This window comes from Pandoraea sp. PE-S2R-1, assembly GCF_002179865.1.
Taxonomy (GTDB): domain Bacteria; phylum Pseudomonadota; class Gammaproteobacteria; order Burkholderiales; family Burkholderiaceae; genus Pandoraea.
In genome coordinates, this window is the sequence record NZ_NGUR01000013.1 from 115,344 (window position 1) to 230,686 (window position 115,343).

Here is a 115,343-nt window from a genome sequence, read left to right on the forward strand (position 1 = left end):
CCGGCCACATCCATCAGTCGAATCTGCAAGGCCGGCCCGATGATGATGATGGTGCCGATGGCGAGCACATTGATACCGGCAAGCCACGGACTGGCGGCGGTAAACGTGAACGCGCCAAGCAGCAGCGCCGACCAGATCAACGTGCCGCCGATGGCACGCATCAGCGAGGTGGCACCGACGAGCCGCGGCCCGATGATGGTGCCGCCAACCATGCCGACACCGAACAGCGCCAGATAGAACGGCACCCACGCTTCGGGCACACCGGCCACTTGCATGAGTGTCGGCTTGATGTAGCTGAACACGGCAAACATGCCACCGAAGCCGATCGCCCCGATACCCAGCGTGAGCCAGACCTGCGAGCTTCGCAGCGCCGCCAGTTCACGCAACGGGCTCGCACCGTGCGGAGCCGGCACATTCGGCACCCAGCGCCAGACCAGCACGGCCGTGAGCGTACCAATCGCACCCACGAGGACGAAGGCCGCGCGCCAGCCCAGCCATTGGCCGAGCCCGGCGGCGAGTGGCACGCCGAAGAGTGTCGCCAGCGTCAGGCCGAGCATGACCTGACCGACGGCATGCACCCGCCGGTGCGGCGGCACGAGCGATGCACCGACCAGCGCCGCCACACCGAAATAGGTGCCGTGCGGCAAACCGCTCAGAAAGCGCAGACCGATGAGCGAGAGATAGCCCGGGGCGAGCGCACTGGCAAAATTGCCGATCGCAAACATCGCCATCAGTGCAATCAGGAAGAGGCGCCGGGGCAAACGCACGCCGAGCACGGCAAGCAACGGCGCGCCGATGACCACGCCCAGCGCATAGGTGCTGATGGCATGACCGGCTTGCGGAATCGTGATGTTCAGACCACGGGCGACATCGGGCAGCAGGCCCATGATGACAAACTCGCCCGTCCCGATCGCGAACCCGCCCATCGCGAGTGCGACAAACGAGAGCCAGACGGGAATGGACGACGGGGGCAGCGCTTCGGCTGCATCGACGGGAAGGACTTGGGGGGAACTCATAGGGTGCGATTTTACGGCAATCCGCATCATCTTGCCGGACGTGCGCTGCAATGCAGCAACCCCGAAACTTCATGAATCCGGGCAACCACTGACATATCACCCCGATTCGCCTTGCAACGCAAAAATGACGCCATGGCATCGTTCGCGCCCCAAAAAAAGACCGGCCTCCAGGGCCGGAAAGGTGCGATTGCTCATCGGCTGCGGGGGCCGGAGCAATCGCATTGGGGGACGGCATTCGATCAGTGGTGCGACTTTTTCGCGTGCCACTGACCGGACGATTCATCCTTTTCGTAGGTCTTCTTCACCGCCGACCAGGCCACCTTGTGCGCGGTTTCTTCGCGCGACTCGTGGCCTCGGCGCTCGGCGGGTTCACGGTATTCGTCCCAAGCGGAATTAAACGCCTTGAGGTAAATCTCCTGCGCATGTGCCGGCAGATGGTCCTTGACGCTGGCCGGCAGCTCGTGGGTCTGGCGATACGGCATGACAAGCGCTCCTTGTTCACAATCTCCACGCGATCATCAACGCGATCAGTACTCGCCCCATCACGCGAGCCCATGCATTGGCAGGCTTACGCGACAGGGTTCGTACGATCCATCAGACGGAGTGACCGTCAGATGTGTCCCATCAGGACGAGTATCAGCACGATGAGAACGATGAGACCGATACCGCCGGACGGGTAGTACCCCCATCCACGGCTATGCGGCCAGGCCGGCACCGCACCGATCAACATCAGAATCAAGACAATCAACAAGATAGTGCCAAGCATGACTTTTCTCCCTTGCCGGTCTGGCTTTGGTCGACGAAGCCCCCTTCACTGATGCTGGCGACGTATTTGCCGGGCGGCCGCAACGGCGGCTCTTCCACAGGCGGATCAAGCGGTCGGTCAGGCGGGGGCATCGGCGTCGGCTCGTCCTCGTTCGGAGGCGATCGCGGCGGCGGTGTCCCGGGCGGTTTGCCCGGATCAAAAGGCTCGGGCAAATGCGCATACAGACGGGGGGCCTGCGTCAGCCGGCGTGTTGTGGATGTGCGCGGCATGAGCAAGTGACCTCCGGGCTCAATGCCAGTAAGGGTCGACGGTGTAATACGTGTGGACCTGTTCGGCCCAGTGCAGATCGCCCATGGTCGGCCAGTGGTCCTTGTCGAACCCGGGGGCCTTCTTGAGCACTTCCTTATCGACGTTGAGGATGAAACGCTTGTTTTCCACGTCGAGTTGCAGGGCATGCCACGGAATGGCGAACAGCTTGTCGCCCATGCCGAGGAACCCGCCGAACGACAACACGGCGTAAGCCACGGTGCCGCGCTGCACGTCGAGCATGATGTGCTTGACCTTGCCGAGGCTATCGCCTGCGGGGTTCACGACGTCTTCCGCGTCGAGCGTGTCGGCGGCCATCACCGACGGGCCCGGACCATCGGGCAGTTGGGTCGTCGAGCCTACGATGCGTGCGCCTGATTGGGGCGCAGGGCCCCGGCCGGTTTGCATAGTCATGATGTATCTCCTTGTCTTCCTGTGGGTTCGCAACGGGCCCTCGGGCCGCGTTGCGAAACTTCTGTCACGGATGTCACGGATTTACTGCGGAGCGATTGGCGGGTTACTGCGCCATCACCTTGATGTCGTCCTTCACGTCCACCACGCCATCGACACCCTTGACGGTATCCACGACGAGCGTCTTCTGGGCCGATTGCGGCACCGACCCCGTGAGGTGAACCACACCGTGACGGGTGGTCACATGCACCTTCGTCGAAGGCACGTCCTTCTTGGCGAGCAACTCTGCCTTGACCTTGGCGGTCAGTGCCGAGTCATCGATCTTGCGGCCCGTGTCGCTCATGGCACCGCTGGCGCCGGCATTGTCGGCAATCTTGATGATCCCGCCTTGATCCAGCGCGTGTGCTGCGATACCGGTGGTGGCAAGTGCGCCCGCAATGATGAGCTTGAGCAGATTGGCTTGTTTCATTTGTTGACCTCCCAAAAGAGTCTCTTGTGATTCCCCTCGCCCGGGGGACATGCCTGAGTGTTGCTTCATTACTGCTTAAGTACGGCTAAAGTGCTGCTTCAGACCTGACGCACCGCCGCGTGCATTGAGCGCGGCGCTACGTCTGGAATTCGTTGATCTATCGATCTCAAATCTTGTGGCCTTCCTGACTTTCGCCCGGACGGCTCATCGTCTTGCCGCGCCGCTCGTGCAGCCGGTTGTCGACACCGGTCACGCCCGCCACCTTCGCGACGACGGTCTGCGCGACGTGCTGCATCCAGCGCTCGGGCACATAGCCCGTGAGGATCACCAGCCCCGAGGTCACGGTCACATCGGCGTTCGTCACGTCGAGATCGCTCGCTTCGGTCAGCGCCCGGCGAACGGCATCACGCAACGCCGTGTCGTCTGCCGACGGGCCCCGCGAGCGGGCATGGACCGTGCGACCAGCCGTCTCTTGCGGCTCGCCCGGCACGCTGTGCACACCCGCTCGCGGTTGGGTGTCCGCGTCTTTGCGCGGATCGCTACCGCCCCGGCTGCCCCGGCTCCCTGATGCCTGATCGGCGTCGCCTGCTGTCTTTTCCGTCGCCACGATGAATGACTCCTTGAACTGCTGCCCGGCGACGGCTTTGGACTTGGCTTTCACCGCTGTCTGCTGTTGCGTCTGTCACCGGACTTGTTGAAACCGATTGTAGATAGCCGGTTTCGCCGGGCGAATCGGCGGAGTCTGAAAGACGTGTAGGCGAATGCTGGCAAGGATGGCTGCGGCGCGCGCAGGCAGTGAAAACAAATAAAAAAAATGTGCAAAATCAGTTAGTTAAAAAACCAACTGAAAGTGACATGAGATGAAGAAAATTCTGAAGAAAATCGAGAGATCGCTGCCCGGCATCGGAGAATTCCTACGAAACCGGGCAAAACACGGGGCGGCGCGAGACCTATTCGTGAGGCCTTATTCGTTGGCCGGTGCGACGGTAACGCGATTGCGGCCGGTAGATTTGGCCCGATAGAGGGCGTCGTCGGCGGCCTTCACCAACCCGTCGACCATCTCGCGTCCGCGCGGGCGGCGCGAGGCCACACCGACGCTGACACTCACACGGCCAAGATCACTGGCGGCATGTTCGAGATTGAGTTGCTCCACCCGCAGACGAATCGACTCCGCCACCCGCTGCGCACCGGCTTCGTCCGTATCGGGCATGACGGCAATGAACTCCTCGCCGCCATATCGCCCCGCGCTGTCCGACGGCCGTTGCAGCGCCGCCCCGATGGCCCCCGCCACCGCTGCCAGTGCCGCGTCGCCAGCCTGGTGCCCGTGCGTATCGTTGTAGCGCTTGAACCAGTCGATATCGACAAACGCCACAGACATTGGCCGCCCGATGCGCCGCATACGCCGCCACTCGTTGGCGAGTGTCTTGTCCAGCGACCGGCGGTTCGAAAGCCCGGTCAGCCCGTCGGTACGGGCCAGCAACCGCAGCTCGCGCTCGGCCCGCAAGCGGCGCCGCAACTGGGCGGCCAACAGAAATGACGTGCCGACGAACCCCGTAATCAGCACGGCGAACAGGCCCCCGAACGCGTAGACACGCTTGCGCCACGGCGCCAGTGCATCGTCGCTCGACGTCACCACGATCAAGGTGATCGGGGCGTTGTCCAGAAACTGCTGCGTCATCAGACTCGGCCGCCCTTCGAAGCGGATCGGATAGATCTTTCGCTCGTCATGCTCCGGCGGCGGCATCGCTTCATAGCGCCCGGTCTGCGCCATGGTCTTGCCGATGACCGACGGGTCGTAAGGCTTGCGCATCAAGATCGCACCGTCCTTGCCCAGCAACAGAATCACGCCCTGCCGCCCCACTTCGATGTGCTCGAACAACTGGCGGAAATACTCGGTGTCGACCGAGAGCGACACAATGCCGCCAAACGAACCATCCGGCCGGGAGATGCGGCGGCTCAGCACCATCGTCGGTACGTTGTTGCGCAAGCGCGAGTGAATGAAGCCGCTGACATAGAGACCGGCATTGGGATAATCGCGATGCACGGTGAAGTAATCGCGATCGCCGAGATTGGTCGCGCGCGGCACCTCACTGGCGGCATCGATCACCACGTCCCCGTGGGTGTCGAGTACTACCAGCGAACCGATATGCTGTGAGGCGCCCGCCCGCTCGAAGATCAGCTCCCGGCGCAACGCAGGCGACAGCGCGTCGATATCGGGGCGTGCCAACACCTGCACGACGGCGTCGAGCGAGGCTTCATAAAGCTGGAAGTTGAGTTCAAGGTCACGCTCGAGCACCAGCGCGATGTTGCGCTGGTTGTCGGCCGCACGGGCGAGCACCAGCAGGCGCCCCTCGTAAAGCAAGGCGGCCGCCACCACGGTGAGCAGCACCGAGATGGCGACCCCGCTCCAGACAATCAACGTCGGCGTTCGCGACACCCATCGCGCCAACTTGCGAACCGCGAGCACGGTGCGTGCCCATAAACGTTGCATCGGCATTCTCAAACAGCATCCTCAAGCGGCAAAATCGGCAGCCATATCGGCGTCGGTTCGTGCTTCGAGCCGCCCGTCGCGGCAAGCCTTGCGGAACACTTCGTAGTCGCGCTCGACCTGATCGGCATAGTCGGTGGCGTAATGGATCAGCGCCTCGCCAAGGCGAATGCCCTTGCCCACGTAACCCAGTTGCTCTGCCGCACAACCGCCAGCCTTCGCATGCGCACGGGCGAGCACCCAGCCGCACAGGCCCGCGTATTCACGGAAACCTTCGGCACGGAATAGTTCGAACTGCGCGGAAATCTTCATATCGCGCAACTGCCGCCCGTAGATGCACCGCCCGAACGGCCCGCTGCCCCAGCCGAGAAACGCGTCCGAGGCCGCCTGCATCAGGCGTTGTCCCTCGACCACACGGCGGCCGTCGTGCTTGGGCGTCACGTTCTTGAAGAACCGTGACACCACCGACTTCGACGCTTCCTTGAACTGGAGGAACAGCGGCTGCTCGTGCGCGTCCATCATCAGCAGCACCAGACAGCGTGTGCCGACACTGCCCACGCCCACCACCTTGAACGCCAGATCCTGCTGCGTGTAGTTGGCGAGCATGCGCGCGCGATCGGGCGGCAGCGAACTCACGTAACTCTTATAAACAGGGTCGAACAGGGTACGCCAGTCGCCCGTGCCGAGCCAGTCGTCTTCCGGACCGAACAACGTGGTCGCGCCATGCACGTGGAAGACCGTCGGCGGTGTGTCGCGAATCTGCCAGTGGTCGCCGACCTGCTGGGCGAACTTGGGCAGTACATTTTCGTGGGTACGTCCGGTCGCACGGGCGATGCCCCGTTTGACGCCCTCCCTCACCCGGTCGGTCTCGGCCAGATTCAACATGCGCTCGAACGTGATCTGCTCGTGCCAGAGCGCAATGGTCGACATCCGCGCATATTCGTCCAGACGACGGGCATAGCTATCGACGGCGGTGCGCACCATCTCGACACCCAGCGTGTCCCCAAACCCGAATTGCCGGGCGGCCAGCACCAGACTGACCACGAGTCGCTTGATATCCCACTCCCACGGGCCCGGCGCCGTTTCGTCGAAATCGTTCAGGTCGAAGATCAACGCGCGCTCCGGTGTGGCAAACCCGCCGAAGTTGGCCAGATGGCAGTCGCCGCAGATCTGCATCGTGAGCCCCGAGTTCGGGGTGCCAGCGAGATCGTGCGCCTGCACGATGGCGCTGCCACGGTAGAACGCAAACGGCGACGCGAGCATGCGGCCATAGCGCAACGGCACCAGCGAGGCCACGCGCCCTTCACTGCTGATGCGAAGCAACTCGACGACATCGCGGTCGGTATTGCCGAGATGCGACTGGCTGCTGCGCGGCGTCTTGTCGCGCAGCTTGCGGCCAGCGGCAACCCGGGTCTCGAACGGAATCACCGGTGCCGCAGGTGCCACGGGCGCGGTCGATGCCGTCTCGGCCGCCGAGGCCGCAGGGGCGCTAGTGCTGGCAGAAGGCGCCCGGCGGGCTGCCGACGACGATGAGGCAGACGAGGGTCTGGATTTAGCGGCCATGAGCTTCTCCTTGTTCTTGTGGTGCCGGCGGTGCCGCGCGCGCCGATGCGGCGCTAGGGGCTGGCGCGGGGGCGGGATGCCAATGTTCCGGACGAATGACGAGCGGCGACTCGGGCTGCTCTTCGAAGTGCGGCGACATGATTTGCACGCCGTAGCGGTTGAATACGTCCTGAATGTTCTCGTGCAACGCAGAAACGGCCGCGAAACGTGTCGACGGGTCACGCAGCGTCGCAAAGACCTCGTACTCGGCGTAGAAGTCGGAGAGCGCGCGCTGCAACACGTACGGCTCGGGATGCGCGGCCACTTGCGGCGTCTCGCGGGCGGCCTCAAGCAACATCGCGTGAACTTGCCGCCACGGCGCGTCATAGCCGATGGTGAGCGTGGTGCTGATGGCCACGCCCTGCTGGGGCCCTTGTGCGGAATAGTTGCGCACGGTGGACGCGACCACCACCGCGTTGGGAATGGTCAGCTCTTCGCGCGCCTGATTGAGAATCTTCACGGACAGCGCATCCACGCCCAGCACGACACCGGTGGCGTCGCCGATCGACACGAGATCGCCCTTCTTGAGCGCCCGGCTGTAAATCACCACCATCCCGCTCATCAACTGGTTGACGATGCCGCTCGATCCGATCGTGACCATCAGGCCCAGCAACACCGACAGCCCTTTGAACACATCGCTCTGCGCGCCCGGCATGTACGGATAGGCAAACGTGATCGCCAGCACCCACACCCCGACCGAGACCACGCGCCGGGTCGCTCCGGCCGTCTCCGGATGCATGCCGGGAATGGCCAGGCGGCCGGTCTGCACGGCGTCGAAGATATTGTTGATCAGGCTTTGCAGGGCCCGCGTGAGCAGGAAGATCACGATCACGGTCATAACGCCCGGGATCGCGCTGGCCACGCCCAGCCCGAAACGGTCGACGAGCGACCACAGGAAGTCGGACAGCCGGCCGGCCAGCGGCTGACTGGCCGGAAATTGCAGCAGGACGAAGATCAGATAGAGATAGGCAAAGGCGAGCGCCAGACACACGGCGCCGATCTGCACGATCTGATGCACCAGATGCACGGCAGAGCCGGTCCAGTCGAAGGTGCGGGCGGTGCGCTGCAAGACGCGCTTCTCGAGCGTCTCCTGCAACTTCTTCTCAAGCCGGGCACGCATGCGGCCGACGCCCAGCACCAGCAGGGCCAGCACCCCGGTCGCCAGCGCGCTGAGCGCCACGCCGCGCAGAATGGTCGGCCAATGGAGTTGCTCACGGCGCGCCGCAAAGGCCACTTGCAGCCGGGCACGCACGTCGGCGGCGGCCGCATCGAGCGAGCGGGCGTCACCCGGCGCGAGATCGTCAGGCGTGAGGGCAAAGAGAATGCGGTCCTGCAAGCGGAAGGCGATGCCCGACACGCCGCTGAGCGAGCCGCGCAACAGGTCGACCGGGGCATCGAACGCGCCGGGCGGCAGGCTTTCCAGCACGGCTTGTGCGCGGGCAGCCCGCACGGCAGGCGTCGCCCCCGCCACCGTGCCATGGAAGGTCACGATGGGCCGGTCCATGAAGCGCAGCGCCACCCCGTCCGGCGTGGCGACCGCCGACGTGTCCGGACTTGGCGCCACATCGCCTTGCGCATCCGTGGCCCGTGACGCGTCGACCGGCGTCGCGCCCGTCTGGCTGGCCGCACCGTTCGAGGCACCTGCCTCCGGCCCTGCTGCGGCCACCGGCATTGCCGTCGCGACCGCTATTCCACACACCCACAGCACTTGCAACAGCCCCATGCGAATGCGCATATCACGGCTCCGGCGGGCAAGTTGGCCATCAAGATTGAATGCAGTGCGAGGAAATCCCGCGGAAATCAGGCAAAATCGAGGGCTGTCGAATTCTGCCCCCGGTTTTGCAGCCCGGCACATCCAGGACCGCGCATGAATCCGATTGCGGTCACGGCGGCTGTCTCCCCCGAAAACCACGGGCGGGAGCGGGTATGAACGGATTATTCACTATGGCATGGGTACTGTCGAGATCGGCGCAGGTCGCCGCGCTTCGGCCGATCCCTTGGCGCCCGTCGACCTGGCACGGACGGTAGGTGCCGTGTCAGAAAATTTCTGACGCGCGACCCTCAACTATCGGTCAACGTTGCCGATAACCAGATAAGCGGGACTTTTCGGTCGGTTTTCTTATGTCGAGTTCGTACAGTGGTTGGCTCGTTGCGTTATCGCTCGCGGTTGCCGTACTGGCGTCGTTCACAGCGCTCGATCTCTCGGGGCGCATCTATCTCCTGACCCACCGTGGCATGCGCCACGCGTGGCTGGCCGTCGGTGCGACCGCCATGGGCATCGGCATCTGGTCGATGCATTTCATCGGCATGCTGGCGCTCTCGCTGTCGCCCTCGTGGTCGCCGCTGACGTCGCACGCGTCGATCCCGCTGGGGTACGACCCCTTCATCACGGCCGGATCGCTCGGCATCGCCATTCTCATCTCGTGGGCCGCGCTCTGGCTGGTTGCCAGCGAGCGCTTTACTGCGTGGCGGCTGGCCGGCGCGGGCACCACGCTCGGTGTCGGCATCGCCGCGATGCACTACGCCGGCATGGCCGCGATGCGCATGGAGCCGGGCATCGACTACGATCCAGTGCTCTTCTGCGCCTCGATCCTCATCGCCATTGCCGCCGCGACGGCCGCCCTGTGGATCGCTCAGACGCTGCGCGACGGCAGCCTGCGCTACGTGATGGCCAAGCGCGTCGGCGCAGCGGTGGTCATGGGGCTGGCCATCACCGCCATGCATTACACCGGCATGGCCGCGGCCAACTTCGCCCCGGGCGCAGTGTGCGGCGCGGCCTCGTCGGTCAGTTCGCCGTGGCTCGTCACCACCGTGAGCCTGTTCACGTTCCTGATTCTGGCCACCACCCTGCTCGTCTCCCGCCTTGACGCACGCACCAGCTTCCTCGCCAATTCGGTGCTGCAACTGAACACACAGATCGCCCGCATGGCGACATACGACGCGCTGACCGACCTGCCCAACCGCCGCGCGCTGCACGACGCGGCCGCGCGCATGCTGATCAACTCGCGCCGCGACCAACGCCGCTTCGCCGTGTTGTTCATGGATCTGGACGGCTTCAAGACCATCAACGATTCACTCGGCCATAACGTGGGCGACGACGTGCTGCGCGCGTTTGCCAAGCGCCTGCGCAAGAACGTGAACGGCGACGACGTGGTGGCCCGGCTCGGCGGCGACGAATTCGTGGTGCTGTTGGGCTCGCTGTCGTCCTCGGACGTTGCCGGTCGTGTGGCCCAGCGCCTGCTCGACGACATGCGCGACGGACTGCGCGTGGGCAACCAGTCGCTGCACGTCATGCCGAGTATCGGGGTCGCGGTCTATCCCGACGACGGCGAGAGCATCGACGTCCTGCTCAAGCATGCGGATACGGCCATGTATGAAGCCAAGCGCGCCGGGCGCGGCATCTTCCGTTATTTCGAGCCGCGCATGAACGCAGCGGCCCAGCGCACGTGGGAGATCCAGCAGGCGCTGCATGACGCGGAAAGCGAACAGTATTTCTCGCTGCACTTCCAGCCGAAGTATCGCGGCGACACCGAAGCGCTGGCCGGCGCGGAAGCCCTGCTGCGCCTGACACACCCGCAGTTCGGTGAATTGCAGCCGGTGGATTTCATCCCGGTGGCCGAGCGTACCGGGCAGATCGTGCAGATCGGTTACTGGGTGGTGCGCGCGACCTGCGAACACATTCGGGGCTGGGACGCCGCCGGCCTGCCGCGCGTGAAGGTTGCCATCAACCTGTCGCCGCGCCAGTTGGCGCAGTCGCAGCTCGTCGAGAATATTGTGGCGATCGTGGAAGGTGCCGGCATCGAGTGCGACCGGCTGATGTTCGAGATTACCGAAACGGTGGCGATGTTCGATGCGCAGCACACCATCGACGTGATCCGGTCGTTTCAGGATCGCGGCTTCGAAGTCGCCATCGATGACTTCGGCACCGGCTATTCGAGCCTCGCCTATCTGCAACGCTTCCGGGTGAAGCAGTTGAAGATGGATCGCTTCTTCACCAATGGACTGGATACGCACGGGCGCGAAGGCAGCGCCGTCGTGTCGGCCATCATCGCGCTTGCCCACTCGCTGGACATGGATGTGGTGGCCGAAGGCGTGGAGACCGACTCGCAGCGTGCCGCGCTCAAAACCCTGGCTTGCGATGAAATGCAGGGCTTCCTGCTGGGCAAACCGTTGACCAGTGACGCGTTCGCCCGCTTGCTCGCTTCACCGCCCAGCGCCCCGGCAATGGCCTGAACGTCAGGCTGAACGCCGGATCGAGCGGCAGATTACTGCGACGCGGTATCCACCTCGTCGGCCGCTTCACGCGTCGCGACTTCCGGTAACGGCTGGCCTGTGGCGAATGCCGCCGCTCGCGCAAGCCGTGCCCGCATCCCTTCATTCGCCACCGGCCCGGCCGCCGGGATATGGCGCTTCGGATCCAGCCGCACGCCAGTCTTGGCATCGACCACCACGGGCTCAACCACCTCGCCGGTCTCCTGATCGATCAGTTGCGCAGCGATGCCTTCTGGCGCGAAATGCCGATTCCCCCACGCGAGCAACGCCCACAGGACCGGGCGGAAATCACGGCCCGCATCCGTCAGCACGTACTCGAAGCGTGGCGGCCGATCGCAATACTGACGGCGCTCCAGCAGCCCTTCTTCAACCAATGCATTAAGTCGGCGTGTCAGCATATTCGGCGCGATATCGAGCCGGCGCTGGAAGTCGTCGAAGCGCGTCGTCCCGTAACCGGCCTCACGCAGAATCAGAATGCTCCACCATTCGCCGACGCGCTCCAGGCTGCGGGCGATGGGACATTGCATGTCGCGGAAAGTCTTTCGTTGCATAAGGGGGTCCTCGCGAGTTCTTGACATCGGGCGCGCCCGGCCATGACTGACACGGGCCGACGCTGCCTATTACCATGCAAGTGAGCATAAGCGCGTCGACGCCGGCGGGCAAGCCGGCCAGCGTCTCCATATGTCACTGCGACGAGAATCGACGCCAGCCGGATGATTCCCGTCAACGACAAATCAATCACTTATCGAACATTTGCGATGTCAATTGTTTAAAGTGAATTCCAATGCACCGCACTCAATGCGCGTCCGCGCTAGGCGCTTTCGGGGGCGCTACCTTGCGCATCAGCGGCACCATCAACGTCACGGCGAAGAACATCAGACTCATGCCGCCGTAGATATCGCCGAACGTGATCGTTTGTGCTTCTCGTAACGTCAGCAGCCAGAGTTGGCGAAGCGCCGCCGTCTGCGCATCGATCGCGTCGAGCCCGGAGGCACTCATACGCGACCCCACACCTGCCAGCCACGCACCGACCGCCGGACTCCCCTCGCCCAGTTGCTCGGCGAGCCGGAAGAAGTGCAGGTTCGTGCGGTCGTTGAGCACCGTGGTGCACACGGCAATGCCGATGGCGCCGCCGAGATTTCGCATCAGATTGAACAGCCCCGAGGCGAGCCGCAGCCGCGCGGGCGGCAGGCTGCCCAACGTCAACGTGACAATCGGCGCCACGGCGAACTGCTGCCCCGCCCCGCGCAATGCTTGCGGCAACATCAGTTGTGCCGCGCCCCAGTCATGCGTGATCGGCGCGAACTGCCACATCGACAACGCGAACGCCCCAATCCCGCCCATCATCAGAATGCGCAGATCCACCCGGTTGGCGAGCATCGCGTACAGCGGAATCGACAGCAGTTGGAAGACACCGGTGGAGAACACCGCCATGCCGATCTCGAAGGCCGAGAACCCACGCACGCGCCCAAGAAACACCGGCGTCAGATAGATCGTCGCGAAAATGCCGATGCCGGTTGCAAACGAGAAGAAGCAGCCGAGTGCGAAGTTGCGCTCCTTCAGCGCCCGCAAATCCACCAGTGGTTGCGCGTACGTGAGACTTCTCCAGAGGAACGCTACCCCGCACAGCCCTGCCAGCCACGCCGTTGTACGAATGGTCGCGTCGCCAAACCAGTCCCAACGCGGCCCTTCTTCCAGCGTGTACTCAAGACAGCCGAGGAACACCGCCATCAGGACCATGCCGAGATAATCGGCGCCTCGCAGCAGCGACCAGTTAGGACGGTCGATACGCACTAGCAGCGGCACGGTAATCGTCACGAAAATGCCCGGCACCAGATTGACGAAGAACAGCCAGTGCCACGAGTAGTTATCAGTAATCCAGCCGCCGATGGTCGGCCCGAGGGTCGGCGCCAGTGACGACAACCCGCCGACCACGGCCGCCGCCAGCACGCGCTGCGGGCCGCTGAAGAACGCAAACGCCGTGGTGAACACCAGCGGAATCATCGAACCGCCGAGAAACCCTTGCAGCGCACGGAACGCGATCATGCTCTGGATATTCCACGCGGCACCGCAAAGCAGGCTGGCAATGGTAAAACCGGCCGCCGAGGCGGCAAAGATCCACCGCGTCGACATCACGCGCGACAGCCAGCCCGAGAGCGGAATCACGATGATTTCCGCGATCAGGTAGCTGGTTTGCACCCACGCGGTTTCATCGGCCCCTGCCGACAAGCCGCCACCGATGTCCTTGAGCGACGCCGAGACGATCTGGATATCGAGCAGCGCGATGAACATGCCCACGACCATCGTCATGAAGGCGATGACCTTGGCCTGCGTCGACATCGATTCGACGGAAAATCCTCCGCCTGTGCCCGGTGGCGTGCTGCCAGCGACGACAAGCGGCATGGGCCGGGAGTCGTTCGCGGGCTGTCCGGGCCTTGGGGAGTCGCCGGCACTACCATCCCCCGGTGGCGTCGGCTGCGGCAGCCCGGCCGGTAAGGCCGCGCCGGTATGCGCGGCGCTCATCGTGCCGCCACCTTGGCAGCACCCGGCGCGGCGACAGCATCGTCACCCGCACGGGCATCGACTTCCGCCGTCACGGACAGCCCCGGGCGTAACGTGCCCAGACGGCCGTCAGCCTCATCGAGCAGCACGCGAACCGGCACACGCTGCACGATCTTCGTGAAGTTGCCCGTCGCATTTTCGGGTGGCAACACGCTGAACTGCGCCCCCGTCGCGGGTGCCAGACTCGCCACATGACCGTGGAACACTCGCCCCGGCAGCACGTCGGCTTCAATCTTCACGGGCATGCCCGGCCGCAAGCGCGCCAGTTGCCCCTCCTTGAAGTTGGCGTCGACCCAAAGTCCGTGGGCCGGCACGATCGCGAGCAGTTGCGTGCCCGTCGATGCGTAGGCACCCGGCCGTGCCCGCCGATTGCCGACCGTGCCGTCGACCGGCGCCCGCACGACGGTGTCTTCCAGATTGAGTTTCGCAATGTCACGCTCGGCCACGGCCTGCGCCAAAGCCGCTTGCGCCTGTTGCTTCTGGGTCGCGATCACGTCGATCTGGCGCTCTGCGGCGACCGCCCCCGCCTCGGCGCGGTCACGGTTGGCGGCGAGTTGCTTGTAATCGGCGTCCGCCTTCTGTGCGCTTTGCACCGAGACGGCCGCCTTGGCCACGAGGTCCTGATAGCGCACCTGATCGTCATGGGCGCGGCGCGCATCGGCCGCCACCGCGACCACGCTGGCGCGTGCCTGCGCGATCACGGCGGTTTGCAGTCGCGCGGTGGCATCGAGGTTGGCGAGCAACGCCTGCTGGGCCGCCACGGCACCTTCCGCCTTCGCGAGCGCGGCGCGGTAATCGCGGTCATCGAGTCGCACCAGCACATCGCCCGCATGCACGGGCTGGTTGTCCGTCACCAGCACCTGCGCGATGTAACCCGGGACTTTCGGGCCGAGCACGGTGACGTCGCCGCCGACGTAAGCGTCGTCAGTCGACTCGAAGAACCGCGCCGTCGTCCACCAATGCACCCCATAGCCCAGTGCGGCAATGGCCGCCACGGCCACCGCGCCTCGCAGCGCGAAGCGGCGCCGCGCGCCGCTGGACGGAGATACCGAAGGTTGCTGATTGGCCGGTGTGGCTTGCGGGGCGGTTGTGCTCGGGGAAGTCATGGAGGTCAATCCTTCTTCATTCAAGTGGCGTAAGCGGTCTTGGAGGCGTGAGAGATGTCAAAGCGACATCGGCAACGAGGGGTTGCTTTCACAATGAAAGTTAGTATAGAGTTGCAACTATCATCTTGCAAGTAACTCGTAATTCAACGCACCCAATCCCTCGCCGCCATGAACACCTTCTCGCCGACGCTCTCGAAAATGCCCCTCCCGATCCGGCCGCCCCGGCCGACATTGCCGACTTTGTTGAATTTCCGAACGGCATTGCTGGCGATATCCGTGAGCGCGCTGGCAGGCTGCGCCGTCGGTCCCGATTACGTTCGTCCCGCAGCGGATCTGCCCGCGCATTTCGCCAGCAGCGCCCTGCTGACCCAACGCGACGCCGATCGGAAGTCAGCGGACGGCACCGCCGGGGCCACGGTTGCGCCGGCACTCGACGAGTGGTGGGTGGGCTTTCACGACCCGGTGCTGACCGGCATCGTGCAGCAGGCGCTGGCGCAGAATCTCGACTTGCAGGCAGCGATGGCGCGTGTCGAACAGGCCCGCGCCCAAGCACGGCAAGCCGGTGCGCAGCAACTGCCGTCACTCTCGCTAGACGGCAGCGTGACGCGCGAGCATCAGTCGCTCGACGGGCCGCTCGGCACCGTGGCGCGCACGATTCCGGGCTACAACCGGAACATGACGATCTACGACATTGGCGTGGGTGCGAGTTGGGAGGTGGACCTGTTTGGCGGCCTGCAACGCTCGGCGCAAGCGGCGGGGGCGCTGGCGCAGGCGGCAGAAGCCCAGCGTGACGGCGTGCGGGTGAGCATCGTTGCCGAAGCCGCCGACGCCTACTTTCGCGTGCGTGCCGCACAGCGGCGTCTGGCCATCGCACAAGACCAGATCGAGACGGATGCCCGGCTAGTGGAGATCGTGCGCTTGCGCCTGAAAGACGGGTTGGCCACCGCGCGTGAGATGGCGCAGTCGGAGGCCTTGCTGGCGCAGGCACGCACGACGTTGCCGCCGCTGCGCATCGAGCGCGAGACGCAACTCAACCGGCTGGATGTCTTGATGGGGGCCGCGCCCGGTACGTACGCGCGACGGATGAGCGCCGCCACACAGGACGACGATCTGCATGCCCGACCGCTTGCCATTCCGGCGATTGGCGATGCGAGTGCGCCAGCCGACTTGCTGCGCCGCCGCCCCGACGTCATCGCGGCGGAGCGCCAACTGGCCGCGTCGAATGAGCGCATCGGCGCGTCGCTCGCCGAGTACTACCCGAAGCTCTCGCTGTCTGGCGTGCTCGGGTTCGATACGCTCGCTGGGGGACGCGTCCCCAGCGTGGCGACGTTCCAGCCGTTAGCCGCGCTTGGACTGCGCTGGCGATTGTTCGACTTCGGCCGGATCGACGCCGAGGTGGCGCAGGCGCGTGGGGCGAACGCGCAGGCGCTCGCGCAATATCGGTTGTCGATGTTGCACGCCACGGAAGATGTGGAAAACGCCGTGGTCACGCTAGTCGAGCTGGAGCAGCAACGCAGGGATCTGGCGAGTGCCGTCGAGGCACAGACGCGGGCACGCGACAGTGCTCAGGATGCCTATACCGGCGGCACAGTGAGTCTTTATGAGGTGCTGGACGCCGACCGCCAACTGCTGACGGTGCGCGATGCCGACGCCCGCGTGCAAGCGGACAATGCGCGCGCAGCCGTGGCGACCTTCCGGGCGTTAGGCGGCGGATGGGACGCACCGTTGCCGACGGTGGCGCTGGTGAAGTGAGCTCTATGCGGCGCGGCGCGATGGACGTGATGCGCCCGCCGCGCACTTCCCCTTTGCTCTGCAAGACCAATGGCTATGCCGCCCTGCGCCCACGTCGAAGCACTGACGCGGCAGGTGCGGCCGCATGACTCGCACGTCGTTTCCTCGCGACGGACGCCCCCGCAGACGATAGGCCTGTGCTCGTCGCCGGCACAGCGGCCAACGTGGTCTGATACATCGCGACCAGCGATTCTTGCGCACTGACCTGCTCGCGTAACCGGGCAATCAACGAATCCTGCACCGCCTTGGACGAACGCAGCTCGTGTTGCGCTTCGGTGAGCGTCGCAAGTTCGGTCTCGGTGTCCTGCAACTGCCGCTGATGCTGCTTGCGCTCTTGCTGGAGCGCCTTGATCGACTCGCGCGCGGTGTCCAGCTCCAGCAGCAGGCGACGCTCGTTAGCTTCGGCCCGCTCGTTGAGGCGCTGGCGCTCGACATCCCATTCCGCACGTTGTTCGGCGTGAGCATCAAGCGTGGCCTGCGCCGCGACGCGCGCGTCCGCCACCGCCTGACGAGACGTGACGGCGTCAGCCTGCGCATCGATCAACAATGCTTCGGCGCGGCGGGCCTGCGCCTGCGCTTCATCGCGCGCTTGCCGCGCATCCGCCGCTGCCACCTCGGCAGAGGCGACACGTTCATGCAGCACGGCGCGCGCTTGCTCCAACGCTTCCCGGTCGGCGGCAAGCGCCGCCTCGCGAGCATCCAGCACCGCGCGGCGCGATGCCGCCTCTTCCGCTAACGCGTCACGCCCTTCCGTCAGCGCCAACGCCCACAGATCCATGGCCGCGCGCGCCACCGTCTCCGGCATTGCCACACCCTCGGGCAAACCGGCGATACCACCCCCGCCGGATGCCCCCTTCAACCGCGCGCCGAGCCCGGCAAACCACGCGTCGAGATACGGACTGACCGTATTCGGCGAGCCCCGCCCCAGTTGCTGCCGAATGCGCTCGATGGTGGGCCGCTGGCCTGCCATCAGCAACGTGTCGGCGGCAGACCAGACGTCGAGCTCCGAGATGCCTCGCCCGGCCGAGCGCGGCGCGGGAGCCGGTACGGTGGCGTCTTGCGGTCTCGATGCATTCATAAGGAGCTCCTTCATTGGTTTGGGGCGATAAATCAACGCCATTGCCAAATAACCCACGACAAGGGAACATTATCGCTAGTTATTTCTTACATACGTTATATTTACTACATATTACATATGAAATCATATGTCAGGTAGAAAAATTACCTCTCACACCCCATCCGACGGTGCGCCACCCACGAAATCGAGTCGCCGCGACGCATCTGTGACGGCGGCAGCCTCTCGCCTGCCCGCGCCGCTCGATCCGGCCAAACTCGACGCCGATGCCCGCGATGCGGCCCGCGCCCTCGTCCGCGAAGGCGATTCGCCGAATACGCGCCAAAGCTATCAATCGGCCATGCGGTACTGGTTGCGTTGGTATCGGCTGCGCTATGGGGCCGCTGGCAATGCGGAAATGGCCTCGCAATCGCTTGAGATGTCGCTGCCGTTATCACCCGCCGTCATCGTGCAATTCGTCGTCGATCACGCCATGCATCAAGGCAAACACGGGCTGACGACCGAGATGCCCGCCGCGCTGGACGCCGCGCTCGTCGCCGAAGGTGTCAAGGCACGCCCCGGGCCGCCCGCATTGGCGACGCTGCTGCATCGGGTGAGCGTCATCGCCAAGCTCCACACTTCGCGCGAATTGCCCAACCCCTGCGCGGACCCTGCGGTACGTGAGCTGCTCGCCAAAACGCGCCGCGCCTATGCCAAACGTGGTGTACGCACGGCAAAGAAAGACGCCCTGACGCGCGAGCCGCTGCGCGCCCTGCTGGCAACGTGTGACGATTCGCTGCGCGGCAAACGCGATCGCGCATTGCTGCTCTTCGCTTGGGCCAGCGGCGGCCGCCGGCGCTCGGAAGTCGTGCGCGCGAGCTGCGAGAACTTGCGACGCACCGGACCGGAAAGCTACGTGTTCACACTCGCGTGGTCGAAGACCAACCAGCACGGCGCCGATCTCGCGGAGAACGACAAACCCGTGACGGGTGCCGCCGCCGCCGCGATGACGGATTGGCTGGCGGCCAGCGGTATTGCCGAGGGCGCGATATTTCGGCGAGTGCGGCGGGGCGGTCACGTCGGCGAACCGCTTTCGGAAGCCGCCGTGCGTGACATCGTGCGCGAGCGCTGCCAACTGGCAGGGCTTGAAGGGGACTTCTCTGCGCACTCGCTGCGCTCCGGCTTTGTCACCGAAGCGGCACACCAGCAAGTGCCGTTGGCCGAGACCATGGCGATGACCGGACACACCAGCGTGGCGACGGTCGTCGGCTACTTCCGCCGTGCCGACATGGCACGCTCACGGGCTGCCGACTTGATGGGAGCGCCCGACACGGCGGACGATGCAGCAGATAACAACGCCGACGATTCGCACGACGCCTGACGCCAATCGCAGCGGCCCGCCACCCCGTTATTTCAGACGGGTGGCTGACACAAAGATGTATTTCAGTGGTATCTTTTATCGCGATGGACGTATGCCATAGTGGACATACTCCCTGCTTTGTCGGCTCGACCCCGGTGGCCTCATGGCCGCCGCCCCCAACGACCCCACCGACCATTGAAAGGTGCAGATCGCCATGCGTAGCTCCCTCGCTTCTCACCCGCTCACCGAACGTCTCGGCTTGCTCACCCCGATCATTCAGGCACCCATGGCCGGCACCTCCACGCCCGCACTGGCCGCTGCCGTCTCGAACGCTGGCGGACTCGGTTCGCTGGGCGTAGCGTCGGGGAACGCCGATACCGCCCGCAAAGCCATTCACGACACGCGCGCCCTCACGCGCAAGCCGTTCAACGTCAATCTCTTCTGTCACGCTCCCGCCAAGCTCGACACGTCGCGCGACGCAGCGTGGCTGGCCTATCTCGCCCCCGAGTTCGCCCGCTTCGACGCCACACCGCCCGCCACGCTCAGCGAGATCTATATGAGCTTTGTCGCCGACGATGCCATGTTCGAAATGCTGCTCGAAGAGCGACCGGCTGTCGTCAGCTTCCACTTCGGCCTGCCCTCGCAAGCCAAGATCGATGCGCTGCATGCCGCAGGCATCACGTTGTTCGCCACGGCGACGAATCTGGCCGAAGCGCGCGCGGTTGAAGCCGCCGGTATCGACGCGGTCGTCGCGCAAGGTTATGAAGCCGGTGGCCATCGTGGACGCTTCGAGGATCTTGGCGACCGCGTGACAACGGATGACGAACAGCTGGGCACGCTGGCGCTGGTGCGTCTGCTCGTAACGCATACGTCGCTACCGGTGATTGCGGCCGGCGGCATCATGGACGGCGCGGGTATCGCAGCCGTTCTGGCGCTCGGTGCACAGGCGGCGCAACTCGGCACGGCTTTCGTGGGGTGCCCGGAATCAGCCGCCGATGCCGCGTATCGCGAACGATTGACGAGTGGTCATCCGCCGCGCACTGCGATGATTCGCGCAATCTCCGGCCGCCCGGCGCGGGGTTTCGCCAACCGCCTGCATGAACTTGAAGAAGCGGCCGAGCGGCCGCTGCTCCCCGCCTATCCGGTGACGTACGACGCGGGCAAGGCGCTCAATGCCGCCGCGAAAGCCAAGGGCAACAGCGATTACGCCGCCCAGTGGGCCGGTCAGGCCGCCCCGTTGGCCCGGGCGATGCCCGCAGCAGAACTCGTGGGCGTGTTGCGCGCCGAGCTGCATGAGACGTTCGACGCCCTGCGCGAACTTGCCGAATCCCTTTGAGCGCGGAGTCACGCATGACAACAACACTTCGCCTCACTGAGCGCCTTGGCCTGACGACACCGATCATTCAGGCGCCGATGGCCGTCGCTTCCACACCGGCACTGGCTGCTGCCGTCTCCAACGCCGGTGGCCTTGGCTCTCTGGCCGTCGGTAATATTGACGCCACGGCGGCACGCGACGTCATCCGGCAGACACGCGCACTGACCGACCGCCCCTTCAACGTCAATGTCTTCACGCACGTGCCGGCCAAGGCCGACGCCGCGCGCGAAGCCGCATGGCTCGACTATCTGGCGCCGGAGTTCGCACGATTCGACGCGAAGCCGCCCGCGTCGCTGCGCGAAATCTACCTGAGCTTCGTGGAAGACGTGGCGATGTACGAGATGTTTCTCGAAGAACGCCCCGCCGTCATCAGCTTCCACTTCGGCTTGCCCCCGCAAGACTGGATCGATGCACTGCAAGCGGCGGGCATCGTGCTGTTCGCGAGCGCCACGAACGAAGAGGAAGCCGCCGCCATCGAAGCGGCCGGCATCGATGCCATCGTCGCGCAAGGCTGGGAAGCGGGCGGGCATCGCGGACGCTTCAACGACGAAGGCGACCGTCAGCGCACGCAAGACGAACAGCTGGGCACGTTCGCACTGGTGCGGCGGCTCGTCTCGCTGACGTCGCTGCCGGTGATCGCGACGGGCGGCATCATGGACGGCGCAGGCATTGCCGCCGTGCTCGCACTCGGCGCACAGGCCGCGCAATTGGGCACGGCGTTCTTGCTTTGCCCGGAGTCCAGCGCGGATGCCGCCTATCGCGAAGCGCTCACGCGTAGTGAACCGCCCCGCACCGCGCTGATCCGCGCCATCTCGGGCCGCCCGGCACGCGGGTTCGCGAATCGTTTCTGGGAACTCGAACACGTTGCCGGACGCCCGGCGATTCCCGACTATCCGATTACGTACGATGCCGGCAAGTCGCTCAATGCCGCTGCAAAGGCGCATAAGGACAGCGGCTATGCGGCACAATGGGCCGGACAAGCGGCGCCGCTCGCCCGGGTGTTGCCCGCAGCAGAATTGATCGGCGTACTCACGCGAGAAACCCGCGAAGCGATCACGGCCGCTGCCCGCCTGTCATGAAACGTCGAACGCAGTAACCGACACCCGCAAGTCAGGCAAGTCCCCCTTAGCTTCGGAGACGTCACGGCATGTTCAACGCAATTTTGCTGACGCAATCCGACGGTGCCACACAGGCCGCCGTCACCGCACTGGAAGACGATGCACTCCCTGCCGATGGCGACGTGCTCGTCGCCATCGATTACTCCACCATCAATTACAAGGACGGTCTGGCGATCACCGGCCGCGCACCGGTCGTGCGCCACTGGCCGATGGTCGCAGGCATCGATGGCGCCGGTACGGTGCTCGAATCGTCGCACCCGGCATGGCACAAGGGCGATCGGTTCGTGCTCAATGGCTATGGTGTCGGCGAGACGCACTGGGGATGTCTGGCGCAAAAGGCCCGTCTCAAGGGCGACTGGCTGGTACGCCTGCCCGGGCGCCTGACACCCCGCGATGCGATGGCGATCGGCACCGCCGGCTACACGGCGATGTTGTCGGTGATGGCGCTGGAGCGCAGCGGCGTGTCTCCACGCCATGGGGATGTGCTGGTGACGGGAGCCTCCGGCGGGGTGGGCTCGGTGGCCATCGCGCTACTCAGTTCGCTCGGGTATCGCGTGGTCGCCTCGACCGGCAAACTTCACGAGGCCGACTATCTGAAGACGCTCGGCGCCGCGGAAGTCATCGACCGCAATCTGCTTTCAGCCCCCGGCAAACCGCTTCAGAAAGAGCGCTGGGCCGCCGTGGTCGACTCGGTGGGGTCACACACGCTCGTGAACGCCTGCGCCCAGTTGCGCTATGACGGCGTGGCAACGGCGTGCGGTCTCGCACAAGGCATGGACTTCCCGGCCAACATGGCGCCGTTCATCCTGCGCGGCATTACGCTGCACGGGATCGATAGCGTGATGGCACCGCACGCACTGCGCGAACAAGCCTGGCAGCGTCTGGCGCGCGATCTCGAACCGCAAAAACTCGGGGGCATTTCGCACGACGTCAGCCTGCACGACGCCATCGGCATCGGGCAACGTATCGTGAAGGGGGAAATTCACGGCCGGGTGGTGGTGGACGTGAACCGCTGAAGCAGGCCACTGAAAAGCCAACGAAGCAACGCAGAAACCACCGAAACAGCAAACCAAGCGGGCGGCCCTCACAGGCCGCCCGTTTTTCGTTTAGTGGCCGCCGCCGAGGTACGCCGCGCGCACGGCGTCGTCGTTGCGCAGACTTTCTGCCGGGCCGTGCACCGAGATGCGGCCGTTTTCCAGCACGTAGCCGTAGTCGGCGACGGCCAGCGCCGCTGCCGCGAACTGTTCGACGAGCAACATCGTCACGCCCTCGGACTTGAGGTTGCCGATGATGCGGAACACTTCGTCGACCAGAATCGGCGCGAGGCCCATCGACGGCTCATCGAGCAGCACGATGTCCGGGCGCAGCATCACCGCGCGGGCCATGGCGAGCATCTGCTGCTCGCCGCCCGAAAGCGTACCGGCCAACTGGTTGCGGCGTTCTTTCAGGCGTGGGAACAGATCCATCGCGCGGTCGAGGTCGGCCGCCACGTCGCCGCGCGGGCGGCTGCCGGTCAAGCGCGGAAACGCGCCGAGGCGCAGATTATCGGTCACCGACATGGTGGCGAAAACGCGCCGGCCTTCCGGCGAGTGCGCAAGGCCGAGCTTGGCGATGCGATGCGAATCGAGCCCGTCGATACGCTTCTCGCCGAGGGTGATTTCACCGGAGGTCGGCTTGATCATGCCCGACACGGCGCGCATGGTCGTGGTCTTGCCGGCCCCGTTCGAGCCGATCAGCGTGATGACCTGGCCGCCCGGCACATCGATATCGATGCCGTGCAGTACCTGCACTTTGCCGTAGCCGGCTTGCAGATTACGAATGGAAAGCATAGGAGTTCCGTGAGTTCGTGGCTGCCTGATACGTCACGGGCACCGATCCGGCCGGCCCCCGTGACATGGCGCGCGTCAGTGAGTCGTCGTTGCGCCGCCCAGATAGGCTTCGATCACCTTCGGATCGGCCTGAATCTGTGCCGGCAGCCCTTCCGCGATTTTCTGCCCGAAGTCGAGCACGGACACCGTCTGGCACGTGCTCATGACCACGTCCATGTGGTGCTCGATCAGGATGACCGTAATGCCGTGGTCGCGGATCTTGCGAATGATCGTGAGCAACTCGCGAATATCGGGTGCCGTAAGCCCCGCCGCCGGCTCGTCGAGCAACAGCAAGCGCGGATCCAGCGCCAGTGCCCGTGCGATCTCCAGCAGACGCTGCTTGCCGTATGGCAGATTGCGCGCTTCCTCGTCGGCCAGCGGTGCCAGCCCCACGAACTCCAGCAGCCGCATCGCCCGTGCACGTGCCCCGCCTTCTTCGCGCTTGTAACGCGGCAGTCGCAACGACACATCGACCAGTGTCGAGCCGAACGTGTGATGCAACCCCACAAGCACGTTTTCGAGCGCCGTCATTTCGCCGAACAACTGCACGTTCTGGAACGTGCGTGCCACGCCCGAGAGCGCGATGTCTGCCGACGTACGCCCGGCCAGCGACTGCCCGGCGAACTCGATGCTGCCGGCCGTGGGCACGTAAATGCCCGTGAGCACGTTCATCATCGTGCTCTTGCCCGAGCCGTTGGGGCCGATCAAGCCGTGAATCGTGCCACGCTTGACCGTCAGGTCCACCTGATTGAGCGCCTTGAGACCGTCGAACTGCATGAGCAGCTGGCGCACCTTGAGCAACTCTTCCGGGCCGCTCGCGGCGGCCGCCAGTACCGGATCGGTGGTGCTCCCGGCGCCTTCGTCGATCTGCGCCGCCGACACCGTACTTGCCCGGCGGCGATTCATGACCTTGGCACGCAGGAAGCCAACGATGCCATCGGGCAGGTAGTACACGACGAACAGAATCATCAGACCGAAAATCGTCAGACGCCAGTCGGTGATGTTGTCGCGCCACCAGGTCACACTCGCCAGTGCGATCGTGCCGACGATCGGCACGGCGGCTTTGGCGAGGCTCGTGCGTCCGCGTGCGATGGCGGTGACGGCGACACCCGTGGTCACCACGGCGATGGCGGTGGCCACGATACGGAAGGTCGCGATGTCATCGAGCAACTGCGGCAGCAGCACGATGATGGCCGCCCCCAGCAGCGAGCCGCTGCGCGTCTTGCGACCGCCCATGATCACGGCGAGCAGGAACAGAATCGTCAACTCGAAGTTGTACGTGTTCGGCGAAATGTACTGCTCGGAGTAGGCATAGAGGCTGCCTGCGAGCCCGGCGAAACCGGCGCTGATCACGAACGCATACACCTTGTAGCGATACACCGACACACCCATACAGTCCGACGCCACCGGCGAATCGCGCAGTGCCTCGAAGGCACGGCCAAGGTGCGACTTCAGGATGCGATGCGCCACCAGCATGCTCAGCAGCAGCAATACCGCCACCAGCCAGTAGTACTCGACTTCATCCATCGGGTGCCCGCCGATGAGCGGCTTGGTGAGCTTGATGCCGAGCGGCCCCGAGGTGAGGAAGTCCATCTCGTTGATGAGAATCTGGATGATGGTGCCGAACGCCAGCGTCACCATGGCCAGATACGGCCCGATCACCCGCAGTGCAGGCAACGCGAGAATTGCGCCGAACGCGGCCGTGACCAGAATGGCCGCCGGCAGTGCCAGCCAGAGCGAGAGCCCGAGCTTGGCGAAGAACACGCCCGCCACATAGGCGCCGATACCGAACAGGCCGGCGTGGCCCAACGATACCTGCCCCGTGTAGCCCACGACGATATCCAGCCCGAAGAGCAGGATCGCGTAGATCATGATCGTCTCGATCATGTGGATGTAATACGGGTTGCCGACGGCGAGCGGAAAGCCGAACAGCGCGAGAATGCCGACGATGCCCGCGAGCTTCGCGGTCATGCGCAGGCCGCCGAGATCGCCGGCCTCGCGGGAGGTGGTGGTCTGTGCGGTCATGGTTACACCTTCTTGATCGCGGTCTTGCCGAACAGGCCCGCCGGCTTCACGGCCAGAACGAGCAACAGCAGCACGAGGCCCGGCACATCTTTGTAGCCGGTCGACACATAAAACGCCGTGGTCGTCTCGGCAATGCCGAGAATCAGACCACCGACGAGCACGCCCATCCCGCTCGACAACCCGCCGATGATCGCCACCGCGAACGCCTTCAGGCCGAGGACCGCGCCCATCGTGGCACCGGTGAGCGTGAGCGGCGCGACGAGCACGCCCGCAAACGCGGCGGCCATCGACGACAGCGCGTACGAGAACGTAATGACGAGACTCGTGTTGATCCCCATCAGGCCGGCCGCGTCGCGGTCGTTGGCCGTGGCCACCACGGCCTTGCCGTAGATCGAGCGGCGGTTGAACAGCTCGACGGCCGCCATCATCAGCAGTGCGCCGACGACGACCAGCATTTCCATGGGCAACACGTTGGCGCCCAGCACGCTGACGGGGGCTTCGGGCAACGGCGACGGGAATTTCAGATCGTCACGGCCCCAGACGTTTTCCGCCACGTTGCGGAAGATGATGCCCAGCGCAATGGTGGACATGATCCAGCCGAATTCGGATTTGATGCGTAAGGCGGGTTTCACGCCGATGCGCTCGACGAACGCGCCCTGCACGAGGCCGAACAGGCACACGATCGGGATCATCAGCCAGTAATTGAGACCAAGGGTGTCGACCAGGGTAAGGCCGACCAGCGCGCCGAGCATCAGCGCTTCGCCCTGGCCGAAGTTCAGGGTGCCGGACGTCGCAAACGTCAGTTGGTAACCGAAGGCGATCACGGCGTAGATCATCCCCAGCGCGATGCCGCTGAAGATGAGTTGAATCAGGATGGTCATGCGGTCCTCTCTCGCGAGTGCGAGCCTACGAGTGATGCACGGGAGGCATACGGATCACGAGCCTCACGCCGGTCCCGAGTGCCGGCGGCAGGCCGCGGGTGTGGCAACGGCGCGCGCGCCAGACCGTTTGCCCGTGTGTTCCCCGTGGGCTTGGGTCGTGGACGGCGCGCGCCGTGGGTCACCCGTCAGGGCTGCATCTGGGTGCAGCCTGTCGAGCACAGGCAGGCTTACTTGCCAGCCACCTTCTCGCGGACCTTGCTGCCGGCCTTCAGGTCGGTGTCGTAGGCATACACGACGCGGCCGCCCTTCACTTCGCCGAACACCGGAATGTTGGCCGTGATGGCGTCGTGGTCGTCATGCGAGAACGGACGGTCGTAGGTCGTGACCACGCCTTCCACCGGTGCCTTCAGGTCTTCCAGTGCGGCACGCACCTTCGGGCCATCGGTGCCGCCGGCTTGCTTGATGGCAGCGGCCAGCAGGTAGACCGAGTCGTAGCCTTGCGCTGCCGAGACCGCCGAGTCGATGCGGTTGTTCTTCGGCTTGAACATGGCCAGATAGGCGTCGATGAAGGCCTTGCGCTTGGGCGTGTTCGGCTCCTGAATGAACGTCTGCGGCATGCGGGCGCCTTCGCCGTTCGCACCCGAGTTGTCGATGTAGTTCGCCATCGCGAGCGTCCAGCTGCCGATGATCGGCAGCTTCCAGCCGAGCTTGGCCATGCCGTTGGCGATCTGCGCCAGTTCCGGGCCAATGCCGTAGGTCAGGATCACGTCGGCGCCGGCCTGTTTGGCCTTGAGCAACTGCGCCGTCATGTCGACGTCCTTGATGTTGAACTTCTCTTCGGCGACCGGCTTGATGCCCTTCGCGGCGAGTGCCTTTTCCAGATCCTCACGGCCGAGCTGACCGTAGTTGGTCGAGTCCGCCAGAATGGCCGGCTTCTTGAAACCACGGCGCGTGATCGCTTCTTCCACGATCATCGGGGCCTGAATGCTGTCCTTGGCGGCGTTACGGAAGACGTAGTTGTCGGGATACTGCGGGGCCTTGAACTGGTCGGTGATCACCGTGCCCGTGGCCACGTTGTTGAACACCGGAATTTTGGCGTCCTGATAAAAACGCTGCGAGGCGAGTGCAACGCCGGTGTTGATGTAACCGACGGTGGCAACGACCTTTTCCTTGTTGATGAGCTCTTGGGCGATTTGCACGCCGCGCTCGTTCTTGGCTTCGTCGTCGCGCTCGACCAGCACGATCTGGCGGCCCAGCACACCGCCCGACTTGTTGATTTCGGCAGCCGCCAGGCGCACGCCGTCACGCATGGACACGCCCATCGACGACGAACCGCCGGTGAACGGCCCGGACACGCCGAGCTTGATCGGGTCGGCGGCGATGGCCAGCGATGCGGTAGTAGCGGAGATGGCGAACGCGACAGCGCCTGCCATGAGCTTGAATCGGAATTGCATAAGGGTCTCCTTCGGTGCGATGCGTTTCGATATGACGCTTTCTTTCGGCGCTTATCCATGTCGCAGGCCCTGCCGTGGGAGGCGCGATTCACGAGTTCGTTCTGACCCCGCCGCACCGCCCCGGTCTTGTAATTTCGTGTCAGGGCGATACCGTAAAGCACGCTTCGAACGACCAACCTAGCGGGCCGATTATGTGACCCCTGAGTTTTGCCCGCAAAGACGGGAATACCCCTACGGTGATGCGGGTTTGCGCGAAGCAAGCCCCATTTCATGCGGGTTTCGAAGGGGTTTTCTTTTGTACGCCATGTACGGCGCGTGTCCGCAAGTCAGAACGGAGTGCGAAAGAATTCGACTCGGATGACGGGTCGTAAGGGAGTTGTAAGGGACGGCGATTAGCAGCGTGCTTTCACGACGCGCGTGAACGCTTTTTTGCACCGGATACGGGCACGAGGGCGAGGTGAGGAGATGTGCGATGCAACAGATGCGCTCGCGCAGAGCGCATCTGTTGCAAGATCGGGAAGATCAGTCGGTGCCGCCCGGCGCGAGCACTTCGCGTGTGCCGTTGCGGCCCATCGGCGTGACGAGCCCGGCCGCTTCCATCTGCTCGATGAGACGTGCCGCACGGTTGTAGCCGATGCGCAATTGGCGCTGGACTGCGGAGATCGACGCCCGGCGGGTGTTGAGGACGAAGGCCGCGGCTTCGTCGTACAGCGGGTCGGCCTCGGCGTCGGCAGAGGCCTCGCCGAACAGATCGGCCGAGGCGGCATCGGCCGGATCGCCCGCCAGAATCGCTTCGTCGTATTCCGGTTCGCCGTATTGCTGCCAGTGCTGCACGACCCGATGCACTTCGTCGTCGGCCACGAACGCGCCGTGCACCCGTTGCGGGTAGCCGGTGCCCGGCGGCAGGAACAGCATGTCGCCCTGCCCCAGCAGCGATTCGGCACCCATCTGGTCGAGAATGGTGCGCGAATCGATCTTCGACGACACCTGAAACGCGACCCGCGTGGGAATGTTGGCCTTGATCAGACCGGTGATGACATCCACCGACGGACGCTGCGTTGCGAGAATCAAGTGAATGCCGGCCGCGCGCGCCTTCTGCGCCAGACGTGCGATCAGCTCTTCGATCTTCTTGCCTGCGACCATCATCAGGTCGGCCAGCTCGTCGATCACCACGACGATGAACGGCAGGCGATCGAGCGGTTCGGGCGCGTCCGGTGTGAGCGAGAACGGGTTGCTGACCTTTTGGCCTGCGGCGTGCGCGTTGGCGATCTTTTCGTTGTAACCGGCCAGATTGCGCACGCCCAGTGCGGACATCAGGCGGTAGCGTTTTTCCATCTCGCCGACGCACCAGTTCAGCGCGTGGGCGGCCTGCTTCATGTCGGTCACCACCGGCGCGAGCAGGTGCGGAATGCCGCCATAGACCGACAGTTCCAGCATCTTCGGGTCGATCATGATGAGCCGCACGTCGTCCGGTGTCGCCTTGTACAGCAGCGAAAGGATCATGGCGTTGACCGCCACCGACTTGCCCGAACCGGTCGTGCCTGCCACCAGCAAGTGCGGCGCACGTGCCAGATCGGTGACGACGGGCTCACCCGTGATGTCCTTGCCCATCGCCAGCGCGAGGCGCGACGGATGGGCGTCAAATACCGGCGCGGCCAGAATCTCGGACAGGCGGATCATCTGACGCTTGGCGTTGGGCAATTCGAGGCCCATGCACGTCTTGCCCGGAATCGTTTCGACGACACGAATCGACGTCACACCCAATGCGCGCGCCAGATCCTTCATCAACCCGACCACCTGCGCACCGCGCACGCCCACAGCCGGTTCGACTTCGAAGCGCGTAATCACCGGCCCGGCCGATGCACCGACCACCGTCACCGGCACCTTGAATTCGGCCAGCCGTTGTTCGATCAGCTGACTGACGGCCGCGAGCGCTTCTTCGGAGATTTCATGCGCCACATCGGTCACGGCGACCGCGGGCGTCAGTTCGTCAAGCGACGGCAGATCGTAATCGACGGCCACACGCGGCGGGGGTGTTTCGTACGGCGTGTCGTCCGTGAAATTGGCTTGGGGCGGCTCGACGGGCGGCCGCGCCGCGAAGTTCGCAAACGACGGGATGGCGGGTGCCGAAGCAAAGCTCGGCACCACCACCGGAGGAATCGTCGGCGACGCGGCCTGATAAGGGGTATGGGTGACCTGCGGCAACGCTTGCCAGTCGTCGGCGGCGGCATCGTCCACACGATCGACGTCAGGCGGTCCCACGTCAAACGGCGGCTCGCTGTCTGCGTCAGCAGCATCCGTGCGCGCCCAAGTGCCGTCGGCGCGCAAGACGTAATGCGGCTTGTGCTGCGTGTCGCTCAGGTCGTCGTCATCGGGCGGCATGGTGATGTCCGGCGGCGCGACGAGTGCTTCGACGGCACTCCCCTCCCCTTCGAGGGCGGTGTCCGTGTTGATGGTGGTGCTTATGCCGCCAGCGCCGATGTGGTCGTCCCGGTCGTAAGTCGTTTCAACGCTCGCCAATACGTCAGCGAACACGAATGAACGACGCGGCGTGACTGACACCGGCAAGGGCAAAGGCGATACCGCGTCTTGTGCCGTGATCGATGCGTCCATCGCCCGCTCGGGTTCAGGCGCAACCGCCTGCTCCACCGGCATCGCCGGCGCGGCTGCCTCATGCGCTACGTCGGCAGGCGGCTGCGGCACGGCGTCCGGCACGCTCTGGGCAATCGCTTGTGGCGCGTCGCCCGACGACCACGAGCGCAGGTCGCGCAGCAGCGCTTCGGCCTCTTCGCGCAAGTCGGCCAGTGCCTGTTGACGCGCGACCTCGGCGGCGCGGGCGGCGACCTCGCGGGCGATCATTTCCGGCGTAGGACCCGGCGGCACCTCGGGGACATCGGGGAGTTCGCTGGACGTGTCGGCCGACGCGATACCGTCGGTATGTGAAAACGACGGCAGCGGAGAAAATTCGGAGAAGTCGGCAGTGATCGGCGTCGCCGCATGCGAAGCCGACCAGGACGCCGCGCCCTGCATGGTGGGTGCGGCGGCGACCGGGGCAGCGATGATTGCCTTCGGCAGCGACGACACTGGCGTGGGCGCAGGGGCGGCCATGGGAGCCGACACGGGTGTCGCCGTTGACGACACTGGCGCCGATGCATCCACCGCGCGCGATCCCGGCAACGCATTGCCCTGACTCACCACCGGCGCCGGTTGGGCGCCACGCGGTGGCATATCTTCTAGACCGAGTTGCGGCTTGCGGAAGGGACTGCGCACGATCGTGCCGCGCAAGTGCGCCGGCGCCGTGCCGACCGGGCGGCGATACGCGGCCGTGCCGGCAATCGACGTGGAGTGCAATGCCGCCTCGGTGGCAGCAACGGACGACGCCGGTGTAACCGCAGCGGTCGCCGTGGTTGTTTTTGCCGTCGACGCAGGGGAACGTGTCGCGCCGGGCAATGGTGCCGGACGTCCCTGTCCTTGTCCTTGAGCTTGCGCTTGCGCCCCCGGTTCGGTGCGCACGAATTCCGTCATGCGAAGCGTATCGCCCCGGCTGGTCCCGGCGGCATAGGCACCGCGCGGCAATACCGCTCGGGTACCGCCCGCAGCGGTTGGCCGGAACGACGGCTCGGCGCGACCGGCACCGCGCACCGTCGGGGGCGGCGGCTGCATGGCGTCAAGCCGCGCACGCTCTTCGTCGGAAAGTTTCCAGGGCGGTTGCGCCGAGAGTCCACGGCGGCGCGGCACGAGTTCTTCGGTCAGGCTGCCAACGTTGTGATGGCCCTGCCCCACCGTCGGCGTGAAGCGCTCGGCACGCTCGCTGCGATCGACGCGATCACTACGCTCCGGCACGTCGAACGACATTTGCGACAGCCCCCGGGTCGGTTCACTGCGCGTGCCGTAGCCGCTCTCGTGACGTGTGTCCGCACGGGAATCACCGCCAAAACCAAAACGGCTGCCAAAATGGCTTCCCAAACGACTGCCGAAACGCGAACCCTGCGGAACGTCGCTCTCCTCATCGTCTTCTGCGCTGCCCGAACCGGTGCGCGCAAACATGCCCCACCAAGTGGTGCCGAAGACAAGCGGGAGGGAGAACAACAGGACAAAGCCGGCGACGCCCATGGCGAGCGTGCCGCCAAGCGTGACTTGCAAAGCGTGGGAGAACGATTGGCCGATGCTGCCACCGGCACTGGGATTGTCGCCGCCGGTCAGTGCGGCAAGCGTCGCGCTCGACACCATGGCGAGCGGAACGCCGAGGAGCATGCGCAGGGTGCCGGGGCCGAAGAGTCGTATCTCACCGCCAAGCAGACCCCGCACGCCAGGCCAGCACAACGCCAGCAACCAAAACGTCGACAGTCCGAACCAGCCAAACCCCATAATCGCTCGTGCTTCAGGAAAACCCGGAGAGCGATTGTAGCAGGTAGACCGTGATGTGGCGGCCTTCTTGGCCCAATTGCGACACGATTATGTCACTGCGGTGACATGGCGGCGGTGCAGCGCGGGAGCCCCCCGCGCCGAACGCCATTCAGACATTGCGTTATTTGTGACCGTGGGTCCCCGTCGGACGGAACGTCGGCGTTGCCGGCACCCCCGCCACGTCGGTGAGCGACGCCGGCACGACATCCCCCGGCACCACCAGACTGAGGTTGCGACGGCGCAGCGAGCGCCAGTCGACCTTGGCGAAAATCTCGTCACCGAGCGCACTCTCGCGAGACAGATTCTCCACGCGAACGCCACGCGAGCGCAGCACTTGCGACGCCTGCCGGAATGACGGCTCGATCAGATCGGCAAATTCCGCGTCGAGGCGCGTCGGTGCGCGCGACTGCATCGTTTCGTAGAAACGCGGCGTCTGTGCGGCATCGCGCAGGTCGACGCCATGCAGATACAGTTCGGAGAAACCGAGCCACGTCGCCACTTGCAGCGCGAAGTACGCCACCGTGCCACCGTGGAAGAATCCGTTGTCGATGTCGAAGCTGTAGCCCAGATGGCCATCGTCGCCGAAGAACGCGGCACTGGCGGCCACGCGCGGGTCGGCGCGCAAGGCGGCAGGCGTGCGCACCGCTTCCATGCCGCGCTTGAAGATGTCATCGACCAAATAGAAGCGGCAGCCGAATGCCGACATCGGATAGGTTTCGAGCAGACGGGCCAACACCACCGGCGTGACGAACAGCACGAGGTCACGCGCCACGATGCGGCGCGCCAGATCCGGGCGCTGGCGGACAAACCCCGCATCGAGCAGGCAGTAGTAATTGAATTTCACCGGTGCGCGGTCGACCAGCGCAATCGCCCCGTTCACGCCCATGACGTGATGCATCGGCAGCGCGTTGTAGTCAATGTCGGCCACCGACGGGCCGCTCGCGACGATGTGGCAAGGCAGCCGGCGCAGTTGCTGCAACTCGGCGCGGCGCGCCAGCGGCACGTTGCGGCCCCGCCACGTGAAGCGCTCGATAACACCTGTCGCGTCGCGCACGATCTGCGCGTGCGGCCACAGGCGCTCGTTGTGCCGCCACTTCGCAGCATGGCTGTGACGGTACAGAAGTTTGAGCAGTGTCGAAATCATTGTCGTTTTTTTGGTTAGGTCTACTAGTCGCGCCGCGCACATCTCGTGGATGCACATGGTCCTAACCCCGTTGCCTCTCGCGCGTCGATCGTGTCGCCAATCGCCGGTGCCGTCCTACTCCGCGCTCACCCCCGCCCGCAGAAACCGCCACCGATGAACCGGATTTGTCTCCGGTCGCGTCGATGAACAAATTCTGCCACCCGTTCTTTACGCGGGACAAGATTTATCCCAAGTGGAATTCTTACGACGAGTTACGTCCTGATGACGATTTTGTGGAGGTCACTTGACAGCGCAAAGCCCCATTCTGCCGGGCTTGCGCGGGAATCGACACGTTCAGATAGGCGCCGAAATGAAACTTCGCGGAAATAAATCATTGCGCGGAATACGTGCAATCCGGCAGGCAGAAATACTTCATACGACCGTAGGGGGAACAGACCCTAGTGCAGCGCAGTGCTGCCGCGCTCGCTCGGGTAGTAGGCCTGACCCAGCTCGACGAGCAAGGCGGCCAGTTGCGGGTCGCGCACGAAACTCGCGGCCGATTCGGCGGCAAGTATCGCCTCTGGCGTCTGCGGACGTGCAATCAGGAAGCCCTGCACGTAGTCGACGCCCAGCTCGGAGAGTGCTTCGAGCGTGGCGGCATCTTCCACCCATTCGGCCACGCTGCGAATGCCGAGATTCTTGGCCAGCGCCACGATCGCCTCGACGATGGCCAGATTGGCCGGGTGAGCCGCCATGCTCTTGACGAAGGCACCGTCGATTTTGATCGCGTCGACGGCCAGATCCTTGAGATACGAGAAAGAACTGAAGCCCGCGCCAAAGTCATCGAGCGCGATACGCCCGCCCATCTGGTGGATGCGGTCGACAAAGCGGCGCGTATTGTCCAGATCGTGGAGCGCCACGGTCTCGGTAATCTCGATGCACAACAGACCGACTGCTCGCTCGTGGGCCGCCAGCGTCGCAAAAATATCGCGAATGAAATGCTCGTCGTTGAGCGACGCGCCTGACAAGTTCACGCACACGAACTGTGTCTTTGACAGCCGCTCACGGTGCGAGTCGATCCACGTGAGCGTGTTCGTGAGCACCCATTTGTCGATCATGCCGATCGTGCCGTTCTCTTCCGCCGCGCTGATGATGCGTGAGGCCGGCACGATATTGCCCTCGCCGTCGCGCATGCGCAGCAGCACTTCGAAGTTGAGCGAGCCGCTGGGCGCAGCCATCTCCATGATCGGCTGCATTTCCAGAAAGAGCGTGTTGGGCGTCAAGCCCGCATCCAAGGCGTCGATGAGGCGCAATTCGGCCAGCCGTTCGCGAAACGCCGCTGCGCCGCGCTCGTAGACCACCAATTCACGCCGGCTCTTCTTGGCTTCGCGGCAAGCACGGTCTGCCGACGAAATCGCGTCGGGCACACGCATGTCGGTGGTCAGCTCGATCACCCCTGCCGACGCGCGTACCTGAAACGCGCGCTCGCCAATCTGGTACGGCTCGCCGGCAATCGCGTCGACCAGCCGGCGCGCCACGGCGGCCGCTTCCTTGATGGTGGCGTCGCGAAACACCACGATGAATTCGTCGCCACCGGTTCGCCCGACACTCTGGTCGGCCGACAGGCGCGAGCGCATCCGGTCGCATGCCTGACGCAAGACTTCATCGCCGGACGCATGGCCGAACAAATCGTTGACGAGCTTAAAGCGGTCCAGATCGAGATAGGCCAGCGCCGCGGGGCGAGCGTCCGAGAGCGTGCGAATTGCCTCTCCCAGCGACTTCTCGATGCCGCGCCGGTTCGAGACACCGGTGAGCGGGTCGTTCTCGGCCAAATATCGCAATTGCTCCATCGTCCGCGCGCGCTCGGTGATGTCTTGCAACGAGCCCTCGATCCGACTGTCCGCGAAGATCGCCTTGACCAGATATCGGCTCGTACGGCCGTCGTCGCGCGGCAACGACAGGATTTCCAGCTCCGATTCGTCGCTATGCTGCGCAACGTCGAGCAACATGCGCCAGGTGTTCTGGCCGAAGAACTGATCCCAGCGGTACGTGCGGCCCTCGGTGCCCGGAATACCGAGCATCGTATGCAGCGCGGCATTGCCCCGCACGAACGTGCCCTGATCGTTGAGCGTGAAGAGACCGACCGGCGTCACGTCGTACGCATTGCGCAGTTCTGCCTGCGCTTCCAGCTTGCCCTGATGCTCGGCGCGCATCTGCTCGGCAATCGCCAGCGCCGCCATCAGACTCGAGAACAGCGCCGCCGTCACGCTGTTGAGCGCGGTCGACAGGGCCCGCGCGTTGAACGCAGCGGCAATCACTTCGGAGAAGGTCGCAAAGAGCACGATGGCCAGCGACGCGCTGTACCAGATCGCGACCCGCGAGCGTGTGGCCACGAGAATGCGCACCAGCAGGAACAGCACAATCGCGATACCGAGCGCCGCCACCGCCCACAGCACGGGGATGAAGTGCGCATACGGCAGCGCGATGGCCGCGCAGCAAAGCACGACACCCGCCCACTGAAGAATCATCACGAGCCACTTCATGCCGACGCGGCGCAACTCTCGCTTGAAGAGTTGCGTGAAGAGCGAATACGTGAGGACGTAATAGATGGCGAATGTCGCCTTGCGCACCAGCGCGTCCCACTCGGTGGGGATCGCGCGCTCCAGCCATTGCGTGTCGGCCCCGAGCGAGTTCGCGGCAAGACGCAAGTTGCCGATCAGCCACGCCGCAAACAGCACGTACAGCCATTCCTTGTTGATGATGGCCGTGACGAGCACGAACGCCGAGAGCGTCAGCAAGCCGCCTTCGAGCAGCCCGTTACTGCGATGGAATTCCTTCTCGGAGATACGAAGTTCACTGGCTGGCCACGCGACGAGCGACAGATGGGCCGGGCCTGAGAAAGTGCCTTCGCAAAGCAGTGTGACTGGCGCGGTCAATGGTCCCAAATCGATGGCGAAACCGGCCTTCGACACACGAAACGCGCCACTCACATCGCTGCGATCGGCGCGGCCGATGGCCGGGGCGTCCGGATTGCGCCAGCAGGCCAACGTCTGCGCGTGGCGTGAAGGGAATTCGATGACGGTGTGTTGCGCGTCGTCTACCGGTGGCACGGTGACGCGAAACCATACCGGCGTCTCAGACAAATGCGTGCTGTATTGATCGACGTTCGGTGTGCGCTCAAGCGCGCTCTGCACCATCGGCGGCGCCAACGTCGCGGGCAGATCGCCCAGTGCCTGGAAAGCGAGCGGCGTCGCGCCGCGCACGGCATATTGACTGTCCTGAAACAGCAACACGATGCCCGAGACCAGCATGATCGCGACGGGCACGGCATACAGCGATACGGTGCGAAACAGTTCGTCGAGACGCGCCGTCACGCGCCAACGCCGCCGCGGGCTGCCAAAATTGGCCAGCTCGTCGGCAAGATCGTTCGCATTGTGGCCGTGATTGTCACGCTCGTTGCCGAGATCCCCCGCCATATGCCTTTTGTGCCCTTATTTCGTTAGTCGCCCCCGCGTGGTACGCCGGGCAAGGCGAACCCCAGAGGGGCCCGTCTTGCCGGCCGGGTGGGCCCCTGTCCCATGCCAAGCCCTGGATAGGGCCGGCACGGGCAGGCGTCTCACACCCGTACTGCTCGTCACCGCCGGCAGGTTCGACATCGCGTCGTTCACACGCCGGGGCAACGTTAGTTGAAATAACGGCATTACACCGCCAGGCTGTAGCCTGCTGGTACGCATCCTACCGCGTCGGCACCAAAAGATAAATCCCGCAAATGCGCGCCAACACTGGCTTCGCCCGGTGCTGACCGGTCAAACGCGACCGGTGCATCCATGGCAGGCATGCCCAGACGCAAGTCCGGATGATGCGTCAGGCACATGTAGCCGAACAACGGATGGCCTGCCGCTTGCCAGCGCGTACGGGCATTGGCGACATCCAGCGCCAGCACGCGGTGACCGATGCCGCCTACATGCGCCATCGGAATGAGCGCCTGCGACGGGAACACATCGACGAACATCAGCGCTTCGTACTGACGATGCAACGGCGGACGCGCGGTGATCACCATCCAGTCGATACGCGAAAGCAGGCAGTACTGATAGAACGCCTTGAAGAGCGCGGTCTTCACTGCCCGGCCCACCGGGCCCGCCACCACACCCAGACGGGTCGCTTCGGCGAGTGCTGCATCGCCGAGCCAGTCCGGCAACGGTGCCGAGTCCTCCAGATGCAACGCCTGATAGCGGTTGGTCTGGATGCGCATCGTGCCGATGACCGCACCGTCCAGACGGGCACGGGCCACGAGCACGATGGAGCCGGGTTCGCGATCGCTCGTCTCGGGCTCGCTCAGCGTCGCGGCCAGATCCGGGAGATGGCGGCCGTAAGCCGCCTGACGCATGGCGACGGCATCGCGCAGTCCGGATTCGTCACTGGCGATGGTGACGATGAACGGCAGCGATTCTTCGCGCAAATCCGCCTGATTGGCGAAGTTCGCTGCTCCCCGGGCGGGGAAATTGTCGACTTCGGTGATGGAGAGGACGTCGGAAGCTTGTGAAAGGTCAAACATAATTGACACTCCTTAGGGTCAAGAAAGGGCTAGGTGCCACGCTATGGCGGTCGCGCCTAACGCATCGCACCATTCCTTTCTTGTTCCGCCGAAGCAATGTGTCAAGTGCTTATTTTCCTTACACTTTTTACTTTTACTGCGGTTGAGCGCAACGCCGCGCAGCCGCCACCCGCGGAATGCCCGTCGCGCCGGGCAAAACCCGCGAAACGTCCCATGAACGGCCCCGCCGTTCCGTCCGCATGTCACCTATTTGCCACAGTTGCCGTCCTAAGAGAGACTCTGGCAAAATGATAAACCTGTTTACTAATTTGTCTGCCGGCGAAGCCTCGCCGGCGCACGTCCGCCATGCCGAAAATCGATTGGTCGTCCCGCTTCGGCACGCTCGTCCATGACGTGGCCCGGGTGCACTCGCGTCTGTTCGACCGGCGCGCCCGAGGCAATTTCGATCTCACCCGCGCGCAATGCCGCGTGCTGGTGATGCTGCACCGCTACGGTGTACAGACCCAGGCCGAACTGGCCGAACGCATGGAGTTGACGCCCATGGCACTCGTCAGACTGCTCGACCGGCTCAGAGAGAAGGAATTGGTGCGTCGTGAACGCGACCCCAACGACAAGCGCGCTCACCTGCTGTATCTGACCGAGGCATCGGAAGCCAAGATCGACACGATCGTCGCCTTCGCCGGCATGGTCGAGCGCGACGCGATGGCCGACCTCACCCCGGCGGAACGCGCCGAACTCTCGCGCCTGCTCGGCAAAGTGCTGACCAACCTGACGCGCGCGGAGGCGGCCTGCCCGCCCACATCGCCCGTGCCGAAACGCACGGACCGCACGGATCGCACTGACGACGAAACAACGGAATAAGGATTCTTTAAGGAGTTTTGAGAAACCGTGAAGGAGACAGCGCGCCGATGACCTGACGTCGGCGGGCAAGCGCACTGCCAGACGGCCGCTCCCGGCGAACACCCTTGGGACGACGGCAACGCGCAGTGCGACAACAACAATAGGTTCGAAGCATTCCACCCGAGGTAATACCGTGTCTTCCCCGCAAAGCGCCGGCGACGCCAACAAGCATCGCGCGCTGGTCAGTATTTCCGTCATGCTCGCGACGGTGCTGCAAACGCTCGACAGCACCATCGCCAACGTTGCCCTGCCCCACATGCAAGGCAGCCTTTCCGCCTCACAGGACTCGATCACCTGGGTACTGACGTCGTATATCGTCGCGGCCGCCATTGCCACGCCGCTCACCGGTGCGCTCTGTGCACGCTTCGGTCGACGCCGGGTGTTTCTGTGGTCAGTCGCCGGCTTCACCATCGCGTCTGCGCTATGCGGTATGGCGCATTCGCTCACGGAAATCGTGGCGGCGCGCCTGTTTCAGGGCATCTGCGGGGCAGCACTCGTCCCGCTATCGCAAGCGACCATGCTCGACATCAATCCGCCGCACAAACACGGCTCGGCGATGGCGGTATTCGGCATGGGGGTGATGGTCGGACCGATTCTCGGCCCGTCGCTCGGCGGCTGGCTGACCGACAGCTACAACTGGCGCTGGGTGTTCTACATCAACCTGCCGATCGGGTTGATCGCGTTTCTCGGCATCGCCGCGTATCTGAAAGAGCCACCCGAAGCGAAGGCCGGAAAATTCGATGCGCTGGGCTTCGTCACACTCGGGCTGGCGATTGGGCTACTGCAATTGCTGCTCGACCGGGGTGAGCAGCAAGACTGGCTGAATTCGACCGAGATCTGGCTGGAGATGCTCGGCGCGATCATCTGCTTCGCCTATTTCATCGTGCACACATGGACCGCCGACGAGAACTCGTTCTTCAACCGGGCCTTGCTGCGCGACCGCAACTTCAATACCGGCATCATCTACATCTTCGTCGTCGGGATCATTCTTTACGCCACGCGCGCGTTGCTCCCGCCGATGCTGCAAAGCCTGTTCGGCTATCCGGCCATTCTGACCGGGCTGGTCACGGCGCCGTCCGGCGCGGGCACGATGGCCGCGATGCTGATCGTCGGGCGCCTCGTGGGCAAAGTGGACGTGCGTTATCTGCTCGGCTTCGGCTTCGCGCTCACCGCCTATTCGCTTTACATGATGGCCGGGTACACGACGACACTCAGTCCGTCGGACATCGTCTGGCCGGGCGTCATTCAGGGCTTCGGGCTGGGGTTCGTGTTCGTGCCGCTCACCACTGTCACGTTCGCGACGCTACCGGGTGCACTGCGTGCCGACGGGGCGGCGATTTACAGCCTGTCGCGCAACATCGGCAGCAGTATCGGTATTTCTGTCGTACAGACGCTGCTCACGCAAAACACGCAGGTCAATCACGCGGTGCTCTCCGAACACATCACACCGTTCACACAGGGACTGGAATCGTACGCACAAACGTATGGATCGGCGGCCATCGCCGCCCTCAATGCCGAAGTCACCCGGCAGGCGGCGATGATCGCCTATCTGGATGACTTCAAGCTGATGATGATTCTCACGCTGCTGGTCATGCCGCTATTGCTGTTTATTCGCATGAAGAAGAAGCAGCCGGGCGAAGTCGAGGAAATGGTGCACGTGGCGGCAGATTGAGCGGAACCGCTTCGATCACGTGCGCCTGCATTAGGGCATCTACATCAGGGCATCAATACCTTGTCGACCACGTGAATCACGCCGTTAGATTGCATGACGTTGCCGATGGTGACGTTGGCGACACCGCCTTTATCGTCGGTTACGGTCAGGTGATTGCCTTGTTGCATGACGGTAAGCGAGTCGCCTTCCACCGTCTTGAGCGTCGCGCGGCCACCGCCGTCGCTCACGGCTTTCATCAGATCCTGTGCAGTAAGACGGCCGGCCACGACGTGATACGTGAGGACTTTGTCGAGCGTCGGTTTGTTTTCAGGCTTGAGCAGCGTGTCGACGGTGCCGGCGGGCAGTGCCGCAAAGGCTTCGTTGGTCGGCGCAAAGACCGTAAAGGGGCCGGGACCGGAGAGCGTGTCGACCAGCCCGCCCGCCTTGACTGCGGCAACTAACGTCGTGTGATCTTTCGAATTGACGGCGTTCTGGATGATGTTCTTCGACGGGTACATTGCCGCCCCGCCCACCATGACCGTCTTCTCACCATCCATCGCGGCGGACGCCAAAGACACCATGGCGGCCTGCCCGCCCATGACCACGGCAATCGCGAGCACAACACCGGAAAATCCGGACATTTGACGTGTTTTCATTCTTTCACCCGATTCATGGCGCTTCGCAAGTTGGAAGCACTCAGACATACGAGTGGGAATGAATGGCGGATGCGTCGCCTGGAAGAAAAGACTCGCGTGTGCCGGAACGTGTCCGGGTGCGCCTGAGATTATGTCTTCTTCCGGGTCGCGCGGCGCTTGCGCGGTTTGGGCTCGACGCCGATGCGGGCATCGCCCGCGAGTACCAGCGCAGTCATGGTGTGTGCGACGGCTTCGAACGCCGGGTCCGATTGCGGCACGTACAGCCATTTGCCCAACACCGGATGAGGTTGCAACGCGGGAATCTCTGCCATCAACGAAGCGTGATGGTCCTGCGAGGTGCAGACCAGCAAGCCGTCCCACGGCGAATCGCGATCAGCGGCGATCAGACAGAGCAAACCTCCCACATAAGCAGCGTCGCTGCCGAACATTCGCTTGTGAATGAACGTCTCGTCTCGCTCGAAAGCATCGAATATCCAGAGCAACGAATTACGCACGGACGATGGCATAGCGAATACCGGGGAATGAAATGAGGTCAGGATACGGGGATAAACCGAAGTGTATGGGATTCAACGCTAGAATCACCGCATATCGCCAAATCCACACCTTACCGCGCTTGCGCTGCCCATCACGCCATGACTGATACCCGCCGCGATCGACTGGCTGTAGAGGAAGCAGAACACACGCTTGCACACGCGCATCTCGACCTAGCGACCGGGCTCGACGTCATCGAGTCGTTGCTGCATCCCGATTACATCATCATTCAACCGGGCGGCGTGATCGAGACGAAAACCGATGTGCTGGCGTCTTATCGCACCGGCACACGGCATTGGGATACCGCGCAAGTCGATCAGCTTCGCTCGACGCAATACGGCGCGACGATCATCGTCGTCGGCCGCTGGTGCGCGAGCGGGCATAACGGGGCAACGTGGTTTGATTATCAGGCAAGGTTTGCGTCGGTCTGGATCAAGACCGGTAGCCGCTGGCAGAACATCACCTACCAGTCGACGGAAATCACCGTTTAGTCTTTCCGAACGCGTCCAACCCTTCGGACGCCGCCCGCAGTCCACTATTGCGATGAAGTAGCGGCTTGCGCGCGATGCGCAGCAGCAATATACGCCAACCCCGCCGCACTGAGCGCGATCTCGGCGACGCCGCCGGGCGTATGAATCCGGATGAGATACCCTCGCGCGTTGGCCTCTTCCCAGACGGGTAAGCGCGGGCAAGATGTACGCCACGCCTCCATGATCTCGGCATAAGGCTTCCCCGCCGGCCCGATCCACTCCAGCAGGTCGAGGATCAGCGGTTCGATCGATGCGTCCATGATCACCTCCAGAATCCCGGCGATATCCAATGCCGGGGAAGTCAGTCGGGCAGGTGCAGCGTCTGGCAGGCGGGCTTTGCCGCGAAAGCTGCGCGTTACTTAAACACGCCGGCCCGGGCATCCTGCTCGAATTGGGTGGTCCACGTCGCCTCGCCGAACGATGAGCGGTAATGCCGGATTCGGCGCATGCCGCTCACATAGACATCATGAATGGCCTGCGCAAGTGCGCCTTCGCCCGAATAGCTGGTTTCTACCGTTACGATCAGGCGCTTCACGTTAATGCCACTGGCGAGACACGCGGCGAGAAACCGCTCGCGCTGCTCTTCAGGAAGCGCCTCGATCCCCTGGTTTTTCCGATCCATCCTGATCTCCCAGCGCTGTTAAGCATGCCGCGCGCATTGCGCCACACGATAAAGACGTTTCAAAACATTCTGATGCCGAACCCTGTTGCTTGTTTAGCCATCGGCGTTAAAGATTTCGAGCAATGCGGCGTCATAGCGCGCATACTCGATAAAACGGCGGCATCAGGAGAAAAACCATGCTTTCGCTCACCAAACAAGCCATTGCGGCCGCACTTCAATTAATTGCGAAGGGAAGCGACACACCACCTGACGCGGTCATCGACGCGCTACTCGCCCGGGAACTGGTTCGCCGGGTTGGCAAACGCCTGGAAGTGACGCCGTACGGTAAATCCTACTGCCGATCGATGTACACCCCGGCGTGGCACTGAGCGCCTGAACTGAGCACTTGAAATGCGTTTAGCGGGCACGTATGCCCGCTAAATGTCCTTCAGATGTCCCCAACATCACTGGCTGGTATTGCACCGCCAGTCGACCGGGGAAGTGTGCCCCGACACCCCGGGGCGAATCCGCTTAACGCCAGGCGGGCGCGCGCTCCGAGCGGCAATACGACCGCCCAAACTGGGTGAGTTCCAGCCGTTCGCCAACACGGCAAATCAGCTCTCGCGCAAGTAGCGCATTGATCACAGCTTCGGAGGGACGCGTCTGTCCGGTATCGGAAATGCGTTGAATGGCGGCCACAATGGCTTGCTTCGAAAGGGTCAGCATTCTTGAATCCTCAGCGGTCGGTCAATGACAATGATCGACGATCACGGATGGTTCGTTGTGCTCGTGCGATTTGATACTGGCCGCAATCGATCACGCAGGATCGCGCAGCGTTACTGAATATTCACGGCATTCAAGGCCCACGCGTTAGCGGGAACCGGCAACCAGCTCGCCATCCGCGAGCGCTGCATCAGGTCGCAGGCGGCGCCACGGTAGGCACGGTAGCGCAATCTCATGACAAACGTGATCGCGGCGACGGAAAAAAACCGGGTTCGGTCCGGAGGAAGGTAGTCCGCATACAAAAACCAGCTAGGTGACGCATGCATGTCGACCTCACAAGGTCAGAGGGCTTTGGCGCCACTCTCAACCAGATTATCTACCAGCCCCTGAGCGTATTTATTCCCGGCGCGCCGCGCTTCTCCAATCGAGTCGAACGGAAGGCTCCTGAGTTGGAATGTCTTGGATTCCCCGGAGTATGCGAGATCCTCGATCATCGCACGGGTAAGCCTCACGGAAACGCCGAAAGTCCGGTCATGCTTTCGCGATGTCGAATCGGGATCCTGTGCGCGGAACACGAACGTTTCCAGACGGAAACCCTTATAAAACGGAGTGACGTAGGCCATATTGCCCTCGACGACCGCCGCACTTTCCCCGGCGTCGAGTGCGCGCCCGGGCCAGCACAACGAAAGGAAATGAGATCAGGAGGGTCTGATATTGGAAGCCAGCAACCCCTTCGGACCGCGGGTGATGTCGAAGGACACCTTTTGATTCTCGCTGAGGGATCGGAATCCGTCGCCCTGATCGGATTTGATTTCCGAAAAGTGCGCGAAGAGGTCTTCTCCCCCCTCGTCCGGCGCGATGAATCCGAAACCCTTGCTGTCGTTAAACCACTTTACAGTACCGGTGCTCATGTGAACTCCCAGTTCTCCCGACGTGCTGCCATCGCAGTGCGCACGGCTGGGCATCGGTGCCGGACAACCAAGAAATTCAGAGATCGGTAGTGTCTCGCAAAGATCGTAGGATCGACGCTCGATAAACGTCAGACTTGATGTTCGATCCATCACTTATACGCGGTTATCGGGGGCGCCGCAATGCTTTTCTACCCCGCGGCGCGCAAGGGCGTACGCGCTTCCGTCATCGTTATTGACGTCTCTGGCGTATATCGCACGCAACGGTTTCGACCCGCCGCTTTGGCCTGATAAAGCGCGCGATCGGCACGCTGCACGAGTGACGACAACTCGCCGCGCGAGCGCTCGTCGCAGGCCACCCCGATACTCACCGTTGCCGCCACCGCTTCGCCCTGCACCGTGCGTCCCGCCCGCTCGAACGCCTCGCGTACCCGCTCGGCAATGGTCAGCGCCTCCGTCACACCCACGCCCGGCAAAAACAGGGCGAATTCCTCGCCGCCGTACCGCCCGAAGATGTCGTCCGCCCTGAGCTGCTGCGACGCCGTGCGCGCGAACAGCAGCAACACGGTGTCCCCGAACGGGTGACCGTAAGTGTCGTTGATGCGCTTGAAATGATCGAGATCCAGCAGCAACAATGCCACCGGCGCGCGCGCGGTCCCGTGGCGGCGCATCTGCTCACGAGCGAGCCGGGTGAATTCGGGGCGATTGAACGCCTGCGTGAGCCCGTCGCGCGTCGCCGCCCGGTGCAAGGCGATTTCAGACCGCTCTTTGCCGAGCGACACCATCAGGAAACTCGCCACAACGATCAGCACGAGCATCTCGGTCGTCGCCACCTGCGCCCCGAACCACGTCAAAAACCAGGCATCGGCCGGCCCGAACCAGACCAGCGCCACCGCTCGCGCGGTGTAAAAGCTGCCGTGCAATACCGCCACCACCGCAAGCACGATGCTGCTCGGCAGCCGCATGCCCGAGGCCTGCCAGAACTCCTTGGCCGCCATCAGGCTGTACATCGCGAGCAGGGAAAAGAACAAGGCGCCGCCGCTCCACGCGTCGAGCGGACGCGCAAACAGCCAAGTCCCCCACAGCAACACCGCCGGACCGCCGAACACGGCCACCCACTGCACGCTGCGTCCGTAAAAGCGTCGCGCCCCGCTCCAGACCATGGCAAACGCCAGTGTGGCAACCGCATTCCCCAGCGGATAAAGCACGGCCAATCGGCCGCTTCGCGCGGCCAGCAAATAGAGAACGGGAGAGAACGTCGCGAGCAGGAACGCCAGACTCCACCAGCGCGGAGACTCGGCCTCGTCGCGACGCAGGGCATCGAGCATGAACAGAATGCCCGTCGCGATACTCAGCAAGAAAGTGACGAATTGCAGCGTTGGCAAGTCCAACGCAGGCAACGACAACCCCAGAGCCATAGCTCCATTCCCCCGTGTGCGCTGCCCGCCGGGCAACTAGCCCTTACGCGTATCAGTCGCGCGGATTGAAGGCGCGGGGGAGGCGGCAAATCGCTTTTGCACCGCCTGAGATTCGGATTGGTAAGTACCGCAGTCGCTTGCGCACCCCGTTTGGCGCACCGTCTGGCCGCCCCGGTTCGGCCATCGGTTTCTCTACAGGTCTTCCGTCGCCCTGGCCCAGCCGGCCGTGGCTTGACACGCACTTCCCTGAACACACCGTCAATGCGCGGCTGCGTGTTCTGCGCGGTATCTCGGAATCCTTGGAATTCAGCCCTGCTCCAACCCCATGCGGCGGGATTCTAGCACGCCATTTTGAGACTTCAACCGGACGGGCGGCCGACCGGCTGAAGCGCAAGCCCAGCCGATCTCAGCGCGCCTTACATTGCCTGACAGGACACCTTGGGGTCTATTCAACCCAATTCCGGGCGCGTGAGCGCGTGCTAGTCCTGACGCCGGCGTGCCGACAACGCACCGGCCGTCTGAATCACGAGATCGGCGAAGCGGCGCTCGTCGCGCCCGGCATTCCAGCGCACGCGCGGCACGGCGATATTGATGGCACCGATCGCGCGGCCGTCGAGATTGACCACCGCCGCCGAGGTCGAAATGTCGCCCATGAAGTATTCGTCTTCGGTATGCGCATAGCCCTGCTTACGAATGCGCGCGAGCCGCTCCTTGATCTTGCGCGGCTGCCAGACCGTTGCCGGCGTGAACTCCACCAGATTGGTACGGGCAAGAATGTCGTCGATCTCGCCGTCTTCGAGCGTCGCCAGCATGGCCAGACCGGGCGCCGTGCAATAGGCAGGCAGTCGCGAGCCGACGATCACGTTCGCGTTGAACACACTGCGGCTCACGATCCGCAGCACGAACACGATATCGGTATCGAGTCGCACGGTCAGGTTGGTCGCCTCTTCGGTCTCGGCGGCCAGTTGCTGAAGGTACGGCGCGGCCCGGCTCACCAGTTCGTTGGAGACCAGATAGTGATAGGTGAAGTCGAGCAGCTTGGGCGAGAGTTCGTACTTCTTGCTCTGCGGATCCTTGAGCAGATAGCCCAGTGCCGAGAGCGTGAAGGTGAAGCGCTGCGCCGCGCTGATGTCGAAACCGGTGGCCGCCGCGATCTCTGACAGCGAGAGATGACGCTTCGAACCATCGAAGGCGGTCAGCACTTTCATCGCCTTCTCGACAGACTGCACGTACAACGTCGATTCGCTCGAAGCCGCCGCCGGCATATCGTCGGCGGCCGCCGTTTTGGCACGGGTACGGGGAGTTTTATTGGTGGCCACAATCGTGATGGAATAAGGCAATCAGGCCTGAATTATCTCATAAAAATAAGAGTCTATTTTATATCGATAACTCTAAAATCCCCGTACCAGCGCTCACAAACCCTCCCCTGCACACTCATTTCACCGCAGCGTGATCCCATGCCGGTGCCGTGTCGCGCGAGAGCAGATGCTTGCGAATGCGTTCGGAGGGCGTGGTCTCGAATCGCGCAGTTTCGCGATAGTAGCGCGGGCGCTGATAGCTGGCGAGCTTGTCGCCTGCCCATGCGGAGAGCGTCGTCCAGTCGATCGCCTGACCTTCGCGAAACTGCACGTAGAGCAGCACATCCTGCTCGCCGATCGCGCTCGCGACACCGATCGCCGCGCAGGCCGCCACCGCCGGATGCCGGGCAAACACGCGCTCGATCTCCCATGCCGACACGTTCTCCCCGCGCACACGCATGCTGTCGGTGCGGCGTCCGACGAACACCAGACTGCCGTCCGGGCTGCGGCGCGCGCTGTCGCCCGTGTAGAGCTTGCCGTCGCGCAACGCCTTGGCACTGGCTTCGGGGTTATCCAGATAGCCCGGCAGGAACACCCCGTCGACATCGCTCGACAACACGATCTCCCCCAGTTCGCCATCGGGCACCGGACGCCCTTCGTCATCGAGCAATTCCAGTGTGAGCCACGGCAGCGCATGACCGATGGAACCCGGCGTATCGCTGTCGTTGAGCGTGGCAAAGCTGGAGCATTCCGTCATGCCATAGCACTCGCGCAACGCACACTGCAACCGCTCGCGCGTCGCCTGCCATGCGCTGGCCGCCACACCCGCGCCCCACGCCACGCGCAGACTGTTATTCGCCGGCTGGGCCTCGCTGGGCAGTTGCATCAGGATGTCGAGAATGCCGCCGAGATAGTGCAGATGCGTGGCCTGCGCCGCTTCGCACTGCTGCCAGAAGCGGCTCGCCGAGAAGCGTTCCACGACATGCATTTCCACGTCGGCCAGAAACGGCAGCAGCAACATCTGCGCGCCGCCGATATGGCACAGCGGCTCCCACAGAAACAACCGGTCGCCGTTGCCCGCATCGGCCACCTGCATGGCGGCCTCACTGGCGATGCGCATCATGCGGTGCGTGAAGAGCACGCCCTTCGGCGCGCCTGTCGTCCCCGACGTATAGATGATGCACAGCACCGACGCCGGCGTGACCGGCGCGGCCCGCAGCGGCGCGCCGTCGAATGCCGCGGCTTGGGTCTGCACATCGCTCAACCACCACCGGACGACGCTCGGCCCGTGGTGCCCGGGTTGTTGGGCGGCGAGCGCCAGCCCGGCATCGAGCACTTCATCGAACGCCGGCTCGGCGATCAGCAACTTGGGCTTGGCGTGCCCCAGCAGGTATTCAAGGCCGTCGCCCTTGAGACGCGTATTGACCGGCACCCAGACGAGCCCGGAAAGCATCAACGCGTAGATCAACGCGACCTGCGTGGCGCTATTGCCGAGCATGACGGCAACGCGGTCACCGGGCACGAGACCCTGCGCGGCAAACCAAGCCTGCATGGCCGCCACGCGTTGCGCCATCTGCGTGCGGCCGATGGCTTCGCCTTCATAGACGACAATCGGATGCGCGACCGACGCCCCGCTCGCGCTGGCAAGGCCAGCCATCAACAGCGGCACGACATCCAGTTGATCGCCCTCGGCGCGCTGGGGGAAATATCGGGTGTACGGGTGTGACGGCACATTCATCGGAACCACTCGGGCAGCATTGGACATGGACATACGAAAATCCGCAGGAATCAGTAGCTCTTACGTTTGAACATCGAAGACAGCCAGACGCAGAACGCCATCAGGAACACCAGCGAGGTGGCCACGGCAGCGAGCGTCGGCGTGACGGCCAGTTGAATGTCGTCCCACATTTGCTTGGGCAGCGTGGTGTTGATACCGCCGGACACGAAGATCGCAATCGTCAGATCGTCGAACGAGACGATGAAGGCGAACAGGAACGCCGAGCCAAGGCTCGCCGCCAGCAACGGCAGCAACACCGTGCGAACCCGGGTGAAGGCCGACGCGCCAAGCATCTTGGCGGCATCGTCCAGTCGCCAGTCGAAGCGTTTGAAGCTGGCCGAAAGCGTGACCACCACATAAGGGATGGCCAGCACGGTGTGCCCGATCACGAGCCCTGCGTTCGTACCCGCCAGCTCCCAACGCGCAAACAAATACAGCAGGCCGACGGCCACCACGATGCGCGGCACGATCAGCGGCGCGATGAACACGGCAAACAGCGGCTTGCGCCAGCGGCTCGGCAGACGCACCAGCGCAAGACTCGCGCCGAAGCCGAGCACCAACGCCAGCGCCGCCGTAGCGAAGCCCACGCCCAGCGAGCGCAGGAGTGCCGATTGCCAGACACTCGATTCCAAAAACGCGACGAACCACTTCAGCGTGAACAGCTCTGGCGGGAATGCCACGAACGACTGCTTGGTGAACGCGAGCGGCACCACGAACGCAATGGGCAACACGAGTGCCAGCACGATCACCCACGCATAGGCTTTCAGGCCAATGCCGCTACCCGGTCCGCCCGCGCGCCCGGCGCCGGGTGTGAGCTTGCCCGCCAGACGCCCGACGGCCAGCAGCACCGGCAGCAACCGGCCGCCCTGCCCGCCGGCGCGCTGCGGCGCCTCGCCGGCCAGCGACGACAGGCCGACCACGCGGTCGTACACGTAGAACACGACGATCGAACACAGCAACAGCACCGTCGACAACGCACCGGCAAAGCGCAGATCGAACAGCTCCAGTACCGACGAGATGACCAACTGCGCCACCATCGATTCGCGCGGCGAACCGAGCAGCGCCGGCACGATGAAGAAACCAAGACTCGAGATGAACACCAGCAACCCGGCGGCCGCCGCCCCCGGCCCCGATAACGGCAAAAACACCGTGAAGAAGCCCGTCGCGCGGTCAGCCCCGAGCGTCTCGGCGGCCTGCACCAGTTGCATGTTGATGCCACGCATGATCGGCAGCATCGTCATGACGGCGAGCGGCAGCATCGCGTGCACCATGCCGATCAGCACACCGGTGAGCGACGGTGCCAGCGTGCTGGCGTCGTCGATCAGGCCCAGATGCGTCGCGACGATGGTGAGCAGCCCGGTCTTGGAGAGCAGCAACATCCACGCATAGGTCTTGACGAGATAGCTCGTCCAGAACGGCAGCACGATCCACAACAGCCACCGTTCGCGGGAACGGCTAGACAGGCGCGCGAGCAGATACGCCACCGGATAGCCGAGCACCACCGACAACGCTGCCGTGAGAAATGCGATCCAGAAGGTCGAGCCAAGCACCTTCACATAGACCGCCGAATGCGTCATGCGCGCAAACTGGGCAATCGAGAGCACACCGTCGGCGTCGTACAGACCGCCTTGCAGAATCTCGACGACCGGCACGATGAAGAACACCGCGAGGAACAACAGCGCGGGCAAAGCCGGCAACCAGCCTTGCAGGCGCTTCGGCCAGGCAAAGCGGGGCCCCGCCTGGGGCAGGCGTTGAACAAGCCACATGGCAAAAAACTCCTTAGGCGCAAGCCTGACGGGATATCGAATAGCGCATTGGCGCCGTGAGAGCGGTCAGCATGATTCGCGAGCGGCGTTGGCGCGATCAGCGCGTGAGCAACGTGGCACGGCTGTCGTCCCACGAAAGGCCAACCCGTTCGCCCACGCGCGGCGACAGCTCACGCGGACAGCGCACGGTGAAGTCGGCGGCTTCGACACCGTCACCCTCGTGTCCCAGCGTGACGATGGCGCGCGTATCGGCACCGAGGAACACGACTTCGCGAATCGTGCCCGCCAGTGCACCGTCGCCCGGCGGCGTGAGACGCGCCGCTTCCGGGCGCACCAGCAAGCTGGCCTCGCCCGCCGCGGGCAAATCCGGACTCGGGCCGATCGGCACGAGCGTGTTGCCCATGCGCAGCGCCACGCGGCCATCGGGCAGACGTTCGACCACGCCATCGAGCAGATTCGAATGTCCGAGAAAATCGGCCGCAAAGCGCGTCGCGGGCCGGTCATACAGTTGCGTTGGCGTGCCGATCTGTTCGATACGCGCCTGATTCATCAGGCAAATACGATCAGACAGCGTGAGCGCTTCGTCTTGATCGTGCGTCACGTAGATGAACGTCGCGCCCAACTCCTGATGCAAGCGGCGAATCTCCAACTGCATGTGCTCGCGCAACTTCTTGTCGAGCGCCCCCAGCGGTTCGTCGAGCAGGATGATCGACGGACGGAAGGCAAAGCAGCGCGCAAGGGCAATGCGCTGCTGCTGCCCGCCCGAGAGTTCCGACGGCAGCCGCTGCGCAAACGCCTGCATCTTGACCATGGCCAGCGCGGCGTCCACTGCCGGGCCCAGCTCGGCCTTCGGCAGCTTGCGCATGCGCAGGCCGTAGGCCACGTTCTCCCACACGCTCATGTGCGGAAACAGCGCGTAGCTCTGGAAGACCATGCCGATACCGCGCTTACCGGGCGCGTCACGAGTGGCGTCGCGTCCGTCGATCAGCAACTGCCCCGTCGTCGGCTCGACCAGCCCCGAAATCATCTGCAACAGCGTGGTCTTGCCGGAGCCGGACGGCCCGAGCAGCGTGAGAAATTCTCCTGCCGCGACCCGCAGGTCGGTGGGCAGCAGCGCGGGCGTCTCGCGATACGTCTTGGCAAGACCGACAGTTTCCAGTTTGGTACTCATGTTCGACTCTCATCCTGCAAGGTGCAGCTAACGGCAGACAGCGACGGAGAATGGCCTGCGCCACCCTCCATCCGACAGACGGCTTACGACTGACGACTTACGACTTACGACTTACGACAGCAACCATGCGTTGAAACGTTCGGTCGCGCGGGTGCGGTTTTCCGCCCACCACTGCGGGCTCGGCAGACGCATGCCCTTGAGGTTGTCCGGTGCAGTCGGCAACAGCGGCGCACGATCTTTCGGAATGGCGTCGAAGGCCTTGAGGTTGGTCGGGCCGTAAGCGAGGTCTTGCGTGATGAGTGCCTGACGGCTCGCATCCCCACAGAAGCGCACGAACTGGCGTGCAAATTCGGCGCGCGGCGTGCCCTTCGGAATACCCCACCCTTCAATGGAGTACAGCCCCTGATTCCAGACGATCTTCACCGGCGCCTTGTTGTCGATGGCGGCCTGTGCGCGGCCATTCCACGTCGACATCATGTCCACGTCGCCGCTCTGAATCGCCTGCATGGCTTGCGCGCCCGACGTCCACCAGAGATTGATGTGCGGCTTGATGCGGTCGAGCGACTTGAATGCCCGGTCGAGGTCGAGCGGATACAGCTTGTCGATGGGTACGCCATCGGCCATGAGTGCCTGTTCGATGGTGTCGAGCGGGCTGCGGCGCAGCGAGCGGCGGCCCGGAAAACGCTTCACGTCCCAGAAGTCGGCCCACGTTTGCGGGGTTTCCTTGGTGAACTTGTCGGTGCGGTAGGCCAGCACGGTCGAGTACACATCCACGCCCAGCCAGTCGGGCGTGACCGCCTCGGGCATGATGCCGGGGAAGTCGGCCGCCTTCATGCCGATGGGCTCGAGAAAGCCCTTCGATTCGAGATACGGAATGTCGGCCGAGAGCGTCAGCGTGGTCACGTCCCACACGAAGTTCTTCGTCTGCACCATCGCCGCGAACTGCGCCACCGGCTGCGAATCGCGCGCGACGCTCACCACCTTGATGCCGGTTGCCTTCTCGAACGGGTCGTAGAACGCACGGCGATACGCCGTGGTGTACGGACCGCCCGGGTCGGAGACGATCAACTGGCGCGCTTGGGCCTGCGCACCGCGCGAGGCGACGAGCGGCAAGGCGCTGGCGAGGGCAACGGTCCCGGCGGCTTGCAGCAGGCGGCGGCGCGAGGGGTTTTGCGGGTCGTGCGAGAAAGACATGAGTAACTCCGCTAACGTGGGGGCAGGCGCAGCGCGCATGCCGTGTGTGGCGTATGTGGCTTTTTGGCTTTGTGGCCTATGTCGCTTGTCCTGCCCCGCTTCGCGCTCGACCCGATGACGGTGTGCGTTGCGCGGCGGGGCTTGTGATGACAACCGTCCGGTCAGACTTTGGCGGCTTGTGCCTTGGCGGCACGCTTCTCGAAGAACGCGGCCATCATGCGTGCCGGCTCACCCGACTCGTACGACTCGCGCTGAATGCGCATGCCGGCTTCGATGGCATCCTGGAAGGTGCCTTCGGTCATTTCGCGGAAACGCTGCTTGTCGAGACGCATGGCCACCGGCGGCTTTTCGGCCAGTTCGGCCGCAATTTCCAGCGCCTTCTCGAACACCTTGTCTTCCGGCACGAGGTGATGAATCAGCCCCAGTCGATGACTCTCGTCGGCGTCCATCAGGCGGCCGGTGAGCGTGAGTTCGATGGTGCGCGACAGGCCAAGCATGTGATTCATGATCCACGGGCCGGTCGTGCTGGCGATACCCGCATTGATTTCCGGCTGCCCCATGCGCACGCCCGGATGCCCCACGCGGATGTCGCCGAGCAGCGACACCTGAAACGCCGAACCGGCGGCCGTGCCGTTCAGGGCCATGACCAGCGGCTTTTTCAGGCTGCGGATCACGTCGTAGTAATGCTCCCAGCCCTTGATCCACTCGATGGCCGTGTCGCCGTCGAAGTGCTTGGCTTCGCCCAGATCCTGACCGGCGGAGAAGGCGCGCCCTGCCCCCGTCATGATCACGGCCGCCACGTTCTCGTCGGCATTGAAACGCTCGAGCGCCGCGATGATCAGCTCGCGCATGGCGATGGTCCAGGCGTTGAGCGCCTGCGGACGATTCAACGTAATCACGGCGACCTTGCCGACCTGCGTGAAAAGAACTTCCTGCTCCGGCTGCTTTGCTGTCTCGCTCATTTGAACTCCAAGGGCACGAACGTGTGCATTGAGATGGCGGTCATGCGAACATCGCATTTCTCGCTAAACAGTTATCTCACTGCAATAACTGTTATCTGAAAGCAATATAGTTATTTCAAAAAGATGGCGCAACCGGAATCGCCTCGGGGTTTACCTCAGGCGGTTGCACCCAAAAGAAAACCGCCACGGGCAAATGCCGGTGGCGGTTTGTTGGGGTGACGGCTATCGCGGCGCGTGCAAGGTGCACGAGGGACGCGATAGCGTCGAGGCGGCTAGCCGATCGGCCAGCCGCTGGGCGGGGCTTACTTCGATTGCTTCTGTTTGCGCATGCGTTTGATCGCATCGAGCTGTGCGACGGCTTCGGCCAACTCGGCCCGGGCCTTCGCGTAATCGATGTCACCCGATTGCGTTTCGATCAGCGCGCGGGCTTCCTCGCGGGCACGTTCGGCACGGGCCTCATCGAGACTCTCGGCACGCATTGCCGTGTCGGCGAGAATTGTCACTCGATCGGGCTGAATCTCGACGAAACCGCCCGCGATGTAGAGATACGTGTCCACCCCGTCCTCGGCTTCGATACGCACGGTGCCGGGACGCACCGGCGTGAGCAGCGGCGTATGCCCCGGCAATACGCCCAGCTCGCCCATCTTGCCGGGCACCGCCACAAACCGCGCTTCGCCTGAATAGATCTCACGCTCGGTACTGACGACATCCACCTTGAGTAATGCCATGCGTTTCACTTCTCCCTGCGATGCCGGGCACATCGCCTTTTTCGTTTGTTACGTATTCAACACCGATCACGCCAGAACATGCGCGGCCCGGTCGCGCATCGGCGCTTACAACGTGCGCGGCGGTACCACGTTCAGTTCGGCTGCCATCTTCATCAACGACTCCCAGATCGGCGGCGTCAGGTCGATGTGATCGTGGTGCTTCTGGCGATTCTCCGCCTCGTACTCACCCGGATACTGCACCCGGTCGAAGCCGGGTTGCGGCGGGCACGACGTCAGATAGTCGATGAACGCCTCGACTTCGTGCGAGCGCCACGTGGCAGCGAAGTCGACCTGCGGGTTGAGCACGATGGCAAACATGTTGTTCGTGGCCACGCCCGCACGCGGGTGTTCCGGCTGAATCGTACCGCCGCCCGAGAGCACGCCCGCGAGCAACTCCGTCACGATACCGAGCGCGTAACCCTTGTGTCCACCGAACGGCAACAGCGCGCCGAACGGTTCGGTGAAGAGCGCATTCGGATCCGTGCTCGGGTTGCCGTTGCCGTCGATCAGCGAGCCCGGCGGCGCCTGCTTGCCTTCGGCGGCCAGCACGCGCGCCTTGTTGATGGCGATGGCACTGGTGGCCATGTCCACCACAAGCGGCGGCCGGTTGTTCGGCAGCGGCCCGGCGAAGCACAACGGGTTGGTGGTCAGGCGCGGCTCACTGCCGCCGAACGGCGCCACCATCGGCTGCCGGTTCGTCACGTTGGTGAACGCCATGAACACGAGGCCCTGCAACGCCACCATCTCGCCGTACTGACCCATGCGACCCAGATGGTGACTGTTGCGCAGCGTCAGAATGCACACGCCCTTGTCGAACGCGCGGGCAATCGCATGTTCGACCACGAACTTGCCCACGTGCTGACCGAAGCCGCGATTGCCTTCATACAGCAGCAGATTGCCGTGGTCGGTCATGACGCTCGGACGGCCGGTCGGATTGACCTGACCGTCTTCGAGCACCTTGCGATAGGTCGGCAGAATCGAGAGCCCGTGGCTCGCATAACCCACACGGTCGGATTCGACCAGATGTTGCGCAACGTCGTACGCGATATCGTCCGGCACACCCTGCGCGAGAAGCAGTTGCTTGCCGAAGTCGATGGCGTCTTGGACTGGAATTCGCATGTTGACTCCTTATGACTTCTTGCAATGATTCGCTTTACAACCAGCCCAGCCAGCGCCAGTAGGTCGCGGCAAACAGCATGAGCAGCGCATAACCGACGATGGTGACGATGATCCCCACCTTGGCGAACTGCTTCGCCGTGAAGGTGTCGGTGCCCAGACACACCATGTTTTGCGGTGCGTTGATCGGCAGGATGAAACCGAAGCTCACGGTAAAACCGAGCAGCATCGTCAGACCCAGCCGATTGAAGTCGCCCGGCAGCGTTTGCAGCACGGCGATCAGAATCGGCAACATGGCCGAGGTCAGCGCCGTCGCGCTCGCGAAACCGAGGTGAATCAGGATCAGGAAGGCGGCGAGCACCGCGAAAACACCCAGCGTCGAGAGCGAGTCGAGACCCGTTGCCGCCACCACATGGTTGCCCAGCCATTGACCGGCTTGCGTGGTCAGGAGCGCGGTACCGAGACTGATACCGACACCGAACACGATGACCGTGCCCCAAGGAATACGCGACTGCACTTCCTTCCACGTCATCACACCGAAGCGCGGCAGCATCAGCACGACCAGGCCCACGTAGGTGACCGACGTAGTATCGAAGCGGTGCAATTTGCCTTCCGTCGCCCAGAACAGCAGCAGACCGATCGACACGGCAAGCAGGCGCTTTTGCGGGCTCGTCATCGGGCCCATGTCACGCAGTTGCGCTTCCACGGCTTCCTTGCCACCGGCGATGGCATCGGCTTCGGGCGGCATCAGCTTGAGCACGAGCACGACAAGCACCACCGACATGATGATGGCCCACGGTGCGCCCGCAACCAGCCACTCGGCCCACGTGATGCGGTCGCCGAGCATCTTGTCCATGAAGCCCACGGTGAGCAGGTTCTGCGCCGCGGCCGTCTGGATACCGACGTTCCAGATACTGGTGGCCTGCGCCACGATGATCATGATGCCGGCAGCGATATTCGAGCGCTTGTCCACGCCGAAGGCGGCGATCACGCCCATCATGATCGGCACCACACAGGCGCTGCGCGCGGTGGCGCTCGGCACGACGAGCGAGAGCAGGATGGTCACGGCGATGGCACCGATCATCACGCGGCGCGTACTCGTGCCGATTTTGGAAAGTGTGACGAGGGCGATGCGGCGGTCGAGCCCGGTGAGCGTCATCGCGGCAGCGATGAACAACGCCCCGGCCACGAGCGCCAGTGCCGAATTGGAGAAGCCCGCGAGCGCCATGCTGATGGCACGCGACGTGCCGTATTCGACGCTCGGATCTTGAATCGTAGGCGCGGTGCCGACGAGGAAGGCCATCAGCGACGTGATGATGATGGCGCTGGCTTCGTAGGAGACGGCTTCGGTAATCCACACCACCACGGCGAACGCGAGAATCGCGAGCATGCGGTGGCCGGCGACCGGCAGGTCATCGGGCATGGGGATCAGGAGCACGGCAATCAGGACGACGATACCGGCGATCAGTCCTATGGGAACCGCTTTCTTCTGCTGGGGAGGGCTTTGCACAGAAACTTCAGGCGTGCTCATAAGGGGGCTCCAGAACGGAATGGCATGCCGGCAGTCGGCATGTCTTGAGAAACTGCCACGCGTGAACTGCGGGTTAATCCTAACCGCATTGATCTTGGCGAGGCAAGTGAGAGACAAAGGGAAAAGCAAAGGCCGATGCGCTCGAAACACACGAGTGGCGCGGACCTTGCAAAGCAGGACCTTGGCTGGCATCGGGGGGCCGAGGGTACCGTAGGCATCGGGCACCGGATAGCCCGGTCAATGCTTCGGTGAATTCGGCAAGCGCGAGCGCTGGTGCGGGCAAGCGCACCGTCTCGACCTGCCGAACGTGTCGGGAGAGTCGGGAGAATTAGAAATGCAGTCCGAAGTACTCGGGCGAGGCGACGAACATTTGCTGCGGGTTCTGTGCCGGCCCCGATAACGCGCGATGCCAGACGGTCTGATACAGGCCCGTCAGCCCGGCGCGCGGTCCGGTGATGACCGTGTCGACGTGTTGCGTCACCCCGGCGTTGGCAAGGTTGCCGCCCAGCGTCTTCCCACCCACGATGATCGGCTCGGCAGCCCACGCGCCCGCTGCACCGAACACGTCGTTCCATGGCGGCGGTACGGCATCGACCAGTGCGGGAGGCGGTGCGCCCGGCGGCGAGTGCGTCGGTGCACGAGCCGAACTGCGGGCCACACGCTTCGATCGTGTGGCCCGCGTCGGCCGGGTACCGGCGTTCGCGCTGGCTGTGTTGCCCGCGGATACGACCGAATGATCCGTCGTACCGGAGGGGGTGGCGGCATGTGCCGATGCCGGCATCCCCACGAACAACATCAACGCCAGCGCCGCAGCGGCGCCCAAGGGGCGAGAGAGCGACTTCGTCATGACTTCCTCTTGTGCCGGCGGTCAGGTCCGCCTGTCTTGCAAGACATGACGCAACTTCCGGGCCATCGAGGACAACGTATTGATTCTTATGCACTTCTATTTCCACCAGTCGCGTGATGCCGGCGCGTTTCCTCAGAAGTGTTTCATTTCAGAAACGTCCGGCAGCCGCGATTGCTTCATCGTTGAAACATTTGGCGCCGCCTTGTGGGCGGGCACCCTGCTTCAACCGTGAAGCATTCATCGACTTTCGACGCTTTCGATTGTCGTCTTGCGTTTCGTCTGGCGCATTGATGCAAATCAATAAAAGTGCACGACCGTGCGAAAACCCGAATTGACGGATGACGCGCCATATGGCCGTTTCCGGTGGTCTCTGATCGCGGTATCGGACGACTCCGAAAGTGCGGCCCGGCTGCCGACGTGGGTATCGGGTCTCTGGCACAATCGCTCATCGCCAGACGCGATGGACACCAGCGCAGCCGCTATCGGCCGTGTTTGCGGATGTGCTCGCAGGGGTGCCCGCAGTTGTGCCCATGCCGTCGCATGACAACAAGGAGTCAGCAATGCCCCAGTTCGATGTGGATTTGTTCGTGATCGGTGCCGGTTCCGGCGGTGTGCGTGCGGCGCGCGTCGCGGCGCAATATGGTGCGCGCGTGAAAGTGGCCGAAGAGTTTCGGGTTGGCGGGACGTGCGTGATTCGCGGCTGCGTGCCGAAAAAGCTGCTCGTCTACGCGAGCCGCTTTGCGGATGAATTCGAAGACGCTGCCGGCTTTGGCTGGAATGTCGGCACGCCCACATTCGACTGGACGACGCTCATTGCCCGCAAGGACAGCGAGATTGCGCGGCTCGAGAATATCTATCGCACCAATCTGGAACGTGCGGGAGCCGAACTGATCGAGGCGCGTGCCGTGGTCGAAGGCCCGAACACCGTGGTGCTGCCCGCGACCGGCGAGCGCATCACCGCAAAACACATCCTGATCGCCACGGGCGGACGGCCTGCCGAACAACCGCACTTTGTCGGACGCGAGCATGCCATTTCGTCCAACGAGGTGTTTCATCTGGACAAGTTGCCCGAGCGCATCACGGTGATCGGCGGCGGGTATATCGCGGTGGAATTTGCCGGCGTCTTTGCCGGACTTGGCGCGAAAGTCACGCTCATCCATCGCGGCCCTCACCTGTTGCGTGGTTTCGATGAAGACGTGCGGACGTCGCTTGAAGCGGCCTACCGCGAACGTGGCATCGACATCGTGCTGGACCGCACGGTGGAACGTGTGGACAAGACGCAAGACGGCTTGCGCATTTCGCTTTCTGACGGCAGCACGCATGATGCCGACGTGCTGCTCAGCGCGGCCGGGCGTGTGCCCTACACGCAAGGGTTGGGACTGGCGGCCAGTGGTGTGGCGCTCAACGAAAAGGGCGCGGTGATCGTCGACGAGTTTTCACGCACCAACGTGCCGTCGATCTTCGCGGTCGGGGATGTCACCGATCGCGTCAATCTCACGCCGATGGCTATTCGTGAAGGTCAGGCATTCGCCGATACGGTCTTTGGCGAGCGCACGACGCGCGTCGATCACAAGCTCATCCCGACCGCCGTGTTCAGCACGCCGGAAATCGGTGTGGTCGGACTCATCGAGAGCGAGGCCCGGGCACAGTATCCGCAACTCAAGGTGTACAAGGCCGTCTTCCGCCCGCTGAAAGCCACGCTCTCGGGGCGGCAGGAAAAGATCCTGATGAAGCTGCTGGTGGATGGCTCGACCGACCGGATCGTCGGCGCGCACATGGTGGGCGACCATGCCGGCGAGCAGGTGCAACTGCTCGGCGTTGCGCTGTCGATGGGGGCGACGAAAGCAGACTTCGACCGCACCCTCGCCGTGCATCCGACCGCCGCCGAGGAGTGGGTCACGATGCGCACGCCGGTGGCTGGCTGATATTGGCCCGAGGCTGTTGCGTGAGTCGCGTCGCTTGACGCGACTCGTGTGAGCGCGTCCGCCTGAACGCCGCCTAAACGCTCTGGTACCAGATACCGAGAATGGCGAGCGGCGTGAGCACCAGCAGAATCAGGCGCCATACCGGCAGGAACCATTGCGCACGCGTGCCGACGAGCACCGTGCGCGCCTGCGGCCAGATGCGTGCGCCGACCAGAAACGCGACGCACAGACCACCGGCGGGCATCAGCAGATTGATCGTCACAAAATCCATCAGATCGAAAATCGTCCGGCCGAACAGCAACACGTCGGACCACACACCGAACGAGAGCGCCGCGGGAGCGCCCAGCGAGAACGTGGCCGCCAGCACGGCCAACACCGCCGGGCCGCGCCGCCACTGATACTCGTCGATCAGAAACGCCGTGACCGGCTCGAACAACGACACCGCCGAGGTCAGCGCGGCAAATAGCAGCAGCAGAAAAAAGGCAATCGCCACCAGATGGCCGAACGGCATCTGGGCGAAGATCGCAGGCATCGTGATGAACGTCAGCCCCGGGCCCGCGTTGGCCGCAACGCCAAACGCAAACACCGCCGGCAAAATCATCAGTCCCGCCAGAATGCACGCTAGCGTCGCGAGTGTCGCCACCCAGACTGCCGAGCCTGCCAGCTTGGCATCCTTGGGCAGATACGAGCCGTAGACCACGATCATTCCCGCCCCGAGCGACAACGAGAAAAACGCCAGCCCCAACGCTTCGAGCAGCGTCTTGCCGCTGATCATCGAGAAGTCGGGCTTGAGGAACCACGCCACGCCTTCCATCGCACCTGGTAGCGTCAGCGCCCGGGCGATCACGGCGAGCATCAACAGAAACAACGCGGGCATGAGCCACTTGCCCGCGCGCTCGATGCCCTTCTGCACACCAGCCGCGACGATCAGTGCCGCCAGCCCGAGAAACACCGCCATGTTCGCGAGCGACGCCCACGGGTCGGCAATGAACGCCACGAATTCGGCTTCCAGTCTCAACGTGTCAGGGGCGAGTACCGAGCCTTTGAGCGCACGCAGCAGATACGCGACCGTCCAGCCGCCGACCACGACGTAGAACGACAGAATGGCAAACGCATTGAACGTGGCAATTCGCCCCACCCACGACCAGCCGCGACCGCCTAGTTCACGCATTGCCGTGGTGGCGGATTTGCCGGTCAGCCGTCCGATGGTCATTTCGGCGAGCAGCAAGGCGACACCCAGCGTCAGCACGCATCCCAGATACACCACCAGAAACGCCCCGCCCCCGTGCTGCCCCACGACGTACGGAAACTTCCACACCGCACCGAGCCCTACCGCAGAGCCGGCGGCCGCGAGCACAAAGCCCATGCGCGAGCCCCACGTGCCGCGCACGGACGGGTCCGAATGATCGGCGTGGGTGGCGTGGGTGGCGTGGGTGGAAGCGGTGGAACTGGTGGAAGCGGACGACGCGGGAGCCGTACTGGAAACAACGGAGGCGGTCGCCGTAGATGGCGCCGCCGAGGGCGAGATGGGCAGATGGGACACGTGTCTCCTCCGGGTCTGGACGTGCACGTGCTGCGACTTTCGCGTTGCTCGACAGCACGCCACGACAGTTGTCATGGGATGGCGTCAGGCAGGTTACGGGTGCAAAACAGGGTCACCGGTATGCCCGGCGATACGGCAGACGCGCGAGCGCGAGCCGACAGGCGACGCCATTAGGATGGTCGACGAGTCTACGCGGGAAGAGGTTCTGTCCGGTTTAGGAAACAGCCCAAAACCGTGATCTCGCCCGGGGGTTTGGGCGAGACCGGGTCAGGCGGATGATGTCAGCGCCCGAGTCAGTGCCCGAGTGCGACTTCACCCGCAGAGGCCGAACGCGAACCCGGCGTCGGCGGATTGCTCTCGCCGCGATACGCAAACACCACCGAGAACTTCGTGGTATCGCCCTCGTTGCGCCCGGCGGCATGGAACAACCCGCTGTGGAACAGCACGACGTCGCCCTGCGCCAGTTCGACCTGACGCCCGCGCGAGACGAGGGGTTGATTGTCGGGTTCATCGGGACGCAGAAAGTCCAGTGCGTCGAGCTGGTGTTCGCCGAGTTGCTCACGGTGCGAGCCCGGGATGAAGCGCAGTGCGCCGTTGGCCAGCGTCTCCGGACCGAGCGCCAGCCACACCGAGATCAGCGAATTCTGCGGGAACGACCAGTAGCGGATATCGCGATGCCACCCCGTCGCCGTGCCGAAGTGCGGATGCTTCGTCATCACGCAGTTGTGATGCGCGAGCGTGAGCACCACGTCTTCGCCGAAGATCTGCGCCAGCGATTCGATCAGGTCGGGCCGGGTCGCCCAGCCACGCAACACGTCGCCACGGTCATAGGCCTTGAGCAGACGCCGCACGGTTTGCCCGCCTTCGGCGTCACGCGACGTCGGTGCCCCGGCGTAGCCCACATCCGCCTCGAATTCCAGCGGCAGGGTCGCGGCGGCCAACTGCGCTCGCGCGTCGGCCAGAATCGCCTCGCAATCGGCCTGCGACACATAACGCGGCAGGATCAGATAACCGTCTTCACGGAAAGCGTCGAGTTGCGATGCGGTGAGCGCCATGATGGTCAGCCGGACAGGCAGAAATCGGTGTTTTAGGGGAGAGTTCGGTGGCGTTGCAGGGTAATTCGGAGAGACTGAACGACGCTGGCCGTGAAGCGGCGACGGCGCGTCGCACACTCAGGCGGCGCGTTTGCGTCGTCGGGGCGGGAGTTCGGCGGCGGGCTTGCGTTCGATCTTCGGTTCAGGCTGCGGCACGTCGGTGCCCGGCAGCGAGGGCTGCGGGTTGCCACCGGCCGGGCGCGGCGTGTCGACCACGCTGCGCAAACGATCGAGTTCGCGCGTGAGCTTCGCCAATTGGTATTCGAGTTGGCAGTTCTTGCGATACAACGTCCGCATTTTCTGGCTGAGCGCCTGCGTCTGTGTCCAGTACTCCGGATACATGACGAAACGCCCATCCGGGCGCTCGACGACGCCCAACCCGCTCTGCCCCATCACGTCGATGGTTTCCAGCGCGTAGCGTCGAACTTTTTTTACCGTACCTGCCGCCATTTATTTCCTACAGTCCCAGCCTGAGAGAGTCAGGCGCGGCATTTTGCCATGAATTCGCCCCCGCCGGGCGGCAAACCCGCACCGGGATGGCGATTTATTTTCGCCCGTCGGCCCCGCCAGCCGGGGCTCTGCGTACAACACACCGCGATTGGCGTGCAACACCGCCGCATTGTTACGGCTTCGGCGTCTTACCGGTGTCGATCGAGACGGGGTCGCTTGCCGGAAAGGTCTCTTCGAGGCCCTCGTCCAGACGCTTTCCCGTCGACGGCCTGGGCTCAGGCGTACGCCGCGGTTGTGACGTATCGATGGACACGGGGTCGCTCGCCGGGAACGTTTCCTCAAGGGCTTCGTCGAGATCGCGTTCGACGTCGTCCTCTTTGTGAGGCTGCTGTGGCTTGGGCTTGCGCGTGGGGGTATCGCTCATCAAGTCCTCCGCTTCGGGGGCCGCGCCGGTGCGCGACCGTCACCGTAACTATACCGCGACCTGCGTAGGCCCTGCGGCCATCAACTGTCACAAACTGTGACTGTCGAGCGTGGCCCCGCCGGTGTACACCACGCACTGCTCGCCTCTCACGAAGCCCACAAGCGTGACGCCCGCCGCCGCTGCGGTGCGCACCGCAAGCGCCGTGGCCGCCGAGACGGCCGCCACCATCGGAATACCGACTTGCGCCGCCTTTTGCACGATCTCAACGCTCGCGCGGCTCGTCATCAGCACGAAGCCCGCGTCGAACGCCTGCCCCTCGCGTGCCAACGCGCCAATCAGCTTGTCGAGCGCATTGTGGCGCCCCACGTCTTCGCGCAGACACAGAATCTCGCCGGTCGACAAACACCACGCCGCGCCGTGCACTGCACCGGTCACGGCATTGAGCGACTGGTGCTTCGCGAGCCCCGCGTGCGCGGCGGCCAGCGCCGCATGCGACACGCGCAGAGGCGCGCCTGCGGCGGGTAACGGACGAAGGACCTGATCGAGGCTCTCGGTGCCGCACAGTCCACAGCCGGTGCGACCGGTCAGATTACGGCGCCGCTCCTTGAGACCGGCAAACGCCCGCGACGAGATCTCGACATGCGCCGTGACACCCAGCGTCGTCGCCGACACATCCACGCCGTAACACTCGCCGCGCTGACGCAGAATGCCCTCGGACAACGCAAACCCGAGCGCGAAGTCTTCGATATCGGCCGGGGTGGCGAGCATCACGACATGCGAGATACCGTTGAATTCAAGGGCAACGGGGACTTCCTCGGCCAGTTCGTCGCTGGCTTGCTGCCAGCCGCCATGCCGGAACCGCCGCACCTCGAAGCTGGCGTGCGTGGCCACGCTCGCCGGGTCGATCGCGACCGGCGCGACATCACACACCGGGGCGCCGTCAGCGGCGTCGCCACCGGGCGTCGCTCGCCCGGTGTGCAGAGTTTCAGACATCGTCAAACCTTCGCTCCACTTGTCATTGCTGCTAATCCAAACGTACTCGGCCTACTTCGCCGAGACGGGTTCCGCAGGCTTTCTCGCCGCCTCAAGCAATTCAAGCTGCTCGCGGTTGAACGCCGAATACTTCGCCTGCCATGCCGACGGCTGCACCACCGGCAGCACTTGGACGGCAGTCACCTTGTACTCGGGGCAGTTGGTCGCCCAGTCCGAGTTATCGGTCGTGATGACATTCGCGCCCGACTCCGGGAAGTGGAACGTCGTGTACACCACACCCGGCTGCATGCGCTCGCTGATCACCGCCCGCAACACCGTCTCGCCCGCACGGCTGCGAATACCGACCCAGTCGCTATCCTTGATGCCGCGCTCCTGCGCGTCGTGCGGATGAATTTCCAACCGGTCTTCGTCGTGCCAGTGCACATTGGGCGTGCGCCGCGTCTGCGCTCCGACATTGTATTGCGAGAGTATCCGCCCGGTAGTGAGCAGCAACGGATAGCGTGGCGTCACCTTCTCGTCGGTCGGCACGTAGCGCGTGATGATGAAGCGCCCCTTGCCGCGCACAAAGGTGTCGATGTGCATGATCGGCGTGCCGTCGGGCGCCTCGTCGTTGCAAGGCCATTGCAGACTGCCGGCCTCGTCGAGCCGGGCGTAGCTCACGCCATGGAAGGTCGGCGTCAGCCGCGCAATCTCGTCCATGATTTCCGACGGATGTGCGTACGGCATCTCGTAACCGAGCCGCTTGGCCAACGCGATGGTCACTTCCCAGTCGGCCATGCCGGGCAGCGGCGCCATGACGCGCCGCACCCGCGAGATACGCCGCTCGGCATTGGTGAACGTGCCGTCTTTCTCGAGGAACGTGGTGCCCGGCAGCAGCACGTGGGCGTACTTGGCGGTTTCGTTCAGGAAAATATCCTGCACGACGATGCACTCCATCGCCTCCATCGCCGCAGACACGTGGTGCGTGTTGGGGTCGGACTGCACGATGTCTTCGCCCTGACAGTACAGCCCCTTGAAACTGCCGTGGATCGCTGCATCGAACATATTGGGGATGCGCAGCCCCGGCTCTTCCTGCAAGGTCACGCCCCATGCTGCCTCGAACTCCGCGCGCACGGTCGTGTCGGAGACGTGCCGATACCCCGGCAACTCATGCGGAAACGAGCCCATGTCGCACGAGCCCTGCACGTTGTTTTGGCCGCGCAGCGGATTCACGCCCACGCCCTCACGGCCCACGTTGCCGGTCGCCATCGCCAGATTCGCAATGCCCATTACCGTGGTAGAGCCTTGCGAGTGCTCCGTCACGCCCAGCCCGTAGTAGATGGCCGCATTGCCGCCCGTGGCATACAGACGGGCCGCGCCACGAATGGCGTCGGCCGGCACGCCGGTCGCTACCGACACCGCTTCGGGCGAATTCTCCGGCAGCGCCACGAACTCGCGCCACTGCGCAAACGCGCGGTCTTCGCAACGCTCGGCAATGAACGCCTCGGCGAGCAGCCCTTCGGTCACGATGACGTGCGCCAGCGCGTTGACCATGGCGACATTGGTGCCGGGGCGCAGCGGCAAGTGGAACGCCGCCTTGATATGCGGTCCGTCGACGATATCGATCCGGCGCGGGTCGATCACGATCAGCTTCGCGCCCTCACGCACGCGACGCTTCAGTCGCGACGCGAACACCGGGTGCCCGTCGGTCGGATTCGCACCCATCACGAGAATCACGTCGGCGTGTTCGATGGACTTGAAGGTCTGCGTGCCAGCCGATTCGCCCAGCGTCTGCTTCAGTCCATAGCCCGTCGGCGAGTGGCACACGCGCGCGCACGTGTCGACGTTGTTGTTGCCGAATGCCGCACGCACGAGCTTTTGCACCAGATACGTTTCTTCGTTGGTGCAGCGCGACGAGGTGATGCCGCCAATGGCATCGCGACCGTACTTCGCCTGAATCCGCCGGAACTCGGACGCCGCGTAGTCAAGCGCTTCGTCCCACGACACTTCACGCCACGGGTCGGTGATCTTGCTGCGAATCATCGGCTTCGTGATCCGTTCCTTGTGCGTCGCATACCCCCACGCAAAGCGGCCCTTCACGCAGGCATGACCTTCGTTGGCGCGGCCGTCCTTGTAGGGCGTCATGCGTACGATTTCACTGCCCTTCATCTCCGCCTTGAACGCGCAGCCCACGCCACAATAGGCGCAGGTCGTCACCACGGCGTGTTCGGGCTGCCCCATCTCGATGACGCTTTTCTCCTGCAACGTCGCCGTCGGGCACGCACTCACGCACGCGCCGCACGACACGCATTCCGACTCCATGAATGGCTGGTCCTGCCCGGGTGACACACGGGACTCGAAGCCTCGCCCGGAGATCGTCAACGCGAACGTGCCCTGCGTCTCTTCGCAGGCGCGTACGCAACGATTGCAGACGATGCATTTCGACGGGTCGTAAGTGAAATACGGATTGGATTCGTCCTTGGCGCTGGCCAGATGGTTATCGCCATCGAAGCCGTAGCGCACTTCACGCAGGCCGGTGACGCCCGCCATGTCCTGAAGCTCGCAGTCGCCGTTTGCCGCGCAGGTCAGGCAGTCGAGCGGGTGATCGGAGATGTAGAGCTCCATCACGTTGCGACGCAGATCCTGCAACTTCGGCGACTGCGTGCGCACCTTCATGCCCGCCTCGACGGGTGTGGTGCACGACGCCGGGTAGCCGCGCCGCCCTTCGATTTCGACCAGACACAGACGGCAGGAACCGAACGGCTCCAGCGAGTCGGTCGCGCATAGCTTGGGGATGTTCACGTCGCTCATCGCGGCCGCCCGCATGATCGAAGTGCCGGCCGGCACGCTCACGCGCTGGCCGTCGATCTCCAGCGTCACGTCCTGGCTTGCCTGACTTACGATAGCGGACACGGTGCGGTCCGGGGTGCCGAAATCGGGGCCGTGGCCCGGTTCAACCTGACGAGGCATGGCGTCTCCTGTGGGATCGGGCGTCACCTTATATGTTCGCCAATTCATATGAATCGACGCGGCTTTTCAGACGTCCCGGCTTCGACAGTAGTCCATATTTCCCGCGACAGCAAAATTCGGGAAAACCTCACCGGCATAAATTAGCGGCCGGAAAGCCGTCAAAAGACGGCCGGAGTCTGCCGCGACATATAGGCATGCCGTTGCATATGAGCCGCGACACCCCGACGAGCCCTGCCCGGGACGCGAGTTCAGCCCAGCGACGGGAACGCCTCCGACAGCGCCGCCACCCGCCCGGTGTGCGCCTCGGCGTAACCGGGAATATCGTGCACGACCTGCTTGTAAGGCGCGCTCTGCAAAATATCGAGCAGCGCCCGGACATAGCGATGATCGGCCGCTTCGTCGGGGAAGATGAGGCAATAACGCTCGGTGAGAATCGGCAGAAAATCCAGCCCGAACTGGGTCGCCGCCGCTTCGATGGCGAGCCCGGCGTCGGCGCGTCCGCTGGCGATATAGGCCGCGACGGCGGCATGCGTCAGCTCGATGTTCTCGGTGCCGTGAATCGTTTCCGGATCGAGCCGCGCCTGCTGCAAGAGCAGATCGAAGATCATCCGCGTACCCGAGCCGCGTTCACGATTGGCGAAACGCGCCCCCACACGCGGCAGATCGGAGATGGACTGGATATGCAGCGGATTGCCCCTCGCGACGAGCAATCCAAGTCGACGCGATGCCACGTCGGCGACGCGATAGGCCTTCCCCTTGAGCAAGGGCGCGTACTGCGCCAGCACCGGCTCGGCGAGTGCGCCCTCAGGCACATGGAAGCTCGCCATCTCGCACTCCTGCTTTGCCAGTGCGGAGACCGCCTCGATGCTGCCGCGATAACTCACCTCCAGCGGTAACTCGGCTTTCGCCGCGAAGTCGACCAGCGCCGCCACCGCCAGCCCGTGACTGGCAAAGATGCGCAACTGATCGTTGTCTTCTCCGAGCAGATCGTCGAGTTCCGTCTGCAACTCCGAGGCCATCGTCTCAAGCAACGGCCCGAGCCGGGCCTGCAATCGCTTCTGCCCCCAGAGCAGCCGGCGGGCGAGCGGCGTCAGGACTGCGCCGCGCCCGCGCGCCATCGTGAGCAACGGTGCGCCGAGCGCCGTCTCGGCCTCTTTGACATGCCCCCACGCCCCGCGATACGAGAGATTCAGCGCATGACTCGCCGCCTGCAAATTGCCTAGCGTGTCGACGTGCGCCAGCAGCGAAATCAGCTTGTCGAGCGGCACATCGCTGCCGTCATGACGAAAGCGCAGTTGAGGGGCAATCGAGATCCGCATAGGGCTATCCATATGAGAGGGCATTCATAAACGCGTCGCTTCGAAATTCCGCCGGACCGGCATAACACGTTGAGGCACAAGCCTTCTGCGTATCAACCACTTCCGCTGCCGAGGATTTCCACGCAGCAATTATGCATATTTTTACCTATCCGTCATACGACAAATCGCGTTTCGCACGATCATCGCCCGCCGGCCAAGACAGCGACGCTTTCGTCAAGCTGTTGCCGCGCCATCATATGCTATTAATTGCATAATATGAATCATGAAAATTGCTGATAACATGCGGACATTCGGCCTGATATCAGGAACTAGCAACATGAACGCCTGATCTCACGTTGACGATTCGACGTTTATTTATGCATTTATTTGCCTATTTAACGCGCTCGAATTCCCCCCTGAATCACGCGCACAGCGCACTGCAACATGACCACTCCGAAGATCGCCAACTACACGCGCCCCGCCGGCGGCTGGGGCGCCCTCAAGAACGTTGCCATCCAGCTCGTCTCGCAAGGCATCCCGCTCAAGGGCGCACGCACGCTGCTGAGCGCCAACCAGCCCAGCGGCTTTGACTGCCCGGGCTGCGCGTGGCCGGACCGCGAGCATGCGTCGACGTTCGAGTTTTGCGAGAACGGCGCCAAGGCCGTCGCCGCCGAGGCCACCAAACGCCGCGTGACGCCCGCCTTCTTCGCAGAACACACGGTCACCGACCTGCTGTCGCTCGACGACTACACGCTCGAAGGGTATGGGCGCCTCACGCACCCGATGCGCTTCGATGCCGCCACCGACCGGTATGTGCCGATCGAGTGGGACGCCGCCTTCGCGCTCATCGGCGAACACTTGCGCGCCCTGCCCGATGCTGATCAGGCGGCGTTCTATACCTCGGGCCGCACGAGCAATGAGGCCGCCTTCCTGTATCAGCTCTTCGTGCGCCAGTACGGCACGAACAATTTCCCCGATTGCTCGAACATGTGCCACGAGCCCACGAGCGTGGGCCTGCCACCGGTCGTCGGCATCGGCAAGGGCACCGTGACGCTGGAAGACTTCGAGCACGCCGACACGCTGCTGCTGTTCGGGCAGAACCCGGGCACCAACCACCCGCGCATGCTCGGCGAACTGCGCGAAGCAGCCCGTCGCGGCGCCACTATCGTCTCGATCAATCTGCTGCACGAGCGCGGTCTGGAGCGTTTTGCCGATCCGCAAAGCGCCGCCGAGATGCTCAGCATGGGCGGCACGGCGATCAGCGGCCACTACATCACGCCCGCGAGCGGTGGCGATTTCGCATTCGTCAAAGGCGTGATCAAGCATGTGCTGGAACGCGATGCCGAGGCCCGCGCCAACGGCGACGCGCCACTGCTCGACGACGCATTCATTGCCGAACACACCCACGGCTTCGATGACTTTGCCGCCGACGTGCGTGCCGAGCGCTGGGACGATCTGGAGCGTGCCGCGGGCGTCTCGCAGGCGCAGATGTGGCAGATTGCCGACGTCTATCTGCGCGGCGAGCGTGTGATCGCCACGTGGGGCATGGGCATCACGCAACACAAGCAGGCCGTGGCGACCATTCAGATGATCACCAACCTGATGCTCCTGCGCGGCAACATCGGCCGCCCCGGCGCCGGTCTGTGCCCCGTACGCGGCCACAGCAACGTGCAGGGCGACCGCACCGTGGGCATCAACGAGAAGCCCAGCGAGGCGTTTCTCGACCGGCTGGGTCAGGTGTTCGACTTCACCCCGCCGCGCCGCGAAGGGCTTGGCGTCGTGGACACGATTTCCGCAATGCTTGAAGGCCGCATCAAGGTCTTCATCGGCATGGGCGGCAACTTCGCCATGGCCACGCCCGACACGCCGCGCACGTGGGAAGGTCTGCGTCAGTGCGACCTGACCGTGCACGTGGCGACGAAGCTCAACCGCAGCCATCTCGTGCATGGGCGCGACGCGCTCATCCTGCCCTGCCTCGGCCGCACGGAAATCGACATGCAGGCCGGTGCTGTGCAGGGCGTGACCGTCGAAGACTCGATGAGCATGGTGCACCTCTCGTATGGCATCAACGCCCCGGCGTCGGAACATCTGCGCTCGGAGCCGGCCGTCGTCGCAGGCATCGCGCAGGCCACGATGGGCCGCGCCCTCGCCGGCCACGACGACTGGCACTGGTATATCGAAGACTACGACCGCATTCGCGACGCGATTGCGGCGACGTTCGACGACTTCGAAGGCTTCAATCGCCGCGTGCGCCATCCGGGTGGCTTCCGTCTGGACGTGCCGCCCGCCGAGCGCCGCTGGCTGACGGCCACGGGCCGCGCCAATTTCACAACGCACCCGCTGCCGCACGAATTGCCCATCGACACGGCGCGCCGTCAGGCCGGTGAGCGCGGCGCTGAAGTGCTGCAACTCGCGACCATTCGCTCGCATGATCAATACAACACCACGATCTACGGCCTGAATGATCGCTATCGCGGCGTGTTCGGGCAACGTCGCGTCGTGTTCGCGAATGAGGAAGACCTCGACGCGCTGGGTTTGCGCGCAGGCGAGCGCATCGATCTGGTCGGCGTGTGGAACGACGGCATTGCACGCCGCGCCGACGACTTCCTGCTCGTGGCCTACGACATTCCGCGCGGCAGCATCGCCGCCTATTACCCGGAAACCAACGGCCTCGTACCGCTGGACGCCACCGCCGACGGTGCGGGCACCCCGACGTCCAAGTCGATTCCGGTGTTGATGGAGCGCCGCCATGCCTGATGGCGCCGCCGGCAGCCCGCCACCCTCTCCCTCGACCACTGGCGATATCTCGCAGGCCGAGCAGGATCTGGCGCGGCTGCTCTTCACGCTCGCACAAGGCCGCCATGAAGGGCGCGATGCGCTGTCGCTGGCACGGCTGGCAAAGCGCAGCGCCCTGCCAATGAGCGACCTGCTGCGCTATCTCGGCGTGCTGGGCGAGGCGGGCTGGGTCGAAGTGGAAGACGGCGAGCGCGGGCTGCGGCTCGCCCGCCTCACCGACACCGGACTCGCGCAGTACGACAGCCTCGTGTAAGGCAGCGATAGGACATCGCAAATGCGGCAAGGCGCTACTTAGGCGCTACTTAGGCGCTGCACTGTCACTCCGGTAAGGCACTGAGATGACATTGCCACGCGACTGACATATTCCCGACCTGACGGACGACATACACTCTTGTCGCCACGGTGCCGGGCTGGTTGCGTACGGATTGGGTAAGATCGCGCTCTGACGCTCGAAATGGCACCCCATGTCACGGAGACCTTATGGAGCATGTCGTCGCACACCCGGCGCAGACCGACACCGACTCATCGCTTTCTTCTCTTGCATCGCCAGCCCTGTGGCGCCACGCGCGCCCCTCGCGCTGGAATCCGTGGCTGATCGCCCTGACAGGGCTTGCGGGGCTCTGGCAGTGGTTCGGGCTCGGCTTGGCGCTGCGTCATTGGGGCGCGACAGCAGCGTTCACGCTCCTGCCCGTGCTGCTGCTCACCCCCATGCACTGGGGGCTGATTCACGAATCGATTCATGGCCAGTTGCGGCTCAAGCCGCGCGATAACGAACGCACCGGCCGCCTGTTGTCGGTGCTGCTGGGCCTGCCGTTCGAGATCATGCGCTTCGGTCACTTGCTGCATCACCGCTTCACGCGGCAGCCGTTTGACCGCCCGGACATCTCCACCCTTGCCGATAGCGCGCCGCGGCTGGCGCGACTGCGGGCGTGGTTCGGCTATCAATCGCGGCTGCTCGGCGGCATGTGGCTCGCCGAAATCTTCGCGCCGGTCATTGCATGGATTCCGCCGCGCCGTCTGCCAGCGCTGGCAGCCAATGCGCTCGGCACCGACGCGCAGGACGAGGATGTGCGCCGCCGCGTGGTGATGTTCGGCAGCGACCCGGTGCGCCGCCGCCGGATTCAGCGCGATTTCGTCATGACGCTGGCCGCACTGGCGCTGGCGATCTGGGCGTACGGCCCGTGGTGGCCGGTGTTCGTTGCTGCATTTGCCGCGCGAGGCATCTGGCTGTCGATTGCGGACAACCTGCCGCATTACGGCGTCGAGATGGACGAACCCGCCCGCGCACGCAATTTCCACGCACCCGCCTTCGGTCGCGCATTGCTGCTCAATGCGAATCTGCATCGCGTGCATCATCTTTATCCGACCGCGCCGTGGCACCTGCTGCCCGAGATTAATGCCGCGCAACCGACCGCCGGTCCGCAAGTGCCTTACCTGCACGCCGCCCTGCGTCAGTTCGGCGGTCCGTTACCGGCCAGCAAGGCCATCGCTGGTCACTGATCGCGGGGTCGCGATCTCGCACAAATCCGCAGGCTTGGCAACGGCGTGCTGCACGCCGTTGCCGCCAAGCCACGACCGGGCTTCGTGATTCCCTTGCCATGTTTTGCAATGTTTCAGGATTTATCCGAAACATGATATAAATGCGAATCGTTTTCGTTAACGTTTGCATCTGGTGTGCAATCCGTTAGCCTTTGAATTGCGCCGGCTTTCATTAGCCCGCATCGCAGCGACGTCGCCCGAGGGCGGCGTTTTTGCTTGTGCCGCCTCGTTTCTCATCGATTCCTCAGCATGTTGATTGCATTGGCTATCGCGCTGGCCTGGTTTGCAGGCGGCGCCTGCTACCTGACGTCGGAGCATCAGCGCCTGCGCACGCAGCGCCTGAACCCTCAACCCGCCCGCGCGCTCTCGCTCGTGGCCGCCGTCGCCAGCCTCGTGTGCTGGCTCGCGGCCGCCGGGGCGTCGGCCGGCATTGCTGCCGCCTTCATGTCGCTGTGTTTCGGCCTGCTGTTCTGGCCCTATGCCGCTGGCGGATGGCACTGGCTGCGCGGAGATGCCCATGTGGAGTAGAACCTTTGCGGGTCTCGTGCTCGGCTTCTTCGCCGCCATGGCGCTGTGCGGTGCCATGGCGTACATGACGCCGGCCGGCTGGCACACCGCCGTCATCCCCGTCATCACCCTCTTCCCGCTCGTGTGGCTCGGCCTGTTCGCTGTGGTCTATGCGAGCCGAACCGCCACGCGTGCATGGATCGGCCTCGGCGCCACCACTGTCGTCGCCTGGGTCGCGCTGTGGCTGGCGCGCGCTGTCTGGTAAGGATCGTCCGATGCGTGCCCAAACGCTGCGTCAATATCTGAGCGTCCATACGTGGGCCGGCATCGTCGCCGGCTTCGCGCTGTTCATCGCCATGCTCGGCGGTGCCCTGACTGTTTTCCAACATGAAATCGAGCGCTGGGAGCAACCGGCCACGCGCCATGCGCCGCTCACGCTCGCCCAGACCGAAAAGCTCGCCGATCTGGTGCGCGCGCAGTATCCGGCCGCCCGCGAGCAAATGGGCGTGGTGCTGCCTAACCATTCGCCGACGCCGTTCGCCTACTGGCAAGGCACCGACGGCGAGTGGATGCAGGCACGGCTGCGCGAATCCGGCAGTGGTGCCGATCCGTCGCTCATCGTCGGCAATGCCCGTCCCGGTCTGTCGGCAACGATCAACGCGCTGCATTACTCGCTCGCGATCCCGACGTACGGCCTGTATCTGATGGGCATCGTGTCGCTGTTCTATGGCATGGCGCTGATCTCGGGCGTGATCGTGCATTTGCCGCGCGTGACGCGCGACATCTTCGCGCTGCGCCCGGGACGCAATCTCAAGCGGTTCTGGCAAGACGCCCACAACGCCATCGGCGTGCTGAGCCTGCCGTTTCACATCGTCTTTGCACTGACCGGCGCGCTGCTGTGCCTGAGCGTGCCGTTGATGATGGCGTTCAACGTCATCACGTTCGAAAACAAACTGATGGCGCAGATTCCGCAGGTGATGGGCGCAGTGCCGGCAAAGATTGCCCCGGTCGACGGCAAGCCGCTCGATCTGGCTGCAATCCTCGCTCGCGCCGAGCACGCCGCGCCGGATGTGGAAGCCACTGCCGTGTCGTGGACCGGTTACGGCAAACCCGATGCGGTGGCGGAAGTCTATGGTGAAGCCGGCGATTCGCTCGGGGTGTTCGCAGCGGTCGCCGTACGCCTGAACGACGGTGCCATCATCGGTCAGCACAGCCCGGGCGTACGTGACGCGAACCACGCGGTATTGAGCATGATTTACGGCGCGCACTTCGGTAATTTCGCCGGCATCGGTATGCGCTGGGTCTACTTCGTGCTCGGCCTGATGGGCGCTGTGCTCGTCTACAGCGGCAATCTGCTGTGGCTGGAGTCGCGCCGCAAGCGCAACTCGGCCATTCAACCGGCCAACCTGCGCTGGATGGCCAAGGCGACCGCAGGCGTATTCCTCGGCACCTGCCTCGGCCTTGCCGTCGCGTTCTCGGGTGCGTTGCTCTCGCAAGGCACCGCGGCGCTGTCGGTCTTTGTCGCCACGGTCATCGTGTCGCTGATCTTTGCCGCTTTGACGGCCCCCGCGATTGCCGCTACAGGGCTGCTCGCCGCCACTGCCCTCGCGTGTCTCGCGATTCCGGTCATTGACGCGCTTGTCACGCCGGACAACGCGCTGCGCTCGATCGCGCGCGGCGACTGGGTGTTGGCCGGTGTCGATCTCGTGGCGATCGTTTGCGCCATCGCGTTCTTCCTCTTTGCGCGTGCGACCTGGCGTCGTGCGCGTCGTGGCGACCCGAACAGTGTGTGGGCACGGCCCGCGCCGGCGGGGGGCACGCCGGAAGCCGGCGGCGCCACGCGTACGACGGTTTAGCAGCACGCCCCGGCGACACCCTCGCTGGCATCGCCGGGGAATACAAGATTTGGCGCGCTGACGCCATCGACCCAGCACACAAGACACCTACTCACTCAGGGAGATTTACCCGAATGCCGCAACTCCGCTCCGTCACGGCGCGCGCCCCCGCTCGCCCCGAAACTTCGCGTCTCGCCTCGCCGATTGCCCGCGCCACGTTCGCGCTCATCGCGACTTACGCCGCGCTGGCCACGGTGACCGCCACGCAGGCACATGCACAAAGCACGCCGGCCGGCACCGACGCGGCCGCCGCGTCGTCGAGCACACCGGCACAGCCCACGGCGCAGTTGACGACGACAACGGTCACGGGCGATCGAAGCAACGACTTCGATCCGCTTGCCGTGAAGAACGTGACATCGGGGGCACTCGGCACTCGCAAGGCGGTCGATACGCCCTTCTCGACCACGACGGTGACCAACGAGCAAGCGCAGGACCTGATGGCGACGTCGATCAACGACGTGTTCAAGTACGACCCGTCGGTCGCGCCGGTCATCAGCAGCGCGACCGGTGAAAACGCGGTCTTCAGCGTGCGCGGTCTGGCGATCGACATGCTCAACGGCATCAAGGTCGACGGTCAGAGTTTCCCGGTGTGGGACGCCGACCTCGCGATGGAGCCGTTCGAGAAAGTCGAACTGCTCAAGGGGGCCGGCGGCTTCATGTACGGCTTTGCCACCCCGGGCGGCATGCTGAACTACGTGATGAAGCGTCCGACCGATGACCCGTATCGCTCGGCGACCATCGGTTACACGTCGGCCAACATCTGGGCGGAAAAGCTCGACGTGGGCGGCCGCTTTGGCCCGGACAATCAGTTCGGCTACCGCGTGAATCTGGTCAACGAGGAAGGCAATTCGTCGGAGGCGCATCAGCATATTCGCCGCAAGGGTGCATCGCTGGCGCTGGACTGGCGCATCACACCGGACTTGACGTGGTCGGCCGACGTGATGTATCAGGACCGCAAGTCGACGGGCACGATTTTCGGTCTGGGCTTCTATGGCGTGACGCAGATTCCGTCGGCCAAAAGCGTCAAGGATCTGTCGCAGCCGCAGAACTGGTATGAAACCGAATTCCTGTCGGTGGGCACGGGTCTCGACTACCGCATCTCGGACGATTGGCGTGCCAGCGTGAAATTCCGCTTCGCCAAGGAAAACCGCTACAACTTCGACAGCTTCATTGCGGTCAACGACAACGCCGGCAACTACACCAACACGCTGTATGCCGCCCTGACGCGCTACTACTACCAGAACTACGATGCGATGCTGCAAGGCAAGGCCGATACGTGGGGCGTGAAGCACGATCTGGTCGTGGGCGCGAGCTACATGAACCAGTGGAAGGACTATGACGCGGGCGAAGGCTGGCAAAACGGCTACAACCTCGGCAACGGCAATCTGTTCTCACCGACCCTCTTGAGCAACTCGGCTGCCGGTATTTCGGCCGATCTGTATCGCGCCGGCCGCATCACGCAGGCCGCGATCTACGCCAGCGACACGGTTCATGTGACCTCGCGCCTGTCCGTACTGCTTGGCGCGCGCTACACGCAGTATCACGACTGGAGCTACAACATCAACGGCACGCAGTCGGCGAACTACTCGGCCAACCCGGTCTCGCCGACCATCGCGTTGATGTACAAGACGGACGCGAACTCGACCGCTTATGTGAGCTACGTCGAATCGCTGGAAGAAGGCGCGTCGGCCGACAACCGCTTCGCCAACTCGGGCACGACGTACGGTCCACTCAAGAGCAAGCAGTGGGAAGTCGGCTTCAAGACGGATAACCGCAACTGGGGCGCCAACATCGCGCTGTTCCAGATGCGTCGCGGCTATTCGTATGGCGATTCGAACAACAATCTCGTGCAGAACGGCATCATGCGCTTTCAAGGGCTCGATGCCAGCGGCTGGGTCAAGCCGCTCGACGAGTGGCGCGTGATGGGCGGTGTGTTGCTGATGAACTCGAAGGCGGTCGACATCGACGACCCGAGCGTCGCAGGCAAGCGCGTCTACGGTGCCGCCAAGGTGATCGGCACGGGCCGTATCGAGTACAACCCGTCGTACCTTCGTGAGTTGACGGTGGCGTTCGGCGGCAAGTATGTCGGCGGCATGGCGGTCGATGCGGCCAACACGCAGTTCATTCCGGGCTACACCACGTTCGACCTGAGCGCGAAGTACCAGACGCGCATCAGCGGCAAGGATGTCGTGTTCCGCGCCGGTATCAACAACCTGTTCGATCGCAAGTACTGGACCGAAGCGTGGGGCGGCTTCCTGTTCCTCGGTGCCACCCGTACGTTCGTGGCCAACGCGACGATTCAGTTCTAAGCGGCACCGCGTCGGAAACGACAAAACCCCACGACCCGAAAGTCGTGGGGTTTTGCGTTGTGCTGTCGTGCTGGGCTGCTGGTGTCTTGGTCGACGAACTTAGCCGACGAAATTAGCCAGCTAACTTAGCGGGCCAACTTAGCCAACAAACGCACGCTCAACGAGGTAATGCCCCGGCGCGTGGTTGTGACCTTCGACGAAACCACGCTTTTCCAGCAGCTCACGGGTGTCCTTGAGCATGGCCGGGCTGCCGCACAGCATGACGCGATCGTTTTCCGGCGTGAATTCCGGCAGGCCGATGTCCTGGAACATCTTGCCCGACTCGACCAGTTCCGTAATACGGCCCTGGTTCTCGAACTCTTCACGCGTCACCGTCGGGTAGTAGATCAGCTTGTCGCGCACGTACTCGCCGAGGTACTCGTGTTCCGGCAGATGCTCGGTGATCAGGTCACGGTAAGCGAGTTCGCTCGTGAAGCGGCAACCGTGCACGAGAATGATGTGCTCGTAGCGGTCATACACTTCCGGATCGCGGATGATGCTCATGAACGGCGCGAGGCCCGTGCCCGTCGAGAGCAGGTACAGGTTCTTGCCCGGGAGCAGGTTGTCGTTGATCAGGGTGCCCGTCGGCTTGCGGCCCACGATCACCTTGTCGCCCGGCTTCAAGTGTTGCAGACGCGAGGTCAGCGGACCGTCCTGCACCTTGATGCTCAGGAATTCAAGCTCTTCCTCGTAATTGGCGCTCGCCATGCTGTAGGCGCGCAGCAGCGGCTTGCCCTCGACTTCCAGGCCAATCATCGTGAACTGGCCATTGACATAACGGAACGAAGCGTCGCGCGTGGTCTTGAAGCTGAACAGCGTGTCAGTCCAGTGGTGGACTTCCAGCACGGTCTGTTGATTCTGTGTACTCATATTGGCGGTCGATAATGCGGTAATGGCCCCGTAGCCCGGACGGCGGCGTGCAATGCACGCACTATCGGTCGAGGGCGGGAAAACCCGACTATTTTACCTTAATTGGGAATGGCTTTCATTTGTCCCCTGCGCTTAAGCGGGGTTATTGGGACAATTTTTGGGCCGATTATTGATATCCGTCAGGATTCTGGCGCTGCCAGCGCCAGTGATCGGCGCACATGCGCGCCAGATCGTACTCGGCGCGCCAGCCCAGCAGCGCCTGCGCTTTGGCCGGGTTGGCATAGCACGTGGCGATGTCGCCGGGCCGCCGGGCCACGATGTCGTAAGGCACGTCGCGGCCGCTCGCGGCTTCAAAGGCACGTACGACGTCGAGCACGCTTTGCCCTTCCCCCGTGCCCAGATTGACGGTGAAACCCGTCTCGCGCCCGCGCAGTCCCGCCAGCGCGCACAGATGCCCCCGCGCCAGATCGACCACATGCAGATAGTCGCGCACGCCGGTACCGTCGGGGGTCGGCCAATCGCCGCCAAACACCTTCAGACGCGGCAGTTTGCCCACGGCCACCTGCGCCACGAACGGCATGAGATTGCTCGGCACGCCCGCCGGATCTTCGCCCAGCAGACCGCTCTCATGCGCGCCGACGGGGTTGAAGTAACGCAATACCGCCACGCGCCAGCGCGGATCGGCCACGACCGTGTCGGCCAGTATCTGCTCGGCCATCAGCTTGGTCTGACCGTAAGGGTTCGTCGCCGACAGCGGGAACGTCTCGTCGATCGGCACCGAGCCCGGGTTGCCGTACACCGTGGCCGACGAGCTGAATACCAGATCGCGCACGTTGTGGCGGCCCATGACGTCGAGCAACGTCACGAGACTGCCGAGATTGTTGTGGTAGTAGCGCAGCGGCTGGCTGACCGACTCGCCGACCGACTTGAGCGCGGCGAAGTGAATCACACCGTCGATGCGGTAGCGGGAGAACACGTCCTCCATGACCGCCGTCGAACAGACGTCCCCCTGCACGAAGACCGGCGCGCGCCCGGCAATGCGCTCGATGCGGGTAACGGCTTCGCGTTGACTGTTGCAGAGGTTGTCGACAATGACGACGTCGTAGCCGCCGGCCAGCAACTCGACACACGTGTGTGAACCGATATAGCCGGCGCCGCCGGTAACGAGAATGGTGCCCTGATTGCTCATGAAAATGCCTTGGCGTCGCCTGCCCGGCGTGCCCGGGGTCGCGCACGGCGCGCGAGGTGACGCATATTACTCCACCGCTGTCGGCTTCGCCAATCGGCCCTTACATCGGCTGGCGCATATAAGTTTCGTACTCGAGCGCATTCAGACGCCGGCCCAGCCACACCACGCCGAGCACCAGCACGCAGAACAACGCCAGCGCGAAACCATAGCCGTACCACGCGGGCCCGAGCCGCAGACTGACCCATGTGAACAGGCCATTGAGCACCACCAGCGACACCGTGAGCACCAGCACGTCACGGCGGCGGTCGAGATAGAACAACACGTTGAGCACGCCCAGCAGCAGCACCTGCATGCCGGCGGCCACCACATCCACACGCAACAGCGGCTGCCACGCCACCGGCATGCCGACCAGACGCAGCATGTCGTCGCCGAACGCAAACACCAGCAGCGTCACGACCGCCTGCACCTTCAGAATTTCGTAGAGCCCAGTGCGCACGGCACGGGTCATCATGTCGCGCGCCGTCGCAATCTGGCGCAGCGTGCCCCCATGCCGTACGGCGTCGAAGAAGCTCGTATAGGCTTCGGCAAAATCCGTCTCGATGCGCAGCAGAAACACCGCCATGCCGGGAATCACACAGAGATACGAGAGAAAGACCGGCAGGTCGTAGACCGGCGACGCGCGCAACGGCCCGATGATCACCATGCCGGTGGCCGGCGACGCCCAGAACATCAGCTTGTCGACCCACACACCGAGCCCGAAACACACGCCGACGCCCACCAGCGACACGTAGATGCTCTTCGGTGCGAACACGTCCCACGACAGCCACGTATCGGTCCGGTACTGGCGCACGACGATCGCCGCCAACCCGAGCAGCAGACACGCATGACCGATCACGAAACCGCCGAGCAAGCCCGTCAGGCCATAGCGGCCGAGCAATACGGCGCTCACCACGCTCAGGCTGTAACCCACGCAAAACACGCCGAGAATCGCGCGGTACTGCTTCACGCTGGTCAGAAACAACACCACGATCCACAAGTTGCCGAGCAGCACAAAGCCAATCCACATCAGCCACCGGTACGCGAGCGGCAAGTCGGCGAAGAGCGTCTGCGACAGCACCAGACCGACGCTGCCGAGCACGACCGTCGTGACCAGCGCCACGGCATTGAGCGCAGGCATGACCGCGCGCGATTCGCCGGCAAACAGCCGGTCGCTCAGATGCCGGGTGAACGCGAGCTGCACCAGTCCGGTCGCGATCACGCTGGCGGCGATCAGATACGTCACCGACACCTGAAACTGCGTCAGTACGGCCGCCGGTTGCACGTTCGCCAGACTCATCAGGCCGACGAGCACGATGCCCACCATCGACAGCACCAGCGGCCCGGCGCTGATGATGCCCGCGTAGCCATACGCCACCAGCGTGCCGGACAGCGTGTCGCTGCGCAGCAACCGGCGCAATTCGAATCCGATGCCCGCCATCAGTCGGTACCCCCGGCAAGCAGTTGTCGATAGAGCGCGCGATAGGCGTCCCGCATGGCGTCGTGGGTGTAGTGGCGCTCGACTCGGGCCATCCCGGCGCGACTCGCCGCGTGCCAGGCGTCAGGCTCCAGCACCTCGACGATGGCGGCCGCGAGGGCCTCCGGATCGGCAATCGGCACCACGCGCCCCGCACGTCCGAGCGCGGGATCGCCGTCAATGCCGCTGTCGCCCTCGATCAGATGGCGGCACGCGCCCACATCGGTGGCGACCACCGGCACGCCTGCTGCTGCGGCTTCGAGCACGACGAGCGGCAACGCCTCCGACACCGACGACAACGCCAGCACGCCGATGTGCGGCAGCACCGACTCGACCGGCCGATAGCCCATAAAACGCACCTGATACTCCATGCCAAGGCTTGCCGCCACGTCGCGGCACTCCTGCGCGTAGGCCGGGTCTTCCGTCTCGGGTCCGATGATCCAGCCCTGCACGTCGGGGCGATGGCGATACGCGATGAAGATGGCGCGCAAAAACGTCTTGATGTCCTTGACCGGCACCACGCGCCCGATCAGCGCCACCACCGGCGGAATCTCTGCCCGATCGGCCTCGGCGGGATCACTGGCGTCCGCCGGGTCGCCACGGCGCGGCACACGCAGCGCGGCAAAATGCGCCACGTCCACGCCATTGGCAATATTGCGCGTCTTGTGTGCGGGCGCGCCGTCGGCCAGTTGCCGCTGCCGGTTGCCTTCGAACAACGCCACGATCTCATCGGCGGCGTCGTAGCACACGCGCCCGATGGTCTCGAAGAACCGCATCCACAGATTCTGGAAGTAGCCGACCTGCGAGATGTCGCGCTCCAGCACGCCCCGGTTGTCGCGCAACCACTCGCTTTGAAGCAGATCGAGCTTGCGTTCCTTGGTGTAGCTGCCGTGTTCGGTCACCAGCAGCGGCTTGCCTGTCGAGAACCGCAGCAATGCGCCGAGCAACCCGGCGTAGCCGGTGGAAACCGTGTGGTACAGGCGCGCTGGCGGCATCGCGTCGGCAATGCGCGCGAGTTGCCACAGCGGCTTGTGCATCGTGCGCACCGTCCAGAAGTAATCGGTAAAGGACGGGTCGAGGCAGTGGCGCTCGTAACGCTCGGTCATGAACTGCCACGCGGCACGGCTATGCAGGAACTGCGGTTGCGCCAGTTCATGGCCGTCTCTGAGCATCGGCAGAATTCTGGCGAGCATCTGGCGGAAGGCGTCGTTGCCTGTCTCCGGCCCACCCGCCGCCACGCCCGCCCCGTCACGACGCCGCATCAGGTCGTGCATCTCGCCGACCTGCGCAAACGCCGCAGCGTCTCCATCGGTATGAAGCGCCCCTTGATGGCTGGCGCTCGCCCCCTCCCCCTGCGGCGAGGGCTCGTAAAGATAATGGGCTTCGAAATGTGTGACGTTCGGCGGCAGCGCGTAGACCGGCGTGCCGTAGTCCTCGCGGCGGCTGCCGATAAATACCACCGCGAACGTCCGCTCGGGAAACGCCCGGATCAACTGGTCGACCCACGACGACACCCCGCCGCGCACGTAGGGGAACGTGCCTTCGAGGAGCAAAGCGACATCCGCCACCGGGGCGCCTCGCAAGGAGGCTCGGCCGGCCGGCTCGGCCGACGCGCCGTCCTGCGCGCGCATTCCATCGTCAGGCGGCGTCATCATCGGGTCCAGAACCGCACGGCAGGCTGCACGGCAGGTGCAACCGCCGCCAGCGCGGCGTGGCCGCCCAGCCCGCCGAGCAACTGCGTCACGCGGTCGTAGCGTCGCTTCTGAAAGGCCGCTTCGGCCAGCCAGGGCAACAGCCGCTCGCTGGGGAAGCTGTGGAACTGCGCATGCCGAAGATACATTTCCGCCGCTTCGGGCGCTTGGCGAAGCAACGAACAGCGGCCGAGCAGATACCACATCGAGGCGTCGTCTTCGTGCTGCTCCAGCGTGGCGTGCGCAAAGAATTCCACTCGCTCCAGCGTGAAGCGCAGCACTTCGCCGCGCACCAGATTCTGATAGATCAGCTCCCAATACAACTGCGCCAGACGACGGCTCGTATCCGCGCGCTCATCCTCGTCTTGCGCGGCCTCGTGACGGTCTCGCATGCGAAAAATCTGCTGCATGATGCGTTTTTCCAGTCCGTCGAGGATGCCGTAGGCCAGCAGGCGCACCTCTTCGACCGGGTCGGCCAGCAGGTCGCGGGCGATCTCGCTGGTCACCCGCGACGGCAACGCCTGCACCGAGACGAGCGCGGCCACACGGTCGTCACGCTCCCCATTCACATTGCGCAGCCGGGCGCGCAAGCGCATGCCGGTGCCGTGCTGCACGCGGGCGACAAGGTGCGTGACGAACCCCGGGGCAGCCACCTGCACCGATTGTGGCGCCTCGCGCGGCGGCGGAAACAGATAGCCGATGACCATCACGCCGAACAGGACGAAAAGGCCCACAACAGGCAGGAAGAAACAGATCAGCGCCGCGTGCCACGTGGCACCGCGCCGGTGGCGATAGCTCGGGGGCAAGGCACGCGCGATGAACGCGCCAGCCAAACAAGCCGACACGGCTTGCCATGCCAGCACGAGCCATAGCGGGTGCGTCATGACCGTCAGGTTGCCGACAATGTCTGGCGACGACAACACGATCCGAGCCGCCTGCCACTGCGCCGCTATCGCGAGGCACGCGACGGCGAGCAGCAGGCTCCAGCGCAGCACGTTTGCCGCCCCGCCCCGCTCGGCGTTTTGCCAACGAGGGGTGCCGTCGCCGCGTGGCATCGCGTCAGCCATGACCGACGCACCGCTCGACAAGTTTCAGCAACCCTTCTCCCGGCGCATGCGGATCGACATGCGCGGTGTGTACGGCGATATGGGCGCTCTGGAAATCGACACCGTACTGTTGGCGCAGGAGGTTTTCCACCCGCAAGAGATAGCCGTCGATGCCATGCTCGTCGGTGATCGGCATCAATGCGATGGCGATCTGCTGGCGCGGCGTGCCCAGCGTCCACAACGCGTCGAGCGCGCGGCGCTGCCGCACGGTCTGTTCGAACAATGAGTCGCCGCGCGCCCCGCGCGGGAACACCAGCGCAACCAGCGACGACTCGATGCTGCTGGCCCGTTTGAGCCGCGCAAGACGACCCAACTCCAACGCGAAGTCATACGGCGCCTCGGGCACCGAGGCACGCACTTCGGTCACGAGCGGCTGCTGCGCCACACCGTCGGCGTAGTACGCCAACAGGACCAGCAATAGCTGGAGATTGTCGTGATTGAGCGCGAGAAACGGCATGCGGCGCACGATCAGCACGCTCACCAGTTGCCCGTCGGCATCGACCAGCGGCGCGCACGCGAGATAAGGGCTCGCGTCGCTGGCCGCGTCATCGGTGCGCACGTGGGTCAATGTGCCTTCGCGAAGGCAATGCTGAACCAGCGGGTCGTCGGCGATGGGCTCGAAGCTCTCGCCGACACGTGCTAACGCCGTCGTGCCGAGGCGGTCGCCACGCACGGGGAACAGCGATGCCACTTCGATCTGACACGTGAGCGCCGCGAACTCGAGCATCGGCTGGGCGTTCGGGAGCGGCGCACCGTTCGTGTGCGCGTCGCCCGCACGCCGCACGGTCAGGTCGCGCAAGCGCGTGATGGCATCGCGCAAGGTGACAGGCCGGGCGAGCAGGTCACGCTCCAGCCGTTCATGCGAGACACGCAGCAGATAGTGGTTGTGGGTGATCGCGACCAGCCGGTCGTTCAGATACGCATTGATGCTGTGCGCGCGGCGGGTGCGGTAAGACCAGACGTCGCAGAAGTGGCCGGCCACGAGTACGGCGGTCATGCCACCGGCGAAGTAACCGATCGGGAAGACTTCGCCCGCACGGCCGCACAGGAGAACCCACGCCAGCGCGAGTATGACGCCGCTGCCCGCGCCCGCCAGGGCACCGTAACGCAGTGCCGTCACCAGTGCGACGAGCCACAGCCACGGGAACTGCGCGGTGCGCAGCAACGGGTCTTCAGGGCGGAATTCCCAAGCGACGAACACCGCCAGCACCATGACACCCACGATTTCCAGTACGGCGAACGGACGCGCGACGGCGGGGGCAAGCCAGCGGCCCCACACGCCGAGATTGCCGAGCGGTTGCGAGCGGCGAACGCGCGCGGATGCATGGGCATCGCGTGCCGGCTCGGCGTCGTTGGGCGTGGCGGTTGTCACGTGGCGCTTGTGGAAAAAAGAATCAGCCGGGTCGGGCGGCCTGCGGGCTCACGCGCCAACGCTTCGGTATGGCGTCCGCGCAGGCATCGCAATGTCTCGTGGCGGACAACGGCTTTCGCGCAGAACCGGCGCGACGACGGTATTTTTGGATCCCCGGGCAGCCCGTGGCTGCTGATCTGAACAGACTTCTTATGGTTGATACGGCCGCACTGTACACATCGTGAGTCCTACTATCGTCCCCTTTTTTGATCGCTGTCCGATGCGATTCGCGCTGGCGGCTACCGCCCTGACAGGCCGCCTGACAGGGCGCCTGAAACCCTCAGGAGACCAACGCACCGTCGAAGGTGTACGGGCCGTCGTACGGGCTTACGTAGGCCAGATGCGTACGCACCCCGGCCCCCGGTTGCCACAGGTGCATGGCGAAGCCCGGCGGCTCCAGCGTGATCGATCGGGGGGCACCGGGGGCCAGTCCCAGCGAAATCTGGTGCGCGGTCGAAACGCACGTGCTGGCCATGACGCCGGGAGCGCCCTGCACCACTGCGTGAATGCTGCGATGCAGATGGCCGCAGATCACGCGGTCGATATGACGGTACCGTGACACGACGGCCGCAAAACCCTCGCGCCCTTGCGCCGAGAGGCCGAGGCCATCCATGAATTCGATGCCGGTATCGAACGGCGGATGATGCATCGCAATGATCGTCGGACGCCCCTCGCACGCCTGCAACTGCGCGTCGAGCCAAGCCAGCCGTGCCTCGCACAAATGGCCGCCCGCGCTGGGCGGCGACTGCGTGTCGAGGGCGAGTACGGTCACCGGCCCCAGGTCGACGCGGTACTGCACGAAATCATCGCCGGAGTGAGCGGTGTCTTGTATGGCGCCTTGGGCATCGCGTTGCATGCCGCCGTGGAGATACGCATGCTCGGGGAACGTGGCGCGCAACGCGGCACGATGGTCATGGTTGCCGACGACGAGATACAGCGGAATTTCCAGCTCAGCGAGACACTCGCGCAATACTTCGTATTCCGATAGATGTGGCGTATCGACGAGATCGCCGGTGGCAATCACCGCATCGGGACGCGGCGACCACCGGTTGATCGCGGCAATCGCGTGGCGCAGCGCGCGCGCTGTGTCGACGCGCTCACAAGCGAGCGCGCCCGGGCGGCTGACGTGAAGATCGGTAATCTGGCAAAGCAACATGAAGGCGAATCCTTGATGCGCGCGCAGGCGCATGACATCACGTGTTCAAGTGTAGGCCGCAGCGCCCCGCGCGTGGGCAACACCCGTGGCGCGAGAGACGAGGCGAACGACTTAAGGAGATGAAAGCAGAGGCAGAAGCCGCGATGAACGCAGGCGGCGCAACGCTAGGCGCCGAAAATGACATCGGGATGACAGCACGACAGAACGCGCCCAAAAGTACGCCAACGCCAACCAAAAGTCGCCCGACTGCGCAAGCCCCTCAACGCTAGGGAAACCCCCAAAGCCCGCCCAGCAAGGGATTGCGCGACGCTAAGCCCGCAGATGACCGCAGTTACCGGGGTTTTACCATCAAGAACGAGAAAGTACGCGGCATTGCACAACAAAATCGCCGCAAACCGTTGCCAGGACTGGCCCACAGGCCGCCGAAGGCTCTATAATGCGGCTGCCCGGCAAGTGCCGGCGTCTTCTTGAATCATCGCGAGGTACGATCTTCGGATCGGGTTTTTTCGATGTTCCGGGAAGACGACATTCTGGCGCGCGCCGCGTGCCTTATGGCGCGGATACAACACCGACACTCGCCAAATGGCGAAAGTGTTAGAGTTGTCGCCGGTATTCACCACCTCTCAAGGGAAACACACATGAACAAACAGGAACTGATCGACGCCGTCGCTGGTGTTACGGGTGCAAGCAAGGCTCAAACCGGCGAAACCATCGACGCTCTGCTCGAGACCGTCAAGAAGGCAGTCGCAAAGGGTGACGCGGTTCAGTTGATCGGCTTCGGCTCGTTCGGTTCGGGCAAGCGCGCTGCGCGTACCGGCCGCAACCCGAAGACCGGCGAAGCGATCAAGATCCCGGCTGCCAAGACCGTGAAGTTCACGGCTGGTAAGGCGTTCAAGGACGCCGTGAACAAGAAGTAAAACCAGTTGCGCGCAGGCCGGCCTCCGTGCCGGCCTATCTTTTTTGCCCGCGCTGCCGTCTCCGGTTCGCAGCAAAAAGATACGTCTCACGTCACCCTCTCGCGAGGACCACGATTGATGTGAGCTGCGCGCCTCGCGGGTGTCCTGCGCCGAATCACTTCGGGAACCGGGCGCCCGCGGTAGTCCCGCCTATCTCCAAATCGCGTCGCCCCTCGTACGCCCTTCGTACGCCCCTCTGCAACAGCTTTTCCGACGCTCAACGCCAGGCCACCTATGCTATGGTGCGTGACATGACACGCGAGACGTCTGCGGCCAGCGCCGCCTCCCCCGAGAATTCCTCGCTTTCTGCGCCTGATTCCAACATCGGCAAACCGCTCGATATTGGACAGATGCGCCGAATGCCGGCACCCCATTTGCTCGTCAGTCTGGCGGCCGAATCGATTGCGCAATGGCCGATGCTTTCGGCCACGCACGATGGCGCCGACGTCATTGCTCCCGAAGCCATCCACCACTTGCGCATCGCTACCCGCCGTTTGCGCGCGCTCGTCGATGTGTTCTCGCCGTGGCTGAAACCTCGCTGGCACCGCAAGCTCAAGCAGGAATTGCACTGGCTGAGCCACGCCATGGGACCGGCGCGCGATGCCGACGTGCTGAGCGGCACGACGTTGCCGGCGCTGCGTACCGAACACCCCGATCTCGACTGGGGTTCGGTCGACGCCTATGTCGCGAAGCTGCGCAGCGACGCCCACAGTCAGGCCGACGAGGCGCTGCTCAGCGAGCGTCAGGTAGCATTGCATCGCACGCTAAAGCGCGCGTTCGGCATCGACGAACATGGCGGCACGGATGTACGCGCCGCCAAAGCATTGCGGCGCGCGTCGCGCACACCCGGCAAGCAGCCCCGCGCCGTGGCGAAGCACGCACGCGACGTGATTCGCCACCGTTACGTTGCGTTATTTCCGGATTGTCGCCAATTGGCGATGCTCGACACCGATCAGTTGCACGCGTTGCGCGTGAAGATCAAAAAAGCCCGCTACAGCGCCGAAGCCCTGACACCGTGGTTGCGCAAAGCGATGCGCACGCCGTATCAGGACACGCTGCGCGCCGCGCAGAACCTGCTTGGCCAGCTCAACGATGCCGTCGTCGCACAGCAGTTCTGCGAGACGATGCCGCTCTCGCAAGCGCAGCGCGACGTACTCACCGGACGCCTCGACACGTTCATCGTGAACGCGACCAGCCGAGCCGCCCATGTGCTTTGCCGGTTGCCCGATGCAGCCACGCTCGATCGCGGCATTCGCAAACGCTAAGCATTAAGCACTGAGCACTGAGCACAGAGCACAGAGCACAGAACGAAAAACGCTGACGGGATCTCCGTCAGCGTCGTCTAACACCACCAAATTCCGCGTACTTTTCCCACGCTGCCGGTGCCGATACCGCAATAACGCGCTAATGCGCTAATGCACTAACGCCCGTTCAGACCGTGCGCGTACGCAGCAGGCGCATGCCGTTGGCAATCACCAGCAGGCTCGCGCCCACATCGGCAAAGACTGCCATCCACAGCGACGCGGCGCCCACGACAGCCAAGGCGAAGAACACGGCCTTGATGCCGAGCGCCATCGCGATGTTCTGCTTGAGGACCGTCGCTGCGCGCCGCGAAAGGGCCAGAAACGCCGGCAACTTGCGCAGATCGTCATCCATCAACGTGACGTCGGCCGTCTCCAGCGCGCTATCGGTGCCGGTGAGCCCCATGGCGAATCCGACATCGGCCGCCGCCAGTGCCGGCGCATCGTTGATACCGTCGCCGACCATGCCGACGTGACCGAACTCGGCGCGCAGTTGCGTGATCGCCTGCCATTTGTCTTCCGGCAGCATTTCGGCCCGCACGTCGGTGACCCCGGCCTGCTCGCCGATGACCTGTGCCGTCGCACGATTGTCACCGGTCAGCATTACCGTCCGGATCCCCATCTGCGCCAGTTGCGCCAACGCCTCGCGGCTTTCTTCGCGCAACGTGTCGGCTACGGCCAATACGGCCAGTGCCTGTGTTTCGCTCGCCAACACGATGGCCGTGCGAGCCTGCGCTTCCAGCCGCGTCAATTCGGCTTCGACACGCGCGTTGCAGACGCCGAGCGACTCGATGAGGCGATGATTGCCCAAGTAGTACAGCGTCTGACCGATACGGCCTTTCACGCCCATGCCCGGGAGTGCCTCAAAGTCAGTCACCGCAGGCAACGGGCCGAGCCCGGTCGCCTGATAGCCATCGACAACGGCGCGGGCAATCGGGTGCGTCGTTTGCGCATCGAGCGCAGCCGCCAGCGTCAGGACTTCATTGCGTGACGCTTCCGACGCTCCCACCGCTTCCGACGTACCCAACGCATCGCCCAGCGGCACCACATCGGTCAGATGCGGCTCGCCGCGTGTGAGCGTGCCCGTCTTGTCGAGCGCCACCGCCCGAATCAACCGGCCGCTTTCCAGAAACGCACCGCCCTTGATCAGAATGCCGGCACGCGCCGCCGCCGTCAGGCCGCTGACCACCGTTACCGGCGTCGAGATCACCAACGCACACGGACAGGCAATCACCAGCATCACGAGTGCCTTGTAGATCCACGGCGTCCACGCGAGGCCGAACGCCAGCGGCGGCACAATCGCGACCAGCAGTGCGCAGAGCACCACCACCGGCGTGTAGATGCGCGAGAACTTGTCGACGAATCGCTGCGTCGGCGAGCGCTGTTGCTGCGCCGTCTCCACGATGCGTACGATGCGCGCCAGCGTGGTGTCGCCCGGGGCAACGCTCGTGCGGTAAATGATCAGACCACTTTCGTTGATGCTGCCCGCGAAGACCTCGTCGCCCACCGTTTTGTCGACGGGGACGCTCTCGCCGGTAATCGACGCCTGATTCAGGGCCGAACTCCCCTGCTCGATCACGCCATCGATGGCAACACGCTCACCCGGACGGGCCCGCACCCGCGTGCCCACGGTCAATGCGGCCACCGGCTGGTCGGCCCAGCTGCCGTCGGGTTGTTCCACCGATGCCTGATCGGGGGCCAGACGCATGAGCGCCTCGACCGCGCGCCGCGCGCGGGTGAGCGATGCGGCTTCGAGCTTCTCCGAGATGGCGAACAGCACGATGACCATCGCCGCCTCGGGCCACTGGCCGATGGCGAGTGCGCCGATCACGGCGAGCGACATCAGGAAGTGGATATTCATCGTGAAATGGCGCAGCGCGATCCAGCCCTTCTTGAGCGTCGGCAGACCACACAACGCTATTGCCGCCAAAACGATGGCACCGACCCACGGGCTGTGCTCGGGCACGCCCGACCAGACGGCCGCTTCGCTGGCCGCCGCGAGCACGCCGCCGGCCACCAGCCGCGCGACGTCACCTTTGCCGCTCGGCGGTGGCGGCGCGGGGTTGGCCGCGTCATCGGTCAGCGGCACCGGGGTCATACCGAGCTTGCGCAGCGTCGCGGCCACCACGTCGCTGTGACGCGTGACATCCGCTTCCGACGCCTTCGCACCGAACACAACCGTCAGTTCGCGCTTGAGCAGGTTGAAATACAGGGCGTCGACGCCCGGCTGGCGCTCCAGTTGGTCGCGAATGAGGCGCTCTTCGGTCGGGCAATCCATCTGGTCGATGCGAAAGCGGGCCTGCGGCGCGCCCGTGACCGGGGCCACTGCCTGCGGCATCAGGCTCGCCGGATCGCCACAGCACGCCACGGCGTCATGCGCTTGGCCGTGGTCGTGGCCGTGAGAATGGGAGTGGCCGCCCGGCGCCGCTTCATGGCTGTGCTCATGTGCGTGATCGTGACCATGGTCATGCCCTGCACGACGGGCCTGAGCACCATGATCGTGCGCCTGCCCGTGGGCATGGCCGTGATCATGGTCGTGGTCGTGGTCGTGGCCATGATTGCGATGATCATGCGTCTTGTCCTGAGGGCCGTGCGCGTGGTCACACACCGCCTCCGGGGCCGTCCGGCGGGCCTGATCCGATGGATTGGGCATGTTCACTCCTGGTTTCATGATTCGTGTTACTCTCCATTCAAAACCCTGTAGTCACTACGGAGTCAAGCATGAAAATCGGTGAACTGGCGCGTGCGGCCGAGACCGACGTCGAAACCATCCGCTATTACGAGCGGGCCGGGCTGCTGGCCGCCCCGCCACGTACCGACGGGGGGTATCGCACCTATGGCACGGAGCATCTCGAAGCCTTGCGCTTCATCCGTCACTGCCGCTCGCTCGATATGCCGCTGGCCGATGCCAAGCGGCTGGGCGAACTCGCGCACGACACGAACGTGACTTGCGAGGATGCCAATCAACTGATCGAAGCGCATCTGACGCGCGTTCACGCCCGCATCCATGAATTGCAGGCGCTGGAGCAACAGCTGCTGCACTTGCAGGCGCAGTGCCAGAGCCGGCACGACACCAGCGACTGCGGCATTCTGCGCGCGCTGATGCAAGGCGCCCACGGCGAGGCGTGTGCCTGCCATAACGACACCGATCCCATTGCGGTGGCGTGCGAGCACGATCACCAGCACGCTTGAATGTCGCTGTCGCTGTCGCATTGACGAGACACCTGGCGGCGTGTCTCGACCGCCTACGGCACGCGCCGGTGAAATGGTTCGCAAACCGACAAAGTGTGCCGTGCCCGCCTCGGCACGAACTGCGGCATCATGCCGCGCCGCCCCCCCTCCCCCTCTCTCCATTTCGCGCGCCCCGCCGATGCCGGGCCGACGCATTTCGGAGCACGCATTACGTTGAACGCCGCGATGATTGTGATGAATCGTGGGTTTGCAAGCCGAAACACGGGCAAAACCGCATGTTTTCTATACAATGTCCCGGCACGTTTCATGCGGGTTGCCTTACATTCCCTTTTAATGACGTTCGCTCGCCGCTTTTAAATGCGCGTCGATATGTCGTAATCCGTCTCAATTTTCCCCATTTGCCGGAGACCTTATGTCCAGCGACGCATCCGCTACGCCCACTCCCGCGACGGAGCACAGCGCCGACATCGTCATCATGGGAGCCGGCGCGGCAGGCATTTCCGTGGCAGCAAGCCTGCGCCGCCGCCGCCCGTCGCTCTCGATCACGATCGTCGATCCGGCCGACACGCATTACTACCAGCCCGCCTGGACACTTGTCGGCGCTGGCGAATTCGATCAAGCGCGCACGGCGCGCCCGATGTCGAGCGTCATCCCCGAAGGCGTGACCTGGCTTCAGGTCGCCGTCACCGCCTTCGCACCGGAACACCAACAGGTCTTGCTCTCCGATGGCCGCCGCCTGAGCTATCGCTACCTGATCGTCGCGCCGGGGCTGCAATTGAACTGGGAAGCCATCGACGGTCTGACGGAAACGCTCGGCCGCAACGGCGTGACCTCGAACTACCGCTTCGACCTCGCCCCTTACACATGGTCGCTGGTCAATCAGTTCTCCGGCGGCAACGCCCTGTTCACGCAGCCGCCGATGCCGATCAAGTGCGCCGGCGCACCCCAAAAAGCGATGTATCTGTCGGCCGACACGTGGCGCTCGCGGGGTTTGCTCGACAAGACCAAGATCGAATTCCATCTGGTCGCGCCCGCCCTCTTCGGCGTCAAGGATTACATTCCGGCGCTCATGGAGTACGTGAAGCGCTACAACATCTCGCTGAATCACCTCTCGCATCTGCGTGCCGTGGATGGCGAGCGCCGCGTGGCGCGTTTCGAAATTTTCGATGCCGACGGTCAGTCGCAATTCGTCGACAAGCCGTTTGATCTGCTGCACGTGGTGCCGCCGCAAAGCGCGCCCGACGTGCTGCGCGCGAGCCCGCTGGCCGATGCGGCCGGCTGGTGCGAAGTCGACCATGCAACGCTGCGTCACCCGCGCTTTGCCAACGTGTTCGGCCTCGGCGACGCCATCTCGGCCCCCAACGCCAAGACCGCCGCGGCGGCACGCAAGCAGGCCGTCGTCGTCGCCGAGAACCTGCTCGCCGCCATGGACGGCCGCCCGTTGCCGCTGCATTACGACGGTTACGGCGCCTGCCCGCTCACGGTCGAGCACGGCAAGATCGTGCTGGCGGAGTTCGGCTATGGCGGCAAACTGCTGCCGACATTCCCGATCGACGGCACGCATGCCAATCGTTTTGCATGGGTATTAAAGAAATACGTGCTGCCCAAGGTGTATTGGGATTACATGTTGCGTGGACGCGAGTGGCTGGCGCAACCCAGTCGCCCGGGCCATAGGTGAAACCCGGACTTAATTTTTAAAGTCGGGTGCCGTTAAAGGTCAAAGGACCCGGTTTTCGCGACCGGGCACGAGCTTCTTGTCGGGCCACGCCTTGCGCGCGGTCTGCCGGAAAACGGGGGTGCCTCGCATGGGGCTGCCAATGCATCGCCTGTTACCGGCCGACACATTTACGCGTCTTATGCAGAACATGATTCAAGGGTTTCCTGGCGGCACGACCTGTTCGACGCGTGGGCTTCACCGGTTCGCCGGCCTGACACGCGAGAATGACCTGCGTTCAACCCTACGGGCGACGTCAGCCTGCCTGCCGAGATGAACGATACCAACGCGCTGCGCCGGCAAGTCGTACTGGCCGATCTGTTGCTGGATCGCCAGCGGCTGCTGCGCGCCCTCAGCCTTGAGCTACGCACGCCCAGCCCGCCCGGCAGTCACAGTGCCCTCGTGGTGCTGCACGTCGGGCGCGGTCAGCGCACGGCCACCAATCAGCAAGCCATTTCCGATGCCGATCTGCTCGCCACGGTGGCGTTTCGCATCGGCTCGCGCATTCGGCGGCGCGACCTGATCGGGCGCGTCTCGGAACAACAGATTGCCGTGCTGCTGCGCGACCTCGGCAGCCGTGAAGCCGCCGTGCAGATCACCCGCCGTTTTATCCGTGCCGGTGAATCGCCCGTGCCATGCGGCAACGGCTTGCTCTACCCGATTGTGTCCGCAGGCATCACCCACCTGCCGCAGGTGCCGGTGTGGCCCGCCACGTTGCTCGAACACACGTCGGAAGTGGCCGATCTGGCCATTCGCGAGAGCGCGGCACGCTTCCTGGTCACCGACGCGCCCAGCGCACCGACCGAAGGCGTCACACCACCGGACGACGCCGGCAACGAGCACTACTGGCGCAGCGCCATTGGCCGCGCGCTTTCGGGCTCGGAATTCCGCCTGCACTACCAGCCGCAAATCGACATGCGCACGCACCGGCTGACCGGTCTCGAAGCGCTGATTCGCTGGCAGCGCGATGACGAACTGATCATGCCCGGCGAATTCATCCCGGCCGCCGAGCGTTGCGACGTGATCGGCCCGATCGGCGAGTGGACGCTGCACGAAGCCTGCCGCCAGCTCGACCAGTGGCAGACCAACGGCGAGGAATATCCGCGCGTGGCCGTGAATCTCTCGGCCCAGCAGATGCGCGTGCAGACGCTCGAGACCGTGCGCTACGCGCTCAAGCATCACCGTGTGCCGCCCGACAAGCTGGAAATCGAGATTACGGAATCGTCGTTGATTTCGCATCTGGACGAGGCGGCCACGCTCATGAACGAACTCGTGGCGATGGGCGTGCGCCTGTCGCTCGACGACTTCGGCACCGGCTATTCCAGCTTTGTGCGCCTGAAGCGCTGGCCGTTCGGTACGGTCAAGATCGACTACCAGTTCGTGGCGGGCGTGCTGCTCGGCGGCTACGACACCGAGTTGATCCGCGCCATCATCGCCATCGCTCGCAAACTTGAAATCGAGACGGTGGCCGAGGGCGTAGAGACGAGCGCGCAACGCGATGCGCTCGCGCAACTCGGCTGCCACGCATGGCAGGGGTATCATTGCACTCGGCCCTTGCCACCCGGTCACATCGAGACGTTCATCCGAGACTGGCACGGACGTCTGTAATCGTTTTTGCCGTTGCTCAACGCCTTCAACACCTTCCTGTCGCGCCGCCGCGCCTTGCCTGTCCTCGTTCGCGGCTTCGTCATGCTCCTGTGCGTGTTTGCCGCGTGGGGCCTGGCGCGCTTCGCCGCCGATCAACTGGTGGCGAACCGCTCGGCGCGTCTGCTCGCCGAGGAACGCAGCGTCGCCACCCGGCTCGCGCGCGGCACCGTGCATACGGTCAATCAGGATCTGATCCTCATTCGCGGTATCCCGCAGGTGCTCGCGCAGATCTCGCAGATTCAGCATGCGGCCGCCGACATCGCAGATCACCCCTTGACCGATCTGCCCCATGAGACGGCGCGCGAGAAGCTGCTCGCCAACGCCGCACTCAAGCCTGTGAACGAACTGCTGCGCGCCGCCCAGTTGTATTTCGGCGCCGATCTCGTCTGGCTCGGCACCCCCGATGGCGTCACGATCGCGTCGAGCGACGCCAACAGCCCCAACCCGCTCGTCGGCGACAATTACGGCGACCGGGGCTACTTTCAATCGGCCGTGCTCGGTACGGCAGGCCAGCAATACGTGATCGGGCGCAAGACCCGGCTGCCAGGCATCTACTTCACGGCCCCGGTCTATCAGGACGGCCGGCTCGTTGGCGTCATGGTGGTCAAGCTGGGGTTGCGCCGGTTGTCGCACTGGGTCGATACGGGGGCGTCGTTCGTCACCGACGTCAACGGCGTGATCGTGCTGGCCAACGACCCGACCTTCACGGGGCTGGCCGTGCCCGGCGCGCCGGTGTTCAAGATGTCGCCGGCCGAGCGCCGCCACCTTTATCAGCAGGACTACTTCACGGTCGTGCCCATCGAGGACTACGACCCGGCCCCCGGCACGCCGCCGTTCATGCTGCCCGGCACCCGAGGGGAACCGCAGGCGCAACACGACCCGGATGCCGCCGATCTGGTGCGCGTGCGCCCGGACAATCAGCCTTATCTGCTCGAATCCGCCCCGTCGATGGATAGCGAGCTGGTGATCTACACGATGAGCGAAGTGCCGACGCTGCGCAGCCTGTTCATCGAACGCCAGCGTTACGCCGTGCTGATGTTCGGTCTGATGTTGAGCTCGGCGGGCGCCCTCGTCCTGCTGATTCGACATCTGCGACGCGGCAAACTTCAGTTGTCCGACACACTGGCCAAGAATGCCGCGCTGGAGCACGAGGTGAAGTACGACGCCCTCACCGGCAGCCTCTCGCGCGGCCACTTCCTGAAACGCCTGCGCAGCGAGGTCAATCAGGCCAACGCCACGGGCGTGCCGGCCTGCATCATCCTCGTCGATCTGGACCACTTCAAGCAGATCAACGACACATGGGGGCACGGGCTCGGCGACACCGTACTCGCCACGTTCGTGCGACTTTGTCACGATTCGTTACGCGAAGATGACATCTGCGGTCGTTTGGGGGGCGAAGAATTCGCTATTATCTTGAGTGGCGCCACCGAAGCCCGTGCCTTCGATGCTGCCGAGCGCTTGCGCGAAGCGGTTCGCGCGGCGCGTATCAATGTCGATGGACGCGCACTTCAGTTCACGATCAGTGCCGGGGTCGCACAGTGGCACGCGGGCGATGACGATAACGCCTGGCTGCAACGTGCCGACGCCGCGCTGTATCTTGCCAAATCTCGCGGGCGCGATCGCTGCGCACGCGAGTCCGACCTCCGGGTGCTCACCCGAGGCGGCTCGTAACTGACTTCGGGCTTGCCGGCCCGGGGTCGACAACCCAGACCGGACCGATGCCCAAGACGAATCTCGCCACGTTCGCCACATCCACCACGTTCGCGCCATGGCCGCTGCGTGCCATGCAGATCGGTGCCGCCCTCTGTGTCGCGTTCAGCACCGCCGCGCACGCCGATCTGTCGCTGCTGCAACCGCCGCGCGCCCTTACCGGCGGCGCACCGTTGCAACTGACGCTGCTCGTGACGCAGGACGCGCCGGGCCGCAAGACCGTCAAGCTGCCCGACGAAATCGTCGTGCGCATTTCCAACGACGATTTCAAGCCGACGCTGCTGCATCTGAAGCGCGCCGCCGTCGTCCCGGCGCAAGTCACGCTCTCGAACGGTCAGTACCGGCGCATCTCCTACGCGGCTGAATTGCCCAAGGAATTGCGGGGCACCGTGCGTCTGGAACCGGTCGACTGGGACGCCTCGATCACGACCATCGTGCTCGATCGCGCCGCCCCCGCCGAGCCGATGGTGGCCGCCGCACCGGCGCCCGCGAGTGGCGCGGCTGTCGCAGCGGCTGCGGCCGGGACCGGCGGCGCGGCGGTTGCCGCTGCCACCGACGCGGCCAGTGCCGCCAATGCGACCGCCGCGCCCGGCACACCCGGCACGTCGACGGCGCCCGCCAGCGCCACCGCCGATGCGATTGCCCCGACGGCCGATACCGAATTCGCGCGCATCTCGTCGCATGAGCCGATGTACATCGCGTTCGGCAAGAACGGCGACGCCAACGCGCGCTTCCAGTTGAGCTTCAAGTTCCACATTCTCAAACCGGATAATCCGTCGTCCAAATCATTCCTCGACAACCTGTACTTCGGTTACACGCAGTTGTCGATCTGGGATCTGGAGGCGGAATCGGCGCCGTTCCGCGATTCGAACTACCGGCCGAGCCTGTTCTATTACATCCCGGATACCGGTCTTCGCGCGGGCTGGTTCTCATCGCTTGGCGCGGCCGCCGGTGTCGAGCACGAGTCGAACGGCAAGGCGGGCCCCGACTCGCGCAGCATCAATACCGTCTTCGTCAAACCGATCTTCACGTTCGGCGATCCGGCGGAGTATCACTGGACGGTGGCGCCCAAGCTGTACGCGTATGTCGAGAAGGCCGACAACCCCGATATCCAGAACTATCGCGGCTACATGGACTTGCTGGTGCTGTGGGGCAAGCCGAACGGCTGGCAGGTCGGTGCCACGCTGCGCAAGGGCATGAAGCGCAACTACGGCAGCGTGGATGTGCAGGTGACCTACCCGCTCGGCAAGCTGATTTCGGGCGCAGGCGGCTATATCTGGATCGGGTACTTCACCGGCTATGGCGAAGATCTGCTCGATTACAACCGCCATTCGCCATCGCAGGTGCGTATCGGCTACAGCGTGTTCCGCTGGTAACCGGACGATACGACGTTACAGCACGAGGACCAGCGCGCCGGCGACGATCAATGCGCCGCCGAGCGCCTCCTTGAGCGAGAACGGCTCACCGAGCACCACCCAGCCGATCAGCATCGCCATCGCGACGCTGAGCTTGTCGAGGGGCGCCACGCCCGAGACGGGGCCGAGTTGCAGCGCCCGGAAGTAACACAGCCACGACAGCCCCGTCGCCACCCCGGACAGCACGAGAAACAGCCACGTGTTCGCCGTCAGACTAGTGGGGCGCTGCCATTCGCCGCGCATGCCGACAATGGCGAGCGTCACCGCGAAGATGATCACCGTGCGGATCAGAGTGGCCATGTTCGAATTGACCTGCGCCACCCCGAGCTTGCCGAAAATCGCCGTGAGTGCAGCGAAAAACGCCGAACCGAGTGCAAAAAGTTGCCAACTCCGCAGCATTTGAAAATCTCCCGAGCCTGCCGTGGCATCCGACGGACGCCTGTGTGTAATCAATCTGTGATGGGCAACGTCGGCGATGCGATAATGACGCCTGTCCCACCTCCCTGAATTGCTCCGACATGTCCGAACTGCACGACCGTCCCGACAGCCCCTGCATTGGCATTTGCTCCACCCTGTTCGACGAGGTCTGCAAAGGGTGCGGCCGCACCGCGTACGAAGTGTCGAACTGGGTATTTCTCAACGAAGACGAGAAGCGCGCCATCTGGGAGCGCATCACCCGCGAAGGCACGGCGATGCGCTTTTGCGACAACGGGACTACGACTTCGTCGACGCCGTAACCTTGAATTGCAGCGATTTATATTCGAGAAATTCTTCGAATCCATAAACGCCGTTTTCGCGGCCATTGCCCGATTGCTTGAAGCCGCCAAACGGCGCGGCCACGTTGAACTCTCCGCCGTTGATGCTCACCTGCCCAGTGCGGATCCGGCGCGCCACGCGCGCCGCACGTGCCTCGTCCGCTGACCACACCCCGCCTGCGAGTCCGTAAATCGAGTCGTTGGCGATGCGCACCGCATCGGCCTCGTCCTGATACGTGATGATCGTGAGCACCGGCCCAAAGATTTCCTCCTGCGCGAGCGTGCTGTCCGGCGTGACACGGCCGAGCACGGTCGCCTGCACGAAGAAACCGGCCTCGAAGCCTTCCGGTACCGCGTCGCCACCGGCGATCAACTCCGCCCCTTCCGCCAGCCCCTTGCGAATGTACGACTGCACGCGCTCGCGCTGTGCCGCCGACGCTAGCGGCCCGAGCCGCGTCGCATCTTCGCGCGGGTCACCCAGCGTGAAGCGCGCAACCGACTCCTTGGCGAGTGCCTTCACTTCGTCGTAGCGCGTCGCCGGTACGAGCAAGCGCGTGTGCGCCGCACACGTCTGTCCCGAGTTCAGGTAGCAGGCGTTGAGCGTGCCCTTCACGGCTGCCGCCAGATCCGCATCGTCGAGCACAATCGACGCGGACTTGCCGCCCAGCTCGAGCGCGACCCGCTTGACCGTTTGCGAGGCCACTTCCGAAACACGTTTGCCTGCGCGCGTGGAGCCCGTGAAGGACACCATATCCACGTCGGGATGCCGTGCCAGCACTTCGCCCGCAACCGGCCCCAGCCCCGTGACAAGGTTGAATACGCCCGCCGGCAATCCGGCCTGCTCGATGACTTCGGCGAGGATGAACGCGTCGAACGGCGCGACCTCCGATGGCTTGAGCACCACCGTGCAGCCGGCGGCGAGCGCCGGTGCGACTTTTACCGTGATCTGATTGAGCGGGTAGTTCCACGGCGTGATGGCACCGACCACACCAACCGGCTCGCGCACGACCAGCGAGTTACCGACCTGCGCCTCGAAGACGAAGGTCTGCGCGAGCTCCGCGTAGTGGCGCCAGTGCTGAACGGGCGCAGCCACCTGCACCGCGCGCGAGACGCGAATCGGCATACCGGTCTCGCCGGTGATGACCTGCGCGAGTTCCTCGCCACGCGCTTCGAGCCCGTCCGCGATCTTGCGGAGATACTCGGCGCGCTTGGCCGGGGGCGTGGCAGCCCACGCGTCGCGCGCCTTGACCGCAGCGGCAACGGCGGCTTCCGTGTCGGCGGCAACGCCCTCCGGAATGCGGCCCATCAGCTTGCCGTCGGCCGAATGAAAGACGTCCAGCGTGCCGGTGCCGATCGGTGCGACCCACTGGCCGTCGATGAAAAACTTGTCCTGAGTGATCATGTGAGGTCTCCTGCTCGCAGCGTGACAACAAACGTCAATTGTAGTCGCGCGCGATGAACGCACGGGGTAACGTCACGAGGTAAACGCAAACAGGGCGCCTGCAATGCAAGCGCCCTGTTTGTCGTTGTGAATCTAACGACGCGTTACGACAGCGTGTTATGTCAGCGCGTTACGTCAGATCTCCACGCCTTGGCTGGACAGATACTCGTCGTAGGTACCGGCGTAATCGACCAGCGTGCCGTCGCTCTTCACTTCGATGACGCGCGTCGCCAGACCCGACACAAATTCCCGATCGTGCGAGACGAACACCAGCGTGCCCGGATACTTGTCGAGTGCGATCTGGAGCGATTCGATCGACTCCATGTCCATGTGGTTGGTCGGCTCGTCCATCATCAGCACGTTGTGACGGCCAAGCATCAGCTTGCCCCAGATCATGCGGCCCTTCTCTCCGCCGGAAAGCACACGCACCGACTTGCGCACGTCGTCCCCACCGAACAGCAGGCGGCCCAGCGAGCCACGAATCACCTGATCGTCGTCGCCTTCCTTGCCCCACTGCGTCATCCAGTCGGTCAGGTTCAGATCCTGCGGGAACGCTTCCGACGTGTCTTGCGGCATGTAACCGATGTTGGCGTTCTCGGCCCACTTCACGTTACCTGCATCGACCGGCAGGTCCGACATCAGGCTGCGCAGCAGCGTCGTCTTGCCGGCACCGTTCTCGCCGATGATGGCCACACGCTCGCCGGCGCGCACTGCACCGGTGTAGTTCTTGAAGATCGGACGCTCGTACGACTTGCCGATGCCCTCGAATTCGAACGCGAGGTTGTGCAGCTTCTTCTCGTATTCGAAGCGGATGAACGGGTTCTGACGCGACGACGGCTTGACGTCTTCCACCTTGATCTTGTCGATCTGCTTGAGACGGCTGGTTGCCTGACGCGCTTTCGACTTGTTCGCCGAGAAGCGGCGCACGAAGTCTTGCAGGTCGGAGATACGTTCCTTGGCCTTCGAGTTCGCCGCCATCTGACGCTCGCGAGCCTGTGCCGACGCCAGCATGTAGTCGTCGTAGTTGCCCGGGTAGACCGTCAGCGTGCCGTAGTCCATGTCGGCCATGTGCGTGCACACGGCATTCAAGAAGTGGCGATCGTGCGAAATGATGATCATGGTGGAGTTGCGCTCGTTGAGCACGTCTTCCAGCCAGCGGATCGTGTTGATGTCCAGGTTGTTGGTCGGTTCGTCGAGCAGCAGCACGTCCGGGTTCGAGAACAGCGCCTGTGCCAGCAGCACACGCAGCTTCCAGCCCGGCGCGACGTTGCTCATCGGGCCCTGATGCTGATCCGTCGGAATGCCCACGCCCAGCAGCAGCTCACCGGCACGCGCTTCGGCCGTGTAGCCGTCGTACTCGGCGAACTTCGCTTCGAGTTCGGCCGCGTGCATGTAATCGTCGTCGGTGGCTTCCGGGTTCGCGTAGATGGCATCGCGCTCGCTCATGGCGGCCCACATTTCCGTGTGGCCCATCAGCACGACGTCGAGCACGCGCATGTCTTCGTAAGCGAACTGATCCTGCTTGAGCTTACCGAGGCGCACGTTCGGTTCGAGCATGACGTTCCCGCCACTCGGCTCCAGGTCGTCGCCGAGGATCTTCATGAACGTGGACTTGCCGCAGCCGTTCGCGCCGATCAGGCCATAACGGTTGCCTCCGCCAAATTTGACGGAGATGTTCTCGAAGAGCGGCTTGGCGCCGAATTGCATGGTGATATTGGCGGTAGACAGCACTGGCGGTATCCGGAAGATGAGGTGCGGCGGCACGAATTTGCGCCACGAAACCTGACATTTTAACACCGATGCGTGTCTCTCGCCGTCACATGGCGAATCGGGAACCTATGAATTGCCCCAAAGAAAAAACCGCCGGGGTCACCGGCGGTTTCTCTGCCCGCAACACCTGCCGGGCCAGCCATTTCACCATCCAACGATGGTAATGGCGTTATTGCTTCGGCAGCGTGCCCTCGACGCCTTCCACGAACCAGTTGATCTGGTGCTTCTCGTCGTCGTTGAGCGTCTTGCCAGCCGGCACGATTTCCTTGCCGTCCTGTCCCTTGAGCGGGCCGGTGAACGGGTCGTACTTGCCGTCGCGAATGGCGTCGTGACGCTCGGTCACGGCCTTGCGAACGGCTTCCGGCACGGCCTTGTCGTTGATGGCGACGAGGTTGATTTCGTCTTCCTTGATGCCGCCCCAGACCGGGGTGTTCTTCCACGAACCCTGCATCACTTCGTCAACCGTGCGGATGTAGTACTTGCTCCAGTCGATCGCGGCCGAAGCCAGATGCGCGTTCGGGCCGAACTTGCTCATGTCCGAATCCCAGCCGAAGGCGTGAATCTTCTTCTCTTCTGCCACTTGCATGACCACGGCCGAGTCCACGTTCTGCATCAGCACGTCGGCGCCCTGCCCGACCAGCGACTCAGCGGCCTGACGTTCCTTGCCCGGATCGAACCAGCTGTTGATCCACACGACCTTGACCTTCACCTTCGGGTTGGCTTCGCGTGCGGCGATCGTGAAGGCGTCGATATTGCGGATCACTTCCGGAATCGGCACCGAGGCCACGTACCCGATCACGTTGGTCTTGGTGACACGGCCGCCGACCACACCGGCCAGATGCGCGCCTTCATACGTGCGCACGTCGTACGTGCCGAGGTTCGGCGCGGTCTTGAAGCCCGTGGCGTGCTCGAACGTCACGTCCGGGAAATCGGCGGCCGTCTTGACCATCGAATCCATGTAACCGAACGACGTGCCGAAGATCAGCTTGTTGCCCTTGCTGGCCAGATCGCGGAACACGCGTTCCGAGTCGGCACCTTCCGGCACGTTCTCGACGCGGGTCACGCTCACCTTGTCGCCGTACTTGGCTTCGACGGCCTTCGCGCCTTGCTCGTGCGCAAACGTCCAGCCGGCGTCGCCCGGGTTGCCGATGTAGACAAACGCCACACCGACCGGGCCCTTGCCTGCCGGAGCGGCCGACGCGGCTTGCGCGTCGGATGCGGCGGCCGGTGCGCTGGCCGTGTTGTTATCCTGCTTGCCGCAGGCCGAAACCAGCATGGCGGCCGCCAGGCTCGCCATCGTGATCAGGACTTTACGTCGCATCGATTTTCTCCTCGGTATCGATTGATTGAGTTACTTCAAGAGCCAGCAAAAAACGGTTTGCCCAGCGACGCCGGGGCATTCAGGCGAATGGTCTGGCGATTGCGTGAAATGATCACCAGCACGACGATGGTTGCCACATACGGCAGACTCGCGAGTGCCTGCGACGGAATACGGATGCCCATCGCCTGCGCCTGAAATTGCAGCGCCATCACCACCCCGAAGAGCAGCGCGCCCAGCACGGTACGCCCCGGACGCCACGTCGCAAACACCACCAGCGCCAGCGCGATCCAGCCGCGCCCGGCCGTCAGATTTTCCTGCCAAAGCCGCAGATAGCCCACGGAGTAATACGCCCCCGCCAGCCCCGACATCGCCCCGCCGAACAGCGTGGCGAGATAGCGAATCCGCACGACCGGATAGCCGATCGCATGCGCCACCGACGGCGCCTCGCCCACCGAGCGCAGCACCAGCCCGGCCCGCGTGCGATAAAGGAACCACGCAATCGCTACCAGCAGTACTGCCGCCAGATAGCCGAGCGGGTTCAGCGAGAAGATCGAGGGCCCCAGCACCGGAATCGACGACAGCCCGGGAATCGGCAGGTCGCGCAACATCGGGATCGTCGCGTCCGTGTAAGGGCGCCCGATATAGGCCGATAATCCCACGCCGAAAATCGTCAATGCGAGGCCCGTCGCGACCTGATTGGCCATCAACGTCAGCGTGAGCCACGCGAACACGGCCGACATCGCCACGCCCGCTGCAATGCCGGCAAGCACGCCGAGCCAGAGACTGCCGGTCACGACCGTCACGGCAAAGGCACCGATAGCCCCCATCAGCATCATCCCTTCGACACCGAGATTGAGCACGCCCGACTTTTCGGTCACGAGCTCGCCCAGCGCAGCCAGCATTAGCGGAATCGCCGCGATGACGGCACTTGCGGCCAGCGGCGTGAGCAGATTGATCCAGTCCATGCCGCGCTCCTCAGACGCTCTGCGCGGTCGCGCGGGCGCGACGACGCAGTCGGTAATTCACGAAAACGTCGCAGCCCAGCAGGCTGAACAACAACAGCCCCTGAAACACGCCGCTGATCGCCTTGGGCAATTGCAGCGAGGTCTGCACCGCTTCGCCGCCGAGATAGAGCAGCGCCATGAGCAGGCTTGCAAGCACGATGCCGACCGGATGCAGCCGCCCGACAAACGCCACGATGATGGCCGTGAAGCCGTAGCCCGGCGCCCACGTCGCCTGCAACTGGCCCACCGGGCCCGCCACTTCGCCCGTGCCTGCCAGCCCGGCGGCCGCGCCGCCGATGAGCAGCGCCAGCCAGACGGCGCGCGGTTCCGAATACCCGGCGTAGCGCGCGGCGAGTGGCGCGAGGCCCCCCACTTCCATGCGATAGCCCGCAAAGCTCTTGCGCATGAAGAACCACGCGGCGGGCACGGCCACCACCGCCATGAATACCGAAGCGTTCAGCCGCGTGCCGCGCCACGGCGCCCAGCGCCAGTCGCCGAAGAAGCGCGGGAACAGCGCGTCACGGCTGAAGTTGATCGACTGCGGGAAGTTCATGCCGTGCGGGTCCTGCCACGGCCCGCTCACCAAATAGATCAGCAATTGCGTGGCCACATACGTGAGCATCAGGCTCACGAGAATTTCGTTGGCATTGAACTTCACGCGCAGCAAGGCCGGGATGGCCGCCCACAACATGCCGCCGACTGCCCCCGCGAGCATCATCAGCGGCAGCAGCCACGGGCCGCCATGACCGTCGAAATGAATCGCGACGCCCGAGGCGAAGATGCCGCCGAGCAGCAACTGCCCTTCCGCCCCGATGTTCCACACATTGGCGCGATAGCCGATCGCCAGCCCCAGCGCGATCAGACACAACGGCGAGGCCTTGAGCAGCAGCTCCGACCAGCCGTTCAGGCTGCTGATCGGCGCGAGGAAGAACGCCGCCATTGCCTGCGCCGGGTTCTTGCCCAGAAAACTGAAAATGAGCACGCCGCCCGCCAGCGTGATGAGCGTCGCTACCAGCGGCATGGCGAGCCGCATGGTGCGTGAGGGACTTGGCCTTGGCTCAAGCGTGAAATCGAGCATGATGTCTGGTCTTGATGGAAACGTTGCAGTGCCCGCATCGGCGCGGGCGACCGTTGATGCTTGAATGGATGCTTGAATTGATGCCTGAATTAATGCGTGCGTCAGGCCGCGCGCTGACCGGGGCCGCCGGGGAACATCCCCGCCATCCACAGGCCGATTTCGCGCGCGTCGGTCTGTTCGGGCTTGCGCATCGGCGACAGACGCCCCTGCGCGAGCACCGCGATCCGGTCGCAAATTTCGAACAATTCGTCGAGTTCTTCCGAGAGCACCAACACCGCCACGCCGCGCGAGGACAGGTCGAGCAACTGCTGGCGGATAAAGCTCGCCGCCCCCACGTCCACGCCCCACGTCGGCTGTGCCACCACGAGCACCTTCGGCTCTTGCAGGATTTCGCGCCCAACGATGAACTTCTGAAGATTGCCGCCCGACAGGCTCTGTGCCGCCGCGTCCGGGCCGCCGGCCTTCACGTTGAAGCGCTCGATGCACAGCGAGGCAAAGCGCCGCAGCGCCCCGCGACGAACCCAGCCGCCACGCAGCAAGCCAAGATGCGCCGTCCCCGATGCGCCGAGCAGCGCGTTATCGGTCAGCGACATGCTGGGCACGGCACCGCGCCCCAGACGCTCCTCCGGGACGAACGCCAGCCCGAGGCGACGGCGGGCCGCCGCCCCCATCCGGCCGACGGCCCGGTCGTTGAGCTTCACCCCGTCAGGCCGGCCGGTGCGGGCCTCGCCCGAGAGCGCCGCCAGCAATTCCGCCTGACCATTGCCGGACACCCCGGCAATGCCGACGATCTCGCCCGCATGCACGTCGAGTGTCACGTCGTGCAGCGAGGTGCCGAACGGGTCTTCGCTCGCCAGCGACAGGTTCTGCAACGACAGCAGCACGTCGCCGGGCTGATGCGCCCGGCGCTCGATCTGCGGCAATGCCCGCCCGATCATCATTTGCGCGAGGGTCTCGGCCGTCTCGTCGCGTGGCACGGCATGACCGGACACCTTGCCCGCGCGCAGCACGGTCGCGCGGTCGCAGAGATCGCGAATTTCGTCGAGTTTGTGGCTGATGTAGACGATGCTGCACCCTTCGGCGGCCAGCCGGCGCAGCGTCGTGAAGAGTTTCTGTACGGCTTGCGGCGTGAGCACCGACGTGGGCTCGTCCATGATGAGCAAGCGCGGGTTTTGCAGCAGGCAGCGCACGATCTCCACCCGCTGGCGCTCGCCGACCGACAGGCTGTGCACGTGCCGCGCCGGGTCGACTTCCAGCCCGTACTGCGCCGACACTTCGCGAATCCGCGTGGCCAGTGCCTTCAGGTCATGGCCGGCATCGTCGAGTGCCAGCGAGATGTTCTCGGCGACGGTGAGCGTCTCGAACAGTGAGAAATGCTGAAACACCATGCCGATGCCGAGCTTGCGCGCGGCCGCCGGGCTCTCGATGCGTACCGGCTCGCCTTCCCAGAGAATTTCGCCCGCGTCGGGCCGCACGGCACCGTAGATGATCTTCATCAACGTGCTCTTGCCGGCACCGTTTTCGCCCAGTACGGCGTGGATCTCGCCGGGCAAGACGCGCAACGCGATATCGTCGTTAGCCACCACGCTCGGATAGCGCTTGGTGATGCCGGTCAGCGTCAGACGCGGCGTCGATTGCAAAGGAGATGTCACGGCGGGAAGTCTCGGTCCTAGGCTTGGGCGGTCCGAAAATACCCAATTCGCGGCGAAATGTCGAGCGCGTGTCAATAACATGGCAGTTTCCCGAAGCGAACCAGCTATTGTGGTGATAGGGGCTTTCCGCTATAGAGTCGGCCGGCGCTTATGCCTCATAATGTTTTACTTATGCAATCCCGGGTCCGACATATTCGGATCGTTATATTAGTCATGAGCCAAAACCGCGAACCGATCGATACTTATTTGCTGCGCGTCTTGCATACCTTGCTGATCGAGCGCAGCGTCACGCGGGCGGCCGTCAAGCTGAACCAGTCGCAGCCGGCGATTAGCGCCGCCCTGCGCCGCCTGCGCGACATTACCGGCGACCCGCTGCTCGTGCGCGGCAAGCAGGGCATGGTACCGACCGAATACGGCCAGTCGCTGCTGGAACCGACGCAAAACGCACTGCGCGAGATCGAACGCATTACGGTGCAGCAATCGAACTTCGATCCGGCGACCACGGTGCGCACATTCCGCATCGGCTCGCCCGACTATCTGAACACCCTCTTCGTGCCGACCGTTGTCGAGCGTTTTCGTCAGCAGGCCCCCAACGCACAGCTTGAACTGCATTCCCTCGGACCGGCGTTCGACTATGAGCACGCGCTCGAAGACGGCAAGGTCGATATCGTCATCGGCAACTGGCCCGAACCGCCGGAGCAGCTTCACCTCTCGAACCTGTTCGTCGACCAGATCGTGTGTCTGGTGCGCAATACGCACCCGTTCGCCAAACGCGGCCTCACGCTCGATCAATACCTTGCCAGCCCGCATCTTGCCCCGACGCCCTATTCCGTCGCGCAACGCGGTGCCATCGACATGCATCTGGCGCGCGAGCGTCTCAAGCGCAACGTGGTCGTCACGATTCCGTACTTCAATCTGGCGCCGTACGTGCTGCTGAAGTCCGATCTGATCTTTACGACGACACGTCTCTTTGCCGATCACTACGCCGAGTTCCTGCCGCTGACGGTGGTCGAAGCGCCGATCGACTTCCCGCCGATGCAGTACTACCAGTTGTGGCACGAACGCACGCACTACTCGGATGAAGTACGCTGGCTGCGCAGCGTCATCTCGGATGCCACGCGCACGCTGCTCGAAACCCGCACCCTGCCCTGATTCTGTTGTGATCTTGTGTTAGCTCGGCCGTAGTTCGGCCGTACTTCTGTGACACATCGGCTTCATCCTGCTGTAAATCCCAATCTTGTATTCATAGCCTTGCCGGTTTTTACCGGCGGAGCGGCCCCCACCGCTCCGCCGAACCGCAAGGCAGCGTTCCCCATGCACGAGAACGCCGCTAAGGCCTCCTGATATCCATTGCCACGCTCGGCCACACACCATGAATATGCGGCCGGTGTGGCAACGCTTTATCGGGAAGCCTCGGCCAGTTGCCGCGCCAGCGCGTTGTGACGCGTGACGAGGGTCGGCAGATCGAGCGTCGTCAGACGCCCCTCGCGCACCACCACTCGTCCGTTCACCACGCTGTACGCGGCTTGTCCGGGATTACAGAAAACCAATGCCGCCACGGGGTCGTGCAGGCCGCCGGCCATGCCGACACCGCGCGTGTCGAACGCCACGAAGTCGGCCGCCATGCCGGGGGCCAGCACGCCGATATCGTCGCGGCCCAGTACGCGGGCCCCGCCGATGGTGGCAATCTCCAGCGCTTCGCGCGCCGTCATCGCATTCGGCCCGAAGCCCACGCGCTGCAACAACAACGCCTGACGCACTTCGTTGATCATGCTGGCGGCATCGTTCGAGGCCGAGCCATCCACGCCCAGCGAGACAGGCACGCCCGCATCGCGCATCCGGCGAACCGGGGCGATGCCCGACGCAAGACGCATGTTCGAACACGGGCAATGCGCCACGCCGGTGCCAGTCTTGGCAAACAGCACAATCCCCGCGTCATCGAGCTGCACGCAGTGGGCATGCCACACGTCGTGCCCGACCCAGCCGAGGTCCTGCGCGTACTCGGCAGGCGTCATGCCGAACTTCTCGCGGCTGTAGGCGATGTCGTTGACGTTTTCGGCCAGATGGGTATGCAGCGACACGCCATAGTGACGCGCCATCGTCGCCGATTCGCGCATCAGGTCACGGCTCACCGAGAACGGCGAGCACGGGGCCACCACCACCCGCAACATCGAATACCGGCCCGCATCGTTGTAGCTCTCGATCAGGCGCTGCGTATCCTTGAGAATGTCGGCCTCGCGCTCGACCACGCGATCGGGCGGCAGACCGCCCTGACTCTGGCCCACGCTCATGCTGCCGCGGCTCGCGTGAAAACGCATGCCGATCTCACCGGCGGCTTCGATGCTGTCGTCGAGCTTGCAGCCGTTCGGATAGATATAGAGGTGATCGCTCGACGTCGTGCAGCCCGAGAGCAGCAATTCGGCCATCGCCGTCTGCGTCGACACACGAATCATTTCCGGCGTGAGATTGGCCCACACCGGGTACAGATTCGTCAGCCAGTTGAACAGCTCGCCATCCTGCGCCGCCGGAATGGCGCGCGTGAGGCTTTGATACATATGGTGGTGCGTGTTGACCAGACCGGGGATCACGACGTGCCCGGCCAGATCGAGCACCTCGTCGGCGGTCGCGGGCAGCGAGTCGCTGCTCCCCACGGCCACGATGCGGTTGTCTTCGACGTAGATGCCGCCGCGGGCGATTTCCCGGCGACCGGCATCCATCGTGACGACAACTTCCGCGTTTTTGACGAGCAGCGATTTCATCAGTGCGCCTCCAGCCCGAGACCGTTACCGTTCTTCTCGCCGTGGCCGTTGGCTGCCGGTGCCTTGAAGCCATTGAAATAGGCGTTCAGGATCACCGCCGACAGCGTCGCCAGCAGAATGCCGCTATGGAGCAACGGAGCCAGTTGTTCCGGCATCTTTGCGAAGAACTTGTTCGATGCGACCGGAATCATCGCCATGCCGATGCTGATGGCCACGATGTACAGGTTGTAGCGATTGTTGTTGTAGTCGACCTTGGTCAGGATCTTGATGCCGGTAGCCAGCACCATGCCGAACATGACCACACCGGCGCCGCCCAACACGAACTGCGGAATCGAAGCGACCACCACCGACATCTTCGGAATCAGACCGAACACCAGCAGAATCACGCCCGCCGCCGCACACACCCAACGGCTCTTCACGCCGGTCACGCCGACCAGACCGATGTTCTGCGAGAACGAGGTATGCGGGAACGTGTTGAACAAGCCGCCGATGACCGTTGCCACACCATCCACACGCAGACCGGCCACGAGTGCCTTTTCATCCACCGGCTTGCCGACGATTTCGCCCAGCGCGAGGAACATGCCCGTCGATTCGATGAACGTGATCAGAATCACGATGGTGAGCGTGGTAATCGCCCACGGATCGAACACCGGCATGCCGAAGTGGAACGGCATCACCACGTCGAACCACTTGACCTGATCGAGACCGTCGAAGCTCACCTTGTGCAGCATCAGCGCGATGGCGAAGCCGAACAGAATGCCCAGCAGCACGGCGATGTTAGAGAAGAAGCCCTTCACGAAACGCGTGATCAGCAAGATGAAGATGAGCACCGCGAACGACACGCCCAGATAGACCGGATCGCCGTAATCGGGGTTGCCCACGCCACCGGCCGCCCAGTTGATGCCCACGCCAATGATCGTCAGACCGATCGACGTGATCACGATGCCCGTCACGATCGGCGGGAAGAAGCGCAACAGCTTGCCGATGAGCGGGGCAATGAGCGTGCCGATGATGCCCGAGGCAATCGTCGCGCCGAAGATGCCGGGCAGGCCTAGCGCCGGGTTGGTGCCGATGGCAAGCATCGGACCGACCGCCGCAAACGTCACCGCCATGATGACGGGCATGCGAATGCCGAAGCGGCCCACGCCCACGCTTTGCAGCAGCGTGGCGATACCGCAGCACATCAGGTCGGCGGAAATCAGGAAAGCAATCTGATCCTTGGGCAAGCCCAGGGCGCCGCCAATGATCAGCGGCACAGCGACCGCACCCGCATACATCACCAACACGTGTTGCAGGCCCAGCATGAACAATTTTGCGATCGGCAGTCTCTCGTCGACTGGATCGACGGTTTTCGTTGTCACACTCATTGCGTCTCCATCCCAGGGGGGCTGTTTGATTGATTTTTTGGGGTGGCTCAATGGTGCAGGTCGACGCCTTTTGCGGCAAGACCACCGGGGGCTATAGTGTTTTTTTCATAGAACGTATGCATGAATGCTTATCTTGAGTTTCGGGTTTTCCCCAAGAATGCACGTAGCCATTGGGCTTTCCGGGCAAATCATCGATGGCCGGGTCACCGCATCATGCGGATACTGTTATAGACCGCATAACAGAACCCCATAGTGGTCCAAAAAATCCTCAATCCGGTGCATGCTGAGCGCGCTTGCCATCTTCAGGCAGTCACTTGATGCGCGTCATCTTTTTGTCTGGCGTGACATGGTATGTGCGCGTTTTTATCTTTGGTATTGCGCGCGTTGCCGGGTCGCCATCTCCCTACAATGCACCCATCCATCACAGGAGACACCATGGGACGACTGACTACCCACGTACTTGATACATCGCACGGCAAGCCTGGCGCGGGCATCCGTGTCGAGCTGTGGCGCGTGGACGGCGAGCGCCGCTCGCTGCGCGACGTGCAGACCAATAACGACGGCCGCTGCGACAAGCCGCTCCTCGAAGGCGAAGAGTTCGTCGCGGGCGAATACGAGCTGGTTTTTCACGCAGGCGACTACTTCGCGGCACAAGGCGTGGATGTTCCGGCGCCGCGTTTCGTCGATCGCGTTGTTTTGCGCTTCGGCATTGCCGAGCCTTCGCAGCACTACCACGTGCCCCTTCTGGTGTCGCCGTGGAGCTTTTCCACGTATCGCGGTAGCTAAACCTAATAACCGCGGACGTGAATGTCAGGCAGTTGAGGAGAACATAAGATGGAAGCGTTTATTACCGACTGGGTCAATCTGCTGTTGCGCTGGCTGCACGTGGTGGCTGCCATTGCCTGGATTGGCGAGTCGTTCTATTTCGTGATGCTGGACAACGGTCTGAAGCCGCCCAAGGCGGCCGAAGACAAGCAAAAAGGCGTGTTCGGCGAGATGTGGTCGGTGCACGGCGGCGGTTTCTACCACGCCCAGAAGTACCTGAACTCGCCGCCGCAGATGCCTTCGGACCTGCACTGGTCGAAGTGGAAGTCGTACACCACGTGGCTGTCGGGCTTTGCCCTGTTCTGCGTGCTGTATCTGCTGCAACCGCAGACGTACCTGATCGACAAGAACGTGATGGATCTGCAACCGGGTCAGGCCGTCGGCATTGCCGTGGCGTTCCTGATCGGCGGCTGGTTCGTCTATGACTTCCTGTGCCGTGCACTGGGCAAGAACGAGCGCGTGCTGGGTATTGGCGTGGCGCTGTTCGTGGTGGCCGCAACGTATGCCACGACGCACATCTTCGCGGGCCGTGCGGCGTTCCTGATCGTGGGCGCGATGATGGCGACGTCGATGTCTGCCAACGTGTTCTTCTGGATCATCCCGGGCCAACGCAAGAGCGTGGATGCGCTCACCAAGGGCGAAGTGCCGAACCCGATCTGGGGCAAGCTGGGCAAGCAACGCTCGGTGCACAACACGTACTTCACGCTGCCGGTCGTGTTCATCATGATCAGCAACCACTACGCGTTCACGTACAGCAACCCGTACAACTGGGTGATCCTCACGATCATCATGGCGGCCGGTGCGATGATTCGTCAGTTCTTCGTGCTGCGTCACTCGGGCAAGAATCTGTACGCGCTGCCGGTAGCGGGTGCCGCGCTGCTCGCCGGGATTGCCGTGTTCGCCGCCCCGCGCCCCACCCCGGCCCCGGCCGCCGGTGCGCACGGTGAAGCCGCCGCCCCTGCCGTGAAGCTCTCGGAGATTCAGCCGATCCTCACGCAGCGTTGCGCGACGTGCCACTCGGCCAAGCCGACCATGATGGGCAGCGCACCGGCAGGTGTGATGCTCGACACGCCGGCCGAGATCTCGCAGAACGCACAGCGCATTTATCAACAAAGCGTGGCGCTCAAGTCGATGCCGCTGGGTAACGTGACCCAGATGACGGATGAAGAACGCCAGAAGATTGCCGCTTGGTTCAACGGCGGCGCACAACAATAACGGCTACGACCGTCTTTCTTGCTGGACCCATGTTGGGGCGCTTCGGCGCCCCTTTTTTATGGATGTACGCGTCGACGCCCCCCCCCAAAGCCAGCCAAAGCTATTTCCCATGACGTTATAAAAATCAAACACTTGGGAACTTTGTTACGCTGGCGCGGGTCTGTTCTACGCGCCCGGCAGTCCGGGGGTGACGTTCAGAAGGTAACCAATACGGGGAATCTCCCCGCAACCTTCCAACGACGTCAGATGACCGGCGCGATGCCTTCACTGGCAGGCGCGTCACGCACAAACATCATGAATTTCCTTCTGTTTTCCGATTCACGGCAAGGCGTTGTCTGGGTGCATTTGCATCAGGCGATGTTCCCGCCGTCCTTCCTGCCGACCCGATAACGCTTCTCGCGTTACCTCGGGCGGAGCGGGTGCGCCATCGCTTGCGCGCGCCCGGCAATACTCCCCGGCAACACTCTCCATCTCGCAGTACCTGATGTGCAAGCCACGGTGAGCCGCGTCCCGACACGACGCGGCGATATGTCATCGAGGGGATCATGTCCAACATGTCTCATTCCAATTCTTATTCGTCCACGCAGGGCGTGAGGACGCCTGCGTTCAAACAACTTTTCAAGCAGTTCACTGCACTCGCGATTCCGACCATCTTGTCCGGATGGGTCTACACGATCTACACACTGATCGACGGGATCTTCATCGGCCGCTACGTCGGCCAACAGGCACTTGCCGCGCTTAACCTCGTGGTGCCGCTGCTGTACGTGCCTTACGCCTTCAGCGTCATGGTCGGCGTGGGCGGTGCCACGCTCATCGCCCGTTTGCTGGGCGAAGGCCGCGAGGCCGACGCCCGCCGTGCGTTCTCGCAGGTGCTTTGGGCGATGCTCGCCTTCGGCATCATGATGAGCGCTGCCGTCTTGCTGTTCCGTCATGAGATCGCTGCTGCACTGGGCGCAGAGGGTGCCATCGCCGCCGACGTGGTGGCCTATTTGTCCGGCTGGGGCTGGTTCGTGCTGTTCGCGAACGGCCTGTACGCGATGGAGCTCTTCCTGCGTGTGGAAGGCGCACCGGCTGCTCGTTTCGGCTTGTACGCGATGTTTCTTGGCGCGCTGGCCAACGTGGCGCTCGACTACTGGTTCATCGCCGTCAAGGGCATGGGCATGTACGG

At 63.9% G+C, this 115,343-nt stretch carries 94 protein-coding genes (2 of these 94 cut by a window edge); 30 read left to right on the plus strand and 64 right to left on the minus strand.

Annotation, left to right across the window (positions count from 1 at the left end):
• The 9 genes from CDV44_RS16460 to CDV44_RS16500 form a co-directional block, all read right to left on the minus strand.
• A protein-coding gene (locus CDV44_RS16460) for an MFS transporter (protein WP_058378838.1) crosses the window boundary here: on the minus strand, positions 1-1,016 show its 5' portion. Its footprint begins 199 nt before the window's first position; only the first 1,016 of its 1,215 coding nucleotides appear in the window; the start codon lies at positions 1,014-1,016; its stop codon lies beyond the left edge, outside the window.
• A 239-nt stretch (positions 1,017-1,255) separates the two neighbouring features.
• A complete protein-coding gene (locus tag CDV44_RS16465) occupies positions 1,256-1,498 on the minus strand; it encodes a ChaB family protein (RefSeq protein WP_087688992.1) in 243 nt (80 codons plus the stop codon).
• Between the two features lie 128 nt (positions 1,499-1,626).
• On the minus strand, positions 1,627-1,782 hold the full coding sequence (locus tag CDV44_RS16470; protein WP_084656217.1) for a DUF3309 family protein: 156 nt from the start codon (positions 1,780-1,782) through the stop codon (positions 1,627-1,629).
• A 288-nt stretch (positions 1,783-2,070) separates the two neighbouring features.
• Positions 2,071-2,502: a PRC-barrel domain-containing protein gene (locus CDV44_RS16475; RefSeq protein ID WP_087688993.1), complete on the minus strand. Its 432-nt coding sequence runs from the start codon at positions 2,500-2,502 to the stop codon at positions 2,071-2,073.
• Between the two features lie 103 nt (positions 2,503-2,605).
• Complete coding sequence (locus CDV44_RS16480; RefSeq protein WP_087688994.1) at positions 2,606-2,968, minus strand: BON domain-containing protein; 363 nt, start codon at positions 2,966-2,968, stop codon at positions 2,606-2,608.
• Between the two features lie 166 nt (positions 2,969-3,134).
• A complete protein-coding gene (locus CDV44_RS16485; RefSeq protein WP_087688995.1) occupies positions 3,135-3,629 on the minus strand; it encodes a BON domain-containing protein in 495 nt (164 codons plus the stop codon).
• A gap of 303 nt (positions 3,630-3,932) precedes the next feature.
• Positions 3,933-5,459: a diguanylate cyclase gene (locus CDV44_RS16490; protein WP_170936015.1), complete on the minus strand. Its 1,527-nt coding sequence runs from the start codon at positions 5,457-5,459 to the stop codon at positions 3,933-3,935.
• Between the two features lie 21 nt (positions 5,460-5,480).
• A complete protein-coding gene (locus tag CDV44_RS16495) occupies positions 5,481-7,019 on the minus strand; it encodes a DUF2252 domain-containing protein (protein ID WP_087688997.1) in 1,539 nt (512 codons plus the stop codon).
• On the minus strand, positions 7,009-8,793 hold the full coding sequence (locus tag CDV44_RS16500) for a mechanosensitive ion channel family protein (protein ID WP_170936016.1): 1,785 nt from the start codon (positions 8,791-8,793) through the stop codon (positions 7,009-7,011). Before CDV44_RS16500 ends, CDV44_RS16495 begins: the two co-directional genes overlap by 11 nt.
• Before the next feature lie 386 nt (positions 8,794-9,179).
• Here CDV44_RS16500 and CDV44_RS16505 point away from each other — a divergent pair, with 386 nt between their 5' ends.
• A complete protein-coding gene (locus tag CDV44_RS16505) occupies positions 9,180-11,291 on the plus strand; it encodes a bifunctional diguanylate cyclase/phosphodiesterase (protein ID WP_087688999.1) in 2,112 nt (703 codons plus the stop codon).
• A gap of 32 nt (positions 11,292-11,323) precedes the next feature.
• Here CDV44_RS16505 and CDV44_RS16510 read toward each other — a convergent pair whose 3' ends face one another.
• From CDV44_RS16510 to CDV44_RS16520, 3 genes are all read right to left on the minus strand, one after another.
• Positions 11,324-11,881 carry a helix-turn-helix domain-containing protein gene (locus tag CDV44_RS16510; RefSeq protein WP_087689000.1) on the minus strand — a complete coding sequence of 186 codons (558 nt, stop codon included), beginning with the start codon at positions 11,879-11,881 and terminating at the stop codon, positions 11,324-11,326.
• A gap of 244 nt (positions 11,882-12,125) precedes the next feature.
• Positions 12,126-13,670, minus strand: coding sequence for a DHA2 family efflux MFS transporter permease subunit (locus CDV44_RS16515; RefSeq protein ID WP_249277600.1), 1,545 nt, complete (start codon positions 13,668-13,670; stop codon positions 12,126-12,128).
• Positions 13,671-13,849: 179 nt separating this feature from the next.
• Positions 13,850-14,998 carry an HlyD family secretion protein gene (locus tag CDV44_RS16520; RefSeq protein ID WP_087689002.1) on the minus strand — a complete coding sequence of 383 codons (1,149 nt, stop codon included), beginning with the start codon at positions 14,996-14,998 and terminating at the stop codon, positions 13,850-13,852.
• A gap of 198 nt (positions 14,999-15,196) precedes the next feature.
• On the opposite strand from CDV44_RS16520, the gene CDV44_RS16525 reads away from it, so the two are divergent.
• Positions 15,197-16,750, plus strand: coding sequence for an efflux transporter outer membrane subunit (locus CDV44_RS16525; RefSeq protein WP_087689120.1), 1,554 nt, complete (start codon positions 15,197-15,199; stop codon positions 16,748-16,750).
• Between the two features lie 73 nt (positions 16,751-16,823).
• On the opposite strand, the gene CDV44_RS16530 is transcribed toward CDV44_RS16525, so the two are convergent.
• Positions 16,824-17,867: a DNA-binding protein gene (locus CDV44_RS16530; protein ID WP_170936017.1), complete on the minus strand. Its 1,044-nt coding sequence runs from the start codon at positions 17,865-17,867 to the stop codon at positions 16,824-16,826.
• A gap of 205 nt (positions 17,868-18,072) precedes the next feature.
• Between CDV44_RS16530 and CDV44_RS16535 the strand changes: the two genes are divergently transcribed.
• From CDV44_RS16535 to CDV44_RS16550, 4 genes are all read left to right on the plus strand, one after another.
• On the plus strand, positions 18,073-19,224 hold the full coding sequence (locus tag CDV44_RS16535; RefSeq protein WP_249277591.1) for a site-specific integrase: 1,152 nt from the start codon (positions 18,073-18,075) through the stop codon (positions 19,222-19,224).
• A 193-nt stretch (positions 19,225-19,417) separates the two neighbouring features.
• Entirely contained in the window at positions 19,418-20,539 is a 1,122-nt protein-coding gene (locus CDV44_RS16540) for a nitronate monooxygenase family protein (RefSeq protein WP_087689005.1), read from the plus strand.
• A 14-nt stretch (positions 20,540-20,553) separates the two neighbouring features.
• Positions 20,554-21,657, plus strand: a complete 1,104-nt coding sequence (locus tag CDV44_RS16545) for a nitronate monooxygenase family protein (RefSeq protein ID WP_087689006.1) — start codon at positions 20,554-20,556, stop codon at positions 21,655-21,657.
• Positions 21,658-21,725: 68 nt separating this feature from the next.
• Positions 21,726-22,712, plus strand: a complete 987-nt coding sequence (locus tag CDV44_RS16550) for an MDR family oxidoreductase (RefSeq protein WP_087689007.1) — start codon at positions 21,726-21,728, stop codon at positions 22,710-22,712.
• A 90-nt stretch (positions 22,713-22,802) separates the two neighbouring features.
• Here the strand turns inward: CDV44_RS16550 and CDV44_RS16555 are convergent, their stop codons facing one another.
• From CDV44_RS16555 to CDV44_RS16590, 8 genes are all read right to left on the minus strand, one after another.
• On the minus strand, positions 22,803-23,525 hold the full coding sequence (locus CDV44_RS16555; RefSeq protein WP_087689008.1) for an ABC transporter ATP-binding protein: 723 nt from the start codon (positions 23,523-23,525) through the stop codon (positions 22,803-22,805).
• Positions 23,526-23,600: 75 nt separating this feature from the next.
• Positions 23,601-25,535 carry an ATP-binding cassette domain-containing protein gene (locus CDV44_RS16560; protein ID WP_087689121.1) on the minus strand — a complete coding sequence of 645 codons (1,935 nt, stop codon included), beginning with the start codon at positions 25,533-25,535 and terminating at the stop codon, positions 23,601-23,603.
• Between the two features lie 56 nt (positions 25,536-25,591).
• On the minus strand, positions 25,592-26,470 hold the full coding sequence (locus CDV44_RS16565; RefSeq protein ID WP_058378854.1) for a branched-chain amino acid ABC transporter permease: 879 nt from the start codon (positions 26,468-26,470) through the stop codon (positions 25,592-25,594).
• A gap of 227 nt (positions 26,471-26,697) precedes the next feature.
• Positions 26,698-27,924 carry an ABC transporter substrate-binding protein gene (locus tag CDV44_RS16570; RefSeq protein ID WP_087689009.1) on the minus strand — a complete coding sequence of 409 codons (1,227 nt, stop codon included), beginning with the start codon at positions 27,922-27,924 and terminating at the stop codon, positions 26,698-26,700.
• A 522-nt stretch (positions 27,925-28,446) separates the two neighbouring features.
• Positions 28,447-32,292 (minus strand): DNA translocase FtsK, encoded by a 3,846-nt coding sequence (locus CDV44_RS16575; protein WP_141118756.1) that lies wholly within the window; start codon positions 32,290-32,292, stop codon positions 28,447-28,449.
• A 160-nt stretch (positions 32,293-32,452) separates the two neighbouring features.
• Entirely contained in the window at positions 32,453-33,475 is a 1,023-nt protein-coding gene (locus CDV44_RS16580) for a hypothetical protein (RefSeq protein WP_087689010.1), read from the minus strand.
• A 437-nt stretch (positions 33,476-33,912) separates the two neighbouring features.
• The gene (locus CDV44_RS16585) at positions 33,913-36,930 is read right to left on the minus strand and encodes a bifunctional diguanylate cyclase/phosphodiesterase (protein WP_087689011.1); all 3,018 of its coding nucleotides are present in this window, start codon (positions 36,928-36,930) and stop codon (positions 33,913-33,915) included.
• A 224-nt stretch (positions 36,931-37,154) separates the two neighbouring features.
• Positions 37,155-38,009: a hypothetical protein gene (locus CDV44_RS16590; protein ID WP_087689012.1), complete on the minus strand. Its 855-nt coding sequence runs from the start codon at positions 38,007-38,009 to the stop codon at positions 37,155-37,157.
• A 345-nt stretch (positions 38,010-38,354) separates the two neighbouring features.
• On the opposite strand from CDV44_RS16590, the gene CDV44_RS16595 reads away from it, so the two are divergent.
• Both CDV44_RS16595 and CDV44_RS16600 read left to right on the plus strand, forming a co-directional pair.
• A complete protein-coding gene (locus tag CDV44_RS16595) occupies positions 38,355-38,870 on the plus strand; it encodes a MarR family winged helix-turn-helix transcriptional regulator (RefSeq protein ID WP_087689013.1) in 516 nt (171 codons plus the stop codon).
• A gap of 172 nt (positions 38,871-39,042) precedes the next feature.
• A complete protein-coding gene (locus CDV44_RS16600) occupies positions 39,043-40,581 on the plus strand; it encodes an MDR family MFS transporter (RefSeq protein WP_087689014.1) in 1,539 nt (512 codons plus the stop codon).
• Between the two features lie 44 nt (positions 40,582-40,625).
• Here the strand turns inward: CDV44_RS16600 and CDV44_RS16605 are convergent, their stop codons facing one another.
• The gene (locus CDV44_RS16605) at positions 40,626-41,201 is read right to left on the minus strand and encodes a fasciclin domain-containing protein (protein WP_371328778.1); all 576 of its coding nucleotides are present in this window, start codon (positions 41,199-41,201) and stop codon (positions 40,626-40,628) included.
• A gap of 143 nt (positions 41,202-41,344) precedes the next feature.
• Positions 41,345-41,722 (minus strand): hypothetical protein, encoded by a 378-nt coding sequence (locus CDV44_RS16610; protein ID WP_087689016.1) that lies wholly within the window; start codon positions 41,720-41,722, stop codon positions 41,345-41,347.
• Between the two features lie 126 nt (positions 41,723-41,848).
• On the opposite strand from CDV44_RS16610, the gene CDV44_RS16615 reads away from it, so the two are divergent.
• Positions 41,849-42,238, plus strand: a complete 390-nt coding sequence (locus CDV44_RS16615) for a nuclear transport factor 2 family protein (RefSeq protein WP_087689017.1) — start codon at positions 41,849-41,851, stop codon at positions 42,236-42,238.
• Positions 42,239-42,282: 44 nt separating this feature from the next.
• Here CDV44_RS16615 and CDV44_RS16620 read toward each other — a convergent pair whose 3' ends face one another.
• Both CDV44_RS16620 and CDV44_RS16625 read right to left on the minus strand, forming a co-directional pair.
• Positions 42,283-42,537 carry a 3-phosphoglycerate dehydrogenase gene (locus tag CDV44_RS16620; protein ID WP_087689018.1) on the minus strand — a complete coding sequence of 85 codons (255 nt, stop codon included), beginning with the start codon at positions 42,535-42,537 and terminating at the stop codon, positions 42,283-42,285.
• Between the two features lie 95 nt (positions 42,538-42,632).
• Complete coding sequence (locus CDV44_RS16625) at positions 42,633-42,899, minus strand: hypothetical protein (RefSeq protein WP_087689019.1); 267 nt, start codon at positions 42,897-42,899, stop codon at positions 42,633-42,635.
• A gap of 176 nt (positions 42,900-43,075) precedes the next feature.
• On the opposite strand from CDV44_RS16625, the gene CDV44_RS16630 reads away from it, so the two are divergent.
• Entirely contained in the window at positions 43,076-43,267 is a 192-nt protein-coding gene (locus CDV44_RS16630) for a hypothetical protein (protein WP_058378875.1), read from the plus strand.
• 142 nt (positions 43,268-43,409) lie between these two features.
• Here the strand turns inward: CDV44_RS16630 and CDV44_RS16635 are convergent, their stop codons facing one another.
• The 14 genes from CDV44_RS16635 to CDV44_RS16705 all read right to left on the minus strand — a co-directional run bounded on the left by CDV44_RS16635 (position 43,410) and on the right by CDV44_RS16705 (position 58,356).
• Complete coding sequence (locus CDV44_RS16635; protein WP_058378876.1) at positions 43,410-43,604, minus strand: hypothetical protein; 195 nt, start codon at positions 43,602-43,604, stop codon at positions 43,410-43,412.
• Between the two features lie 338 nt (positions 43,605-43,942).
• Positions 43,943-44,224 (minus strand): hypothetical protein, encoded by a 282-nt coding sequence (locus tag CDV44_RS16645; RefSeq protein ID WP_087689021.1) that lies wholly within the window; start codon positions 44,222-44,224, stop codon positions 43,943-43,945.
• Between the two features lie 75 nt (positions 44,225-44,299).
• A complete protein-coding gene (locus CDV44_RS16650) occupies positions 44,300-44,512 on the minus strand; it encodes a cold-shock protein (protein ID WP_087689022.1) in 213 nt (70 codons plus the stop codon).
• 188 nt (positions 44,513-44,700) lie between these two features.
• Positions 44,701-45,927: a GGDEF domain-containing protein gene (locus CDV44_RS16655; RefSeq protein WP_087689023.1), complete on the minus strand. Its 1,227-nt coding sequence runs from the start codon at positions 45,925-45,927 to the stop codon at positions 44,701-44,703.
• Positions 45,928-46,406: 479 nt separating this feature from the next.
• Positions 46,407-47,192 carry an IclR family transcriptional regulator gene (locus tag CDV44_RS16660; RefSeq protein ID WP_087689123.1) on the minus strand — a complete coding sequence of 262 codons (786 nt, stop codon included), beginning with the start codon at positions 47,190-47,192 and terminating at the stop codon, positions 46,407-46,409.
• A 169-nt stretch (positions 47,193-47,361) separates the two neighbouring features.
• The gene (locus CDV44_RS16665; protein ID WP_249277592.1) at positions 47,362-48,996 is read right to left on the minus strand and encodes an AMP-binding protein; all 1,635 of its coding nucleotides are present in this window, start codon (positions 48,994-48,996) and stop codon (positions 47,362-47,364) included.
• Positions 48,997-49,013: 17 nt separating this feature from the next.
• On the minus strand, positions 49,014-50,768 hold the full coding sequence (locus tag CDV44_RS16670) for an ABC transporter permease subunit (RefSeq protein WP_087689025.1): 1,755 nt from the start codon (positions 50,766-50,768) through the stop codon (positions 49,014-49,016).
• Between the two features lie 97 nt (positions 50,769-50,865).
• Complete coding sequence (locus tag CDV44_RS16675) at positions 50,866-51,939, minus strand: ABC transporter ATP-binding protein (RefSeq protein ID WP_087689026.1); 1,074 nt, start codon at positions 51,937-51,939, stop codon at positions 50,866-50,868.
• Positions 51,940-52,050: 111 nt separating this feature from the next.
• Entirely contained in the window at positions 52,051-53,133 is a 1,083-nt protein-coding gene (locus CDV44_RS16680; protein ID WP_087689027.1) for an ABC transporter substrate-binding protein, read from the minus strand.
• A gap of 161 nt (positions 53,134-53,294) precedes the next feature.
• Positions 53,295-54,095: an enoyl-CoA hydratase/isomerase family protein gene (locus CDV44_RS16685; protein WP_087689028.1), complete on the minus strand. Its 801-nt coding sequence runs from the start codon at positions 54,093-54,095 to the stop codon at positions 53,295-53,297.
• A gap of 302 nt (positions 54,096-54,397) precedes the next feature.
• Complete coding sequence (locus tag CDV44_RS16690) at positions 54,398-54,823, minus strand: F0F1 ATP synthase subunit epsilon (RefSeq protein ID WP_058380317.1); 426 nt, start codon at positions 54,821-54,823, stop codon at positions 54,398-54,400.
• A 105-nt stretch (positions 54,824-54,928) separates the two neighbouring features.
• Complete coding sequence (locus CDV44_RS16695) at positions 54,929-55,981, minus strand: Ldh family oxidoreductase (protein WP_087689029.1); 1,053 nt, start codon at positions 55,979-55,981, stop codon at positions 54,929-54,931.
• A gap of 34 nt (positions 55,982-56,015) precedes the next feature.
• Positions 56,016-57,509 (minus strand): DASS family sodium-coupled anion symporter, encoded by a 1,494-nt coding sequence (locus tag CDV44_RS16700; RefSeq protein WP_058378887.1) that lies wholly within the window; start codon positions 57,507-57,509, stop codon positions 56,016-56,018.
• 328 nt (positions 57,510-57,837) lie between these two features.
• A complete protein-coding gene (locus CDV44_RS16705; RefSeq protein WP_087689030.1) occupies positions 57,838-58,356 on the minus strand; it encodes a hypothetical protein in 519 nt (172 codons plus the stop codon).
• 560 nt (positions 58,357-58,916) lie between these two features.
• On the opposite strand from CDV44_RS16705, the gene gor reads away from it, so the two are divergent.
• The gene (gene gor / locus CDV44_RS16710; protein WP_087689031.1) at positions 58,917-60,281 is read left to right on the plus strand and encodes a glutathione-disulfide reductase; all 1,365 of its coding nucleotides are present in this window, start codon (positions 58,917-58,919) and stop codon (positions 60,279-60,281) included.
• Between the two features lie 73 nt (positions 60,282-60,354).
• On the opposite strand, the gene CDV44_RS16715 is transcribed toward gor, so the two are convergent.
• From CDV44_RS16715 to CDV44_RS16750, 7 genes are all read right to left on the minus strand, one after another.
• A complete protein-coding gene (locus CDV44_RS16715; protein WP_249277593.1) occupies positions 60,355-61,824 on the minus strand; it encodes a sodium-dependent transporter in 1,470 nt (489 codons plus the stop codon).
• 293 nt (positions 61,825-62,117) lie between these two features.
• On the minus strand, positions 62,118-62,879 hold the full coding sequence (locus CDV44_RS16725) for a phytanoyl-CoA dioxygenase family protein (protein WP_087689033.1): 762 nt from the start codon (positions 62,877-62,879) through the stop codon (positions 62,118-62,120).
• A gap of 117 nt (positions 62,880-62,996) precedes the next feature.
• Positions 62,997-63,368, minus strand: coding sequence for a hypothetical protein (locus tag CDV44_RS16730; protein ID WP_058378892.1), 372 nt, complete (start codon positions 63,366-63,368; stop codon positions 62,997-62,999).
• 172 nt (positions 63,369-63,540) lie between these two features.
• The gene (locus CDV44_RS16735) at positions 63,541-63,792 is read right to left on the minus strand and encodes a hypothetical protein (protein WP_087689034.1); all 252 of its coding nucleotides are present in this window, start codon (positions 63,790-63,792) and stop codon (positions 63,541-63,543) included.
• Between the two features lie 87 nt (positions 63,793-63,879).
• On the minus strand, positions 63,880-64,785 hold the full coding sequence (gene fdhD / locus CDV44_RS16740; RefSeq protein ID WP_087689035.1) for a formate dehydrogenase accessory sulfurtransferase FdhD: 906 nt from the start codon (positions 64,783-64,785) through the stop codon (positions 63,880-63,882).
• Positions 64,786-64,836: 51 nt separating this feature from the next.
• Positions 64,837-67,734 carry a formate dehydrogenase subunit alpha gene (fdhF, locus tag CDV44_RS16745; protein ID WP_087689036.1) on the minus strand — a complete coding sequence of 966 codons (2,898 nt, stop codon included), beginning with the start codon at positions 67,732-67,734 and terminating at the stop codon, positions 64,837-64,839.
• Positions 67,735-67,982: 248 nt separating this feature from the next.
• Positions 67,983-69,053 (minus strand): substrate-binding domain-containing protein, encoded by a 1,071-nt coding sequence (locus CDV44_RS16750; RefSeq protein WP_170936018.1) that lies wholly within the window; start codon positions 69,051-69,053, stop codon positions 67,983-67,985.
• A gap of 423 nt (positions 69,054-69,476) precedes the next feature.
• Between CDV44_RS16750 and CDV44_RS16755 the strand changes: the two genes are divergently transcribed.
• The 7 genes from CDV44_RS16755 (at position 69,477) to CDV44_RS16785 (ending at position 78,078) form a co-directional block, all read left to right on the plus strand.
• Positions 69,477-71,789: an FdhF/YdeP family oxidoreductase gene (locus CDV44_RS16755; protein ID WP_087689038.1), complete on the plus strand. Its 2,313-nt coding sequence runs from the start codon at positions 69,477-69,479 to the stop codon at positions 71,787-71,789.
• The gene (locus tag CDV44_RS16760) at positions 71,782-72,081 is read left to right on the plus strand and encodes a helix-turn-helix domain-containing protein (RefSeq protein WP_087689039.1); all 300 of its coding nucleotides are present in this window, start codon (positions 71,782-71,784) and stop codon (positions 72,079-72,081) included. Before CDV44_RS16755 ends, CDV44_RS16760 begins: the two co-directional genes overlap by 8 nt.
• 227 nt (positions 72,082-72,308) lie before the next feature.
• The gene (locus CDV44_RS16765) at positions 72,309-73,328 is read left to right on the plus strand and encodes a fatty acid desaturase (protein WP_087689040.1); all 1,020 of its coding nucleotides are present in this window, start codon (positions 72,309-72,311) and stop codon (positions 73,326-73,328) included.
• Positions 73,329-73,616: 288 nt separating this feature from the next.
• The gene (locus CDV44_RS16770) at positions 73,617-73,895 is read left to right on the plus strand and encodes a hypothetical protein (protein ID WP_087689041.1); all 279 of its coding nucleotides are present in this window, start codon (positions 73,617-73,619) and stop codon (positions 73,893-73,895) included.
• Positions 73,885-74,139 (plus strand): hypothetical protein, encoded by a 255-nt coding sequence (locus CDV44_RS16775; protein ID WP_087689042.1) that lies wholly within the window; start codon positions 73,885-73,887, stop codon positions 74,137-74,139. Before CDV44_RS16770 ends, CDV44_RS16775 begins: the two co-directional genes overlap by 11 nt.
• Before the next feature lie 10 nt (positions 74,140-74,149).
• Entirely contained in the window at positions 74,150-75,730 is a 1,581-nt protein-coding gene (locus CDV44_RS16780; RefSeq protein ID WP_170936019.1) for a PepSY domain-containing protein, read from the plus strand.
• 113 nt (positions 75,731-75,843) lie between these two features.
• Positions 75,844-78,078 carry a TonB-dependent siderophore receptor gene (locus CDV44_RS16785; RefSeq protein WP_087689044.1) on the plus strand — a complete coding sequence of 745 codons (2,235 nt, stop codon included), beginning with the start codon at positions 75,844-75,846 and terminating at the stop codon, positions 78,076-78,078.
• A 138-nt stretch (positions 78,079-78,216) separates the two neighbouring features.
• Here CDV44_RS16785 and CDV44_RS16790 read toward each other — a convergent pair whose 3' ends face one another.
• The 7 genes from CDV44_RS16790 to CDV44_RS16820 form a co-directional block, all read right to left on the minus strand.
• Complete coding sequence (locus CDV44_RS16790; RefSeq protein WP_087689045.1) at positions 78,217-78,987, minus strand: ferredoxin--NADP reductase; 771 nt, start codon at positions 78,985-78,987, stop codon at positions 78,217-78,219.
• 166 nt (positions 78,988-79,153) lie between these two features.
• Positions 79,154-80,176 (minus strand): UDP-glucose 4-epimerase GalE, encoded by a 1,023-nt coding sequence (galE, locus tag CDV44_RS16795; RefSeq protein ID WP_087689046.1) that lies wholly within the window; start codon positions 80,174-80,176, stop codon positions 79,154-79,156.
• Between the two features lie 100 nt (positions 80,177-80,276).
• Entirely contained in the window at positions 80,277-81,653 is a 1,377-nt protein-coding gene (gene pelG / locus CDV44_RS16800; protein ID WP_087689047.1) for an exopolysaccharide Pel transporter PelG, read from the minus strand.
• A complete protein-coding gene (gene pelF, locus CDV44_RS16805) occupies positions 81,653-83,320 on the minus strand; it encodes a GT4 family glycosyltransferase PelF (RefSeq protein WP_087689125.1) in 1,668 nt (555 codons plus the stop codon). The genes pelG and pelF overlap by 1 nt, the downstream gene beginning before the upstream one ends.
• A gap of 20 nt (positions 83,321-83,340) precedes the next feature.
• Positions 83,341-84,447 carry a lipopolysaccharide N-acetylglucosaminyl transferase gene (locus CDV44_RS16810; RefSeq protein ID WP_087689048.1) on the minus strand — a complete coding sequence of 369 codons (1,107 nt, stop codon included), beginning with the start codon at positions 84,445-84,447 and terminating at the stop codon, positions 83,341-83,343.
• On the minus strand, positions 84,440-85,858 hold the full coding sequence (locus CDV44_RS16815) for a PelD GGDEF domain-containing protein (protein WP_087689049.1): 1,419 nt from the start codon (positions 85,856-85,858) through the stop codon (positions 84,440-84,442). The genes CDV44_RS16810 and CDV44_RS16815 overlap by 8 nt, the downstream gene beginning before the upstream one ends.
• Before the next feature lie 319 nt (positions 85,859-86,177).
• Complete coding sequence (locus tag CDV44_RS16820) at positions 86,178-87,053, minus strand: phosphodiesterase (RefSeq protein ID WP_087689126.1); 876 nt, start codon at positions 87,051-87,053, stop codon at positions 86,178-86,180.
• A 638-nt stretch (positions 87,054-87,691) separates the two neighbouring features.
• On the opposite strand from CDV44_RS16820, the gene CDV44_RS16825 reads away from it, so the two are divergent.
• Both CDV44_RS16825 and CDV44_RS16830 read left to right on the plus strand, forming a co-directional pair.
• Positions 87,692-87,970 (plus strand): HU family DNA-binding protein, encoded by a 279-nt coding sequence (locus tag CDV44_RS16825; RefSeq protein ID WP_058378908.1) that lies wholly within the window; start codon positions 87,692-87,694, stop codon positions 87,968-87,970.
• A 290-nt stretch (positions 87,971-88,260) separates the two neighbouring features.
• The gene (locus CDV44_RS16830; RefSeq protein WP_170936020.1) at positions 88,261-89,274 is read left to right on the plus strand and encodes a CHAD domain-containing protein; all 1,014 of its coding nucleotides are present in this window, start codon (positions 88,261-88,263) and stop codon (positions 89,272-89,274) included.
• Between the two features lie 166 nt (positions 89,275-89,440).
• Here the strand turns inward: CDV44_RS16830 and CDV44_RS16835 are convergent, their stop codons facing one another.
• A complete protein-coding gene (locus CDV44_RS16835) occupies positions 89,441-91,648 on the minus strand; it encodes a cation-translocating P-type ATPase (protein WP_170936021.1) in 2,208 nt (735 codons plus the stop codon).
• The gene (locus CDV44_RS28080) at positions 91,648-91,881 is read right to left on the minus strand and encodes a hypothetical protein (RefSeq protein WP_170936022.1); all 234 of its coding nucleotides are present in this window, start codon (positions 91,879-91,881) and stop codon (positions 91,648-91,650) included. The genes CDV44_RS16835 and CDV44_RS28080 overlap by 1 nt, the downstream gene beginning before the upstream one ends.
• A gap of 150 nt (positions 91,882-92,031) precedes the next feature.
• Between CDV44_RS28080 and CDV44_RS16840 the strand changes: the two genes are divergently transcribed.
• The 5 genes from CDV44_RS16840 to CDV44_RS16860 all read left to right on the plus strand — a co-directional run bounded on the left by CDV44_RS16840 (position 92,032) and on the right by CDV44_RS16860 (position 98,949).
• Positions 92,032-92,502: a Cd(II)/Pb(II)-responsive transcriptional regulator gene (locus CDV44_RS16840; protein WP_058378910.1), complete on the plus strand. Its 471-nt coding sequence runs from the start codon at positions 92,032-92,034 to the stop codon at positions 92,500-92,502.
• A gap of 412 nt (positions 92,503-92,914) precedes the next feature.
• Positions 92,915-94,180, plus strand: coding sequence for an FAD/NAD(P)-binding oxidoreductase (locus tag CDV44_RS16845; protein WP_087689052.1), 1,266 nt, complete (start codon positions 92,915-92,917; stop codon positions 94,178-94,180).
• A 309-nt stretch (positions 94,181-94,489) separates the two neighbouring features.
• Complete coding sequence (locus tag CDV44_RS16850; protein ID WP_087689053.1) at positions 94,490-95,824, plus strand: bifunctional diguanylate cyclase/phosphodiesterase; 1,335 nt, start codon at positions 94,490-94,492, stop codon at positions 95,822-95,824.
• 6 nt (positions 95,825-95,830) lie between these two features.
• Positions 95,831-97,534 (plus strand): sensor domain-containing diguanylate cyclase, encoded by a 1,704-nt coding sequence (locus tag CDV44_RS16855; protein ID WP_087689054.1) that lies wholly within the window; start codon positions 95,831-95,833, stop codon positions 97,532-97,534.
• A 47-nt stretch (positions 97,535-97,581) separates the two neighbouring features.
• A complete protein-coding gene (locus tag CDV44_RS16860; protein WP_249277595.1) occupies positions 97,582-98,949 on the plus strand; it encodes a phospholipase A in 1,368 nt (455 codons plus the stop codon).
• 15 nt (positions 98,950-98,964) lie between these two features.
• Here CDV44_RS16860 and CDV44_RS16865 read toward each other — a convergent pair whose 3' ends face one another.
• The gene (locus tag CDV44_RS16865) at positions 98,965-99,387 is read right to left on the minus strand and encodes an EamA family transporter (protein WP_087689055.1); all 423 of its coding nucleotides are present in this window, start codon (positions 99,385-99,387) and stop codon (positions 98,965-98,967) included.
• Positions 99,388-99,506: 119 nt separating this feature from the next.
• On the opposite strand from CDV44_RS16865, the gene CDV44_RS16870 reads away from it, so the two are divergent.
• Positions 99,507-99,725, plus strand: a complete 219-nt coding sequence (locus tag CDV44_RS16870) for a DUF1289 domain-containing protein (protein ID WP_058378915.1) — start codon at positions 99,507-99,509, stop codon at positions 99,723-99,725.
• On the opposite strand, the gene CDV44_RS16875 is transcribed toward CDV44_RS16870, so the two are convergent.
• The 6 genes from CDV44_RS16875 to CDV44_RS16900 all read right to left on the minus strand — a co-directional run bounded on the left by CDV44_RS16875 (position 99,703) and on the right by CDV44_RS16900 (position 108,090).
• On the minus strand, positions 99,703-101,145 hold the full coding sequence (locus tag CDV44_RS16875) for an aldehyde dehydrogenase family protein (RefSeq protein ID WP_087689056.1): 1,443 nt from the start codon (positions 101,143-101,145) through the stop codon (positions 99,703-99,705). The two genes, CDV44_RS16870 and CDV44_RS16875, sit on opposite strands and share 23 nt — an antisense overlap.
• 174 nt (positions 101,146-101,319) lie before the next feature.
• Positions 101,320-102,915, minus strand: a complete 1,596-nt coding sequence (locus CDV44_RS16880) for an ABC-F family ATPase (RefSeq protein ID WP_087689057.1) — start codon at positions 102,913-102,915, stop codon at positions 101,320-101,322.
• A gap of 208 nt (positions 102,916-103,123) precedes the next feature.
• Complete coding sequence (locus tag CDV44_RS16885) at positions 103,124-104,275, minus strand: BMP family ABC transporter substrate-binding protein (RefSeq protein ID WP_058378918.1); 1,152 nt, start codon at positions 104,273-104,275, stop codon at positions 103,124-103,126.
• A 35-nt stretch (positions 104,276-104,310) separates the two neighbouring features.
• Positions 104,311-105,240: an ABC transporter permease gene (locus tag CDV44_RS16890; protein WP_087689058.1), complete on the minus strand. Its 930-nt coding sequence runs from the start codon at positions 105,238-105,240 to the stop codon at positions 104,311-104,313.
• Between the two features lie 10 nt (positions 105,241-105,250).
• Positions 105,251-106,357 carry an ABC transporter permease gene (locus tag CDV44_RS16895; RefSeq protein ID WP_371328779.1) on the minus strand — a complete coding sequence of 369 codons (1,107 nt, stop codon included), beginning with the start codon at positions 106,355-106,357 and terminating at the stop codon, positions 105,251-105,253.
• A 101-nt stretch (positions 106,358-106,458) separates the two neighbouring features.
• A complete protein-coding gene (locus CDV44_RS16900; RefSeq protein WP_087689059.1) occupies positions 106,459-108,090 on the minus strand; it encodes an ABC transporter ATP-binding protein in 1,632 nt (543 codons plus the stop codon).
• Between the two features lie 132 nt (positions 108,091-108,222).
• Here CDV44_RS16900 and CDV44_RS16905 point away from each other — a divergent pair, with 132 nt between their 5' ends.
• Complete coding sequence (locus CDV44_RS16905) at positions 108,223-109,161, plus strand: LysR substrate-binding domain-containing protein (protein ID WP_058378922.1); 939 nt, start codon at positions 108,223-108,225, stop codon at positions 109,159-109,161.
• A 248-nt stretch (positions 109,162-109,409) separates the two neighbouring features.
• Here CDV44_RS16905 and CDV44_RS16910 read toward each other — a convergent pair whose 3' ends face one another.
• Complete coding sequence (locus CDV44_RS16910; protein ID WP_212677123.1) at positions 109,410-110,768, minus strand: 8-oxoguanine deaminase; 1,359 nt, start codon at positions 110,766-110,768, stop codon at positions 109,410-109,412.
• Complete coding sequence (locus tag CDV44_RS16915) at positions 110,768-112,135, minus strand: nucleobase:cation symporter-2 family protein (protein WP_087689061.1); 1,368 nt, start codon at positions 112,133-112,135, stop codon at positions 110,768-110,770. The genes CDV44_RS16910 and CDV44_RS16915 overlap by 1 nt, the downstream gene beginning before the upstream one ends.
• Positions 112,136-112,570: 435 nt before the next feature.
• On the opposite strand from CDV44_RS16915, the gene uraH reads away from it, so the two are divergent.
• From uraH to CDV44_RS16930, 3 genes are all read left to right on the plus strand, one after another.
• Complete coding sequence (gene uraH / locus CDV44_RS16920) at positions 112,571-112,921, plus strand: hydroxyisourate hydrolase (protein ID WP_058378925.1); 351 nt, start codon at positions 112,571-112,573, stop codon at positions 112,919-112,921.
• Between the two features lie 48 nt (positions 112,922-112,969).
• Positions 112,970-114,175: a urate hydroxylase PuuD gene (locus tag CDV44_RS16925; RefSeq protein ID WP_058378926.1), complete on the plus strand. Its 1,206-nt coding sequence runs from the start codon at positions 112,970-112,972 to the stop codon at positions 114,173-114,175.
• A 554-nt stretch (positions 114,176-114,729) separates the two neighbouring features.
• Positions 114,730-115,343: the beginning of an MATE family efflux transporter gene (locus CDV44_RS16930; protein WP_087689128.1), read on the plus strand. Its footprint extends 778 nt past the window's final position; only the first 614 of its 1,392 coding nucleotides appear in the window; its start codon is at positions 114,730-114,732; the stop codon falls past the right edge of the window.

Excerpts from the sequence above, each read along its gene's own strand:
- CDV44_RS16530 (WP_170936017.1), bottom strand. The coding sequence starts at position 17,867 with ATGAATGCATCGAGACCGCAAGACGCCACCGTACCGGCTCCCGCGCCG.
- CDV44_RS16680 (WP_087689027.1), bottom strand. The coding sequence starts at position 53,133 with ATGTCTTTCTCGCACGACCCGCAAAACCCCTCGCGCCGCCGCCTGCTG.
- CDV44_RS16700 (WP_058378887.1), bottom strand. The coding sequence starts at position 57,509 with ATGAGCACGCCTGAAGTTTCTGTGCAAAGCCCTCCCCAGCAGAAGAAA.
- CDV44_RS16885 (WP_058378918.1), bottom strand. The coding sequence starts at position 104,275 with ATGCGACGTAAAGTCCTGATCACGATGGCGAGCCTGGCGGCCGCCATG.
- CDV44_RS16730 (WP_058378892.1), bottom strand. The coding sequence starts at position 63,368 with ATGGCGGCAGGTACGGTAAAAAAAGTTCGACGCTACGCGCTGGAAACC.
- CDV44_RS16840 (WP_058378910.1), top strand. The coding sequence starts at position 92,032 with ATGAAAATCGGTGAACTGGCGCGTGCGGCCGAGACCGACGTCGAAACC.
- CDV44_RS16865 (WP_087689055.1), bottom strand. The coding sequence starts at position 99,387 with ATGCTGCGGAGTTGGCAACTTTTTGCACTCGGTTCGGCGTTTTTCGCT.
- CDV44_RS16765 (WP_087689040.1), top strand. The coding sequence starts at position 72,309 with ATGGAGCATGTCGTCGCACACCCGGCGCAGACCGACACCGACTCATCG.
- galE (WP_087689046.1), bottom strand. The coding sequence starts at position 80,176 with ATGAGCAATCAGGGCACCATTCTCGTTACCGGCGGCGCCGGCTATATC.
- CDV44_RS16750 (WP_170936018.1), bottom strand. The coding sequence starts at position 69,053 with ATGCGGATCTCGATTGCCCCTCAACTGCGCTTTCGTCATGACGGCAGC.
- CDV44_RS16605 (WP_371328778.1), bottom strand. The coding sequence starts at position 41,201 with ATGTCCGGATTTTCCGGTGTTGTGCTCGCGATTGCCGTGGTCATGGGC.
- CDV44_RS16915 (WP_087689061.1), bottom strand. The coding sequence starts at position 112,135 with ATGAGTGTGACAACGAAAACCGTCGATCCAGTCGACGAGAGACTGCCG.
- CDV44_RS16890 (WP_087689058.1), bottom strand. The coding sequence starts at position 105,240 with ATGGACTGGATCAATCTGCTCACGCCGCTGGCCGCAAGTGCCGTCATC.
- CDV44_RS16540 (WP_087689005.1), top strand. The coding sequence starts at position 19,418 with ATGCGTAGCTCCCTCGCTTCTCACCCGCTCACCGAACGTCTCGGCTTG.
- CDV44_RS16575 (WP_141118756.1), bottom strand. The coding sequence starts at position 32,292 with ATGGGGTTTGGCTGGTTCGGACTGTCGACGTTTTGGTTGCTGGCGTTG.
- uraH (WP_058378925.1), top strand. The coding sequence starts at position 112,571 with ATGGGACGACTGACTACCCACGTACTTGATACATCGCACGGCAAGCCT.
- CDV44_RS16645 (WP_087689021.1), bottom strand. The coding sequence starts at position 44,224 with ATGGCCTACGTCACTCCGTTTTATAAGGGTTTCCGTCTGGAAACGTTC.
- CDV44_RS16725 (WP_087689033.1), bottom strand. The coding sequence starts at position 62,879 with ATGGCGCTCACCGCATCGCAACTCGACGCTTTCCGTGAAGACGGTTAT.
- CDV44_RS16580 (WP_087689010.1), bottom strand. The coding sequence starts at position 33,475 with ATGATTTCGACACTGCTCAAACTTCTGTACCGTCACAGCCATGCTGCG.
- CDV44_RS16925 (WP_058378926.1), top strand. The coding sequence starts at position 112,970 with ATGGAAGCGTTTATTACCGACTGGGTCAATCTGCTGTTGCGCTGGCTG.
- CDV44_RS16755 (WP_087689038.1), top strand. The coding sequence starts at position 69,477 with ATGACCACTCCGAAGATCGCCAACTACACGCGCCCCGCCGGCGGCTGG.
- pelF (WP_087689125.1), bottom strand. The coding sequence starts at position 83,320 with ATGCGCGCGCAGGACGGCGCGTCGGCCGAGCCGGCCGGCCGAGCCTCC.
- CDV44_RS16685 (WP_087689028.1), bottom strand. The coding sequence starts at position 54,095 with ATGAGCGAGACAGCAAAGCAGCCGGAGCAGGAAGTTCTTTTCACGCAG.
- CDV44_RS16630 (WP_058378875.1), top strand. The coding sequence starts at position 43,076 with ATGCTTTCGCTCACCAAACAAGCCATTGCGGCCGCACTTCAATTAATT.
- CDV44_RS16650 (WP_087689022.1), bottom strand. The coding sequence starts at position 44,512 with ATGAGCACCGGTACTGTAAAGTGGTTTAACGACAGCAAGGGTTTCGGA.
- CDV44_RS16585 (WP_087689011.1), bottom strand. The coding sequence starts at position 36,930 with ATGGCGGGGGATCTCGGCAACGAGCGTGACAATCACGGCCACAATGCG.
- fdhF (WP_087689036.1), bottom strand. The coding sequence starts at position 67,734 with ATGCCTCGTCAGGTTGAACCGGGCCACGGCCCCGATTTCGGCACCCCG.
- CDV44_RS16515 (WP_249277600.1), bottom strand. The coding sequence starts at position 13,670 with ATGTCGACGCAGGCCAAGGTCATCGCCTTCATGACGATGGTCGTGGGC.
- CDV44_RS16465 (WP_087688992.1), bottom strand. The coding sequence starts at position 1,498 with ATGCCGTATCGCCAGACCCACGAGCTGCCGGCCAGCGTCAAGGACCAT.
- CDV44_RS16810 (WP_087689048.1), bottom strand. The coding sequence starts at position 84,447 with ATGGCTGACGCGATGCCACGCGGCGACGGCACCCCTCGTTGGCAAAAC.
- CDV44_RS16690 (WP_058380317.1), bottom strand. The coding sequence starts at position 54,823 with ATGGCATTACTCAAGGTGGATGTCGTCAGTACCGAGCGTGAGATCTAT.
- CDV44_RS16490 (WP_170936015.1), bottom strand. The coding sequence starts at position 5,459 with ATGCAACGTTTATGGGCACGCACCGTGCTCGCGGTTCGCAAGTTGGCG.
- CDV44_RS16675 (WP_087689026.1), bottom strand. The coding sequence starts at position 51,939 with ATGAGTACCAAACTGGAAACTGTCGGTCTTGCCAAGACGTATCGCGAG.
- CDV44_RS16565 (WP_058378854.1), bottom strand. The coding sequence starts at position 26,470 with ATGACCATCCTGATTCAACTCATCTTCAGCGGCATCGCGCTGGGGATG.
- CDV44_RS16790 (WP_087689045.1), bottom strand. The coding sequence starts at position 78,987 with ATGAGTACACAGAATCAACAGACCGTGCTGGAAGTCCACCACTGGACT.
- CDV44_RS16560 (WP_087689121.1), bottom strand. The coding sequence starts at position 25,535 with ATGACCGCGAAGCTCGCGGGCATCGTCGGCATTCTCGCGCTGTTCGGC.
- CDV44_RS16735 (WP_087689034.1), bottom strand. The coding sequence starts at position 63,792 with ATGAGCGATACCCCCACGCGCAAGCCCAAGCCACAGCAGCCTCACAAA.
- CDV44_RS16480 (WP_087688994.1), bottom strand. The coding sequence starts at position 2,968 with ATGAAACAAGCCAATCTGCTCAAGCTCATCATTGCGGGCGCACTTGCC.
- CDV44_RS16570 (WP_087689009.1), bottom strand. The coding sequence starts at position 27,924 with ATGCAATTCCGATTCAAGCTCATGGCAGGCGCTGTCGCGTTCGCCATC.
- CDV44_RS16900 (WP_087689059.1), bottom strand. The coding sequence starts at position 108,090 with ATGTTATTGACACGCGCTCGACATTTCGCCGCGAATTGGGTATTTTCG.
- CDV44_RS16875 (WP_087689056.1), bottom strand. The coding sequence starts at position 101,145 with ATGATCACTCAGGACAAGTTTTTCATCGACGGCCAGTGGGTCGCACCG.
- CDV44_RS16665 (WP_249277592.1), bottom strand. The coding sequence starts at position 48,996 with ATGTCCATGTCCAATGCTGCCCGAGTGGTTCCGATGAATGTGCCGTCA.
- CDV44_RS16510 (WP_087689000.1), bottom strand. The coding sequence starts at position 11,881 with ATGCAACGAAAGACTTTCCGCGACATGCAATGTCCCATCGCCCGCAGC.
- CDV44_RS16495 (WP_087688997.1), bottom strand. The coding sequence starts at position 7,019 with ATGGCCGCTAAATCCAGACCCTCGTCTGCCTCATCGTCGTCGGCAGCC.
- CDV44_RS16830 (WP_170936020.1), top strand. The coding sequence starts at position 88,261 with ATGACACGCGAGACGTCTGCGGCCAGCGCCGCCTCCCCCGAGAATTCC.
- CDV44_RS16670 (WP_087689025.1), bottom strand. The coding sequence starts at position 50,768 with ATGTGGCTTGTTCAACGCCTGCCCCAGGCGGGGCCCCGCTTTGCCTGG.
- CDV44_RS28080 (WP_170936022.1), bottom strand. The coding sequence starts at position 91,881 with ATGATCATCGCAATCATGGCCACGACCACGACCACGACCATGATCACG.
- CDV44_RS16555 (WP_087689008.1), bottom strand. The coding sequence starts at position 23,525 with ATGCTTTCCATTCGTAATCTGCAAGCCGGCTACGGCAAAGTGCAGGTA.
- CDV44_RS16775 (WP_087689042.1), top strand. The coding sequence starts at position 73,885 with ATGTGGAGTAGAACCTTTGCGGGTCTCGTGCTCGGCTTCTTCGCCGCC.
- fdhD (WP_087689035.1), bottom strand. The coding sequence starts at position 64,785 with ATGTCTGAAACTCTGCACACCGGGCGAGCGACGCCCGGTGGCGACGCC.
- CDV44_RS16615 (WP_087689017.1), top strand. The coding sequence starts at position 41,849 with ATGACTGATACCCGCCGCGATCGACTGGCTGTAGAGGAAGCAGAACAC.
- CDV44_RS16660 (WP_087689123.1), bottom strand. The coding sequence starts at position 47,192 with ATGCCGGCGGCGGCTTCGAGCGAATCGACGTTGTACGTGCAGTCTGTC.
- CDV44_RS16635 (WP_058378876.1), bottom strand. The coding sequence starts at position 43,604 with ATGCTGACCCTTTCGAAGCAAGCCATTGTGGCCGCCATTCAACGCATT.
- CDV44_RS16590 (WP_087689012.1), bottom strand. The coding sequence starts at position 38,009 with ATGTTTGACCTTTCACAAGCTTCCGACGTCCTCTCCATCACCGAAGTC.
- gor (WP_087689031.1), top strand. The coding sequence starts at position 58,917 with ATGCCCCAGTTCGATGTGGATTTGTTCGTGATCGGTGCCGGTTCCGGC.
- CDV44_RS16785 (WP_087689044.1), top strand. The coding sequence starts at position 75,844 with ATGCCGCAACTCCGCTCCGTCACGGCGCGCGCCCCCGCTCGCCCCGAA.
- CDV44_RS16850 (WP_087689053.1), top strand. The coding sequence starts at position 94,490 with ATGAACGATACCAACGCGCTGCGCCGGCAAGTCGTACTGGCCGATCTG.
- CDV44_RS16770 (WP_087689041.1), top strand. The coding sequence starts at position 73,617 with ATGTTGATTGCATTGGCTATCGCGCTGGCCTGGTTTGCAGGCGGCGCC.
- CDV44_RS16545 (WP_087689006.1), top strand. The coding sequence starts at position 20,554 with ATGACAACAACACTTCGCCTCACTGAGCGCCTTGGCCTGACGACACCG.
- CDV44_RS16610 (WP_087689016.1), bottom strand. The coding sequence starts at position 41,722 with ATGCCATCGTCCGTGCGTAATTCGTTGCTCTGGATATTCGATGCTTTC.
- CDV44_RS16550 (WP_087689007.1), top strand. The coding sequence starts at position 21,726 with ATGTTCAACGCAATTTTGCTGACGCAATCCGACGGTGCCACACAGGCC.
- CDV44_RS16895 (WP_371328779.1), bottom strand. The coding sequence starts at position 106,357 with ATGCTCGATTTCACGCTTGAGCCAAGGCCAAGTCCCTCACGCACCATG.
- CDV44_RS16625 (WP_087689019.1), bottom strand. The coding sequence starts at position 42,899 with ATGGATCGGAAAAACCAGGGGATCGAGGCGCTTCCTGAAGAGCAGCGC.
- CDV44_RS16845 (WP_087689052.1), top strand. The coding sequence starts at position 92,915 with ATGTCCAGCGACGCATCCGCTACGCCCACTCCCGCGACGGAGCACAGC.
- CDV44_RS16835 (WP_170936021.1), bottom strand. The coding sequence starts at position 91,648 with ATGCCGCAGGCAGTGGCCCCGGTCACGGGCGCGCCGCAGGCCCGCTTT.
- CDV44_RS16475 (WP_087688993.1), bottom strand. The coding sequence starts at position 2,502 with ATGACTATGCAAACCGGCCGGGGCCCTGCGCCCCAATCAGGCGCACGC.
- CDV44_RS16500 (WP_170936016.1), bottom strand. The coding sequence starts at position 8,793 with ATGCGCATTCGCATGGGGCTGTTGCAAGTGCTGTGGGTGTGTGGAATA.
- CDV44_RS16760 (WP_087689039.1), top strand. The coding sequence starts at position 71,782 with ATGCCTGATGGCGCCGCCGGCAGCCCGCCACCCTCTCCCTCGACCACT.
- CDV44_RS16870 (WP_058378915.1), top strand. The coding sequence starts at position 99,507 with ATGTCCGAACTGCACGACCGTCCCGACAGCCCCTGCATTGGCATTTGC.
- CDV44_RS16655 (WP_087689023.1), bottom strand. The coding sequence starts at position 45,927 with ATGGCTCTGGGGTTGTCGTTGCCTGCGTTGGACTTGCCAACGCTGCAA.
- CDV44_RS16470 (WP_084656217.1), bottom strand. The coding sequence starts at position 1,782 with ATGCTTGGCACTATCTTGTTGATTGTCTTGATTCTGATGTTGATCGGT.
- CDV44_RS16910 (WP_212677123.1), bottom strand. The coding sequence starts at position 110,768 with ATGAAATCGCTGCTCGTCAAAAACGCGGAAGTTGTCGTCACGATGGAT.
- CDV44_RS16525 (WP_087689120.1), top strand. The coding sequence starts at position 15,197 with ATGCCCCTCCCGATCCGGCCGCCCCGGCCGACATTGCCGACTTTGTTG.
- CDV44_RS16820 (WP_087689126.1), bottom strand. The coding sequence starts at position 87,053 with ATGTTGCTTTGCCAGATTACCGATCTTCACGTCAGCCGCCCGGGCGCG.
- CDV44_RS16825 (WP_058378908.1), top strand. The coding sequence starts at position 87,692 with ATGAACAAACAGGAACTGATCGACGCCGTCGCTGGTGTTACGGGTGCA.
- pelG (WP_087689047.1), bottom strand. The coding sequence starts at position 81,653 with ATGGCGGGCATCGGATTCGAATTGCGCCGGTTGCTGCGCAGCGACACG.
- CDV44_RS16620 (WP_087689018.1), bottom strand. The coding sequence starts at position 42,537 with ATGGACGCATCGATCGAACCGCTGATCCTCGACCTGCTGGAGTGGATC.
- CDV44_RS16705 (WP_087689030.1), bottom strand. The coding sequence starts at position 58,356 with ATGACGAAGTCGCTCTCTCGCCCCTTGGGCGCCGCTGCGGCGCTGGCG.
- CDV44_RS16695 (WP_087689029.1), bottom strand. The coding sequence starts at position 55,981 with ATGCGAATTCCAGTCCAAGACGCCATCGACTTCGGCAAGCAACTGCTT.
- CDV44_RS16505 (WP_087688999.1), top strand. The coding sequence starts at position 9,180 with ATGTCGAGTTCGTACAGTGGTTGGCTCGTTGCGTTATCGCTCGCGGTT.
- CDV44_RS16780 (WP_170936019.1), top strand. The coding sequence starts at position 74,150 with ATGCGTGCCCAAACGCTGCGTCAATATCTGAGCGTCCATACGTGGGCC.
- CDV44_RS16860 (WP_249277595.1), top strand. The coding sequence starts at position 97,582 with ATGCCCAAGACGAATCTCGCCACGTTCGCCACATCCACCACGTTCGCG.
- CDV44_RS16595 (WP_087689013.1), top strand. The coding sequence starts at position 38,355 with ATGCCGAAAATCGATTGGTCGTCCCGCTTCGGCACGCTCGTCCATGAC.
- CDV44_RS16520 (WP_087689002.1), bottom strand. The coding sequence starts at position 14,998 with ATGACTTCCCCGAGCACAACCGCCCCGCAAGCCACACCGGCCAATCAG.
- CDV44_RS16905 (WP_058378922.1), top strand. The coding sequence starts at position 108,223 with ATGAGCCAAAACCGCGAACCGATCGATACTTATTTGCTGCGCGTCTTG.